Annotated in this window: 85 protein-coding genes, 3 tRNA genes and 1 riboswitch; of the genes, 60 read left to right on the forward strand and 28 right to left on the reverse strand. The window is 43.2% G+C overall.

All coding sequences use genetic code 11. The features are described 5' to 3' along the window. The 8 genes from EAE92_RS06695 to EAE92_RS06730 form a co-directional block, all read left to right on the forward strand. Positions 1-240 (forward strand): transposase (locus EAE92_RS06695; RefSeq protein WP_214067519.1); only part of this gene is annotated, 240 nt, incomplete at its 5' end. Between the two features lie 141 nt (positions 241-381). Beyond that, positions 382-1,593, forward strand: coding sequence for an MFS transporter (locus EAE92_RS06700; protein ID WP_214067520.1), 1,212 nt, complete (start codon positions 382-384; stop codon positions 1,591-1,593). 380 nt (positions 1,594-1,973) lie between these two features. Beyond that, entirely contained in the window at positions 1,974-4,481 is a 2,508-nt protein-coding gene (locus EAE92_RS06705) for a hypothetical protein (protein ID WP_214067521.1), read from the forward strand. A 134-nt stretch (positions 4,482-4,615) separates the two neighbouring features. Beyond that, a complete protein-coding gene (gene tal, locus EAE92_RS06710; RefSeq protein ID WP_046394798.1) occupies positions 4,616-5,569 on the forward strand; it encodes a transaldolase in 954 nt (317 codons plus the stop codon). 91 nt (positions 5,570-5,660) lie between these two features. Continuing rightward, a complete protein-coding gene (gene mog / locus EAE92_RS06715) occupies positions 5,661-6,236 on the forward strand; it encodes a molybdopterin adenylyltransferase (protein ID WP_214067522.1) in 576 nt (191 codons plus the stop codon). 139 nt (positions 6,237-6,375) lie between these two features. Continuing rightward, the gene (locus tag EAE92_RS06720) at positions 6,376-6,936 is read left to right on the forward strand and encodes a chorismate mutase (protein ID WP_214067523.1); all 561 of its coding nucleotides are present in this window, start codon (positions 6,376-6,378) and stop codon (positions 6,934-6,936) included. Positions 6,937-7,415: 479 nt separating this feature from the next. Then, positions 7,416-8,522: an AAA family ATPase gene (locus EAE92_RS06725; protein WP_214067524.1), complete on the forward strand. Its 1,107-nt coding sequence runs from the start codon at positions 7,416-7,418 to the stop codon at positions 8,520-8,522. A gap of 5 nt (positions 8,523-8,527) precedes the next feature. Further along, on the forward strand, positions 8,528-10,762 hold the full coding sequence (locus EAE92_RS06730; RefSeq protein WP_214067525.1) for a S8 family serine peptidase: 2,235 nt from the start codon (positions 8,528-8,530) through the stop codon (positions 10,760-10,762). A 209-nt stretch (positions 10,763-10,971) separates the two neighbouring features. Here the strand turns inward: EAE92_RS06730 and EAE92_RS06735 are convergent, their stop codons facing one another. After that, positions 10,972-12,603, reverse strand: a complete 1,632-nt coding sequence (locus EAE92_RS06735) for a sodium/sugar symporter (RefSeq protein WP_214067526.1) — start codon at positions 12,601-12,603, stop codon at positions 10,972-10,974. Between the two features lie 370 nt (positions 12,604-12,973). On the opposite strand from EAE92_RS06735, the gene EAE92_RS06740 reads away from it, so the two are divergent. The 3 genes from EAE92_RS06740 to galM all read left to right on the forward strand — a co-directional run bounded on the left by EAE92_RS06740 (position 12,974) and on the right by galM (position 16,350). Then, on the forward strand, positions 12,974-14,026 hold the full coding sequence (locus EAE92_RS06740; protein ID WP_214067527.1) for a UDP-glucose--hexose-1-phosphate uridylyltransferase: 1,053 nt from the start codon (positions 12,974-12,976) through the stop codon (positions 14,024-14,026). Positions 14,027-14,095: 69 nt separating this feature from the next. Beyond that, complete coding sequence (gene galK / locus EAE92_RS06745; RefSeq protein WP_214067593.1) at positions 14,096-15,256, forward strand: galactokinase; 1,161 nt, start codon at positions 14,096-14,098, stop codon at positions 15,254-15,256. 8 nt (positions 15,257-15,264) lie between these two features. Then, the gene (gene galM / locus EAE92_RS06750) at positions 15,265-16,350 is read left to right on the forward strand and encodes a galactose-1-epimerase (protein WP_246545049.1); all 1,086 of its coding nucleotides are present in this window, start codon (positions 15,265-15,267) and stop codon (positions 16,348-16,350) included. Positions 16,351-16,485: 135 nt separating this feature from the next. Here the strand turns inward: galM and satP are convergent, their stop codons facing one another. Further along, positions 16,486-17,055, reverse strand: a complete 570-nt coding sequence (gene satP, locus EAE92_RS06755; RefSeq protein ID WP_214067528.1) for an acetate uptake transporter — start codon at positions 17,053-17,055, stop codon at positions 16,486-16,488. Between the two features lie 312 nt (positions 17,056-17,367). On the opposite strand from satP, the gene dnaK reads away from it, so the two are divergent. From dnaK to nhaR, 6 genes are all read left to right on the forward strand, one after another. After that, on the forward strand, positions 17,368-19,278 hold the full coding sequence (gene dnaK, locus EAE92_RS06760; RefSeq protein WP_046394808.1) for a molecular chaperone DnaK: 1,911 nt from the start codon (positions 17,368-17,370) through the stop codon (positions 19,276-19,278). A gap of 108 nt (positions 19,279-19,386) precedes the next feature. Continuing rightward, positions 19,387-20,508 carry a molecular chaperone DnaJ gene (gene dnaJ / locus EAE92_RS06765; RefSeq protein WP_214067529.1) on the forward strand — a complete coding sequence of 374 codons (1,122 nt, stop codon included), beginning with the start codon at positions 19,387-19,389 and terminating at the stop codon, positions 20,506-20,508. Between the two features lie 645 nt (positions 20,509-21,153). Next, positions 21,154-21,315, forward strand: coding sequence for a hypothetical protein (locus EAE92_RS06770; protein ID WP_214067530.1), 162 nt, complete (start codon positions 21,154-21,156; stop codon positions 21,313-21,315). Positions 21,316-21,354: 39 nt separating this feature from the next. Then, on the forward strand, positions 21,355-21,477 hold the full coding sequence (locus EAE92_RS24960; RefSeq protein WP_281422754.1) for a hypothetical protein: 123 nt from the start codon (positions 21,355-21,357) through the stop codon (positions 21,475-21,477). Between the two features lie 304 nt (positions 21,478-21,781). After that, on the forward strand, positions 21,782-22,948 hold the full coding sequence (gene nhaA, locus EAE92_RS06780; protein WP_214067531.1) for a Na+/H+ antiporter NhaA: 1,167 nt from the start codon (positions 21,782-21,784) through the stop codon (positions 22,946-22,948). A 209-nt stretch (positions 22,949-23,157) separates the two neighbouring features. After that, positions 23,158-24,072, forward strand: coding sequence for a transcriptional activator NhaR (gene nhaR / locus EAE92_RS06785; RefSeq protein WP_040151823.1), 915 nt, complete (start codon positions 23,158-23,160; stop codon positions 24,070-24,072). 71 nt (positions 24,073-24,143) lie between these two features. Here the strand turns inward: nhaR and rpsT are convergent, their stop codons facing one another. After that, the gene (rpsT, locus tag EAE92_RS06790; protein ID WP_036777011.1) at positions 24,144-24,407 is read right to left on the reverse strand and encodes a 30S ribosomal protein S20; all 264 of its coding nucleotides are present in this window, start codon (positions 24,405-24,407) and stop codon (positions 24,144-24,146) included. Between the two features lie 350 nt (positions 24,408-24,757). Here rpsT and ribF point away from each other — a divergent pair, with 350 nt between their 5' ends. From ribF to parM, 11 genes are all read left to right on the forward strand, one after another. Beyond that, complete coding sequence (gene ribF, locus EAE92_RS06795; RefSeq protein WP_105395232.1) at positions 24,758-25,702, forward strand: bifunctional riboflavin kinase/FAD synthetase; 945 nt, start codon at positions 24,758-24,760, stop codon at positions 25,700-25,702. A gap of 24 nt (positions 25,703-25,726) precedes the next feature. Further along, positions 25,727-28,540, forward strand: coding sequence for an isoleucine--tRNA ligase (gene ileS, locus EAE92_RS06800; RefSeq protein WP_046394812.1), 2,814 nt, complete (start codon positions 25,727-25,729; stop codon positions 28,538-28,540). Next, the gene (lspA, locus tag EAE92_RS06805; protein ID WP_046394813.1) at positions 28,540-29,043 is read left to right on the forward strand and encodes a signal peptidase II; all 504 of its coding nucleotides are present in this window, start codon (positions 28,540-28,542) and stop codon (positions 29,041-29,043) included. The genes ileS and lspA overlap by 1 nt, the downstream gene beginning before the upstream one ends. Positions 29,044-29,048: 5 nt before the next feature. Continuing rightward, on the forward strand, positions 29,049-29,519 hold the full coding sequence (gene fkpB, locus EAE92_RS06810; RefSeq protein ID WP_036812248.1) for an FKBP-type peptidyl-prolyl cis-trans isomerase: 471 nt from the start codon (positions 29,049-29,051) through the stop codon (positions 29,517-29,519). Then, positions 29,500-30,453 (forward strand): 4-hydroxy-3-methylbut-2-enyl diphosphate reductase, encoded by a 954-nt coding sequence (gene ispH, locus EAE92_RS06815; protein ID WP_105395234.1) that lies wholly within the window; start codon positions 29,500-29,502, stop codon positions 30,451-30,453. Before fkpB ends, ispH begins: the two co-directional genes overlap by 20 nt. Before the next feature lie 119 nt (positions 30,454-30,572). Then, on the forward strand, positions 30,573-31,394 hold the full coding sequence (gene dapB, locus EAE92_RS06820) for a 4-hydroxy-tetrahydrodipicolinate reductase (RefSeq protein WP_214067532.1): 822 nt from the start codon (positions 30,573-30,575) through the stop codon (positions 31,392-31,394). Between the two features lie 434 nt (positions 31,395-31,828). Then, positions 31,829-32,992 carry a glutamine-hydrolyzing carbamoyl-phosphate synthase small subunit gene (gene carA / locus EAE92_RS06825; RefSeq protein ID WP_214067533.1) on the forward strand — a complete coding sequence of 388 codons (1,164 nt, stop codon included), beginning with the start codon at positions 31,829-31,831 and terminating at the stop codon, positions 32,990-32,992. A gap of 15 nt (positions 32,993-33,007) precedes the next feature. Next, on the forward strand, positions 33,008-36,232 hold the full coding sequence (gene carB / locus EAE92_RS06830) for a carbamoyl-phosphate synthase large subunit (RefSeq protein WP_214067534.1): 3,225 nt from the start codon (positions 33,008-33,010) through the stop codon (positions 36,230-36,232). A 380-nt stretch (positions 36,233-36,612) separates the two neighbouring features. Next, on the forward strand, positions 36,613-37,572 hold the full coding sequence (gene accA / locus EAE92_RS06835) for an acetyl-CoA carboxylase carboxyl transferase subunit alpha (protein ID WP_214067535.1): 960 nt from the start codon (positions 36,613-36,615) through the stop codon (positions 37,570-37,572). A 51-nt stretch (positions 37,573-37,623) separates the two neighbouring features. Beyond that, positions 37,624-38,526, forward strand: coding sequence for a LysR family transcriptional regulator (locus tag EAE92_RS06840; RefSeq protein WP_214067536.1), 903 nt, complete (start codon positions 37,624-37,626; stop codon positions 38,524-38,526). Positions 38,527-38,746: 220 nt separating this feature from the next. Next, positions 38,747-38,890 carry a plasmid segregation protein ParM domain-containing protein gene (gene parM / locus EAE92_RS06845; RefSeq protein WP_339959356.1) on the forward strand — a complete coding sequence of 48 codons (144 nt, stop codon included), beginning with the start codon at positions 38,747-38,749 and terminating at the stop codon, positions 38,888-38,890. A gap of 20 nt (positions 38,891-38,910) precedes the next feature. Here parM and EAE92_RS06850 read toward each other — a convergent pair whose 3' ends face one another. Next, complete coding sequence (locus tag EAE92_RS06850; RefSeq protein ID WP_214067538.1) at positions 38,911-39,525, reverse strand: LysE family transporter; 615 nt, start codon at positions 39,523-39,525, stop codon at positions 38,911-38,913. 178 nt (positions 39,526-39,703) lie between these two features. Between EAE92_RS06850 and folA the strand changes: the two genes are divergently transcribed. Then, positions 39,704-40,189, forward strand: coding sequence for a type 3 dihydrofolate reductase (folA, locus tag EAE92_RS06855; protein WP_214067539.1), 486 nt, complete (start codon positions 39,704-39,706; stop codon positions 40,187-40,189). 55 nt (positions 40,190-40,244) lie between these two features. Here folA and apaH read toward each other — a convergent pair whose 3' ends face one another. From apaH to lptD, 6 genes are all read right to left on the reverse strand, one after another. Then, on the reverse strand, positions 40,245-41,060 hold the full coding sequence (gene apaH / locus EAE92_RS06860; RefSeq protein ID WP_214067540.1) for a bis(5'-nucleosyl)-tetraphosphatase (symmetrical) ApaH: 816 nt from the start codon (positions 41,058-41,060) through the stop codon (positions 40,245-40,247). A gap of 2 nt (positions 41,061-41,062) precedes the next feature. Further along, complete coding sequence (gene apaG, locus EAE92_RS06865; RefSeq protein ID WP_036812231.1) at positions 41,063-41,440, reverse strand: Co2+/Mg2+ efflux protein ApaG; 378 nt, start codon at positions 41,438-41,440, stop codon at positions 41,063-41,065. A 12-nt stretch (positions 41,441-41,452) separates the two neighbouring features. Further along, a complete protein-coding gene (gene rsmA / locus EAE92_RS06870; protein ID WP_214067541.1) occupies positions 41,453-42,271 on the reverse strand; it encodes a 16S rRNA (adenine(1518)-N(6)/adenine(1519)-N(6))-dimethyltransferase RsmA in 819 nt (272 codons plus the stop codon). After that, complete coding sequence (gene pdxA, locus EAE92_RS06875) at positions 42,264-43,283, reverse strand: 4-hydroxythreonine-4-phosphate dehydrogenase PdxA (protein WP_110085956.1); 1,020 nt, start codon at positions 43,281-43,283, stop codon at positions 42,264-42,266. The genes rsmA and pdxA overlap by 8 nt, the downstream gene beginning before the upstream one ends. Further along, positions 43,261-44,562 (reverse strand): peptidylprolyl isomerase SurA, encoded by a 1,302-nt coding sequence (gene surA / locus EAE92_RS06880; RefSeq protein ID WP_214067542.1) that lies wholly within the window; start codon positions 44,560-44,562, stop codon positions 43,261-43,263. The genes pdxA and surA overlap by 23 nt, the downstream gene beginning before the upstream one ends. A 69-nt stretch (positions 44,563-44,631) precedes the next feature. Beyond that, a complete protein-coding gene (gene lptD, locus EAE92_RS06885) occupies positions 44,632-46,956 on the reverse strand; it encodes an LPS assembly protein LptD (protein WP_214067543.1) in 2,325 nt (774 codons plus the stop codon). Between the two features lie 184 nt (positions 46,957-47,140). Here lptD and djlA point away from each other — a divergent pair, with 184 nt between their 5' ends. Continuing rightward, positions 47,141-47,962 (forward strand): co-chaperone DjlA, encoded by an 822-nt coding sequence (gene djlA / locus EAE92_RS06890; protein WP_036812221.1) that lies wholly within the window; start codon positions 47,141-47,143, stop codon positions 47,960-47,962. A 236-nt stretch (positions 47,963-48,198) separates the two neighbouring features. On the opposite strand, the gene rluA is transcribed toward djlA, so the two are convergent. The 8 genes from rluA to thiB all read right to left on the reverse strand — a co-directional run bounded on the left by rluA (position 48,199) and on the right by thiB (position 59,849). Next, positions 48,199-48,849, reverse strand: coding sequence for a bifunctional tRNA pseudouridine(32) synthase/23S rRNA pseudouridine(746) synthase RluA (gene rluA / locus EAE92_RS06895; protein WP_214067544.1), 651 nt, complete (start codon positions 48,847-48,849; stop codon positions 48,199-48,201). Positions 48,850-48,944: 95 nt separating this feature from the next. Beyond that, positions 48,945-51,851 (reverse strand): RNA polymerase-associated protein RapA, encoded by a 2,907-nt coding sequence (gene rapA / locus EAE92_RS06900; RefSeq protein WP_214067545.1) that lies wholly within the window; start codon positions 51,849-51,851, stop codon positions 48,945-48,947. Between the two features lie 195 nt (positions 51,852-52,046). Further along, positions 52,047-54,395 carry a DNA polymerase II gene (locus EAE92_RS06905; protein ID WP_214067546.1) on the reverse strand — a complete coding sequence of 783 codons (2,349 nt, stop codon included), beginning with the start codon at positions 54,393-54,395 and terminating at the stop codon, positions 52,047-52,049. Between the two features lie 819 nt (positions 54,396-55,214). Then, the gene (locus EAE92_RS06910) at positions 55,215-55,955 is read right to left on the reverse strand and encodes a hypothetical protein (protein ID WP_046394827.1); all 741 of its coding nucleotides are present in this window, start codon (positions 55,953-55,955) and stop codon (positions 55,215-55,217) included. A gap of 2 nt (positions 55,956-55,957) precedes the next feature. Then, positions 55,958-56,437 (reverse strand): Hcp family type VI secretion system effector, encoded by a 480-nt coding sequence (locus EAE92_RS06915; protein ID WP_110085952.1) that lies wholly within the window; start codon positions 56,435-56,437, stop codon positions 55,958-55,960. A 118-nt stretch (positions 56,438-56,555) separates the two neighbouring features. After that, positions 56,556-57,263 (reverse strand): thiamine ABC transporter ATP-binding protein ThiQ, encoded by a 708-nt coding sequence (thiQ, locus tag EAE92_RS06920; RefSeq protein WP_214067547.1) that lies wholly within the window; start codon positions 57,261-57,263, stop codon positions 56,556-56,558. Next, positions 57,250-58,860, reverse strand: a complete 1,611-nt coding sequence (gene thiP / locus EAE92_RS06925; RefSeq protein WP_214067548.1) for a thiamine/thiamine pyrophosphate ABC transporter permease ThiP — start codon at positions 58,858-58,860, stop codon at positions 57,250-57,252. The genes thiQ and thiP overlap by 14 nt, the downstream gene beginning before the upstream one ends. Continuing rightward, entirely contained in the window at positions 58,836-59,849 is a 1,014-nt protein-coding gene (gene thiB / locus EAE92_RS06930; protein WP_214067549.1) for a thiamine ABC transporter substrate binding subunit, read from the reverse strand. Before thiB ends, thiP begins: the two co-directional genes overlap by 25 nt. A 72-nt stretch (positions 59,850-59,921) precedes the next feature. After that, a riboswitch (TPP riboswitch) is annotated at positions 59,922-60,026 on the reverse strand. A 113-nt stretch (positions 60,027-60,139) separates the two neighbouring features. On the opposite strand from thiB, the gene rppH reads away from it, so the two are divergent. The 18 genes from rppH to EAE92_RS07020 all read left to right on the forward strand — a co-directional run bounded on the left by rppH (position 60,140) and on the right by EAE92_RS07020 (position 92,896). Continuing rightward, a complete protein-coding gene (gene rppH / locus EAE92_RS06935) occupies positions 60,140-60,670 on the forward strand; it encodes an RNA pyrophosphohydrolase (RefSeq protein ID WP_046394832.1) in 531 nt (176 codons plus the stop codon). 9 nt (positions 60,671-60,679) lie between these two features. Then, positions 60,680-62,926, forward strand: coding sequence for a phosphoenolpyruvate--protein phosphotransferase (gene ptsP, locus EAE92_RS06940; RefSeq protein ID WP_214067550.1), 2,247 nt, complete (start codon positions 60,680-60,682; stop codon positions 62,924-62,926). A gap of 75 nt (positions 62,927-63,001) precedes the next feature. Beyond that, complete coding sequence (gene lgt / locus EAE92_RS06945; RefSeq protein ID WP_036812191.1) at positions 63,002-63,877, forward strand: prolipoprotein diacylglyceryl transferase; 876 nt, start codon at positions 63,002-63,004, stop codon at positions 63,875-63,877. Next, the gene (gene thyA / locus EAE92_RS06950) at positions 63,874-64,668 is read left to right on the forward strand and encodes a thymidylate synthase (RefSeq protein ID WP_214067551.1); all 795 of its coding nucleotides are present in this window, start codon (positions 63,874-63,876) and stop codon (positions 64,666-64,668) included. Before lgt ends, thyA begins: the two co-directional genes overlap by 4 nt. A 1,036-nt stretch (positions 64,669-65,704) precedes the next feature. After that, positions 65,705-66,220, forward strand: coding sequence for a prepilin peptidase-dependent protein (locus EAE92_RS06955; protein WP_214067552.1), 516 nt, complete (start codon positions 65,705-65,707; stop codon positions 66,218-66,220). A gap of 167 nt (positions 66,221-66,387) precedes the next feature. Beyond that, entirely contained in the window at positions 66,388-66,975 is a 588-nt protein-coding gene (locus tag EAE92_RS06960; RefSeq protein WP_110091227.1) for a prepilin peptidase-dependent protein, read from the forward strand. A gap of 5 nt (positions 66,976-66,980) precedes the next feature. Next, entirely contained in the window at positions 66,981-67,442 is a 462-nt protein-coding gene (locus EAE92_RS06965) for a YgdB family protein (RefSeq protein WP_214067553.1), read from the forward strand. Then, positions 67,439-67,825 carry a prepilin-type N-terminal cleavage/methylation domain-containing protein gene (locus EAE92_RS06970; protein WP_040153189.1) on the forward strand — a complete coding sequence of 129 codons (387 nt, stop codon included), beginning with the start codon at positions 67,439-67,441 and terminating at the stop codon, positions 67,823-67,825. Before EAE92_RS06965 ends, EAE92_RS06970 begins: the two co-directional genes overlap by 4 nt. Then, on the forward strand, positions 67,803-71,243 hold the full coding sequence (gene recC, locus EAE92_RS06975) for an exodeoxyribonuclease V subunit gamma (protein ID WP_214067554.1): 3,441 nt from the start codon (positions 67,803-67,805) through the stop codon (positions 71,241-71,243). The genes EAE92_RS06970 and recC overlap by 23 nt, the downstream gene beginning before the upstream one ends. Then, on the forward strand, positions 71,243-74,131 hold the full coding sequence (ptrA, locus tag EAE92_RS06980; RefSeq protein ID WP_214067555.1) for a pitrilysin: 2,889 nt from the start codon (positions 71,243-71,245) through the stop codon (positions 74,129-74,131). The genes recC and ptrA overlap by 1 nt, the downstream gene beginning before the upstream one ends. Then, positions 74,131-77,736: an exodeoxyribonuclease V subunit beta gene (gene recB, locus EAE92_RS06985; RefSeq protein WP_422616048.1), complete on the forward strand. Its 3,606-nt coding sequence runs from the start codon at positions 74,131-74,133 to the stop codon at positions 77,734-77,736. The genes ptrA and recB overlap by 1 nt, the downstream gene beginning before the upstream one ends. Beyond that, positions 77,736-79,589, forward strand: a complete 1,854-nt coding sequence (gene recD, locus EAE92_RS06990; RefSeq protein WP_214067557.1) for an exodeoxyribonuclease V subunit alpha — start codon at positions 77,736-77,738, stop codon at positions 79,587-79,589. Before recB ends, recD begins: the two co-directional genes overlap by 1 nt. A gap of 739 nt (positions 79,590-80,328) precedes the next feature. Beyond that, entirely contained in the window at positions 80,329-82,464 is a 2,136-nt protein-coding gene (locus EAE92_RS06995; RefSeq protein WP_214067558.1) for a type I secretion system permease/ATPase, read from the forward strand. A 121-nt stretch (positions 82,465-82,585) separates the two neighbouring features. Then, entirely contained in the window at positions 82,586-84,001 is a 1,416-nt protein-coding gene (locus EAE92_RS07000) for an HlyD family type I secretion periplasmic adaptor subunit (RefSeq protein WP_214067559.1), read from the forward strand. A 120-nt stretch (positions 84,002-84,121) separates the two neighbouring features. Further along, a complete protein-coding gene (locus EAE92_RS07005; RefSeq protein ID WP_214067560.1) occupies positions 84,122-84,658 on the forward strand; it encodes a DUF5625 family protein in 537 nt (178 codons plus the stop codon). A gap of 51 nt (positions 84,659-84,709) precedes the next feature. After that, positions 84,710-85,357, forward strand: a complete 648-nt coding sequence (locus EAE92_RS07010) for a DUF5625 family protein (protein ID WP_339959358.1) — start codon at positions 84,710-84,712, stop codon at positions 85,355-85,357. A 58-nt stretch (positions 85,358-85,415) separates the two neighbouring features. Next, positions 85,416-85,937 (forward strand): DUF5625 family protein, encoded by a 522-nt coding sequence (locus EAE92_RS07015; protein ID WP_214067561.1) that lies wholly within the window; start codon positions 85,416-85,418, stop codon positions 85,935-85,937. Between the two features lie 146 nt (positions 85,938-86,083). Further along, on the forward strand, positions 86,084-92,896 hold the full coding sequence (locus tag EAE92_RS07020) for a S8 family serine peptidase (RefSeq protein ID WP_246545050.1): 6,813 nt from the start codon (positions 86,084-86,086) through the stop codon (positions 92,894-92,896). Positions 92,897-93,428: 532 nt separating this feature from the next. Here the strand turns inward: EAE92_RS07020 and argA are convergent. Then, on the reverse strand, positions 93,429-94,763 hold the full coding sequence (argA, locus tag EAE92_RS07025; RefSeq protein ID WP_065392067.1) for an amino-acid N-acetyltransferase: 1,335 nt from the start codon (positions 94,761-94,763) through the stop codon (positions 93,429-93,431). A gap of 246 nt (positions 94,764-95,009) precedes the next feature. Here argA and amiC point away from each other — a divergent pair, with 246 nt between their 5' ends. Then, positions 95,010-96,254 (forward strand): N-acetylmuramoyl-L-alanine amidase AmiC, encoded by a 1,245-nt coding sequence (amiC, locus tag EAE92_RS07030; protein WP_214067562.1) that lies wholly within the window; start codon positions 95,010-95,012, stop codon positions 96,252-96,254. A 20-nt stretch (positions 96,255-96,274) separates the two neighbouring features. Here amiC and EAE92_RS24460 read toward each other — a convergent pair whose 3' ends face one another. From EAE92_RS24460 to EAE92_RS07045, 4 genes are all read right to left on the reverse strand, one after another. After that, complete coding sequence (locus EAE92_RS24460) at positions 96,275-96,406, reverse strand: hypothetical protein (RefSeq protein WP_425516783.1); 132 nt, start codon at positions 96,404-96,406, stop codon at positions 96,275-96,277. 168 nt (positions 96,407-96,574) lie between these two features. Beyond that, positions 96,575-96,651: transfer RNA gene (locus EAE92_RS07035), tRNA-Met, on the reverse strand. A gap of 29 nt (positions 96,652-96,680) precedes the next feature. After that, positions 96,681-96,757, reverse strand: a tRNA-Met gene (locus tag EAE92_RS07040). Positions 96,758-96,785: 28 nt separating this feature from the next. Beyond that, a tRNA-Met gene (locus tag EAE92_RS07045) sits at positions 96,786-96,862 on the reverse strand. 223 nt (positions 96,863-97,085) lie between these two features. Between EAE92_RS07045 and mltA the strand changes: the two genes are divergently transcribed. Next, the gene (gene mltA, locus EAE92_RS07050) at positions 97,086-98,183 is read left to right on the forward strand and encodes a murein transglycosylase A (RefSeq protein WP_214067563.1); all 1,098 of its coding nucleotides are present in this window, start codon (positions 97,086-97,088) and stop codon (positions 98,181-98,183) included. Positions 98,184-98,231: 48 nt separating this feature from the next. Beyond that, positions 98,232-99,044, forward strand: coding sequence for a tRNA cyclic N6-threonylcarbamoyladenosine(37) synthase TcdA (tcdA, locus tag EAE92_RS07055; protein ID WP_214067564.1), 813 nt, complete (start codon positions 98,232-98,234; stop codon positions 99,042-99,044). Here the strand turns inward: tcdA and csdE are convergent. Continuing rightward, the gene (csdE, locus tag EAE92_RS07060) at positions 99,041-99,502 is read right to left on the reverse strand and encodes a cysteine desulfurase sulfur acceptor subunit CsdE (RefSeq protein ID WP_214067565.1); all 462 of its coding nucleotides are present in this window, start codon (positions 99,500-99,502) and stop codon (positions 99,041-99,043) included. The genes tcdA and csdE overlap by 4 nt on opposite strands. A 20-nt stretch (positions 99,503-99,522) precedes the next feature. Further along, on the reverse strand, positions 99,523-100,761 hold the full coding sequence (csdA, locus tag EAE92_RS07065) for a cysteine desulfurase CsdA (RefSeq protein ID WP_214067596.1): 1,239 nt from the start codon (positions 100,759-100,761) through the stop codon (positions 99,523-99,525). 554 nt (positions 100,762-101,315) lie between these two features. Between csdA and EAE92_RS07070 the strand changes: the two genes are divergently transcribed. The 8 genes from EAE92_RS07070 (at position 101,316) to EAE92_RS07105 (ending at position 111,407) form a co-directional block, all read left to right on the forward strand. Continuing rightward, positions 101,316-102,236 carry a transcriptional regulator GcvA gene (locus EAE92_RS07070; RefSeq protein WP_214067566.1) on the forward strand — a complete coding sequence of 307 codons (921 nt, stop codon included), beginning with the start codon at positions 101,316-101,318 and terminating at the stop codon, positions 102,234-102,236. Positions 102,237-102,298: 62 nt separating this feature from the next. Continuing rightward, positions 102,299-102,694: a DUF423 domain-containing protein gene (locus EAE92_RS07075; RefSeq protein WP_214067567.1), complete on the forward strand. Its 396-nt coding sequence runs from the start codon at positions 102,299-102,301 to the stop codon at positions 102,692-102,694. Further along, positions 102,687-103,787 carry a 23S rRNA (cytidine(2498)-2'-O)-methyltransferase RlmM gene (gene rlmM, locus EAE92_RS07080; RefSeq protein WP_214067568.1) on the forward strand — a complete coding sequence of 367 codons (1,101 nt, stop codon included), beginning with the start codon at positions 102,687-102,689 and terminating at the stop codon, positions 103,785-103,787. Before EAE92_RS07075 ends, rlmM begins: the two co-directional genes overlap by 8 nt. A 1,142-nt stretch (positions 103,788-104,929) precedes the next feature. Next, on the forward strand, positions 104,930-106,390 hold the full coding sequence (gene prtA / locus EAE92_RS07085; protein WP_281422755.1) for a serralysin: 1,461 nt from the start codon (positions 104,930-104,932) through the stop codon (positions 106,388-106,390). Positions 106,391-106,442: 52 nt separating this feature from the next. After that, positions 106,443-106,847, forward strand: a complete 405-nt coding sequence (locus EAE92_RS07090) for a protease inhibitor Inh/omp19 family protein (RefSeq protein ID WP_181147845.1) — start codon at positions 106,443-106,445, stop codon at positions 106,845-106,847. A 58-nt stretch (positions 106,848-106,905) separates the two neighbouring features. Next, positions 106,906-108,636: a type I secretion system permease/ATPase gene (locus tag EAE92_RS07095; RefSeq protein ID WP_214067570.1), complete on the forward strand. Its 1,731-nt coding sequence runs from the start codon at positions 106,906-106,908 to the stop codon at positions 108,634-108,636. A 66-nt stretch (positions 108,637-108,702) separates the two neighbouring features. Further along, on the forward strand, positions 108,703-110,031 hold the full coding sequence (locus EAE92_RS07100; RefSeq protein WP_036781552.1) for an HlyD family type I secretion periplasmic adaptor subunit: 1,329 nt from the start codon (positions 108,703-108,705) through the stop codon (positions 110,029-110,031). Between the two features lie 2 nt (positions 110,032-110,033). After that, complete coding sequence (locus EAE92_RS07105) at positions 110,034-111,407, forward strand: TolC family outer membrane protein (protein ID WP_214067571.1); 1,374 nt, start codon at positions 110,034-110,036, stop codon at positions 111,405-111,407. Between the two features lie 15 nt (positions 111,408-111,422). Here the strand turns inward: EAE92_RS07105 and xni are convergent, their stop codons facing one another. The 3 genes from xni to queF all read right to left on the reverse strand — a co-directional run bounded on the left by xni (position 111,423) and on the right by queF (position 114,583). Next, a complete protein-coding gene (gene xni / locus EAE92_RS07110) occupies positions 111,423-112,181 on the reverse strand; it encodes a flap endonuclease Xni (protein ID WP_214067572.1) in 759 nt (252 codons plus the stop codon). Between the two features lie 63 nt (positions 112,182-112,244). Then, the gene (gene ppnN / locus EAE92_RS07115) at positions 112,245-113,612 is read right to left on the reverse strand and encodes a nucleotide 5'-monophosphate nucleosidase PpnN (protein ID WP_214067573.1); all 1,368 of its coding nucleotides are present in this window, start codon (positions 113,610-113,612) and stop codon (positions 112,245-112,247) included. 122 nt (positions 113,613-113,734) lie between these two features. After that, a complete protein-coding gene (queF, locus tag EAE92_RS07120) occupies positions 113,735-114,583 on the reverse strand; it encodes an NADPH-dependent 7-cyano-7-deazaguanine reductase QueF (RefSeq protein ID WP_214067574.1) in 849 nt (282 codons plus the stop codon). Between the two features lie 147 nt (positions 114,584-114,730). Here queF and syd point away from each other — a divergent pair, with 147 nt between their 5' ends. Next, positions 114,731-115,285: a SecY-interacting protein gene (gene syd / locus EAE92_RS07125; protein WP_214067575.1), complete on the forward strand. Its 555-nt coding sequence runs from the start codon at positions 114,731-114,733 to the stop codon at positions 115,283-115,285. Positions 115,286-115,343: the final 58 nt, after the last annotated feature.

Below are 115,343 nucleotides of genomic sequence, written 5' to 3' on the forward strand. Positions count from 1 at the left end.
AGTGTTAAGCTTCCTTATTTTCAGTGGGTTAACACAATGATAAGTAATGTAAAAAATTCGATACGCGGAACATATCATTCGATTAGCAAAAAGTATTTACCTCGTTATCTTGCCGAATTCTGTTTCAAGTTCAATTGGCGCTTTAACCTTAAAAAAACATTCGAACAGCTTATTTATTCATGTATCCGGGCAGCACCTATACCTGAGTATTTACTCAAGCTAGCTGAGATTCGATGGTAATCAGGTTAATTTTTGTGAATTTGATCTATTTTTCTTGGATTTTAATAGCGTAATTATGCTAAAAGTAAGAAAGTGTACAATATTACCAGTTTCTTATTTGATTGGAATCGAGTGGGTAAAAATGTATAAATGGGGTAAAACATGGAGAATAAAAACAAGCTATTATCCTCTGATATAATATCTATCTTTGGTACAGGAATAAGTGAAATAGCGCTTCTTTCACTTATATATTCAATTACCAAGTCGGAGATAGATACGTCTTTAATGGTATCTGTGAGGTTAATGGCGAGTATATTGGTTTTTGTGGTTATTGGTGGGTTAACGGCTCGGTTTAATATGCGGGCTATTTGTATTTCTTCGGATTTATTTCGGGCAGTAACAATATTCCTTGCTGTATTTGTGAATAATATATATTTATTATTTTTCATATCTTTCCTGCTGTCATTTTTTTCAGGTTTAAATATATCGATAAGGTCAGCGGCATACCAGGTATTTGTCAGCTCAGAAGAAAGAGTTGCTTTTATATCAAAGCAACAATTCTATTATGGGTTACTCTCTATATCTTCTCCATTGATAGCCGGTTTTTTGATAAATATGATGTCAATACGATCCTTGTTTCTTATTGAATCAATGTGTTTTATTTTATCAATTATATTTCTCTTTTTTATCAGCGATTGGGGAACTAAAATAAAGGAAAAAGATATTTCTATGAAATATGGTGGGTTGGAATATATTATTAAGAATAATACCCAGAGAAATATATTATTGTTCAGGATAAGTATTTTAACTGCAATGGTGTCATACCAAGTGATTTCAACCTATATAATAACTTCTAACTATACAACAATTGTCTCTTTATTTAGTGGATTATATTCGTTTTCTTTTTCTGATTTGGTTGCTTATTTTTCCTTTTTAGCTTCTATTTCAATGTTATTTGGATCTTATTTATCTGGTTGTTATTTTAATATAAGTAAATTAAAAAAATCTTTCTTTCTTGGCTCTCTTTTGATTGCTGTTGGATCTATTTTTTGGGCCATGCCTTTGTCAAGAATTGTCCTATTATACTATACATTAGGCACTATGCTTATTTTTGTCGGACTCTCTTTTTTAAGGATATCTCTCTATACATCAGGGCAAGAGCTGACGCCAGAAAAATATTTTGCGAAAATAATATCGTCTTCGGATGCAATTTCAAGAAGTTACCAGTCAGCCTTTGGTATTATAATAATATGGTTAATCCCTTTGCTAGGAAGTAGTGTTTTATTTGTCTTTTTTGCAATGTGTTCTTTGAGTTCAGTTTTTGTTGCAAAGAAAATAAGCGCTGACGTTGAGAGTAAACTAACATTAAAGTAATTCATTTTGAATGAAATTATTGGCAATAGTTTCAATTTATTGAATTCAGTGAATTATCTCCCTCGGTGTTTTTTCTAATATTCACGACACAGAAAAGTCGTTGCTTGAATATAAGTATATTAAGTATATAAAGCATAATTTATGCGACATTTGCCTCATATCTGACAGATTATTATTGACTAACGATATTGGAATAATTTAAATATTCGTCCTTTGAAGGAGAAAAGTGTAGGTAATAAACAGCTAAATTAGTATGTTTACTTAAACAAGTAAGAAAAATAAAGGTTTTAAGAATGAGTTTACAGAATCTAATATAATTTTTATAAGTAATGCAGGTAGCAAAGAAGACCTAATTTAGCTATTAAAAAATAAGGTAGCAAATGAACATTTCTTCAATTAAGAATAATATAACAAAGCAATATAGTACCTTAATTCTATTTCCCGTTGAGGTAATAATTAATTTATTATCTTCTTTTTTTTCATTTTTTATATTGATTTACATAATAACACTTCCTTTGACTGAGGGTTTAGAGGCAGGGAGTGTTGGGCTGATTATCTTCTTAATTGTAATATTGAGACCTATTTTGAGTATGATTAATAATCTAAGTTTATTTCTCATTACTAAAAAGCAGGCTTATATTCTCTCAATATTTGATAACTGTTTCACCAGTAAAAAAGAGGCTCAGCAGAATGAGCACGATATTGTAAATTATTCCACCTATGATACTAGTGTGGTTTTGATTATATCTAAGGTAATTTGTTTCATTTATCTCTCCATTCTAATGGTCATTAATGTTGAAGGGGGAACAGTTGGTTTATTATCTTTGTGTTCTATATTGATACCATTATCCTTTTTTCTATTTAAAAAGCGAGCCTATCTCTCTAAACAACTAGCAAAGATAAGGAAATTAAGATACGGATTTATTGGAGATAACTTTGAGTCCTTGACTGCTATATTGTTAACTGGATACCAGGGAGGGAAACTTTTAAGTTTGAACAGAATTATTAACATTGAAGAAACAGTAAAACGTATTGATTCATTGTGGAGAGCTGTAGATATTTCCTCAAATGCATTTTTAAAAGTTATTCCTGTTATTCTTCTCATTCTGATTGGTAAGGAAATAGATAATAGTGATAAACTACTTATTCTTTTATATTCTCTAATTTTGGTTAGTGAATATCTTGGTTTAGTTAGATTATTAATGCCATTTTATGATGGCTATCTGGCAAAATTATCAATTATTAGTAGATATGAAAATTATCGCTCTAAGCCAGAAGAGTATTATGATTTAGATGGTACACAAAGTTTTGTTGAGAAAACTATTCTGGGAAATATATATTTATCAAAAGAGCTAATCAATAGAAGTATATTAAATAAATTAAGTTATGAAATTTTCCAGATTAATAAATATATTGATATGAGCTCAAACATTCGTTATCTGTCGAGAGGGAAATTAAATCTTATTTTTGCTGTAAGGAGTGTATATATGGCCATAATTGATAATTACAAAGGCCATATTTATTTTGATACAAATAAGACTGGTTGGGATTCTAAATTATTATTTGATTTAAAAGATATCATTTCAAAAATAAAAATAGAGTATCAAATTGATGTTATATTGTTATTTCCTCATGAAATTAATCATATTGAGTTGGAAATAAAAAATAAACCTATAAAGTCGACGTCAGATAATGGAGTTATATTAGCAGGAAATTGTAAGATTAATAAATCAAAAACAGCTCAATTTCTATATATTTTCAGTTATAACTCTGTAATTGGAATTATACTCTTGTTCATTGCTAGTCTTTCGTTATTCGAGTTAGGAAGAGTGACATACAATGAATATGATAGTGAAACCTATAAGATAATATCTGTATCTCTATTAGGTATGATTTCATTGATTGTGGGATCATATTTAATAGAGTTTAAGATAAGAAAAAGAGCAAGGCAAGACATATATAACTCTATTAAAAGTAACTTTAGAGTGGAAGGTTTCAATTTATTTAAGCATGAATACAATGTGATAATAAATAGATTTACCATGTATGCCAAGGATGTTTTCTGGTTTGGTTCGATATTTGTCGGTACTGTATTTTTATTTCTTAATTCTGACAATTTTATGATTGTGTTTGGTGCCATGTTTATATTTCTTACTAGCGTTTATTTATTGTATCCTATATACAAGGATAATAGAAATAAATACTATAAAGAGCTACATGCTTTATCAATTCGATTTTCTTATATTAAAAAACTACCTCAATGTGGTCCGGCTAACCGTTTTTGTCGCGACGCTATTTTATCTGGAATACGTAGTTTATATACCGTAGCATCACAACGATATTTAATTAATTCTTTGGCTTCTATATTAGGTCTTATAATATCTAGTTTGATAATTTTTTATTCTTTATATCCCAGTTTTGAATCAGGTAATATGACGGCTGCTATAAACTTAGATAATAGAATCGTCATTTTTTATTTCGCTATATTTGGATATTTGTCAGAAACTGTATCTATTAAAAGGATAACTGAGCACGACAATGTTTATTATAAAGAAATAAACTTATCTTCTAAATTATTAATTTTAGAGCAAAGTTTGAAAAAAGATAGAATTATACAATTAGTAGGGAATAATGGCAGTGGTAAGACCTCTTTTCTTAAGAAATTATCTGAAATAAAAGGATACATATATGTAGACCATAATTTTGATTCCTATTTAGCAAATGATAGATTTTTATATTATCTCAATAACTCGGATTCAGAGGTAATTATATTTGATGAATTTGATTGCAGGAAATTAATAGATAGAATTGATAAAAATAAGAAAATAATCGTTGTTTCACACATGGAAACTATTGGTTCAATATTGAACATTAGCGAAGTGGTATGAAAAGATTGGCTACAGAGTGAGTGACTGCGAGTGATCGTTTTTACCGCCTTGCAGCAAGGTCTTACCGTGTTATTATCAGTGGATGGCTCAAGAACAATGCCACAATTTCACGCATAACGATGAGATATGACAAAATGACCGATAAACTAACCTCCCTGCGTAAACTGACAACAGTAGTAGCAGATACCGGGGATATTGCGGCGATGAAACTTTATCAGCCACAAGATGCGACAACTAACCCATCTCTGATCCTTAACGCGGCACAGATTCCTGAATACCGTAAACTAATTGATGAAGCAATTGCGTGGGCGCGCGAACAGAGCGATTCCCGCGAGCAGCAGATTGTGGATGCTAGTGATAAACTGGCGGTAAATATTGGCTTGGAAATTCTCAAACTGATCCCTGGCCGTATTTCGACAGAAGTTGATGCCCGTCTGTCTTATGACACTGAACGCAGTGTTGCCAAAGCTAAACGCCTGATTAAGTTGTATAACGAGGCCGGTATCAGCAATGATCGGATTCTGATCAAATTGGCTTCAACTTGGCAAGGTATCCGCGCGGCGGAACAGCTAGAAAAAGAAGGGATTAACTGTAACCTGACACTACTGTTCTCCTTTGCTCAGGCGCGTGCTTGTGCGGAAGCCGGGGTTTATCTGATTTCACCATTTGTTGGCCGTATCCTTGACTGGCATAAAGCGAACAGCGAGCAGAAAGAGTTCGCTCCACACGAAGATCCGGGCGTCATTTCTGTGACTGAAATCTACCAATACTACAAACAACATGGTTATAACACTGTAGTTATGGGAGCAAGTTTCCGTAATTCCGGTGAGATCTTGGAATTGGCGGGTTGCGACCGTTTGACTATTGCGCCTGCGCTGTTGAAAGAGCTGTCCGAAGCTCAGGGTGAAGTTGAACGTAAACTGGGTTATACCGGTGAAATTAAAGCGCGTCCAGAGCCATTGAATGAGGCTCAGTTCTACTGGGAACATCATCAAGATGCAATGGCGACAGAAAAACTGGCGGACGGTATCCGTAAATTTGCTATTGATCAGGGCAAACTTGAGAAGATGATCGCTGATCTGCTGTAATGATAGGCGATAAACTATTCTTTTAGCGTTAAAGGCGGCATAATTGGCCGCCTTTTTGCTATTTAGTTTAATTGTGTTAATTGAGGTTTATATGAATGAATTGCGCATTGGCTTGGTATCCGTCTCTGATCGTGCATCAAGCGGTATTTATCAGGACAAAGGGATTCCGGCATTGGAAGAGTGGCTAAAAAGGGCGATTACCACCCCTTTTCAGATAGAGACTCGCCTGATCCCCGATGAGCAGATCATCATTGAACAAACCTTGTGTGAATTGGTGGATGAAATCGGCTGTCATCTGGTTTTAACCACCGGTGGAACCGGCCCGGCCCGCCGAGATGTGACGCCTGATGCCACATTAGCGGTTGCAGACCGTGAAATGCCGGGTTATGGCGAACAGATGCGTCAGATTAGTTTGCAATTTGTTCCAACGGCAATTTTATCTCGTCAGGTTGGTGTTATCCGCAAACAGGCGCTGATTTTGAACTTGCCGGGGCAGCCAAAAGCAATCGCAGAAACGTTGGAAGGCTTGAAAGACGAAGACGGCAAAGTTCTGGTATCCGGTATTTTTGCCAGTGTGCCATATTGTATCCAATTGCTGGATGGCCCGTATGTGGAGACCGATGATAAGGTAGTCGCGGCTTTTAGACCGAAAAGTGCTCGGCGCTGAGCAATGGGCTAACTGTGGAAAGAATCAAAAAAATCGAACTTTTATCCGTCATTTATAAAAAGGCAACTTCAACATTATAAATCTATAATTCATTTGGTATGTTGATTAGTTTGTTTGGAATAAATTTCGGGGTAAAAAAATGCAACGGTCAAAAAAAGTAAGGATTGGCTTTATTGCTGGTTTGGCATTGATTATGAGCGCAATGGCGCCAACGGTGACGTTAGCAATGGAGGCAAAGACGACGGTAGCTCAGTTGATTAATCAGCGCCTTTCTTACATGAAAGACGTAGCGGGATACAAGGCTGAAAACCATTTACCTGTTGAGGTTTTGGCTCAAGAAGATAAGGTTCTTGCTAAATCAATAAGTGAGGCTGAATCATTCGGGTTAAGCGGAGAATCAGTTAGGCCGTTCATTATAATTCAGATGGATGCTGCAAAGGCGATTCAATATCGTTATCGAGCTGATTGGTTGTCAGTTCCTGAAAATGGTTGGCAATCGAAGTCGCTAGATGATGTTCGGATTAAAATTAGCGGGCTGAATACGGAAATCTTCCAACAAATTGCGATTTTGCTTAAAGCCGGAGAGAAAATAAGCGCTTCTGACAAAGAAATGTTTATGAGGAATATTCAACAACATAACTTAAAAGATTCAGATAAGCAGCAAATTTTTGCGGCGCTTGAGAAAGTGAAATTAAAATAAATCACAGTCCTTCGCTCTTTAGTAAGAAAAACCGGTCTTTTTGAAGTGAGCCTTTGGAACTAGATTTGCTTTACGTTTTTTCAAGCTACCAGTAGTACGTACAGCAACAATCTGTTTCGGCATACAGATAACCCTGCTTGATGCACGAGACACTGATAATGTTGTACAGGGCTTGATACCTCTCAGATTAAAGCGGCCTTATAGTTTCTCTCTGAACGTCATATGTTAAAAGTAATCCCCTACGGGCGAACTTGCGCCTTATATCTTATTGATGGTAACTCCTCGGAAGTTAAATTTGACGTATACAGCGTAAAAGCCAGTGTGCTGATAAAACCGAACCTTTTTTCCTTAACTCCTACCTGTAATTATGGTGATAATTTGTTTTTTAGGTTGACAAAATCGACATTATTCATGACATTCATGCATATTGACATGACAAAAAATCATTTTTGATTGTCATTATATTTAAGGGGTTGGTTATGAATATCGTTGCTGAGGACATTGTTGCCCTCATAGAAGCGTCTTTGGATGCTAATTATACAGAAGTTAGAAGTGTCAGTAATAGAATAGCTAAATCCATCAGTGCCGATGATATGGATGTTGCCAAAAAAATTAAATCCATAGTAAGACGTAAGGGAGTTCCACTTCGTAGTTCGGGATATAGTGATAGTTTACCTGTTGACCCTAAATCAAGAATGCCTCTAATTGAGGAGCATCAGTGGTCAGTGACCCCTATTTTTTTGGGCGAGTCTGAAAGTATTACTTTTAATGCTTTTATTGAAAGTGTTAAGCATCAAAAAAAACTAATTGAAAATGGGTTATCAGGAAGATTGGGGTTACTGTTATCAGGTCCACCGGGTACTGGTAAGACATTGATTGCTGGTCATGTTGCCTCTCAACTAAATAGGCCGTTATTCGTTGTCAGATTAGATTCAGTAATATCATCATTATTGGGTGATACAGCTAAGAATTTAAGGCAAATATTTGATTATGTACCTTCTAGAAACGGTATATTGTTATTAGATGAGGTTGATGCGGTTGCTAAGATACGTGATGATCGGCACGAAATAGGTGAGCTTAAACGTGTTGTGAATACTTTGATACAAGGTTTAGATTCACTGGATGATAGCGCAGTAGTAATTGCGGCAACTAACCACGCAGATCTTTTAGACCCCGCGATTTGGCGACGTTTTCCATATAAAATTCGCTTTGGTATGCCAAACCTTGAAGTTAGGGAGTCTCTTTGGAATCATTTCCTTTTCCAAGACAAGGGTATATCAAAGGAGTTAAAAGCACTATCTATAATATCAGATGGATTAAGCGGAGCAGATATTGAAACTATAGCAATAGCAGCGAGAAGACAGGCAATTTTGACTAATTCGGGTATTGATATTATAGCGGTCATTCAAGCAATAATTGAGGGTGATTCACATAACTCGATTATACCTTACAGAGAAAGGTTGAGTTCGGATAATAAAAAAAGCATCGTTAATTTGCTTTCCGAAACTAAATTGTTTACTCAGGCTGAAATCGGTAGTTTTTTGAAACTAAGTAGACAGACAATTTCAAGCTATCTCAAGGAGTAGGAATTATGGCTGAGGGTGTTAGAAGTCCTTTATTAAATCCTGTACTATCTTTTTTAGATAAGCCAGTTCCCAATACAGTGAGTGGTGGCGGAAAAAACTCTAAAGATATAATTTGGGCGCGATTAGATGCTCAAAAAAAGAAGCTATCGAAAGAGCTTAGACACATTAGCGAAAATGATGGTATTGTTTCCCATTCAGGTAAAATTCATCTATTAGCTAAAATGTTTGATGATTCTCTTGCACCATCTTGGATCCCTGATGATTTATTTGAAACAGATGATTTAACAAGAATAGTTGCTCCGGCTTTTGATGGATACCTAGTCGAAATCTCAGGTTCTAAAATCTCTAATTTGATTGAGAAAATAGAAAGAGCGAAAAATGGTCGAATTAAGGTCGATATTTCTCGTCTTGAAAGTATTATTGGTTTTGATAAAAATCAAGCATTAAGAGGAAGAAAGGCAAAAGCTGTTTTTGAAGCGTTTGATGATGTAGAAAAGCAGTTCAATGTTTGGGTTTTACCATTCCATGCTAAAAAAGCAAGAGTATCTGTTAAGAGAGAACTTGAAGAGTTTGCTAATCAAAAGATTATTGGTTTTGGTCATTCTAAATTTGATAATGTTTTTAAAAATGAAGAAATACAAAAAAAGGGAAATAGATATTTTCTAAGAAAGTTGGATGAGTATTTAGTCGACGGAATATTATCATTTACCACAGTAATAAATAGTTTAGAGAATTTTAATAAGTTAATTAGCTCTGGTATTGTTTATAGAATTGAGCCGGTGCATCATGTTTCAGTAAAATCAGTGTCACCAGGTAGCGGTAAAGAACCAATACCTAATTTATCTAACTTGAAAAATATCCCAACAGTAGTAATTGTTGACGGTGGTTGCTCTGCTGTTTCTTATTTACCTTTTAATGTAATGAGAATTGTTCCATTAGTAGATCAGCATGATGCAGATTTAAAGCATGGTAATAAGGTTACTTCAGTAATTTGCCAAGGATCTGCGTGGAATAATAATCTCGCTTTACCTGAGTTGGAGTGCAAGTTTATTAGCGTTCAAGCAATTAATAAAAAAGGAGTCGCTATCCAACCAACAACCGAACAATTTATTAACTATCTTAGAGATGTTGCCAATGAGACAAATGGGGTATCTCAGATATGGAATCTTTCATTTAATGAGAGTGAGCCATATTATTCGAATGAGGAAATTAGTTATTTAGGGCATGAAGTTAATAGAATTGCCCGTGAGTTTAACATATTACCAATTATTTCAATCGGTAATGTAAGTAGATCAAATAGTATAAGATTGTGTCCCCCTGCCGATTGTGAATCTGCTTTAACTATAGCGGGACGATGTGCGGATGAAAATGGTATGGCAACTACACCTTGCTCGATGAGCTTGCGAGGGCCTGCTCCAGCAGGAATGAAAAAGCCAGAACTATCTTGGTTTTCAACGTTACGAATGATTGGTGGGGTAATAGATACTGGAACTAGTTACAGTACACCTCTTATTTCATCAATAGCAGCCCATGCGTTTAAAAATCTAAAAGAACCTACTCCTGATTTAGTTAGAGCATTGTTAATAAATAAAGCTGAGAGGTGTGTACATGATTTGCGTCTAGGTTGGGGATCACCTTGGAAAGAAGGTAATAACCTTCCTTGGTATTGTGATGAAGGGACAGTTACTCTCGCTTGGAATAGTAAAATTCGTGCAGGATTTGCATATTATTGGAATGATATCTTTCTACCTACTGAAATGTTGAAAGATGGAAAAATTAAAGGAGAAATAATATTAACAGCAATATTAAAACCCTTGGTTTCTGAACTGGGCGGCGAAAATTATTTTGCTACTAGGCTACAGTGCTCTTTGCAGAGCATTAGTAACGACGGTAAAGTAAAAAATCTTCTTGGTACTATGAAGGAATCTAAAGAAAAAGAACTTCAGTCTCGCCAAGAGTTAGCTAAATGGAGTCCGATAAGACATCATGGCAAATCTTTTTCAGGAGTATCCGTTGATAATACGAAGTTAAGACTCTATGCTCGAATTTTTACCCGTGATTTATATCAGTTTGATATGTCATCACACCATGAACTATCAGAACAAGAGGTATCATTTGTCTTAACTTTTAAAAGTCACGATAAAGATTCTGGTATTTATAACTCAATGAAACAACGTTTAGGACCAAAAGTTGAAGTTGGAATAATTGAGCAAGATATTGATATCGATAATACAATATAAATACATAGTATCCCCCTGTATTAGCTGCTTGATACAGGGGCGAATATCTATCATATCTATGTAAATTAACTGTTAGTAACGTGTCAATCCTCGAAGATGAGAGGCTTTTTCATTTCTATGCCGCTTAAAAAATTGAAGTGAACACTAGAAGTTGGATTTAAGGGGTTCACTTCACTTTTTTGCGGTAGTCTCAATTGGTGGGAGATTGACTACCAGAAAACAACGTACAATACAGCCAGAATGATCATAATGGCATAAGATGCAATATTAAAACTGCGGTCCGTCGCAAACATAGATGAAACCAATATAATACCTTTGGGATCATCGTCATTAGCCGATGTACTTAAACTCGTGAATGCAATAACGACCAGTGTAAAGAGTAATGTGTAGAGCATTTGATCCATAAATGGCATTGCAAACGGCATGAATTTCAGAAATAAGGCAAAGGGGATCGATAAAACCACACCAATTATCGCCCCTTTACTGGTCGTCTTTTTCCAGAATAACCCAAGTAAGAACACGGCTAAAATACCGGGGCTGACAAGACCAGTATATTCTTGAATATATTGGAATGCTTGGTTAATACCGCCAAGCATTGGCGCAACAAAACAGGCGATAATCAGGGCAATAGTGGCAGAAATACGGCCAACATTAACCAGTTTGTGGTCGCTTGAGTCAGGCGCAATATATTCCCTGTAAATGTCCATAGTGAAAATGGTGGCGGTCGAATTTAGCATCGACGCTAATGATGAAACGATAGCGGCTGCTAATGCGGCAAATACGATGCCTTTAAAACCGACAGGTAGAAATTGGGTTAACCACGGATAAGCTTTATCTGCGTGCGTTGCATCAGGCACGTTATTTAGCGCAAGGTCGCCTAAACCTGCCATTAATTCAGGGGAGGTTGTGATCACATAAGCGGCAATGCCCGGCACAACAACCAGGAAAGGCAGAATAAGTTTCAGAAAAGCGGCAAAAACAATTCCTTTCTGTGCTTCCTGCACTGACTTGGCAGCAAGGGTACGTTGAATAATATATTGGTTGAAGCCCCAATAATAGAGGTTGGCAACCCATAAACCGCCAATTAGTACCGCAATACCAGGCAAGTTTATGAATTGAGGATTACTTTTATCCAAAATCATTTCAAAGTGTCTTGGCGCTGCATCAACCATTTTTGCAAATCCGGCCATTATGCCTTCACTGCCGCCAATATAGCTGACGGCAATAAGTGTTGTGAGCAATCCCCCTAATATCAGGAAAAAGACTTGAATAACATCGGTCCAAACGATAGCCGAGAGGCCGCCGTAAATAGAATAAACCAAGGCAAATATTGCAAGCCCAATAATGGAATAGATCAATGGAATATTCAGAATGGTTTCCAGTGCTAAGCCACCTAAATAAAGCACAGAGGTCAGATTGACGAAAATATAGAGTGAGATCCAGAACACTGCCAGAATGGCTTTTAAATTTTTATTAAACCGTTGTTCCACAAATTCTGGGATAGTATAAATGCCTTTCTCAATGAAGATAGGTAAGAAATATTTACCTACGATGATTAATGTAATTGCCGCCATCCATTCATAAGAAGCGATTGCTAAACCAATGGAATAACCGGAGCCGGACATACCAATAAATTGCTCGGCAGAAATATTTGCCGCGATCAGTGAGGCGCCTATTGTCCACCAGGGCAAGGATTTACCTGCCAGGAAGTAATCTTCAGTGCTTTTGTCCGAGCCTTTTTTATCCCTGGATACCCAGAGTCCCACACTGATGATAATGGCGACATAGAACATAAATACCAATATATCTACCAAGCTTAAACCGTGTTCTATAGTGGACATGTTTCTTTTCCTGGCTAGTTTATTTGATACTAAATTGTAAACGTTACCATTTGGTGGAGATGTAATCAGAATCACAAAATTGTTATTAAATATCGTATTTGTAATTTATCTTAATTCTTAATAATTTGTTTTAATTAATAGATTAAGTAAATTTACTGTGACTTTAACTCATGTTTGCAGAATATGTCGAAGTTGAACACCTTAATCTGTCTTTTAGGTTTATATCTAAGCTTCTTGTGTAATTGTTTACATTTACGTGATTGGTATCTCAGATTAGTATTAATGCTCGTTGTTAAACTGTGTCCAGCCTGAGTGTGAATAAAGATTTTCACAATCGGTATTGGAAAATATAAATGAGGTAGAGACTGTTATGTCCAAGATTGTATTCAATCCTGCTGAACATCCCCACCGTCGTTATAATCCGCTAACCGGGCAATGGGTTTTGGTCTCTCCCCATCGGGTAAAGCGGCCGTGGCATGGGCAGGATGAGAAATCATTGATAGACGATATTCCAAGCTATGATGAGCAATGTTTTCTTTGCCCATTAAACACGCGTATTTCCGGTGATAAAAATCCTGCTTATCAAGGAACCTTTGTTTTTAATAATGATTTTTCGGCTTTAATACCAGATTCACCTGATGTGCCTCAATCGTCTCACTCATTGTTTAAAATACAAGGAGTACGAGGATTAAGTCGTGTAATCTGTTTTTCTCCTGATCACAGTAAGACATTGCCTGAATTGTCGGTTAGGCGCATTCGTCAGGTAATTGATACCTGGAATGAACACATTGAAACGTTGGGTAAAGAATATCTTTGGGTTCAGGTTTTTGAAAATAAGGGTGAAGCAATGGGCTGTTCTCAGCCTCATCCTCACGGGCAAATCTGGGCGAATAGTTTTCTGCCAAACGAAATTGAGCGTAAAGATAAACAATTGCGTGCTTATTACCAGGAACAGGACTCCAATTTATTGGTGGATTATGTTCAGGCTGAATTAGTTGATGGTGAACGAGTGGTGGTCGATACAATCCATTGGTTGGCGGTTGTGCCTTATTGGGCAGCATGGCCCTATGAAACCATGTTGTTACCTAAAGTTCATGTTCGTCGTATGAATGAATTAACGGATGAACAACGCGATGATTTGGCGGTCGCGCTTAAAAAGCTTACCAGTCGTTATGACAACTTATTTCATAGCTCTTTTCCTTATTCAATGGGTTGGCATTTTGCACCGTTTTTTGACCAAGGTACTGATGTTGAACATTGGCAACTGCATGCGCTTTTCTATCCGCCATTATTGCGATCGGCTACTGTGCGAAAATTTATGGTGGGCTATGAAATGTTTGCTGAAACACAACGTGATTTAACCGCAGAACAGGCGGCTAAATTTTTACGCGCGGTGAGTGATGTACATTATAAAGCGCAATAATGTTAATTATCTGGCAGGATATTTCATGAGAAGTATCGTTCAGTTAATATCTTATTTGAGAATGAAATGATGGAAACTTTAATTAATTGTGTTAAAGATGTTTTTGATTTAGTATTTCGTTATATGCCAACACATATTATTCAAGCGCCAGGTCGGGTTAATTTGATTGGAGAGCACACTGATTATAATGATGGCTTTGTATTGCCATGTGCTATTAATTACCAAATTGTGGTTGCGGCGGCAAAGCGGGAAGATAATATTATTCGTGTTGTTTCGGTTGATTACGGCAATCAATTAGATGAGTTTGATATTAGCCAGCCTATTAAATTTGACGAAAATAAAATGTGGGCCAATTATATTCGCGGTGTTGTAAAATGCTTGCTTAGTCGTGGATATATATTTAACGGGGCAGATATTGTGGTAGCGGGTAATGTGCCACAAGGGGCGGGGTTAAGTTCATCGGCTGCACTGGAAACAGTGATTGGTGAAACGATAAAAACACTTTACCATTTAGCTATTAGCCAAACGGAAATAGCGTTAAATGGGCAGCAAGCTGAAAATGAATTTGTCGGTTGCCATTGTGGCATTATGGATCAATTAATTTCCGCGCAAGGTAAGAAGGAACATGCGTTATTAATTGATTGCCGCGATTTAACCACGCAAACCGTATCTATGCCGAAAGATATTACAGTTATGATTATTAATTCAAATAAGAAACGAGAATTAGTTGGCAGTGAATATAATATCCGCCGGGCTCAATGCGAACAAGCAGCGGCATTATTTGGCGTTAAAGCTTTGCGGGATGTGACATTAGATGAATTTGAAAAACGGAGTGTTGAGCTTGATAGCATAGTGGCTAAACGTGCTCGCCATGTAATTACAGAAAATGAACGTACACTTCTGGCAGCAAAAGCGTTGGCGGAGGGTGATATGCCATTAATCGCGGAACTTATGGCGCAATCACATCAATCAATGCGTGATGATTTTGAAATTACCGTGCCTGAAATCGATACCTTGGTTGATATTGTGACGCAAGCCATTGGTAAACAGGGGGGAGTGAGAATGACCGGTGGTGGATTTGGTGGCTGTGTGGTGGTTTTAGTCCCCCAAACTTTGGTTGATGTGGTTAAACGCGCGGTAGAGCAACACTATTTTGCGTTGACAGGTCTGAAAGAGACTATTTATGTGTGTCAGGCTTCGGGCGGTGCAAGTTTGGTTGAAACACGGTAGGCAATAAAATGGCAGATGCTTATTTTGAATTATTGAATGCTTCAATGACACAACATATTGCTTTGGATGGAAAAAAAGCAAATCTTGTCTGCCTTTCCAATGCTTCGGGTTTTTCCATCGTGCTAATGGATATTGGCGCTTCGTGGCTGAGTTGCCGTGTACCTTTAAATAGGGAGAAAAGAGAAGTTTTACTAGGTGTTGCCACCTTACAAGACTTTTATAAACAGACCAGCTATTTAGGTGCTACCGTGGGGCGATACGCCAATCGTATTGCCAATGGGTGTTTTAATCTTGATGGTAAAACTTATCAATTACAGGTCAATCAGGCGGGAAATTGTTTGCATGGTGGGATTGAGGGTTTTGATAAGCGGCGTTGGACAATCACTGCAAGAGATGCCTATTCAGTGAGTTTTACATTACAGTCACCAGATGGTGATCAGGGTTTTCCTGGTAATGTCGCTGTGACCGTTCGTTACGTATTAACCAATGATAATCAGATAATCGTGGATTATTTAGCCCATACAAATGCTGCGACGCCCATTAATTTGACTAATCACGCTTATTTTAATTTGTTGGGGGCTGATTCTGGAAAAACATGTTTATCGCATCGCCTAGAGGTGAAAAGCGATGACTATTTACCGATCGATGAAAATGGTATTCCGTTGGGCCAACTGGCTTCGGTTAATAATACGGGTTTTGATTTTCGAAAACCTAAAGTAATTAACAGTCACTTTATGCTGGATAAACAGCAACAGATTGTGAATGGGTATGATCATTCATTTTGGTTGCAAGCCGCTCGTTTGAATTCGGATTATGCAATTTCAATTACTTCCCCCGATGAAGCAATTACAATGAAAATCTTCACCACAAAACCGGCTGTGCAGTTTTACACAGGCAATTGGTTAGGTGGAGTGTTTAACCGTGATGGTGGGCGATATGAGAACTATGCGGGCATGGCATTTGAGCCACAATTTTTACCGGATTCTCCCAATCATCCTGAATGGGAGCAAGAGAGCTGCATACTTCGTCCTAACCAACGCTATAAGCACCGTACTTGCTATCAATTCGAGATTCACAATATTGGTTCAATATAATTGTGGCTAAATTGATACACATTCAACGGACATTAGTCTGACGAGCGTCGGGGTAAATATCATCGGCTCTTTCTCTACGTTCATAACGGACTGGAAGAGGGAGAAAAAATTTGCCTTCTTCCAACCCGCGGTTTATTACGGTTTTATCTCGCCAATAGGCAGAATAGTGCGTCCATATTGTTCATTCAGCACTTCCGCCATTGCCAGATAAATTGCGCTGGCGCCACAAATTATCCCTTCATAACCGGCAATCGTCAGAAGAGTGGTATTTCCGGTAAAGTTGCCAATCGCTAACAAAGCGAACAACAGAGTCAGGCCGCCAAAGATAAACTGTAGCATGCGGTTAGCCTTGAAGGTGCCAAAGAACATAAACAGGGTAAACACACCCCACAGGCCAAGATATACTGCTAAATATTGGCTGTTGGTGGCTTCCGCCAGTCCCATTTTAGGTAGAAACAGTAACCCGACCAGACTGAGCCAAAATAACCCATAAGAGGTGAAAGCAGTTGCGGCAAAGGTATTGCCTTTCTTATATTCAAAAAGCCCTGCCAGTACTTGGGCCAGGCCGCCGTAGAAAATGCCCATACTCAGGATAACGGATGCCAGTGGAAAGAAACCTGCGTTATGCAGATTCAGAAGAATGGTTGTCATGCCGAAGCCCATCAAACCTAAGGGGCCGGGATTAGCCAATTGATTCGCGCTCATAAGTCCTCTGAAAGAAAATCATAAAAGTCATAAATAGCAAAGGTGGCGAATCATAATGATCTGTCAGCAAGGAAACAATGACCTTTGAAATAATAAAAAGGTTTTTTTTCACATCCCCCCTTGATGATAGTTTTAACGACCCCATCTTATAATCAACCGCAGTTGCTAATCGCTGTCCTATACAGCCGGTATATATAAGCAAAGGTGAGGAATCGCATAGAGGCATAAAAATGGGTGCCATTGAAAAGCAGAAAGTTATCCTCATATTGATTAGCAACTTGACTGATTACGAATTTCTTTGGAGGCGTTTAGATGGGTAAAATTATTGGTATCGACCTGGGAACTACCAACTCTTGTGTAGCTATTATGGATGGCACGACAGCTCGTGTGCTGGAAAACAGCGAAGGTGATCGCACAACCCCTTCCATCATTGCTTATACCCAGGATGGTGAAACTCTGGTTGGTCAACCGGCTAAACGTCAGGCTGTTACTAACCCGCAAAATACGTTGTTTGCTATTAAGCGTCTGATTGGACGTCGTTTCCAAGATGAAGAAGCGCAACGCGACGTAGCTATCATGCCATACAAAATTATTGCGGCAGATAATGGCGACGCATGGCTGGAAGTGAAAGACCAGAAAATGGCTCCTCCTCAGGTTTCTGCTGAAGTTTTGAAGAAAATGAAGAAAACAGCGGAAGATTATCTGGGTGAGCCAGTTACTGAAGCGGTAATCACTGTACCTGCATATTTTAACGATGCTCAGCGTCAGGCAACCAAAGATGCGGGCCGTATCGCAGGTCTGGAAGTAAAACGTATTATCAACGAACCAACTGCTGCTGCGCTGGCTTATGGCTTGGACAGAGAAGTGGGTAACCGTACTATCGCGGTTTATGACCTCGGTGGTGGTACTTTCGATATCTCTATTATCGAAATCGATGAAGTTGACGGCGAAAAAACCTATGAAGTACTGGCGACCAACGGTGATACTCACTTGGGCGGCGAAGACTTCGACAGCCGTATGATCAACTATCTGGTTGACGAATTTAAGAAAGATCAGGGCATTGATCTGCGTAATGACCCACTGGCAATGCAACGTCTGAAAGAAGCAGCGGAAAAAGCAAAAATTGAGCTCTCTTCTGCACAGCAGACCGATGTTAACTTGCCATATATCACCGCAGATGCAACCGGTCCTAAGCACATGAACATTAAAGTAACCCGTGCGAAACTGGAATCACTGGTAGAAGATCTGGTTAAACGCTCTATGGAGCCTGTACGAGTTGCATTGCAAGATGCTGGCCTGTCAGTTTCTGATGTGAACGATGTCATTCTGGTGGGTGGTCAGACCCGTATGCCAATGGTACAGAAAGTCGTTGCTGACTTCTTCCATAAAGAACCACGTAAAGATGTGAACCCTGACGAAGCGGTAGCAATGGGTGCTGCGGTACAGGGCGGTGTTTTGGCTGGTGATGTGAAAGATGTATTGTTGCTGGATGTTACACCATTGTCTCTAGGTATCGAAACAATGGGTGGCGTAATGACTTCCCTCATTGTGAAAAACACCACGATCCCAACCAAACACAGCCAGGTGTTTTCTACGGCAGAGGACAATCAGTCTGCGGTAACTATCCATGTATTGCAGGGTGAGCGTAAACGTGCCGGTGATAACAAATCTCTGGGCCAGTTCAATTTGGATGGTATTCAGGCAGCGCCTCGTGGTATGCCTCAGATTGAAGTGACTTTTGATATCGATGCTGATGGTATTCTGCATGTGTCTGCTAAAGACAAAAATAGTGGCCGCGAACAGCAGATCACTATCAAGGCTTCTTCCGGTTTGAATGAAGAAGAAATTCAACGGATGGTTCGTGATGCGGAAGCGAACGCAGAGTCTGATCGTAAGTTTGAAGAGTTGGTACAGGTCCGTAACCAGGCAGATCAACTGGTTCACGGTACGCGTAAGCAAGTAGAAGAAGCCGGTGACAAACTGTCGGCAGAAGATAAAACCGCGATTGAAGGCGCTGTGGCTGAGTTGGAAAAAGTTGCTAAAGGCGAAGACAAAGCGGATATCGAAGCGAAAATTCAGGCTTTGGTTCAGGCTTCCGCTAAGTTGTTGGAAATTGCCCAGCAGCAGGCTCAAGCTGGTGCGACCGCAGACGCTGGCGACAGTGCGAAGAAAGATGACGACGTTGTAGACGCTGAATTCGAAGAAGTTAAAGATAAAAAATAATTGCCCTTAGCGGGCGCGGCGATAGTTATGACAATTGTTGCTGATTAACCGGCACGGGCGTTGAGGGAACTCTGCGCCCGTGCGCGTATGTTAAGGGTAAAATAAGAGATGGCAAAGAGAGACTGTTACGAAGTTTTGGGTGTTTCCAAAACAGCGGACGAAAAAGAGATTAAAAAAGCCTATAAGCGGCTGGCAATGAAATATCACCCTGATCGTAATCAGGGCGATAAAGATGCGGAAAGCAAATTCAAAGAAGTTAAAGAAGCTTATGAAATTCTGACGGATGCTCAGAAACGAGCTGCTTATGACCAATATGGCCATGCTGCTTTTGAACAGGGAGGCATGGGTAGCGGCGGCGGCGCTGATTTTAGTGATATCTTTGGTGATGTTTTCGGTGATATCTTCGGCGGTGGTCGTCGCCAGCAGCGTCCAAGTCGCGGGGCTGATTTGCGTTACAGCATGGAGTTGACGCTGGAAGAAGCGGTTCGTGGTGTGACCAAAGAGATCCGCATCCCGACATTGGAAACCTGTGATACCTGTCATGGCAGCGGTGCTAAAGCAGGAACCAGCCCTGTAACCTGCTCAACCTGTAAAGGTGCTGGTCAGGTTCACATGCGTCAGGGATTTTTCACCGTTCAGCAACCTTGTCCACACTGTCATGGCCGTGGTCAGATCATTAAGGATTCTTGCCATAAATGTCATGGTCATGGGCGAGTTGAAAGATACAAAACCCTGTCTGTTAAGATCCCGGCGGGTGTTGATACCGGCGATCGCATTCGTTTGAGTGGTGAGGGTGAAGCAGGAGCAAAAGGCGCACCGGCAGGTGATCTGTATGTTCAGGTACAGGTGAAATCGCACCATATTTTTGAGCGTCAAGAAAGTAATCTCTATTGTGAGGTGCCGGTTAACTTTGCAATGGCGGCCCTGGGCGGAGAAATTGAAGTTCCAACCCTCGATGGCCGTGTGAAACTGAAAATACCTGCGGAAACTCAGACAGGTAAAATGTTCCGCATGAAAGGCAAAGGTGTTAAATCTGTCCGTGGTGGTGTTCAGGGTGATTTACTGTGCCGGGTAGTGGTAGAAACGCCAGTTAAATTGAATGAAAGACAGAAAGAATTACTGCGCGAATTGGGTGAATCTTTCGGCGGTACTGGCGAAGAAACGAATAGCCCACGTTCTAAAAGTTTCTTTGATGGCGTAAAGAAATTCTTTGATGATTTGACCAAGTAACAGTCTATATCTCCACATATATAGAGCTGGATTGCTAAATAGCGCTCGAATTACTAGTAAAAAGTCCTCGTTTAAATGAGGACTTTTTGTTTGAGTTGAGAATTATAAACTGAAGTAATTTGTGTGAGTAAATTATAGGCATCATTTAAATTGCGTTCTATGCTGTGACCAATGACTCTGTGGGGTTGCATATCTAAGGTTGATAACCCTTTCCCATCTATATTGATAGTCTCCTTCAACCTGATTTGTAGCCAGTGTGCCTCCCCAAAGGAAGTTATTTGGAAATTGTTTTTTCATGATTTTCCTCTTATTAATTGCTCGTTAAACTTGGAAGATATTCTCTTAATATGATTTTTCCTCTCAGCGTTTAAATTAATTATTCGTGCTGTTTTCTCGTTATTATTGTCTTATTTTATCTTGTCTATCGAACTTTAAGAAATTATCTGGTTATATAAATTCTGAAAGAAATATATATTGCATAATATGAAATCATATTGAACACTAATGTTTTTAGATGAAAAATTAATCGATTGACATTGATAATTTAGCTTCAAAAGGGCTACTTTTTATCATGTAATAATGTAAGGTAGCGGAATGGCCGCAGCCTGGCATCCCTAAAAAGGAAGAACGATAAGCATTACTGAAATGACTACTTCTGAACTCGAAAAAATCCACGCTGAAATAGCAAAATTAATGGCAGAAACGACAAAGATAAATCGTGAGGCTACATGGTATCCGATTGTTGTTGCTTCTAGTCTTATTGGTGCGGTAGCTACCATTACAACTCTATTGCTCAAATTCATTTAATTAATTGGCCCCGTTAAGGGGCTTTGTTCTGGAATACTTATGCGACTGATCGGCTATTATTCTCCTCCTACTACAGAAGATCTCATTAAGCTCAAACAAGAATTAGGTTTCACAGGAGAACAAATGGCCGATTTAGCGGGAATTTCCGGCAACAACCAATAGAGAAAATACACGGGTGGGAAAATGCCACGCATTATTTCTCCGTATATTCTATATAGCAACACAGTTAACACTATCAGAAGATGATTTAAACCGCATTTTGGCTAAGATGCGGGAAATTGGTGCTAATGTAAGATAAATAGGGCCTCTCCACTTAACGATTTCCTCTGATTGATAATCTATTTTATTGAGATGTAGATCATCAATAGATCGGTTATAGCGAATCATTCTGGTTATAAAATCGATTTTTTTCGAAACCATCGCTAGAGTACCATTTAAGTCCGATCAATTTCAGAGGTTAATCATCGTGACAGCAATTATTCGTCAATTCCTGAAATTAGAAGCGGCTGGAGGGCTCCTTCTTATCATCGCTGCCATTATTGCGTTGATGATGGCAAATTCACCATTACAGGGTACTTATCAGCAATTTCTCAATCTTCCGGTAGTAATGCAATTCGCTGCACTGGAGATCAATAAGCCCTTATTGTTGTGGATTAATGATGGCTTAATGGCGGTCTTCTTTTTGATTGTTGGTCTGGAAGTCAAACGGGAACTTCTGGAAGGTTCTTTGGCAGGGCGTGATAAGGCAGTATTTCCGGTAATAGCGGCGATAGGTGGTATGGTCGCTCCGGCATTGATATATCTGCTATTTAATGGCAATGATGAATTTATCCGTCAGGGGTGGGCTATTCCTGCGGCAACTGATATTGCTTTTGCCTTGGGTGTGATGGCGCTATTGTCTAAACGAGTACCAACAGAACTCAAGGTTTTCTTGTTGGCGCTAGCGATTATTGATGATCTGGGCGTTATCGTGATTATCGCTCTGTTTTATACCAAAACAGTTTCCCTTGTGGCGCTTGGATTATCAGTAGCAATGACGGCTTTGCTGGTTTGGATGAATTGGCGTGGTGTCGAAAAAACATCGGCTTATCTGGTTGTTGGCGCTATTCTTTGGGTTTGCATCCTAAAATCGGGTGTTCATGCAACGCTGGCTGGGGTTATCGTTGGTTTTCTGATCCCTCTGCGTAGCCGGAATGGTCATTCACCATCTGAATCACTTGAGCATGGTTTGCATCCTTGGGTGGCGTATCTTATTTTGCCATTATTTGCCTTTGCCAATGCTGGTGTCGTCCTGAAAGGCGTGACGTTAAATGGTTTGACCGATAGATTACCGCTAGGTATTGCTGCGGCTCTGTCTTTTGGTAAGCCATTGGGAATTTTTCTGTTTAGCTATATTTCTATTAAGATCGGATTTGCTAAATTGCCACAGCAGATTAATCTTAAACAGATATTTGCGGTTTCCGTTCTTTGTGGAATCGGTTTTACTATGTCTATCTTTATTTCAGGGTTGGCCTTTGAAGGGGGAGATGAATCTTTCAGTACCTATTCTCGTCTTGGCATTCTGATGGGTTCAACTATCGCTGCGTTTATGGGTTATGGCTTGTTACGAATGGTCTTACCAAAGAAAAAGTGATGGTAGAGCCGTGGTAAATTCATTAATTTAGCCGGTAGTTTCAGAAAGAATTTCCGAACTGACTCTCATTTTTGTACTCGCGGTACAATAATAAAATGGTATCGCGGATATTTTATGTAGTGGAAAACAGGAAATCGCCGTAAAACGGTAAATTAGAGATGTATGGCTAGGTAGTCTGTTAGACGAAAGCGATACACAAGGAAAAATATATGCGGGTGTCACATCTGAATTTTAATCATCTCTATTATTTCTGGCATGTTTGCAAAGAAGGCTCTGTGGTTGGGGCGGCAGAGGCGCTTTATCTAACACCTCAGACGATCACCGGACAGATAAAGGCGCTGGAGGAGCGTCTGGGAGGCAAGCTGTTCAAACGTCAAGGTCGGGGTCTGGTGCCGTCAGAACTAGGACAGCTTATCTTCCGCTATGCGGATAAGATGTTTATGCTGAGCCAGGAGATGTTGGATATCGTTAACTACAGCCGTGAATCTAACCTTTTATTTGATGTTGGTGTTGCTGATGCACTGTCCAAACGTCTGGTTAGTCAGGTATTGGAAACGGCGGTTGTGGAGCATGAACAGATCCATCTACGTTGTTTTGAATCAACTCATGAATTGTTGCTGGAACAACTCAGCCAGCACAAACTCGATATGATATTGTCTGATTGTCCGGTGGATTCTTCCCAGCAGGAAGGGCTATTTTCAGTAAAACTGGGTGAATGTAATGTGAGTTTTTTCTGCCGACAACCTATCCCGGAAAAACCCTTCCCGGAATGTTTGGAGGAACGTCGTTTATTGGTTCCAGGACGCCGCTCTATGTTGGGGCGTAAATTGTTGACTTGGATACGTAATAAAAATCTTCAGGTTGAAGTATTGGGTGAATTTGATGATGCAGCGTTAATGAAAGCGTTTGGTATGTATCATAATGCGATTTTTGTAGCGCCATCTTTGTATACCAATGATATTTTTGCAGATAATGATATTGCTGAAATTGGTCGGTTGGATGCGGTGCAGGAAGAGTATTATGTGATTTTTGCTGAACGAATGATTCAACACCCGGCTGTTCAAAGGGTATGTAATAAAGATTTTTCTGCGTTGTTTAATGTGCCGCCTAAGAAGCGTGCTTAAAAAATAATTGATAATAACTGCAAACACAAAAAAACCGGCGCAGGCCGGTTTTTCAGTAATCCAAACGCAAATTATTGCATTGCGTTGATTTGAGCCGTCAGATTAGATTTATGACGTGCTGCTTTGTTTTTGTGGATCAGACCTTTACAGGCGTGACGATCGACAATAGGTTGCATGTCATTAAATGCTTTCTGTGCAGCTTCTTTATCGCCAGTAGCGATAGCAGCATATACCTTCTTGATGAAGGTACGCACCATAGAACGACGGCTAGCGTTGTGCTGACGACGTTTTTCAGACTGTATGGCGCGTTTCTTAGCTGATTTGATATTAGCCAAGGTCCAACTCCCAAATATATTCTATCGAGGACAATTCAAAGGCCGAGGAATATGCCTGTTCAACCTTCTTTTGTCAATGGATTTGTGCAAATAAGCGCCGTTGTACCGCGGCAACTTGTTTCGTTGTGATGGCGCAGGATTTTATCAGCTTACTTAGCGGGAATACAGTCTTTCACAATAAAAATCTCATTGAATAGTCCAGATAGAAATAAAATGAATATTTTTCGGGATTCCTGCTCGTTTTTGTTGTATGAATCAGGGCTATTGATTTAAATCATCTTATGATGGTGGGTTAACCTTGAGCTTTGTACAAGGTATAATTTGGCAATTTCCAGGGTATTGAGCCAGCTATGGAGCTAATTCGCGGTATACGTAATATCCGGACATGTCACCGCGGTTGCGTGTTGACGATTGGTAATTTTGATGGCGTCCACAGAGGTCATCAGGCACTACTGAAACACTTAAAACACGAAGGGCAGCGTCTGGGATTACCAGTAATGGTCATGATTTTTGAGCCACAACCCTTGGAGTTTTTTGCTAAGGGCAATGCTCCTGCGCGTCTGACGAGATTGAGGGATAAAGCCAAATATCTCGCTCAATGTGGAGTGGATTATTTATTATGCGTGAAATTTGACAGAAATTTTGCGGCAAATACGCCAGAAGCTTTTGTTTCACGGTTGCTGGTGGAAAAATTGGGTGTTAAGTTTCTCGCTGTAGGAGATGATTTTCGTTTTGGTCAAGCTCGCAGTGGTGATTTTGCCTTTTTGCAGCGAGCCGGTGAAACATACGGCTTTGATGTGACCAACAGTGAAAGTTTTTGTGATAATGGTTTGCGGATCAGCAGCACAGCTATTCGTCAAGCATTGCAAAATGATGATTTGGTATTAGCCGAAACATTATTAGGGCATCCATATAGCATTTGTGGCCGGGTTGTTCACGGTAAACGACTAGGGAGCACTATTGGTTTTCCAACAGCGAATTTGCCGTTAAAACGATTAGTGGCTCCTGTACAAGGTGTTTATGTTGTTGAAGTCTATGGTTTAGGAGACCAGCCCTTGCCGGGTGTTGCCAATATTGGTACACGTCCAACAGTTTCTGGTCAGGGTCAACAACTTGAAGTACATCTAATTGATACCCAAATGGATCTCTATGGGCGTTATATTGATGTGGTGTTACGCAAAAAATTGCGTAATGAGCAGCGGTTTGCTTCCCTTGATGCACTCAAGCAGCAAATTGCTAATGATTTGGTCGCTGCGAAGGAATTTTTTAAACAGCGACTTGTGTCATGTATCTAGCGGAAAATTGGAATTGAGAATCGAATGAGTGACTATAAAAACACCCTGAATCTGCCAGAAACAGGGTTTCCAATGCGTGGAGATTTAGCAAAGCGCGAACCAGATATGTTAAAACGTTGGTACAAAGATGAGTTGTATCAGGTAATTCGTAAAGCAAAAGCCGGTAAAAAAACATTTATTCTGCATGACGGCCCTCCTTACGCGAATGGCAGTATTCATATTGGTCACTCAGTCAATAAGATTCTCAAAGATATTATTATTAAATCCAAAGGGATGGCGGGATATGACTCGCCATATATTCCTGGTTGGGATTGCCACGGTTTACCTATTGAGCTTAAGGTTGAGCAGATTATTGGTAAGCCCGGGGAAAAATTTTCCGCCGCTGAATTTCGTGCCGAGTGCCGTAAATATGCTAAAGAGCAGATTGAAGGTCAGAAGAAAGACTTTATTCGTCTGGGTGTATTAGGTGACTGGGAACGTCCCTATCTGACGATGGACTTTAAGACCGAAGCCAACATTATTCGTGCACTGAGCCGTATTATCGCTAATGGTCATTTGTTGAAAGGCGCCAAACCTGTTCACTGGTGTGCTGATTGTGGTTCATCACTGGCCGAAGCGGAAGTTGAGTATTACGATAGAACTTCGCCATCGATTGACGTGCGTTTTAATGCGGTTGATGCAGCAGCCGTTTGTGAGAAATTTGGTGTGCAGGCACTAGCTCAACCGGTCTCTTTGATTATCTGGACAACCACGCCGTGGACGTTGCCAGCTAACCGTGCGATCGCTTTGCATGCTGAATTTAGCTATCAATTAGTGCAGATTGAGGGCGAATGTCTGATTCTGGCTGCTGATTTGGTAGAAAGTGTGATGCAGCGTGCGGGTATAACTTCGTGGACAGTGCTAGGGCATTGCGTGGGGTCCGCTCTGGAGCTGCTGCGCTTCAAACATCCGTTTATGGATTTTGAGTCACCGGTTGTGCTAGGTGATCATGTGACTCTGGATGCAGGTACCGGTGCTGTGCACACGGCGCCAGGTCATGGCCCGGACGACTTTGTTCTTGGTCAGAAATATGGCTTGGAAGTTGCAAATCCGGTTGGTCCTAATGGTTGCTACCTGCCCGGTACTTATCCTTCACTGGATGGTATGTTTGTCTTTAAGGCGAATGATGTTGTGCTGAATATCCTGAGTGAAAACAATGCCTTGTTGCATTTGGAAAAATTACAGCACAGTTATCCTTGTTGCTGGCGCCATAAGACGCCTATTATTTTCCGTGCCACGCCGCAGTGGTTTGTCAGCATGGATCAAAATGGTCTGCGTAAACAATCGTTGCAAGAGATCAAAGGCGTTCAGTGGATTCCGGGTTGGGGTCAGGCTCGTATTGAGGCAATGGTTGAAAACCGCCCTGATTGGTGTATTTCACGTCAACGTACTTGGGGCACGCCGATGTCTCTTTTTGTCCATAAAGAGACAGAAGAGCTTCATCCACGTACTATTGAATTGATGGAAGAAGTGGCAAAACGTGTTGAAGTTGACGGTATTCAGGCGTGGTGGGATCTGGAACCAGCCGAATTGCTAGGTGATGACGAAGCTAACTATGTCAAAATTTTTGATACGTTGGATGTATGGTTCGATTCGGGATCAACTCACGCATCGGTGGTTGATGCTCGCCCTGAATTCCAAGGTAACGCTGCGGATATCTATCTTGAAGGTTCAGATCAGCACCGTGGCTGGTTTATGTCTTCCCTGATGATCTCAACAGCAATAAAAGGTAAAGCGCCTTACCGTCAGGTGTTAACACACGGTTTCACTGTGGATGGTCAAGGCCGTAAGATGTCTAAATCTATCGGTAATACCATCAGTCCGCAGGATGTCATAAGTAAATTAGGGGCGGATATTCTGCGTCTATGGGTTGCTTCTACCGATTACACCGGTGAAATTGCGGTATCCGATGAGATCTTGAAACGCTCTGCTGATGCATATCGCCGTATCCGTAACACGGCGCGTTTCCTGCTGGCAAACTTGAATGGTTTTGATCCTGAACAACATAGGGTTGAACCAGAAGAGATGGCTGTGCTGGATCGTTGGGCTGTGGGGCGTGCTCAGGCGGCACAGGCGGACATTGCAAAATCCTACGATGAATATGATTTTCACACGGTTGTTCAGCGTATGATGCAATTTTGCTCCGTGGAGATGGGGTCGTTCTATCTCGATATCATTAAAGATCGTCAGTACACCGCTAAGAGCGATAGTCTGGCGCGTCGCAGTTGTCAGACTGCGCTGTATCATATTGCGGAAGCGTTGGTTCGCTGGATGGCGCCTATCCTCTCCTTTACTGCCGATGAAGTTTGGAATGAGTTGCCTGGCAAACGTGCTCAATATGTATTTACCGAAGAGTGGTATGACGGTTTGTTTGGTCTGGCCGCAGGCGAAGCAATGAATGATGCTTTCTGGGCTGATTTGCTGGCAGTGCGTGGTGAAGTTAACAAAGTGCTGGAGCAGGCACGCGCAGACAAACATATCCGTAGTTCATTGGAGGCTGCGGTGACGCTGTACGCTGATAATGAACTGGCGGACAAACTCAATAGCCTCGGAGATGAATTGCGTTTCGTTCTGCTAACATCTCAGGTTGTTGTTGCAGGTTATGAGCAGGCTGGTGAAGATGCGCAACAAAGCGAAATCGGTAGCCTGAAAATTGCTTTCCGTAAAGCGGATGGCGAAAAATGCCCTCGTTGCTGGCATTACGCTAAAGATGTGGGATTGGTGGCGGAACACGCAGAACTTTGTGGCCGCTGTGTAACTAATGTTGCCGGTAACGGCGAAGAGCGTAAGTTTGCCTGATGAATAAACCCATTTGCTCCACCGGCCTTCGCTGGCTTTGGTTAGTTGTTGTGGTATTGATTCTGGATCTGGGTAGTAAGCAGCTAGTGTTGCAACACTTTCATCTGTATGAATCCGTTCCATTGATACCTTATTTTAATCTGACTTATGCCCAGAATTTTGGGGCGGCTTTCAGTTTCCTTGCAGAGAAAGCCGGTTGGCAGCGTTGGTTCTTTGCATTCATTGCCGTTGCCATTTCAGTTGTGTTGACGGTGATGATGTATCGTGCCAGTGCAAAGAAGAAACTGAGTAATATCGCTTATGCCCTGATTATTGGTGGAGCATTGGGTAATCTGTTTGACCGGTTGGTTCATGGTTTTGTCATCGATTTTATTGATTTTTATGTCGGTGATTGGCACTTTCCAACTTTTAATATTGCCGATATGGCGATATGCATCGGGGCTGGATTGGTTATCATTGATAGCTTTTTAAGCCCGGATGAAAAGACAATCAAAGTGGGATAAGTAATATGTCAAACCAGGTGCAGGAGGATAGTGCAGTTTTACTGCACTTCACTTTAAAACTGCAAGATGGCTCCATTGCCGACTCCACTTACACTCAGGGTAAACCTGCATTATTCCGCTTAGGTGATGGAACCCTTTCCTCACCTTTAGAACAGCAGCTTACTGGGCTAACAGAGGGAGATAAACATAGTTTTACTCTGGCTGGTGAAAATGTATTTGGTAAACCAAACCCTGATCTGATCCAATATTTTACTCCGCGTGATTTTGCTGAAACGGGTATGCCTGAAATTGGCACTATAATGTTATTTACGGCGATGAATGGCAGTGAAATGCCGGGTATAGTCAAAGCCGTAACGGAAGAATCTGTGACTGTTGATTTCAATCACCCGTTAGCTGATCAGAACGTCACGTTTGAAATTGAAGTGTTGGAAATTGATCCACAATTGGAGGAAAACCATGCAGATATTGCTGGCTAACCCTCGCGGTTTTTGTGCCGGTGTTGACCGTGCTATCAGTATTGTAGAACGCGCACTGGAATTATATGGTGCGCCAATCTATGTTCGTCATGAAGTTGTGCATAACCGTTATGTTGTAGATAACCTGCGCAAGCGGGGTGCTATCTTTATTGAAGAAATTTCAGAAGTACCGGATGATGCGATTCTGATTTTTTCGGCACATGGTGTTTCACAGGCTATTCGTGCAGAAGCGCGTTCTCGCAATTTGACCATGTTGTTCGATGCGACTTGTCCTTTAGTGACGAAAGTCCATATGGAGGTAGCAAGAGCCAGCCGCAAGGGTAAAGAAGCGATTCTGATTGGTCATGCTGGACATCCCGAAGTTGAAGGTACGATGGGTCAGTACAACAATGCAGAAGGTGGAATGTATCTGGTTGAATCTCCGGAAGATGTATGGAACTTGAAAGTCAAAGATGAAGACAACTTGTGTTTTATGACTCAAACCACGTTATCCGTTGATGATACTTCAGAAGTGATTGATGCACTTAATGCGCGATTCCCAAACATTGTTGGTCCTCGTAAAGATGATATCTGCTATGCGACGACTAACCGCCAGGAAGCAGTGCGGGATTTGGCGTCTGATGCTGATGTTGTCTTGGTTGTGGGTTCGAAGAATTCATCTAACTCTAATCGTCTTGCTGAGTTAGCTCAGCGAGTTGGTAAGCCTGCTTATCTGATAGATTCTGCTGAGGATATTAAAGAAGAGTGGATTACCGGTACCTCCTTGGTTGGTGTAACCGCTGGCGCTTCAGCACCGGATATTTTAGTTCAGCAAGTTATTGAACGCCTGAAAAATCTTGGGGCTGATTCCGTCAGGGAATTACATGGTCGGGAAGAAAATATTGTGTTTGAAGTACCGAAAGAGTTACGTGTTGAAGTCAAAGAAATTAGATAAATAGTCTAAGTTTCTAAGGTAAGTAAGAATAAAATAGTGTATATGATCTTTATCTAAAACATTCATCTGACTGATCATCGTGTTAATCAGGAAAAGGACTAACTTCATAGTGAGGGCTTATGGCTGATACAGATATTCGTGTTGCTATTGTTGGCGCTGGTGGGCGTATGGGACGTCAGTTGATTCAGGCTATTTATCAATTAGATGGGGTATCTCTTGGTGCAGCTTTGGAACGTTCCGGTTCTTCTCTGATTGGCGCAGATGCTGGAGAGTTAGCAGGTATTGGTCATACAGGTGTGACTGTTTGTGATGACCTGAAAAATATCGTTGATGATTTTGATGTTCTTATCGATTTTACCCGTCCGGAAGGAACGTTGACTCATCTTGAAATTTGTCGCCAGAACGGTAAAGCGATAGTGATTGGTACAACTGGCTTTGATGAGGCTGGTAAGCAGACAATTAAAGAGGCTTCTGCTGATATCCCGATTGTTTTTGCTGCGAATTTCAGCGTGGGTGTGAATCTGGTACTTAAGTTATTAGAAAAAGCAGCGAGAGTGATGGGGGAGTATAGCGATATCGAAATTATCGAAGCGCATCACCGCCATAAAGTGGATGCGCCATCAGGAACCGCTTTAGCAATGGGAGAATCTATTGCTCATGCTTTGGGGCGGGATCTTAAAACGTGTGCTGTCTATGCCCGTGAAGGTTATACCGGTGAACGTGATCCGAAAAGTATTGGTTTTGCGACTATCCGTGCCGGGGATATTGTGGGCGAGCATACCGCTATGTTTGCAGATATTGGGGAGAGAGTAGAGATAACTCATAAGGCTTCCAGTCGGATGACGTTTGCAAATGGCGCTGTAAAGGCTGCTTTATGGCTAAGTGGTAGAAATAGCGGTCTTTTTGATATGAAAGATGTGCTGAATCTTGACTTGCTTTGAAATAATTTTTTTGTAACTTATTGATATCGCATAATTAAATATTTAATTGTGCGATTTTTAATTTCTTCTTTTAGTTCTATTATTTTTTGGTTTATTTTTTCTATTTTTATCTTATTTATAACCTTAATTTTTTGCTTCTTTCTCCTTTTTATGACTATTTTCAACTTTTCATCTGAGAATCAAGTTTTCTATGCTGATTACCGTTTTCTAAATTAGTTTTGTTGCTGTTTTTAGTCTTATTTCATTAATTCAGTCGGTGAAATGTGTAAAAAAATAAGAAAAGTAACATTTTTTGTAGACAATTCCCCCTCTCATCATTAGAATGCGCGCAATTTGCCAAAATTTTGCCTAAAAAGCAGCTTTGGCATTGATTTTGAGGAATAAATCTGAATTAATATGCACTAATAGCGAGTAATTATTCTTTGGAGGGTGTTTTGATTAAGTCAGCTATATTGGTTCTGGAAGACGGAACCCAATTCCACGGTCGTGCCATCGGTGCGGAAGGGGCGGCAGTTGGGGAAGTGGTTTTCAATACCTCGATGACCGGATATCAAGAAATTCTCACAGACCCTTCCTATTCCCGCCAAATTGTCACTCTTACTTATCCCCATATTGGTAATGTCGGTGTTAACTCAGTCGATAAAGAATCACTAAAAGTACAGGCTCAAGGGCTAGTGATTCGTGATCTACCTCTGTTGACCAGTAACTTCCGCTGCGAAGAAACGCTTTCCGATTACCTTAAACGCCATAATATTGTTGCGATAGCAGATATCGATACCCGTAAACTCACGCGTTTGTTAAGAGAAAAGGGTTCACAGAATGGTTGTATTATAGCAGGTAAGCAGGTTGACGCTCAGGTTGCTCTGGAAAAAGCGCAAGCATTTCCGGGGTTGGAGGGGATGGATTTAGCAAAAGAGGTGACAACTAAACAGATTTATCCGTGGTTACAGGGGAGCTGGACGTTGGCGGAGGGATTACCGGAAGATAAGCAAGAGCAGGATCTGCCTTATCATGTTGTTGCTTATGACTTTGGTGCAAAACGAAATATTTTGCGAATGCTGGTGGATCGTGGCTGCCGCCTGACAATTGTTCCCGCCCAGACACCGGCTGAAGATGTACTAAAACTGAATCCAGATGGTATTTTCTTATCCAATGGACCGGGGGATCCGGCACCTTGTGGCTATGCAATCGAAGCAATTAAAACCCTGCTTGAGACAGAGATTCCAATTTTTGGTATCTGTCTTGGACACCAATTGCTGGCATTGGCGAGTGGCGCGGAAACCATGAAAATGAAATTCGGCCATCATGGCGCTAACCATCCGGTAAGAGATCTTGAATGTAATGTTGTTATGATTACTGCCCAAAACCACGGTTTTGCTGTAGATGAAAGATCACTGCCGTCAAATCTGAACGTTACTCATAAATCTCTGTTTGACGGTACGTTGCAAGGGATTCATCGCACGGATAAACCCGCATTCAGTTTCCAGGGGCACCCAGAAGCCAGCCCTGGTCCACATGAAACAGCATCGTTATTTGATCACTTTATTGACCTAATTGAACAGTATTGTCAGAAAAATAATCGTCATAACACCAAGTAATCAGGAGAAAATAAAATGGCAAAACGTACTGATATTAAAAGTATCCTGATTCTGGGTGCTGGCCCAATTGTTATTGGTCAGGCTTGTGAATTCGACTATTCAGGAGCACAAGCCTGTAAGGCGTTACGGGAAGAGGGTTATCGTGTCGTTCTGGTGAACTCGAACCCTGCCACCATTATGACTGATCCCGAGATGGCTGATGCTACTTATATTGAGCCGATCCACTGGGAAGTGGTGCGTAAAATCATTGAAAAAGAGCGTCCTGATGCGATTCTGCCAACAATGGGCGGGCAAACCGCACTCAACTGTGCGCTAGAACTGGAGCGTCAGGGAGTTCTGAAAGAGTTTGGCGTTACTATGATTGGCGCTACCGCAGATGCGATTGATAAAGCGGAAGATCGTCGCCGTTTCGATATAGCAATGAAAAAGATCGGCTTGGAAACTCCGCGTTCTGGTATCGCCCATTCAATGGAAGAAGCGCTGGCGGTTGCTGATAAAGTCGGTTTTCCTTGTATTATCCGCCCCTCCTTTACTATGGGAGGAAGCGGTGGCGGTATTGCTTATAACCGTGAAGAATTCGAGGAAATTTGTGAACGTGGACTGGATCTTTCACCAACCAACGAGCTCTTGATTGATGAATCTCTGATTGGTTGGAAAGAGTATGAAATGGAGGTTGTGCGGGATAAAAATGATAACTGCATTATCGTTTGTTCCATTGAAAACTTTGATGCGATGGGGATTCACACCGGCGATTCCATCACAGTCGCCCCGGCACAAACACTGACGGATAAAGAGTATCAAATCATGCGTAACGCTTCGATGGCGGTATTGCGTGAAATCGGTGTAGAAACTGGGGGATCTAACGTACAGTTTGCGGTGAACCCAAAAAATGGCCGTTTAGTTATCATCGAAATGAATCCACGTGTTTCCCGCTCTTCTGCGTTGGCTTCGAAAGCGACAGGTTTCCCAATTGCTAAAATTGCCGCTAAATTGGCTGTGGGTTATACCCTTGACGAATTGATGAATGATATCACTGGTGGTCGCACGCCAGCTTCCTTTGAACCTTCTATTGACTACGTAGTCACTAAAGTTCCTCGCTTTAATTTCGAGAAATTTGCTGGCGCCAATGATCGTCTGACAACCCAGATGAAATCTGTTGGTGAGGTGATGGCGATTGGCCGTACTCAGCAAGAATCTTTGCAAAAAGCATTGCGTGGTTTGGAAATTGGGGCAACCGGTTTTGATCCGAAAGTCAATTTAGATGATCCAGAAGCACTGACTAAAATTCGTCGCGAATTAAAAGATGCAGGTGCTGAACGTATCTGGTATATCGCCGATGCTTTCCGTGCGGGTATGTCGGTTGATGGTGTGTTTAACCTGACTGATATTGATCGCTGGTTCTTAGTACAAATTGAAGAGCTGGTGCGATTGGAAGAGCAGGTGGCAGAGCAGGGCATTAACAGCTTGACGGCCGACTTCCTGCGTCATCTGAAACGCAAAGGTTTTGCTGATGCGCGTTTGGCAAAACTGGTTGGTGTGGCTGAAAAAGAGATCCGTAAGCTGCGCCACAAATATAACCTGTATCCGGTTTATAAGCGGGTCGATACCTGTGCGGCAGAATTTGCGACTGATACTGCATACATGTATTCCACTTATGAAGATGAGTGTGAGGCTAATCCGAATAGTGATAGGCCAAAAATCATGGTATTGGGTGGTGGCCCTAATCGTATCGGGCAAGGGATTGAATTCGACTATTGTTGTGTTCATGCAGCCCTGGCACTGCGTGAAGATGGGTATGAAACCATCATGGTGAACTGTAACCCGGAAACCGTCTCAACAGATTACGATACTTCGGACCGTCTCTATTTCGAACCGGTGACTTTGGAAGATGTTCTTGAGATTGTGCGTGTTGAACAGCCAAAAGGGGTGATTGTGCATTATGGTGGGCAGACTCCGCTGAAATTGGCTCGTGAACTAGAAATCGCCGGTGTTCCAATTATTGGTACCAGCCCGGATGCGATTGATCGTGCGGAAGATCGTGAACGTTTCAAACAGGCAGTAAATCGCCTTGGCCTGAAACAGCCTGAAAATGCCACAGTAACCACGATAGAACGCGCGGTTGAGAAGGCAAACATTCTCGGTTATCCGTTGGTGGTTCGTCCATCTTATGTTTTGGGTGGTCGCGCGATGGAAATCGTATATGACGAAATTGACCTGCGTCGTTACTTCCAGACTGCGGTCAGTGTCTCTAATGATGCCCCAGTATTGCTTGATTGTTTCCTTGATGATGCAGTGGAAGTGGACGTTGACGCTATCTGTGACGGTGAGCGTGTCTTGATTGGCGGCATTATGGAACATATTGAGCAGGCTGGCGTGCATTCCGGCGACTCAGCTTGTTCACTGCCTGCTTACACCTTAAGTCAGGAAATTCAGGATGTTATGCGTCAACAGGTAGAAAAACTGGCATTTGAATTAGGTGTGCGTGGTTTGATGAATGTCCAGTTTGCCGTCAAGAATGACGAGGTTTATCTGATTGAGGTTAACCCACGTGCAGCTCGTACTGTGCCATTTGTTTCTAAAGCGACCGGTTTACCACTAGCGAAAGTTGCAGCTCGAGTGATGGTTGGTCAATCTCTGGCTGAGCAAGGCGCAACTCAGGAGATCATCCCACCATACTATTCGGTGAAAGAGGTTGTATTGCCTTTCAACAAATTTCCAGGTGTAGATCCGATTCTTGGGCCTGAAATGCGGTCAACCGGAGAAGTAATGGGCGTTGGGCGTACATTTGCCGAAGCTTTCTCAAAAGCACTATTGGGGTGTAGCGCTAAAATGCCACAAAGTGGTAGAGCGCTTCTGTCAGTGCGTGAAGGTGATAAAGGCAGGGTTGTGGATTTGGCCGCTAAGTTGCTGAAACAGGGTTTTGAACTGGATGCGACTCATGGTACTGCGGTTGTACTAGGTGAAGCGGGGATTAACCCTCGTCTGGTGAATAAAGTTCATGAAGGGCGTCCGCATATTCAGGATAGAATCAAAAATGGTGAATATAGCTATATTGTCAACACGACTGCGGGTCGTCAGGCAATTGAGGATTCCAAACTTATTCGCCGTAGTGCACTGCAATATAAAGTGCATTATGACACCACGTTAAATGGTGGATTTGCGACAACAATGGCACTGAGTGCAGATCCAACTGAGCAAGTGATTTCTGTACAAGAAATGCATGCGGCGATTAATAGCTAGTCTATATTCTAATTAATTGAAGTAAAAAAAGTGCGCTCTGTTCAGCGCACTTTTCAGATTGCTGAAAACCTCATTTAAAATAATGGGGTCATTATAAAAAATGTATCTATATGATTTTAATGAAATTTAATGTAGGGGCTGAAAGATCATTGAAAAACTGATTCATGAACCAGATAAAAATCATCATTTTAAGATGATAAATTCACCATTCTTTGATTACCACTTTATGAACCAAAGAGTGTTGAATGCTTATTCAACCGTTTTCTATTTCCCATCTTTATCCCTGTTTTGATAATAAATTATCCCAGATTAAGGCATAGATAGGTGTAAACCTTCTTATTACACTGGTTCTTTTGGAATGCCATTGAACCAAGAGTGTTATGTCAAAAACTTATCTTGCATTTGAAAAACCAATCGTTGAGTTGTATGAAAAAATTGAAGCGTTAATAGTGTATAGACAAAAATGTCATCCTGTACAGGTTGAAATAGAAGAAGAAATCAGTTTACTGGAGAAAAAATGCCAATCATTAACGCAATCTATTTTTTCCTCCCTGAGTGCTTGGGAAATTGTGCAGTTAGCAAGGCATCCTATGAGGCCTTATACATTAGATTATGTTGACCTGATTTTTACTGAGTTTCAGGAACTGGCAGGCGATAGGATGTTCGCGGATGATAAAGCAATAGTAGGGGGATTAGCGCGGTTAGATAATCGTCCGGTCATGTTGATCGGGCAACAAAAAGGCCGTACCACAAAAGAAAAAGTCATGCGTAATTTCGGAATGCCTTCACCTGAAGGCTATCGTAAAGCATTACGTTTGATAAAAATGGCGGAACGCTTTCATTTGCCTATCATTATTTTTATTGATTCTGCCGGAGCGTATCCTGGAATTGGCGCGGAAGAACGAGGGCAATCAGAAGCGATAGCGCGTAATATTATGGAAATGTCTCGTATGAAGACACCGATTGTTTGTGTCATCACAGGAGAGGGATGTTCCGGTGGTGCTTTAGCTATTGGAGTCGGTGATCGTATTAATATGTTGGAGTACAGTACCTATGCTGCGATATCGCCGGAAGGCTGTGCATCCATTCTATGGAAAGATGTGCAAAAAGCCCAATTTGCCGCAGAAGTCATGGGAATGACAGCCACTTGTCTTAAGAATTTAGGTATTATTGATAGCGTAATTCCGGAGCCTTTAGGCGGTGCTCATCGCAATTATCGGCAGGCTGCCGAAAACCTTAAACAGCAACTTATTAAAGATTTGTCAGAGTTAAGTTTGTTAGATACTGGAAAATTGGTTAAAGCCAGATATCAAAAAATTATGGCGATCGGTTATTGTTAATATGAATGCCGCACAGCTAATCATGGAAAAAAGTTTTATCGCGGAGAGTATATGAGTATTGACCTTAATTTATTAAGGATTTTTATAATGGTTGCAACTCAGAGAAGTTTTGCTCGTGCGGCAGAACAGCTCTCTATACCGACATCCAATGTTAGCCGCGGAATTAAACAGCTAGAAAAACAAATTAACTGTCGCTTGATTGAGCGTACAACGAGACGCATGCGTTTGACAGAGCAAGGATTAATCCTATTACAACGAAGCACAAAACTGTATGCAGAATTAGACGAAACAATAAATCAAATTACTCATTCTGAATTATTGTCAGGGACTTTGCGTATGACGATACCCAGTGAAGTGGGTATCGAATTATTAGCAGATATCATAGCGCAATTTGCTTTGCAACATCCTAAAATATCCATTCATTGTGATACGCAATTGATGCCACTAGATGTCATTAGTAATGATATCGATCTGTTATTGACCTTTTATCGTGGTGAGCTCGAAAATAGTAGTTATCACTCACGTTTAATTAAATCGTGGAAGAGTGTGGTTGTGGCATCTCCGAAGTTACTTGAACAAACAGGAAGACCGGATACTCTGGATCAACTTGCTCATATGCCTTGTATCTCGAGCTTGAGTGCTATTAAAGGGCAACCGTGGGTGTTTATTGATCAGGGTGGTCGTCAAAAGAGAATAAATATTAATAGTCATTTCCGGGTCAACAGCGGAAGTTTAGCAAAGAAGGCAGCAGAGAAAGGTGTAGGATTTGCGATATTGTCTCTGGATACATGCTTAGAAGAGATTCGGCAAGGTAAATTGCAAACAATCATATTTGCTGAGCAACCAGCTCCCATTGAATTAAGAGCCATTTATGCAAGTCGCAGTTCACTCTCTCCTAAAATAGACGCCTTTTTGAATCATCTTTTTGTCTGCCTTGACTTAAAATTTACTTAATGTTTGGTAGGGGGCCATCAACTAAAAGAGTATGAACATGATTTTATTAGATAAAGGTGAAATTCATGAAGTTAATTGAATTCCTTCATATTTAACAAATTTGGGCGAACCAGTAATGTAGCACCAATATAGTAATGTCACTTCTCTCCAATTTAGAAGTATTTTTATTTCGGCTTTGCCATAAAAAAGAATGAGAGCACTTATATGTTGAAGATTGTTTGTGGACGATGGCTCTACTAACGTAAAGCTGGCCAAGATGCAGGACGGGAAAGTCAAAACGCACGTTTCCCAGAATGCGTTCAGTGGTGATTGGGCAAGGTGCGCTCTGTTCAGCGCACTTTTTTTATGTTTATTGAAAAATTAAAGAGAAAGAATCACTGTCTGTTATCCCAGAGCTACTTTGACACCTAAGCCAATCAAAACAATACCTAGTAGTTTATCAATAACTTTCTGAGTCTTAGCTAATCCGCGGCGTACTGGTGCGCTTTGAATCAATATGACTAACAGAGGCCAATAGATAACCGCCAATCCCCAGATAATAGAGGCATACCACAATTTCTCACCAACACCAGAATTGACATTTAGTAACTGAGTAAATATTGCCAGGAAGAACAACGTTGCTTTGGGATTGAGCAAATTACATAAAAACCCCTGCATAAACGCTTTTTTGAAAGTGACAATCTGTCGTGGTTGATCATCGAGAGTGAGAGTATTCCCTCCGCGAGAAAACAGGCTATTGATCCCAATCCAAATAAGATAAGCCGCTCCAGCATATTTCATCAGATTAAATAGCCACGGCGTTGTAGTGATAACAATCGCCAACCCGGCGACACAGTAAACCATATGGCAAGCGATAGCGGCGATTAAGCCCATAACTGTCATCATGGCGGCAGAACGTTGGTAACGTATGGCATTTTTGACTACCAGAAAGAAATCAGGACCGGGAGAGAGCATACCCAACGTTGAGATAGTGATGACGACTAGTGATGTTTCCAGCATAATGTACCCTATAGTTAATATTAGTTTTGTTATTATTTCAATCAATAAATGTCTTAAGTAATAAACCGAGTATAAATTAATTTTTTGTACTTAAGAAGGTGTTGAGCCTATCGACGGGGTACATCCCTTTCCGTATAGTGTCATCAATTTTTATACTATTTGCCTATAAGGTGACTTAATGAATATCAGCTTGATCGCTGCTTTAGCTATGGATCGGGTTATCGGCATGGAGAATAAAATGCCGTGGAATCTGCCGGGGGATTTAGCCTGGTTTAAACGTAATACATTGAATAAACCCGTTATTATGGGGAGAGTGACTTATGAATCCATAGGTCATCCGTTACCTGGAAGGCTCAATATTGTATTGAGTAATCAGCCGGGTAATGATGAACGTGTAACCTGGGTAAGTTCAGTTGATGAAGCACTGTCTGTGGCAGGTGATGCAGAAGAGGTTATGGTCATGGGTGGTGGTAAAGTTTATGACCAATTTATTTCACGAGCGAATCGCATGTACCTGACACACATTGATGCAGAAGTGATAGGCGATACGCATTTTCCTGACTATGAACCGGATGAATGGGATTCTGAATTCACTGAATACCATGATGCCGATGAATTAAATTCTCACAGCTACTGTTTTGAGATTTTACAACGTCGCCTCTAATTGATAGAACACGCCGATGAGCTTTTTTCACGGCGTGTCTGGCTTTCGTGCTGTTTTACTGCGGTAACGATAATTGTGTGAAATATTGTTTATCTTCCCAACGTAGCATCGTCAGTTGTCCTCCCCAACAGCACCCTGTATCCAATGCATAAAATCCGTCGGGTGTTCCCTGACCTTCTAATGATGCCCAGTGACCGAAAACGATGCCATACCCTGATGGGATCTGGCGTGGCAGTGCAAACCAGGGTTTTAGCGGCGCAGGCGCGTTTTCGGGTTTATCTTTGCACAACATATCCAATTGACCATTTGGAAAACAATAACGCATGCGTGTCAATGCATTGGTACTGAAGCGCAAACGCGCCAGTCCAGAGAGTTCTGGTGACCAGTTGTTTGGCATATCTCCATACATGGAATTGAGAAACAGAGGGTAACTGCTACTGTTGAGCATAGTTTCAACTTCGCTAGCGCACATTTTGGCTGTTTCCAAATCCCATTGAGGCGTAATGCCAGCATGTGTCATGAGTAGTTTTAGATCATCATCGCACTGTAGTAACGGTTGTTTGCGTAGCCAATTAATTAATTCATCGGCGTCTGGCGCAGACAGTAACGAATCAATTTTATCTTTAGGTTTATTACGGCTGATCCCGGCATAAACTCCCAATAAATGGAGATCGTGATTGCCTAGTACCACTTTTGCGGCTGAGCCTAGCTGTTTAACATACCGGAGAACATTAAGAGAGTCCGGGCCGCGGGCAACTAAATCTCCTGTTAACCACAACGTATCCTTTTTAGGATCAAAATCGACTTTAGTTAATAAAGCTCGTAATTCACGATAACAGCCGTGAATATCGCCAATGAGATATGTAGACATAATCAATTAATCAGCGTTGGGATAGCCAGACGGAAAACCGGAATGGCAACGCGGAATGGTTCACCATTGTGGTCGACCATTTCATAATGGCCTTCCATAGTACCCAAGGGTGTTTCCAATATTGCGCCGCTGGTATAACGGTATTCGGTCCCTGGCTGGATTATGGGTTGTTCACCAACAACACCTTCCCCCTGAACTTCTGTTTGATGACCATCACTGTTAGTAATTAGCCAGTAACGATTAATTAATTGAACCAGTTCGCGCCCAAGATTTCGGATAGTGATTGTATAGGCAAAAACGAAACGCCGTTGATCGGGACACGATTGACTTTCTACATAAACACTTTGTACCTGAATAGAAACCCTGGGCGTATTAATCATAATTGACTCCTGTTATGACAGCATTTCAGGTTGTTCTGATAGCCAGTTTGCCATTTTACAGTACTGCTCGACAGAAATATTTTCTGCACGGGTACTTGGATCGACACCAAGTCCCGTTAGCTGTTCTACAGTAAAAAGATCACCGAGGCTGTTACGGATGGTTTTACGCCGTTGGTTGAAAGCTTGAGTCGTGATCCGACTCAGCATACGAATATTTTTGACAGGGTGAGGTATGCTTTTGTGCGGTATCAGACGTACAACGGCTGAATCGACTTTAGGTGCGGGAGTAAACGCAGTTGGCGGTACTTCCAGCACAGGGATAACCTGACAATAATATTGAGCCATGACACTCAAGCGCCCGAAAGCTTTACTTCCGGGGCCGGCTACCAGACGGTTTACCACCTCTTTTTGCAACATAAAATGCATGTCGGCAATAGCACCAGTATAGCTGAAAAGGTGGAACATTAACGGTGTGGAAATATTATAAGGTAAATTACCAAAGACGCGCAGCGGCTCCCCTCTTTGCTGAGACAATTCGCTAAAATTAACCGTCATGGCGTCTTGCTGGATAATAGTAAGTTTATCTTTTAGTTGCGGATGGATTTGTAGACGAGCGGCCAAATCGCGGTCGAGTTCAACCACGGTCATTTTATCCATGCGCTCGCCGACCGGTTCTGTCAATGCACCAAGACCGGGGCCAATTTCCAACACTGCTTGGCCGGGTTGTGGATTGATAGCGGCAACAATACTATCAATGACAAATTGATCGGTTAAGAAGTTCTGCCCGAAACGTTTACGGGCAAAGTGCCCTTGGTGAACTCTGTTATTCATTACTGTTTTGTATCATTTTAATTGCTAAATTCAATGCGGTGATAAAGCTTCCCACATCAGCTTGACCTGTCCCGGCCAGTTCCAGTGCTGTGCCATGATCCACCGAAGTACGGATAAACGGCAGGCCCAATGTAATATTCACTGCTCTGCCAAAACCTTGGTATTTTAACACGGGTAATCCTTGGTCGTGATACATTGAGAGCACGGCGTCTGCATGTTGAAGATATTTAGGTTGAAACAGGGTATCTGCCGGTAAAGGACCCTCCAGCACAATGCCTTCTGCTCTCAGACTGGTTAATGCAGGAATAATGACATCAATCTCTTCCCGTCCCATATGGCCGCCTTCTCCCGCATGGGGATTCAGACCGCAAACATAAATACAGGGTTTCGCCAGACCAAACTTTGTTTTTAAATCATGGTTAAGAATAGTAATCACTTCCCGCAGACTATCGAAAGTGATGGATTTTGGTACATCAACAATCGGCAGATGAGTCGTTGCCAAGGCGACCCGAAGCTCTTCTGTTGCAAGCATCATGACAACTCGCTGGCATCCGCTGCGATCGGCAAAGAATTCGGTATGGCCGATAAAAGGCACGCCGGCATCGTTGATATTCCCTTTATGAACTGGTCCTGTGACTAGTGCTGAAAATTCTCCGTTTAAACAGCCGTCACAGGCTCGGGCCAGTGTTTCGGTGACATATCTGCCGTTTTCTTGGTTCAATTCGCCGGCGATTGCGGGGGCATGAAGAGGAACTGGCAATATTGTCAACGTCCCGGCAGCCTGTGGTTCGGGGGTTTTGTCAGCAGAGTATTCTTGTAATTGCAAAGGTAAATTAAGTTGTTTGGCTCTGTCGAGAAGCAGATTGGGGTCTGCGCAAGCGACCAATTGCATTGGCCAACTTTGTTGAGCGAGAGCAACCGTTAAGTCGGGTCCGACCCCGGCAGGCTCGCCGGGGGTAATAACAATTGGTTTATTGATAATAATCGGTTTATTGTTGTGCATCGCTGCCATCTAAAATTTTCACATAAGCTGAGGCGCGTTGTTCCTGCATCCAGCTTTGTGCTTCTTCGGTGAATTTACGGTTGAACAACATACGGTAAGCGCGATCTTTCTGAGCGGCGTCTGTTTTATCAACTTTGCGGGTATCCAATAGTTGGATCAGATGCCAGCCAAAAGATGAGTGAACAGGTTGACTGATTTCACCTTTATTCAGGCGCATTAACGCGTCGCGGAAAGCAGGATCATAGATGTCAGGGGTAGTCCAGCCGAGATCGCCGCCACGTAGGGCTGAGCCAGGATCGTCTGAAAACTCTTTTGCGGCATCGGCAAAATCAGTTTTTCCGCTGCGAATATCACTGGCGATTTGCTGCAACTTGGTGCGAGCCTGATCATCGGTCATGACAGGGGAAGTTCTCAATAGAATATGGCGGGCGTGAACTTCAGTGACGGCGATGGTTGGGTTACCGCCACGGATATCATTGACTTTGAGAATATGGAAACCAACACCGGAGCGGATTGGGCCAACAATGGCTCCTTTCTGAGCTGATTGCAGTTGTTCAGCAAACAGAGTTGGTAATTCCTCAAGCCGACTCCAACCCATATTACCGCCTTTCAGCGCTTGTGGATCAGCAGAGTAAGCGATAGCCAATTTACCGAAATCAACACCATGTTTAAGTTCAGACATAATTTTCTGCACTACCGTCATGGCTTTTTCCATTTGTGCCTGATCAGGGTTTTCTGGCAATGGGATCAGAATATGGCTGAGATTCAGTTCTGTATCGTTAGTATTCTGGTTGCTAATTTGTTTAACTAAGGCGTCGATCTCTTGAGGCAAAATGGTGACACGACGGCGAACTTCATTATTGCGCACCTCTGCTATCATCATCTCTTTACGGATTTGATCGCGGTAAGTATCGAAACTCATTCCGTCAGCAGTAATGCGATATTTCATTTGTTCCACAGTGATGTGGTTCTGAGCTGCAATATTGGCAATTGTAGAATCCAATGCTTGATCAGGAATGGCGATTCCCATCTGTTTTGCCATTTGTAACAGGATGTTATCCATAATCAGACGTTCAAGGATCTGATGACGTAGCGTTTGTTCATCCGGTATTTGCTGGCCGGCATGTTGCGCATCCAGTTTGACAGATTGTAAGCGGTTGTTGATGTCGCTCTCCAGTACCACTCCGTTATTAACGACTGCGGCAATTTTATCCATTTGCTGAGGCGCTGCGAAAGCAGTACTCACTGAAAACATCAATCCGAAAATGAGAGTTCTCCAGTTCTTCATACTTTTCCCATCATATGTAGGTTCCGCAGTAGCGGATTTATCGTGTTTAATATCAAAACGCTATTGGCATCAGAATGCTCGTTGGTATGGCATGATGCCAGACTTCAACATTTTCTGGCTACCTAAACTATGATTGTTACTTAAGCCACGAAGTTCAAAATTAAATGACCATTTGTTGTCATATTCGCTATCGTTGTCTTTCCAACCAATGATCTTGCGTTCATAACCAACGTTAATTGCCCAGCAACAAGTGTTGTACTGCAAACCCACTAACTGACTGGCTGGTTGCTGTTCTTTAGTATCGTAGTAGTAAGCGCCTACGAAGCCCCAGCGATCACTTAGCGGCCAACTTGTAACCAGACCGACTTGAGAAATCCCTTGCTGGAAAGCCGGCGCGCTCTTAGCTGTAGCTTGGATATAATCACTGTCAACAAAACGATAGTTCAATTGCACAAGTCGGTCTTCATCACGGCGATATTCTAGCACTGCATTCCCCATCGTTACGCTGCTTAGGCGAGTATCGTATTGCATGCCGCCTTTCAAGCCCCAGGAATCATTAATTTTCCAGTAAGTATCACCTGCCCAGGTCATCATACCTGTATTATCTTTACTGTTGATGATGGTTTCTTTACCGGTGCGTGGACGTTCAAAGTAATAGATTTGACCTAATGACAGGTTAAAACGTTCAACTAAACCTTCATCATAAAGACGGGTAGTGAGACCGGTAGTCACTTGATTGGCAGATGAAATACGGTCCAGGCCACCATAAAAGCGGTCACGGAACAGGCCGGTATAGTCGGTTTGTAGTAAAGATGAGTCGAAGTTGTTGATATTATCTTGGTCTTTGTATGGTACATACAGATACTGAACCTGTGGTTCTAGCGTTTGGGTGTAATTGCTGTTCAGGTATGTTGAACGTTCAAACACCATTTTGGCTTCGCTTTTGAACTGCGGCAGAACCCGGTTAACAGATTCTTTATATTCAGCATTCTCAAGAGCCTTAGGAATATCCTGCTGATAGTGAGTCGCCATCAGCTTAACTTCATTATTCATACTGGCCCAGCCATTGGAGAGCGGCAGGTTAATGGAGGGTTCCAGATGCCAGCGGGTTGCTTCCGGGTTGTTTTTACCTACACTGGTGAATTTTGCCGCCTGACCATAGACTTTCAGGTCAAATGGCCCCAGATCGTTTTTGTAATAGTTCAAATCTAACTGTGGTTCAGCTCTGTAGGCTTTTCTACTGGTATCTTTAGAGAAAATCTGGAACTGTTTAGTTGATAGCGTGGCATTCCAGTTCTGTTGAGCATAGCCCAGACTGAATTTTTGCGTGGCATAGCCATCGGTGGTGGAACCATACTGAGAGCTGAAATCAGAAAAATATTCAGGATCACTGACTTTGGTATAGTCGATATTAAAACGCCATACCCTATCCATCACACCGCTGTGTCTCCAGTAGAATAACCAGCGATTATCACTTTCTCTGGCGGTACGTGTGTTTGTCTTTTTGTCTTTGACATATTGCTCATCGTTATTCAGCCAGTCGAGAGCAAGGGTACCTGTGCCAGCTTTGGTTAAGTAGCGGAATTCATTATCCAGTTTTAAACCACGATTACTGAGATAGTGCGGTGTAATCGTCGCATCATAATTCGGTGCGATATTCCAGTAATAAGGCAGCTGAAATTCAAAGCCGGCTTTTTTGGAATAGCTGGCGTTAGGAATAAGAAACCCTGAACGGCGTTTATTACCGATCGGTAATTGAAGATACGGGCTATAAAATACTGGAATGTTAGCCATTCTGAAACGGGCATTCCATATTTCGGCCACTTCTTCTTCGCGATCGAGAATAACTTCGGAGCCGACAACGCTCCAGCTATCATTACCGGGCAGGCAGGAAGTAAAAGTACCATTATCCAGAATGGCATAACGGTTTTCACCACGTAGTTTCATTTTGTCTGCGGTGCCGCGTCCTTGACGCCCGACCATTTGATAATCACCCTGATACATATCGGTATCTTTATTATTTAAATTAGACCAGGCGCGTGGCCCTTTTAGAATAATCAGAGGGTCATCATAATGAACATTACCCGTTGCAGTCACGGTTCTTAACGGAACTTCATCTTCTGTTTGATCAAGTTGTACTTTATCTGCGGTTAGGGTCTTATTACCCTGTTTAATATTAACATTACCGATAAATTTAGCAGAACGTGGATAATCTGCATGTGAATCATCTGCCAGAATATTGATAGGGAGTTGATTGAGATCGCCATTAATTATTGGCTGATCATAAACAGGTATACCCAGCATACACTGTGCTGCGAGATCAGCATGCGCATGCTGACCATAAAGTGCGGCCCATACCGTTGTGGCCAGCAAAGTTGGATAACATTTCTTCATAAATATTTATGCGGTTCCATCATCAGTGGCATTATGCCGGGCAAACCTCAAGAGACTAGCGCACTCGATGAATATGCGCCAGTGTAAAGTCATACCTTTACTTATCTTGCCGTTAGGCACGGAGCTGAATGAATAGTATGATAATGCAAAACGACACTCAGAGCATTGGTGAATTGAGGAGTATATGCATTATTGGGGAAAATTGCTTGGGCTGATTTTTGGTGTTGTGTCTGGAGCAGGCTTTTGGGGTATTGTCATTGGTCTGTTTATTGGTCATATGCTTGATAGGGCGAGCGCACGGAGAAACCAAGGTTTTTTTGCAAATAATCAGTCTCGTCAATTGCTATTTTTCAGTAGTACTTTTCAGGTGATGGGGCATATCACTAAATCAAAAGGGCGGGTGACTGAAACAGATATTCGTCTTGCGAGCCAGTTAATGGATCGCATGCAACTTCACGGACAAGCCAGGATAGCGGCACAGCAGGCTTTTCGTGAAGGTAAAGAGCCCAATTTTCCTTTGCGTGAGACACTAAGACAATTGCGTCGTGCCTGTTTTGGCCGGTCTGACTTAGTTCGCATGTTTTTGGAGATCCAATTACAGGCTGCATTTTCTGATGGGCAATTGCATCCGAATGAGAGGAAGGTGCTGTTTATTATTGCTGATGAACTTGGGATCTCTCGTAATCAATTTGAACAATTCCTTGCCATGATGGAAGGTGGCCGCAATTTCGGTGATGGAGGAGAGTGGCGGCAACGGCAGTATGGCGGTTATCAGAGGGCCGCGCAGGGGCCAACACTCGCGGACGCTTGTAAGGTGTTAGGTGTGCGTGAAAAGGATGACGCGACGACAATTAAACGTGCCTATCGTAGATTGATGAGTGAACACCATCCGGATAAGCTGGTAGCAAAAGGTTTACCACCGGAAATGATGGAGATTGCTAAACAAAAGGCCCAGTCAATTCAGGCTGCCTATGATCTCATTAAAAAAGAGAAGGGTTTTAAATAGGCTATTTTTTTATCTTTAAAAACATGCCACTAAATATATAGGGGAATAACATCCCCTACGGCTGTTGAGTTTATTTTTTATTTCTCTAAAATATTAGAATATTTTATGTTTTATTTTGTTTTAATTTAGGAGGAAGGCAAAAAATGGCAAATATCCGTGTTCTTTTGGCTTGTTGTGGCTTGGCCTTATGTTTGATATTGGCTTCATTGGATTCGGTTACTGTATTTGTCTATTAATCAAAAATCGGCTTTACACTGAAAATGCATTGGCGTTCCATAGGCCGGATGTGTGATATATAACTCTTGTGCATGTAATTGCAGGCGAGGCGCCATTGCTCTTGCCTGCTGGTGAGCATAAAACCGATCTCCCAGAATCGGATGTTCAAGTGCTAGCATATGTACTCTGAGCTGATGTGAACGACCGGTTATCGGTGAGAGTTTTACTCGCGTTGCCTCATCTTCGTAAGCGAGTACTTCGTATTCAGTTTGAGCCGATTTCCCGGTTTCAAAACACACTTTCTGCTTTGGTCGATTCGGCCAGTCACAAATCAGCGGCAAATCGACAAGACCAGTTTTTGGTTCCAGACGTCCCCAAACCCGCGCAATATAGGTTTTTTCCGGTTCTCGTTCACGGAATTGGCGTTTCAATTCACGCTCTGCGTCTTTGGTTAATGCAACTACCATTACGCCGCTGGTTGCCATATCTAGCCGGTGAACAGATTCTGCTATAGGAAACTGTTGTTGTATCCGCGTCATAATACTGTCTTTATGTTCTTCTGCCCGACCAGGAACAGAAAGTAACCCGCTAGGTTTATTGACTACGATGATATGTTGATCCTGATAAAGCACATGTAACCAGGGATCGGTAGGAGGGTTATAAGCTTCCATTGAGGCTCCGGTAGCTGAATATTAGGGGAGGCGCGGAATAGGGTGCTTAGTAAAGTTTACCCCATTCCGGTCCAGCCTCCGGGTATTGCTAATATTTACTGATGCGTAACGACAACAAGGCGAATAGCATCCAGACGCCAGCCTGCCTGATTTAAGTTAAGCAACAACTGTTGGCGATTGGATTCAATTGCTTCCAATTCATCATCACGAATATTTGGATTGACGGCCTTCAATGCTTCCAAACGGGAAAGTTCAGCAGTGAGATTTTCATCTGCTTGCTGTTTCGCTTGTTCAATCAATGATTGAGCCTGAGTCTCTACTAAACCTTCGGCCTGTTGCAAAATAGCGTGAACTTCTTTTTGTACCGCATTGACCAGTTTACTTGCAGTATGACGATTCACTGCATTAAGTTGGCGGTTAAAGCTTTCAAACTCCACCTGACCAGCCAGATTATTGCCTTTCAGGTCCATCAGTATCCGCAATGGCGTTGGTGGAAGGAAACGGGTCAATTGCAGGTGTTTCGGGGCTTGAGCTTCAACTACGTAGATCAGTTCTACCAGCAGGGTTCCAACAGGTAATGCTTTATTTTTCAAAAGGGATACCGCACAGCTACCCGTATCGCCGGAAAGGATCAGATCCAATCCATTACGGATAATTGGGTGCTCCCAACTGATAAACTGAGCATCTTCACGAGACAGGGACTGTTCACGATTAAAGGTGATAGTACAACCATCTTTGGGTAACCCAGGGAAATCTGGGACCAGCATATGATCGGATGGTGTCAGCACTATCATGTTGTCATTGCGATCTTCCTGATTAATACCAACGATATCAAATAAGTTGAGTGAGAAGTTCACCAGATCAGTATCATTATCATACTCTGAAATTTTTTCCGCCAGTTGCAAACCATGTTCGCCACCGTTGGAGTTCATTTCCAGCAGCCGGTCACGGCCTTGCTCCAGTTGCTGTTTGAGTTGCTCATGTTGCTGGCGGCACTGATCAATAAATTCACCAAATTTTTCCTGACTATTGGGTTTGGCAAGATAGTTCAGCAGAGTTTCATAATAGTGATCATAAATAGTACGACCGGTTGGGCAGGTATACTCGAATGCATCCAAACCTTCATGATACCAACGAATCAGGACGGCTTGGGCGGTATTTTCCAGATAAGGCACACTAATCTGGATATCACGGCTTTGGCCGATGCGATCCAGGCGTCCGATACGCTGTTCCAGTAAATCTGGATTGAATGGTAAATCAAACATCACTAATTGGTTAGCGAACTGGAAGTTGCGGCCTTCTGAGCCAATTTCGGAACACAGTAATACCTGAGCTCCTTCTTCTTCGGAAGCAAAATAGGCTGCGGCGCGATCACGTTCAATCAGTGATAGACCTTCATGGAAAACAGCGCCACGAATCCCTTCGCGCTCACGTAGTACCTGTTCCAATTGCAGAGCGGTGGTTGCTTTAGCACAAATTACCAATACTTTTTCATGACGATTTGCCATCAGAAAACCAAGTAGCCACTCTACGCGGGGATCAAAGTTCCACCAGGTAGCATTTTCGCCTTCAAACTCTTGATAAATTTGTTCTGGGTAGAGCATATCCCATGCGCGTGCTTCCAGCGATTTTTTAGCGCCCATAATATCGGAGACTTTAATAGCGGTCTGATATTGGGATGGCAGAGGCAACTTTATCTGGTGTAGTTCTCGATGGGGGAAGCCTTTTACGCCATTACGGGTATTACGGAACAGAATACGGCTGGTGCCGTGACGATCCATCAGCATGGAAATCAGTTCACGGCGTGCGGTTTCACTTTCATCGCTATTACTATTGGCGGCTTTCAGCAGAGGCTCAATATCTTGCTCGCTAATCAACTCACCCATTAGGTTTAATTGATTATTATTAAGTTGTTCACCGGATAACAGCAGTGTGACAGCATCGGCAACTGGACGGTATTTTTGTTGTTCGTCGATAAAAGCCTGATAATCGTGGAAACGGTTTGGATCAAGTAGACGTAGACGGGCAAAATGGCTTTCTTGCCCTAGCTGTTCTGGTGTTGCAGTCAATAGCAGTACACTTGGGATCTGTTCAGCTAATTGTTCGACAACCTGATATTCACGGCTAGGAGCATCCTCGCTCCAGGCCAGATGGTGAGCTTCATCCACCACCATCAGATCCCAGCTAGCTTCAAGCATATGCTCAAAACGCTGTTTATTACGGCGGACAAAATCCAGTGAACAGAGTATCAGTTGTTCTGTTTCAAATGGATTATCACTGTCGTGTCGTGCTTCGGTATAGCGGCTATCGTCAAACAGGGCGAAACGCAGGTTGAAACGGCGTAGCATTTCTACCAGCCATTGATGTTGAAGGCTATCGGGTACAATCACCAGAACGCGTTCAGCACGACCGGCCAGCAATTGCTGGTGGATGATCATCCCGGCTTCGATGGTTTTACCTAAACCGACCTCATCGGCCAATAGAACCCTTGGCGCGTAGCGTTTGCCGACTTCATTAGAGATATGAAGTTGATGAGGGATCAGGCTGGCGCGGATACCCCGCAAGCCGCTTTCAGCCAGTTTAAATTGTTCGCTTTGATATTTACGGGCGCGAAAACGCAAGGCAAAGCGGTCCATACGGTCAATCTGACCAGCAAACAGGCGATCCTGTGGTTTGTTGAAGGTAAGTTTACTATCAAGGAATACTTCGCGTAGACTGGTATTTTCTTCCAGAGTATCAAGCCGTGTGCCTGTATAAATCAGCAGGCCATTTTCTAGTTGGACTTCATCCACTTTGAGTTGCCAGCCTTCATGGCTGGTGACAACATCCCCCGAGTTAAACATAACACGGGTAATAGGAGAATCATTGCGCGCATAGAGGCGGTTTTCGCCGCTGGCAGGAAAGAGCAAAGTGACCATTCGTGCGTCCAGTGCAACAACGGTTCCTAATCCAAGTTCGCTTTCTGTATCGCTGATCCAGCGTTGACCGAGGGTAAATGGCATAAATTTTAACTCAGTTTCTGTTAGATAATGTTATTCATAGGTGGAGGACGACAGCTTTTTATTTGGTCTAACGGAGATAATGGGCAGACAGCAAGACACCCCGTTAATTCCCTTATCACTCGTCAAAGGGGCGATATGTTAATGGAAGCAAAGCCGGCCGTCACCTGCAAAAAATAGTAATCAGCCAAATAGTAATTAGCCAAAAGGCATTACCATCTGTCCGGTGAGTAAAGTTATAAAATCATCCTGTAAAAACGGCAGGATAGCATCAGCGATAGGCTGAAGTTGCTTATTGATATAGTGATCATAGTCTGGTGGTGAATGCAGATTTTCCAGTGGTTCCGGCCCGGACTGTGTCATGACATAGCTTATCCAACCCCCATTTTGGTATTGCAAGGGCCGGTTATGTTGCAGATTGTATTCATCTGCCAGCCTTGCTGCCCTCACATGGGGTGGTATATTGCGCTGATAGTCAGACAACTTACGGCCCAACCTTTTACGGTAGATTAGTTTATCATCAAATTTTCCTTTTAGGGTACTGGTAACATAACCACGGATAAATTCTTGATAAGGCTGTTCATGAAAAATCAGTGAATACAGTTGCTTCTGGAAGTCTTGCGCCAGAGGTGTCCAGTCAGTACGTACTGTTTCCAGACCTTTATAGATCATGCGGTCACCACTCAGACCGGCATAACGTTTCTTACTGCCTTGTTCAGCCCCACGGATGGTTGGCATCAGAAAACGGCGATAGTGAGTTTCAAATTCCAACTCAAGGGTGCTTTTAAGCCCAAAATGTTCTTGCAGGTGTTTTTGCCACCATTGGTTAACGAATCGCGCAAGTTCTTTGCCGATACTGAGAGCCAGTTCTTCTTCATGCGCCTGTTTCAGCCATATAAAGATAGAATCTGTATCACCATAGATAACTTGATAGTTTTGAGATTCAATCAGCTTTCTGGTCTGGAGCATAATTTCGTGGCCGCGCATAGTAATGGAAGACGTCAGGCGCGGGTCGAAGAAACGACAGCCCTCCGCCCCAAGAACGCCGTAGAAAGCGTTCATGATGATCTTCAATGCTTGTGACAATGGGGCGTTATGCTGTTTTTTTGCTGCGTCACGTTCATGCCAGATTTGCGTCACGATATCAGGCAGGCAGTGCTGAGTACGGGAAAAGAAGGCATTGCGAAAACCGGGAACCGCATGCTTGCTGTCCGGCTGTGCCAGACCTTCCACCATACCGACAGGATCGATAAGAAAAGTGCGGATAATCGAGGGATACAGACTTTTATAATCCAGCACCAGCACTGAATCATACAAGCCGGGGCGAGAATCCATCACGAAACCACCGGGGCTGTTATCTTCAGGCTTCCCGCCTGGATTTGGGGCGACATAACCGATGCGGTGCATTTTTGGCATGTAAAGATGGGTGAAAGCGGTGACTGAACCGCCACTGCGATCTACGGCGAGACCGGTAACTGTTGCCCTTTCCAACAGGAACTTCATTAAGTGGGTTTTATCGAAAATCTGGTTTACCAGAATACAGTCTTGCAGATTATATTGCGCCAGTGCGGGCTTATCTTGCTGGAAACGGCGGTCAATCTCATCCATACGCTGATAGGGTGTATCAATGGCTTTGCCTTCGCCCAGTAGTTCTTGCGAGACATATTCCAGACTGAAAGAAGGAAAATTCCAGGTAGCGGTTTTCAGTGCTTCGATACCATCAATAATCAACCGACCGGCAGTGGAAGCGAAAAAGTGCCCCGGTTTAAAGCCGTGTTCCCGCCACTCCAGTAACCCTCCGTCCCGTCCAAATTTCAGTGGAACACCGTAGCGTTCAGCATGTTTTTGTAAAATCCGCAGATCGAACTGAATCAGGTTCCAGCCAATAATGGCGTCAGGGTCATATTTTTCCAGCCACTCGTTGAGTCTTTCCAGCATTTTCGGACGACTTGCTACATATTCCAAATCAAAATTTACCGGGTGCTCATTACTGTCAGCAGGGCCAAGCATAAATACTTTTTGCTGATCACATCCTGCTAATCCAATGGAATAGAGTTCTCCATGCCGGCTGGTTTCAATATCCAGGGATACCCATTTCAATGTTGGGCGATAAGCTGGGTTGGGTTTCATCTGATAGCTACCATTAGGAGCCTGACTGAACCAGATGGGAGCAGTGATAAAACGTTCCATCATAAATCTGTCTGGTGGACGGATATCTGCTTCATAAACCTGAATTTCCTGTTGCTGTAGCACTTTTTCAATCCGTTGTAATTGGCGATATTGCTGGCAATAAAGCGCGGCAACAGGTTGGCGATTGAAATCTTTCAATGAAAGTGGACGGAGATGGTAGTTGCGCTCTTGCGCCAGAATTTTTTCCACCTGCGGCATATTAGTTTGCAAGATAAAAGCGACAGCTTGTTGGTGAAGAATTTTTATATGACGTGGCCCCTGATCTGTCACCAGCCAGTATGCCACCTCAATACCCGAGGGAGTATCCCGCCAATGGCGTGTCAGTATAAAACCTTGTTCAGCATGATTCTGTTGCATATAGAGGCTGGCGCTTATATTTGTTGAAAATAACTACAATTATAGCATTGGGTCATGGTTATTTATACAGTTATCTAATCTCGCTATAGTGATGTGGTGCATAAATGATAATCGAAACATTGCCTAAACTACCTCTTTATTGCAAAGAATGGAAAATAAATAGCTTTAATGATAAGACAGGTATTATTAAATATATCTATAAGAATATAGTCGTATGAAATGTATTTCATTCGTTATTGTTAATGCATTTTTAATATTATATAGCTTTATTCTTAATTATATTTTTCAGAATATTGATTGTGGAATTACTATAAAATATATGAATTATATCTAACTCCACCTTGAAAGATGGAGGTAAATAGAGTAAGTGAAATATTAAAGAAAAATCTACCAAAGAGTTTAAGTTATTTATGGGGATTTTAATAAAATTAAAAGACGGATTAAACTTATAAAACCGTCAGGTTAGGCACCATTACGCTTATCCCGTCTAGCAATAAAGCATAAATCTAGCGTAGTAAGTATAGAACCAATAAAGAATAAAAATGGAGGCAAAAACAAAATAACTTATTGATCTGATTTTATTGCTCTTAAATAAAAAATATGACTTGTAAAAACAGGCTATATAAAAAGGACTAAGTGGGATTAATATAAATATGGAAGTGATTATATCAATACCTCCATCTTCATACTGCCATATATCACAATCAACTGAGTTGAAGTCAAAAAAGTCTGTAACCCTAGGAAAAGCGAATGAGTTAATTAATCCAAAGGATAAAAAACTTAACATAAAAAATGTAAATACATCTGATATTTTCATTTTTATCCTTGAAGTAAATTATCTAAATAATCCAGCCGCTTATATATACTTACTCCGTAAGAAATCCATTTTTTTTCATCAGTAGTGCTTAATTCAGGCGGAGTGTTCATTATTCTTATGAAATCCCTCTTTTCTCTTGTTATACCACGGTTATATCTAGAACCAGCCATGATATATTGTTCTTTTGTTAAGTTCTTGGTATCTGCATTAGGATAATCATAGAGAATTAAATCTCTTAAATGACGAGCAACCATTTTAATATTAAATTCATCAATTTGAAGGCAATTTGCGATTTCTAACTGGTCTGTTGTTGTTAATGTATTTGAGTCAAAGCCCATCATATCTGCTACATGTCTTATTTGTATTGCAACTATACCCGTAGAAGTTTCATTTGAGCCTTTTGAGCGAGTTTTATCAAGATTAAAAGCCTGTTCACGCCATTGCCTCATTGCAATAGTGTTTAATTTCCACATATCCGGTTTACCGCCGGCTTCTATTCTGGCAACACCGGCCAAAAGGTTCGGTGGGATTTGTTCTATATGGGCATATTTTAAAATTAAGTTCCTGTTATATTTCACATATGCATCTTTATAACCATCCAGATAATTTACTGAGCCTGGAATAAATCGATTAAGAAGATAAATTGAAGCATCTATTTCATCCCATCGCCTAAAAGATGGCCTGGAACTTGGGTTATATGTACAAAAATTATTACTTAATACCCTGTCACGCAATTTATTCATTCTTAATAAACCTCATCATCTCTGATGCTATAAGCAGAAGTACCAGCAATGTGATGACTCCAAGTTATATTTTGATAAATGACAGAAATACTCTCTTCTGGCTGATTTTCTGCATGAGTTAAAGAGTGGGGGTAATTAGTATGAAAAGCATTTATTTTTGCTTTTGTTAATTCTATTGAATAAAACTTTTCTTGAGCGCCTTCTGATGAAGTTCTATAAAAATCTAACAGGATATGAAGTTCTTCGTTGTTTGAAATTGCTAGTCCAAGTAAAGGAGAGGATTTATCGATGGGTTTTATGATATTAAAAGGATGATGGCTTACATGTTGTACTCGAGTTAAAGAATGTGTAGCGGAGTAAACTAGTATTTGATCCCGGTGGTTCTCTTGATATTTATTACCAATAGAATCAAAAGTAGAACAGCCAGCTGAAATTAACCCTTGGTTCTTTCCTTTTATGGTCGCATAAATCAAATTAGACATTATTAAATCCTTTATGAAAAATTAACACATAAAAAACACTTATAACAAAAAAGATTTATATTACCCAGTTTTATTTTTAAAATATAGACTTTGGTCACAGAAGGAAATAATCGAAGTACTAAATAGAAGCGACCTTCCTCCCCAAAATAGCTGATTCAGAAACAGTACCGGCAACCAGTGCATTTGTTGAACCGTCATAATGAATATTGCCATCAACAATTAATAAAGCGCGATCAGCTATACGGGCGGCATCATCTAGATTATGGGAAACCATCAGTAATGTAAGCTGGCGTTCATGGCAAACTTGTTCCAGCAATACCAGCATTTCATTACGCAGTGCCGGATCTAGTGCTGAAAAAGGCTCGTCGAGTAATAAAATTGGCTGCTGGCGTACCAGGCAACGAGCTAATGCTGCCCGCTGCCGTTGTCCACCAGAAAGTTGAGCGGGCAAACGAGTAAGACAATCTTCCAACGAAACTTGAGAGACTATTTGCTGTAATGTCTGTTTCTGCGTGCAATTAAGGCGTAATCCGGGATGTAAACCTAGCCCAATATTCTGCTCAATTGTCAAATGAGAGAAGAGATTATTTTCCTGAAACAACATGGAAACCGGGCGTTGAGCTGGTGACGTACTGGTATGGTTTTTGCCATTCAGCCATAGGGAGCCTTTTTCTGCTGTTTGAAAACCGGCGATCAGGTTTAGGAGTGTACTTTTACCTGCCCCACTGGGGCCTAGGATTGCGATACGTTCTCCGGCCTTAATTTGCAAGTCAAAGCGCATCACCAGATGTTCATAGCGGTAAGTCAGATTTTCAAGTTTGAGCATTACGTAGTCTCGGTAAGCGTTCAAGTAAACTAAACAGCATAAAACATAACAATAACAGCAATAAAGCAGTGATTGCGCCATCCTGGCTCCGGTAAGCCCCGATTTGCTGGTAGAGATAGAAGGGCAGTGTACGGAAATCTTCATTACCAAACAGAGCTACAACGCCAAAATCTCCAATGGAAAGGACGCAAGCAAAGGCCAGCGCTTGTGCCAGAGGAACTTTCAGTGCTTTTAGTTCAATCCAGCGTAGTCGGTTAATACCTTGAATATTCAGGGAGCGACACAGTGGATTATAGTGGGCCGCCAGATCTTTCATTGGATTATCCAGAACTTTCAGCGCATAGGGAATTGCCATCAGTGCGTTGGTTAAAATTACCAGACCATAGGGTGAACGGGGCAGGCCGACGGTATCGTTGAGCAACAGAAAGAATCCTGTTGCCAATACAATGCCCGGCATAGAAAGGATCAACAAACCACTCATTTCCATTGCTTGTCCCCAACGAGGGAAATAACGCAGGTACAGCTCACGGCTGCTCCATAGCAGCATCATAGTGAATAAAACACATAATAACCCCGCGCCTAAAGCAATCACCACTGAGGTGATAAATGCCTGCCACAATGCAGGCTGGCGCAATACGTTAAGCAACCCGCTGTTCAGGCCATCCAAGATAACCGCCAATAATGGCGGCACGAGCAGTAATAATGCTGCGATAATTAACAGGCTGTCGCAGATTTTTCTCAACAAAGTGTCCTGTGAATTACGCCATTGCTGTTGGTTGCTGTAGCCGACAGATAGAGCACTGTTAAGTTTCTGGCTGAGGAGTACAAGGCCAAGACAGCAGGTAATCTGAATCAGAGCCAGTAACGCGGCGCGGTTAAGATCGTAGTCATAGCTTAACGCCTGATAGATTGCCAGTTCGACAGTTGTTGCAGCAGGCCCGCCGCCTAACGCCAGCACGGTAGCAAAACTGGCGAAACAGAGCATAAAAATCAGTGCGCCAGTGGGCAGGATCTGGCGGCGTAGATAAGGCCATTCAACAAAACGGAAATGTTGCCATTCATTCATACCTAGCTGAGCCGCTAATTGCCGTTGTTCCACCGCGATGTTTTCCAGTGATTGCAGTAAAAGCCGTGTCGCTAGTGGCATATTAAAGAAGATATGTGCCAGCAAAATTCCTGGTAGACCATAAGGGGTGAAATGGTAATCGATGCTGATCCATTCACAGAACTGAGCCAGCCAGCCGGCTCTGCCATAGACCGTCAGAATGCCGAATAGCGCGACCAATACAGGCAAAACCAGCGTCATAGCACATAGGCGGAGAAATAGATTTCGGCCTGGAAAATGACGGCGATAGAGGGCTCTGGAAAGAAAAATAGCCGGGATAACAGAAAATAGCGCCGATAAAAAAGCCTGCCAGAATGTAAAACTCACCACATGCCATAGATAGCTATCTTCCGCCAGTAAAGACCAATTACGTTCAGGCGCATTAAACCAAAGCGCACCGAACGCTAGTAGGGCGACCAACAGTAAAAGACCGGAGGCAATAGCCCCCGGTAACAGCCATCCGGCTATCAGCGGCTGACAGCGCTTTGCCATGCACGAATCCATTGGTTACGGTATTTTGCGACTTCTTCTGCGGGATATTGCAGTGATTTTTCAGGTACTGAAAGTTGTGAATACACTTTTGGGAGTGGGATATCAATGACCGGATACATCCAGTTAGTAGTTGGAATTTCCTGTTGGAAAGTTGGAGTCAGCATAAACTGCATAAATTTCTGGGCAAGTTCTGGTTGTTTGCTGGAGGCCAGTTGTGCGGCCACTTCGACTTGCAGGTAATGACCTTCATTAAAGGTAGCGGCGGCATAATCGTCTGTCTTTTCGGATAAGAGGTGGTATCCGGGTGAAGAGGTATAGCTTAGTACCAGATCGCCCTCTCCTTTCAGGAACAGACCGTAAGCTTCACTCCAGCCTTTGGTAACAGTGAGTGTTTTCTTTGCCAGTTTTTGCCAGGCCTGTGGGGCGCCATCACCATAAATTTTTTGCATCCATAGCAGCAAACCTTGCCCCGGTGTGCTGGTGCGAGGATCTTGATAGATCACTTTCCAATTATTGTGGCTGTTGATTAGCTCATCCATGCTTTTGGGTGGGTTTGGCAAACTCTTTTTGTTGTAAATGAAGGCAAAATAGCCATAGTCATAAGGAATAAATATCTGGTTATGCCATGACACCGGCAGCGCCAGCTTGCTGATATCCACTTGACTTTCAGTGAACAGCCCCGTTTGTTGAGCTGCTTGAATCAAATTGTTATCCAATCCAAGAATAATATCGGCGGCAGTACGCTTTCCTTCCATTCTTAGGCGATTGAGCAAGGAAACACCATCTTCCAGAGCAATCAGTTTCAGTTCACAGTCACATTCAGCTTCAAAGGCTTTTTTAATTGCGGGTCCGGGACCCCATTCTGCGGCAAAAGAGTCATAGGTATAGACCGTTAATACCGGTTTAGCCTGTACAACCTGACTCAATAGCAACATGGGGGTTGATAGGATCATCAGTACGATTAATTTGGAAAATAACGTCTTAAACACTTTGCTCTCCTTACATTAAGAGGATTGGCAAAGGATTTGAGGAAGCGCTAAACGGCAAAATAATGTTTGTGAAATAGTTAGCAGCTCAAATCCCTACGTCGGTATTAGCCGGATCAGGTTCGGCGGGTTTACTCTCAGCAAGGCTGTTTTAAACAGCCAGCACCCCGTTGAGATGGCGCTATTGTAGAGATTTAGCTAGCGACTGCAAAGTCCAATGATAGAGGTTTACCACTTGAGGGTAGTGTGAAACAATTAGTCATCTTTCAAATTTAGTTTATCGAGGTAGTCTGGTGATCGATGATGATGGCTACCGCCCGAATGTAGGAATTGTAATTTGTAATCGGCAAGGCCAGGTTTTGTGGGCACGGCGTTATGGGCAGCATTCCTGGCAATTTCCTCAAGGGGGCATTAATCCGGGGGAATCACCAGAACAGGCTATGTACCGGGAACTGTATGAAGAAGTGGGGTTAGGTCGGAAAGATGTACGCGTTCTGGCCGCTACTCGTAATTGGTTGCGTTACAAATTACCCAAGCGTTTGGTGCGTTGGGATACACGACCTGTCTGTATCGGGCAAAAACAGCGGTGGTTTTTATTACAACTGCTCTGTAATGAAGAAGATATTAATGTGCAACACAGTAATACCCCGGAATTCGATGGCTGGCGTTGGGTCAGCTATTGGTATCCTGTCCGGCAGGTTGTCTCTTTTAAGCGTGATGTTTATCGGCGCGTGATGAAAGAGTTTGCTTCGGTTGTCATGCCAATGCAGGAAAGCTCATCCCTGCCACGTTCTTCGTATTCTTATCGTCGCAAAAGAAGTTAGGTGAGTTCTATGCTCATGCGCTTACGGGAAGTTGTAGAAAAAGTTGCGATGGCAACCAATCTGGCCGAAGCGCTTGAGCTATTGGTGAACGAAACCTGTTTGGCGATGAACACGGATGTCTGTTCTATCTATCTTGCTGATCATCAACGGCGGTGTTATTACCTGATGGCAACCCGAGGGTTGAGGAAACCCCGGGGAAGGGCTGTCAGTTTGGCTTTTGGTGAGGGAGTCGTCGGACAAGTTGGTCAATTGTCTGAACTGATTAATCTGGCTGATATCCGCAGCCATCCAAGTTTCAAATATTTGCCTCAAGTTAAAGAGGATAGCTTCCGCGCTTTTTTGGGCGTTCCGGTGGTTTATCGTCGCCAGTTGCAAGGTGTTTTAGTCGTTCAGCAGCAGGAACAACGCCTGTTTAATGAAACTGAAGAGTCCTTTATGGTGACGCTTGCGACACAACTGGCGGTGATCCTTGCTCAAGCTCAGACTAAGGGGTTGTTTGGGCAATATCGGCAAACCAGAATTAAAGCGTTGGCAATTTCCAATGGCATCGTGATGGCTCGGGGATGGCAAGATTGTTCCCAGCCCTCACTTGATCAAATTTTTGAAGCTTCAACCCTTGATCATGCGGCAGAACGTTCTCGTTTGATTCAGGCACTTGAAGATGCAACGGCAGAATGTCGGCGGCTCAGTAAACGTTTTACCGCTGTTTCTCAAAAAGAGAGTGCCGCGATTTTTAATCTTTATTCCTACCTTTTGAATGATCCTCAGTTGAAACAAGATCTGTTCTCCTGTGTTGAACAGGGATCTGTTGCGCAATGGGCGGTTAAACAAGTTATTGAGAAATACGCAGAACAATTTGCCAGCTTGCAGGATGCTTATATGCGGGAAAGGGCATCGGATCTACGGGCGCTTGGGCAGCGATTATTATTTCATCTTGATGATTCACTTATTGTCAGCCATCAATGGCCTGAATGGTTTATTCTGGTTGCAGATGAACTGAGTGCCAACCTATTGGCAGAAGTGCCGCAAGAAAGATTAGCAGGGGTTATTGTTCGTGATGGCGCTACCCATTCACACTCTGCCATATTGGTACGTGCAATGGGTATTCCGGCCATCATGGGGGCAGATATCCAGCCGGAACTCCTGCACAATCGTATGCTGATTCTTGATGGTTTCCGTGGAGAAGTTTTTATTGAACCTGAGCCACTGATTTCGCAGGAATATAAACAGATTATTGAAGAAGAAAAAGCACTGAGCAAACTGGCTGAGGGGGATGTTGATCAGGAAGCACGGCTCAAAAGTGGTGAACGCATTCTGGTTCAGCTTAATGCAGGTTTGAGCTTGAAATATGAGTTACAAATCAGTAACAGTATTGATGGTGTTGGACTCTATCGCACCGAAATACCCTTCATGTTGCACAGTGGTTTCCCGTCAGAAGATGAACAAAAAGCGCGTTATCAGGAGATGTTGCAATTGTTTCCCGATAAACCGGTGGTATTACGTACACTTGATATCGGTGCGGATAAACAACTGCCTTATATGCCGATTAGTGAAGATAACCCTTGTTTGGGATGGCGTGGTATACGGGTAACGCTGGATCAACCGGAGATTTTTCTTATTCAGCTTAGGGCAATGCTCAGGGCTAATGTTGATATGGGTAATCTGAAAGTCCTGTTGCCAATGGTGACGAGTGTAGAAGAAATTGATGAAGCTAAGCGATTGTTAGACAGAGCGAAAGAGGAAGTCGAGCAAATGCTGGCGTGTCAAATACCTATGCCTCAACTCGGTGTAATGATTGAGGTTCCTTCGATGATCTTCCTGTTGCCACAACTCAAAAACAGAGTTGATTTTGTGTCTATTGGCACCAATGACCTAACGCAGTATCTATTGGCGGTGGATCGGAATAACACCCACGTCGCTTCTCTTTATGATTGTTTGCATCCGGCGGTGATTCGGGCATTAAAACTGGTATTTGAAAATAGCCAACGAGCAGGTCTTACGATCAGTATTTGTGGTGAAATGGCAGGAACCCCGATGGGTGCGTTATTATTGATTGGTCTTGGCTATCGTAGCCTGAGTATGAGTGGTTGTAGTGTGCCAAGAATTAAGTATTTATTGCGTCATCTGGAGATGGCTCAGGTTGAAAAATTAATGGCCGAAATACTACAAGCTGAAACCAGCCTAAGAGTAAAGGAGCTATCAGCAACATTTATGGAGCAGCATGGGGTTGGCGGTTTGGTCAGAGGCGGCATTTAATCCGTTTAACCGCCTGTGCTATGATTCTCAATCACTTGCCTTAGGGCATTAACGCTAAATATTAAGTGGGGAAAGATGAGTAACAGCTACCTGGCATTTCCTAATATTGACCCGGTTATTTTTTCAATAGGTCCAATAGCCCTCCATTGGTATGGTTTCATGTACTTGGTTGGGTTTGTATTCGCCATGTGGCTAGCGACACGCAGAGCAGCGAAACCCAATAGTGGTTGGACGAAAAACGAAGTAGAGAACTTACTTTATGCAGGTTTTGCTGGCGTATTTGTTGGCGGCCGTTTGGGCTACGTCCTGTTTTATAATTTCCCTGCCTTTCTCGACAACCCGCTTTATTTGTTTAAAGTTTGGGACGGAGGGATGTCTTTCCACGGTGGTTTGATGGGGGTTATCTGCGCAATGTGGTGGTTTGGCCGCAGAACGAAACGCCATTTCTTACAAGTTGCCGACTTCATTGCACCGTTAGTCCCTTTTGGCTTAGGCATGGGGAGAATCGGTAATTTTATTAACGGCGAGTTGTGGGGACGCGTCACCTTGGATACGCCGTGGGCAATGCTGTTCCCAAGCTCTCGTAGTGAAGATATTGCCCTGGCTGCAACGGAGCCTTCATTGCTATCAGTACTGGAACAATATGGTGTTCTGCCACGTCACCCTTCACAACTTTATGAAATGGCGTTGGAAGGGATCGTTCTGTTCATTATTTTAAATTTATATATTCGTAAACCTCGGCCGATGGGCAGTGTTTCTGGTTTATTTTTAATTGGTTACGGTATTTTCCGGGTAATAGTCGAATTTTTCCGCCAACCGGATGCGCAATTGGGTTTATTCGACGGGATCAGCATGGGACAAATTCTTTCTATCCCAATGATTCTTGCGGGAATTTTAATGATGATATGGGCATACAAACACCAAGGTAATAAGGTACAAAAGGTAAAATGAAACAGTATCTGGATTTAATGACAAGAGTGCTTGCAGAGGGCACTCCGAAGGCAGACCGTACCGGGACGGGGACTCTCTCCATTTTCGGGCATCAGATGCGTTTCAATTTGCAGGAGGGTTTTCCGCTAGTTACAACTAAACGCTGCCATATTCGTTCAATTATTCATGAACTTCTTTGGTTTCTGAATGGTGATACCAATATTAAATATCTGCATGAAAATGGGGTGACTATTTGGGATGAATGGTCGGATGAAAATGGTGACTTGGGGCCTGTGTATGGTAAGCAATGGCGTGCGTGGGGCACCGCAGATGGCCGTCAGATTGACCAATTGAAAACCGTACTGGAACAGCTTAAAAGCGATCCAGATTCACGTAGGATCATTGTTTCGGCTTGGAACGTTGGTGAACTGGATAACATGGCATTAGCGCCATGCCACGCTTTCTTCCAGTTTTATGTCGCGGATGGCAAACTTTCCTGTCAGCTTTACCAGCGCTCTTGTGACGTATTCCTTGGCTTACCGTTCAATATTGCCAGCTATGCATTGCTGGTGCATATGATGGCGCAACAGTGTGATCTGGAAGTGGGCGATTTTGTCTGGACCGGTGGCGACACCCATCTTTATAGCAACCATATGGAGCAGGCAAATTTACAGCTCAGTCGTGAACCGCGTTCACTGCCAAAACTGGTGATAAAGCGTAAACCGGAATCACTTTTTGATTATAAATTTGATGACTTTGAAATAGTTGATTATGACCCGCATCTAGGAATAAAGGCTCCGGTTGCTATTTAGTTGTTTGATTATTAGCAATAATCTGGAGGGAGACTATTGAGTGTGAATTGTCTCCCTTTTAATTTTGATGATATAAACACAAACGTGCAGAAGTAGAGAAAAACAGCCATAAATACTATTTCTCAGAAAGTATATTTCTTAGCATATACCCGTCATCTTTCAAATTGCCTCTTTGTTGGCTGCACTCACTCACCCCGGTCACATAGTTATCTATGCTTCTGGGGACTCGCTCCCTTGCTGTCGTGATGCATTTTGAAATCCATAGGGTATATAAATAACCCGCGATTGAAGTCGAAGGCTTTTAACTGTGACTATGGCGACGAGCCTTATTGTAAAGTCAGTTCCTGACTACCAACATCAGGCGCATTTACAAATGCCCTTGTCGGAATGGCTGTTTCTGACAATTCGCGCAAGATTCCGACTGGCATTCAAGTCGCTGCGTGCGCGGAGACCAGTGTGAGGACAGTGTAGGTCAGCCAAGGGATCTCTGAAAACAGAGCGCTAGCCCGTTCTTGGACGACTACAAAATTGATTATTCTCTGTTTCTCCGGTAGTAATTGGTTAGCTTGTCGTATTCTGCGTGGGATACGATGTGTTTAATGTAACAATGCTCCATAAAAACGCTCCATTAAAAATTCGATAAAGGCCAGTAAGCGGACATTATTACCGCTAATATCGATACACCACTATTGATAGCTATATTTAAAGCAAAATTCTCAATTAATTATTCATTGGTCTTGTATTATTTATAGAATAAATTAATGGCAATAAAATTATTATATAAAGCACTTGATGTTTTCTTTGTTATATTTATGAAGCTTCTTCCTCATAGCCATATAATCTTACAATGTATGACAATAATAAGAAACAAAAATAACTATTCTCGTTGATTTTTGCGAAGCTCTACGCAATTTAAATGTAACGATAATAGATTGTTATTTTTTTATTGATGCGCTCTCGCATAAAGTTCAATTATGTATTTATTCTGTTTTTAAAATGAATAAAATGTTTTTCGAAAGGATATAAGGAATTATCAATGGGAAATAACATTAATACAATTGGCCATTATAATGTTGATAATCAATTAGGTTTTTCTTTGTTGGAATTGATGATCGTTATTGTTTTGGTTTCAATATTTTCCTTATGGGGAGTGCAGGAATGGGGCTATCACCAGGAAAGAGCCAGATTACAGGAATCAGCACAGAAGATATTGACATTTATAGCCAGGCAACAATCTTTGGCAAATTATCTGAATAAAAGGGTAATGCTGTGGTTGAAAACGGGAAAAGGCTGGTGCATAGCGCTCTCTAATTCGGGGTTGTCTGATTGTGATTTGGAAAATGTTGAGGGAATAAGTTCTCCCCATCAAGATGTTATTATCAGTTCGGCAACGAAGGATCAGATAGAATTTCATGGAATAAGAAATACGATGATACCCGCGAGTTTTACTTTAGCGAATTCCGCAGGAGAAATATCTATTATTTTTTCTTCTCGGGGTAGGATGAGATCATGTAGTAATAATAAGTTTAATCAAATTCCAGCTTGTGATTAATTATACCCTATGGATTTCAAGATGGATCGCGACGGCAAGGGAGCGAATCCCCGGGAGCATAGGTAACTATGTGACCGGGGTGAGTGAGTGCAGCCAACAAAGAGGCAACTTGAAAGATGACGGGTATATGCTTTTTTCATTAAAATAAGAGATGCTTTATTGGAATAATGAAAAATAAAAACCAATCTGGAATGACATTATTAGAAGTTATTGTAGCAATGGCTATTGGTAGTATTATCTTACTGGCAATTGCTAAAAGTTATCCTATTTTAACTAAACAAATAATGGAGTTATATCAAAGATATCGTTTAGGCTATTTTGTTAAACAAACATTACATATTATAGAGAAAGATATTCGCCGTGCTGGATATTGTCAGCATTATTGTGATGGAAAGCCAATATTCATCGATAATAAAAGTGATGAGAGTGAGGATTCATGCCTGATTATTGCATATGATCTTAACACAAATAACCAATGGGAACCGCCAGAACACAGTGAATCGGAATTCTTTGGCTATCGCCTTAGCAATAAGTCAGTAGAGTGGAAAAGAGGGGCGGGTAACTGCCAGGAAAATGGCTGGGAAAGGCTGTTTGATCCAAATGAAATAGTGGTAGATTCCTTTAAAGCTGAAAAATTACCGGCAAAAGATGGCTTAGTTTTTATCAAATTAACGTTTATTGCACATTGGTTTAAACATCCATCGATAAACTACCAATATCAGTCAGTAATACGTTTGCGCAATATCAGGGGATAAGTACCGTGGCTGAGCATTCTCCGCATGGTTGTTTTCAATATCAGCAAGGTAATGTATTGCTAATTTCAGTGCTAATATTGTTGGCAGTGAGCCTGATGATGTTAAAGGCTTTGCATCATCATCTGGATAACGCTTTAATCATGATGGTCGATGAACGCAGATATCTAAAGGCTTTTCAGCAAGCAGAATCTTCATTGGCATGGGGAATCGCTCAGTCATGGTCACTTGATGAAACAGAAGAGTGGTATTGCCAGCAACAGCAAGAATTTCATTTGACCAGTTGCTTAAAAAGGCAATCGAGTCATTTTTTTCTACTGAAAGGTATGGCTGATATGGCATCTGGGCAATCTGTCGGGTTATATCAATGGATGAAATTACTTTCTGCTAGTGGAAGAGACTCCCTTATTCCGGTAGAAAGTGGTTGGCTGGATTTTTGTCCTGAGGTAGATGTGGGATTTTGTTCATGAAGTCAGAACTTTTTTATGAGCATCAATCAGGTATGAGTTTGCCCGAAGTAATGATTGCTGTTATGGTCTTTTCGGTCTCTCTATTGGGATTAATGCGTTATCATCAGGGGTTATTATTTGGGTTTCAGCAACATTGGCAGCAATCAAAGGCGGATAAATTATCTTATGAGTATCTGGAACAATATGAATTAATCGCAGGTCAAAACCCTTTGCCAGAAATAATATTACCACCGGGGTGGCACGCTGAATTTCAGACAGCATATCCGTTGTCTGGCTGCTATCAGCTTAAAGTTATAGTGACAACACCTTATAATCAGCAAAGTAAAGCAAGCCGATGGATTTGTTCAAGTGGGAGTTCTGATGTTCAAGGTTTATCATTCTAATCAACTAGATCTTCTTAAGGAATTGATAGCAATATTGATCGGGGATAATCCACTGATTGATCCATTTGCGCAAGAAGTCATTTTGGTGCAAAGCCCAGGTATGTCACAGTGGCTGCAAATCCAACTGGCTGAAAGAATAGGCATATCAGCCAATATTTCATTTCCGCTTCCCGCTACGTTTATTTGGGATATGTTTACCAAAGTATTGCCTGATATTCCTAAAGAAAGTGCTTTTAGTAAAGATGCTATGACATGGAAATTGATGGCGTTATTGCCTCAATTGTTGCCAGAAGCGGAGTTTGTCGCGCTCAGGCATTACCTTGATCAAGATTTTGATAAACGGAAGATTCATCAATTGGCTGGGCGGGTTGCTGATCTGTTTGACCAATATCTAGTTTATCGTCCGCAATGGTTGGAAAGTTGGCAACAAGGTCAGCTTATTGATGGTTTGAGCGATAATCAGTTGTGGCAGAAAAGATTATGGCTGGAACTGACGAAATATACTCATCAGTTACAACAACCCCAATGGCATCGTGCTAATTTGTATCAGCGTTTTATTTCGACACTGGAAAATAGCCCTGAACTGGGAAATAGCCTTGAACTGAAAAATAGTCCTGAACTGAAAAATAGCACTAAGCTTTCAGCTTGTTTACCGAAACGAGTATTTATCTGTGGTATTTCTGCCTTACCACCGGTCTATTTACAAGCTTTACAGGCACTGGCACGGCATATTGATATTCACCTGATGTTTACCAATCCATGTAAATATTATTGGGGAGATATTCAGAATTATGCTTTTCTGGCAAAACTGAGTAGCCGTAAACCACGTCATTATAAGAGTAAACAGGAGCTGGAATATTTTAAAGACCCTGGTAATGCTCAATCACTGTTTAACGATGACGGTGAACAAGAAGTCAGTAATCCCTTGTTGGCATCGTGGGGACGATTGGGCCGTGATAATCTCTATTTATTATCGCAGCTTGAGCAGAGTTCGGATGTTCACGCCTTTGTTGAATTAGAACAGGATAATCTATTACATCAATTGCAAAGGGACATTCTCTATCTGGAAGATCATGCCCAAATTGGTTCAACGAAAGAGACATTTGAAAATAGCCTGCGAAAAAGAGTACTTGATCCGTTGGATCGTTCTTTGTCTTTCCATGTTTGCCATAGCCCTCAACGTGAAGTGGAAGTTTTACAGGACCAGTTATTGCGATTATTGGAAGATAATCCATCACTGACGCCAAGGGATATTATTGTGATGGTCGCGGATATTGACAATTATACTCCCTATGTTCAGGCAGTATTTGGTAATGTCTCTGCTGAACGTTATATTCCATTTGCCATTTCTGATCGTAAGGCTCGTCAGGCACATTCAGTTTTACAGGTATTTATTACACTGCTTGATTTACCTCAAAGCCGTTTTACTACGGAACAGGTTTTAGCATTGTTGGAAATACCCGCGCTGGCGAATAAATTCGACATTCATGAAGATGGTTTACGTTTATTAAGGCGTTGGGTCGAAGAGTCAGGGGTTCGTTGGGGGCTGGATGACGATAATGTAGAAGAACTCTCTTTGCCGGTAACAGGTCAGCACACATGGCGTTTTGGACTCACTCGAATGTTATTGGGTTACGCAATGGATAGTCGGTCTGGCCCTTGGAAAGAGGTATTGCCTTATGATGAATCCAGTGGTTTAGCCGCAGAGCTTGCCGGCCAATTAGCTGAACTTTTAATGCAATTGAGCTATTGGCGCAAGATTCTGGGCGAGAGCCGAACATTAACGGGCTGGTTACCTATCTGCCAGCAGTTGCTGGAGACATTTTTTGCATCAGATAGTGAAACTGAATTAGTACTGGCGATGATAGAGCAGCAATGGCAGAAAGTTATAGTCAACGGCTTGAATGCCCGTTATCAAGAAAATGTGCCATTGGTTCTATTACGAGATGAATTGGCGCTTCAGTTTGATAATGAAAAAATCAGTCAGCGTTTTCTCGCCGGATCTGTCAATTTTTGCACTCTAATGCCGATGCGTTCTATTCCCTTTAAGGTTGTCTGTTTATTGGGAATGAATGATGGTATCTACCCCCGTTCAATTCCACCGCTTGGATTTGATCTCATGGCGGAAAAAGGTCAGAGGGGAGACAGAAAACGGCGGGATGATGATCGTTATCTATTCCTTGAAGCCTTGATATCTGCCGAACAGTTTCTCTATATCAGCTATATTGGTAAATCCATTCGTGATGATACGGAATGTAATCCTTCGGTGTTGGTGAATGAATTACTGGATTATGTTTGCCAAAGTTTTTGTTTACCGGGAAATGAAGAACTGAATGTTGATCAAAGTGCTATTCATGTCAGAGAGCATCTGTTGTATCTTCATTCCCGCGTTCCATTTGCACCGGAAAATTTTATACCGGGCAGTTATCAGCAAAGCTATGCTGGGGAGTGGTTACCGGCGGCAACTGAGCAAGGTGCCGCATACGCTGAATTTTGCCAATCTATTGAAACGGCGCAAATTCAAGAAATTACACTTGATAGTTTGAGCAGTTTTTACCGCCATCCCGTTCGGTTTTTTTTCCAACGTTGCTTGAAAGTCAATTTCGTTATCGAAGAAACGGAATTACCAGAGGAAGAGCCTTTCGTTTTAGATAACTTTCAACGTTATCAGTTTAATCAGCTATTGTTGAGTGCACTAATTGAACAGCAATCGCCTGAGCCGCTTTTCAGTCGGCTTCGTGCTGCTGGCGGGTTGCCTTTTGGTGCTTTTGGTGAGGTTTATTGGTTGAAGCAACAAAAAGAGATGCAGCCTCTGGCGGATAAAATTCGTGAACAACAGATGGAAACTTTATCTATTGATTTACATCATGATTTAGGCCAAGTGATGCTGACAGGACAAATTAATAAGGCGCAACCGGATGGTTTGCTGCGTTGGCGGCCAGCCAGCTTAACAGCCAATGACGGCATGCAATTGTGGATTGAGCATCTGGCTTACTGTCTTGCCGGGGGGGAGGGTGAAAGCCGCAGTTATGGGCGTGATGGCAGCGAATGGCGTTTTGCTTCTGTGTCTTCAGAACAAGCGAAAGATTATCTGAATCAATTGATTGAAGGTTATCAACGAGGAATATCAGCGCCTTTGCCACTGTTTTGTAAAAGTGGTTGGGCGTGGCTTTCAACATGTGTGAATAAAGAAACAAGTGAGATTGATGGTAGCGATGGAATTCAATCAAAAGCTGACAGCCAGCTATTGAAGGCATGGCTTGGAGATCAGGGACGTACAGGCGAAGGGGATGATCCTTATATTCAGCGGGCTTTCAGGCAAATCGATGAATCATTTTTAGCAAAACTTAAACAGGAAGCGCTCAATTATTTGTTACCGATGGCGCTAAATCAGAAACATAGGGAGAATATCGGATAATGCATAAACATTTTGTTCGCATAATTACTGTAATGTTCCTGCTCTTTTGGGGAACGGTAAGTTATGCGCAAACATCACAGTGGCAGCGACTGCAAGAGACAATTTATAAAAGCGAAAATGATCATCGTCAGTATCAAGGAATCAGATTGGCAAACAATATGACGGTCTTGCTGGTATCTGATGAGAAGGCAACCAAATCTCTGGCAGCGGTAGCAATTCCGGTTGGTAGTATGGAAAACCCTGACAGCCAGCTTGGGCTTGCACATTATCTGGAACATATGGTTCTGATGGGATCTGAGCGTTACCCACAGTCAGGTGATTTATCTGAATTTTTGCAAAAGCATGGTGGTAGCTATAATGCCAGCACAGCTTCTTACCGCACGGCTTTTTACCTTGAAGTAGAAAATGAGGCGTTGGCTCAGGCTACAGATCGTCTGGCTGATGCTCTGGCAGAGCCGTTACTTAATCCGGTGAATGCAGATCGGGAGCGAAACGCCGTTAATGCAGAGCTGACAATGGCGCGTTCTCGTGATGGGATGCGGGTGGCTCAAATACGGGCAGAAACCCTGAATCCTAAGCATCCCAATGCTCGTTTTTCTGGTGGTAATCTAGAAACATTGAAAGATAAACCAGGAAGTAAATTACAGACAGAACTGGTGGATTTCTATCAGCGTTATTATTCAGCCAATCTGATGAAAGGTGTCATTTACGGTAACCAACCTATCGATAAACTGACTCAAATCGCTGTTGATACTTTTGGTCGGATACCTGACAGAAAAGCGAGCGTGCCGCTGATTACTGTTCCGGCAGTAACGGAAAAAGAGAAAGGGATTATCATCCATTATGTTCCTGCCCAACCGCAAAAGGCATTGCAATTAGAGTTCAGTATTGACAATAACAGTGCTGATTTCCGCAGTAAGACTGATGAATATCTCGGTTATATGATAGGCAATCGTAGCCTGAATACATTATCAGATTGGCTACAAACTCAAGGACTAGCGGAAAGTATCAGTGCTGGTGCGGAGCCTATGGTTGATCGCAACAAGGGTATCTTTTTTATTTATGTGACGTTGACAGATAAAGGGCTTGCGCAACGAGATCAGGTTATTGCGGCCATTTTTGCCTATATTAATTTGTTAAAACAAAAAGGCATCCAGAAAAGTTATTTTGATGAGATCGCAAAGGTTTTGAATCTGTCTTTCCGATATGGCTCCATTGTTCGTGATATGCACTATATCGAATGGTTATCGGATGCTATGTTGCGAGTTCCTGTTTCTAATGTACTCAATGCTGGTTATTTGGCTGATAACTATGACCCGGAAGCAATCGCCAACCGGCTTGCCGAGTTGACGCCTGAAAATGCAAGAATCTGGTATATCAGCCCAAAAGAGCCGCACGATAAACAGGCCTATTTTGTTCAGGCGCCTTATCAGGTTGATCGAATCACATCACAGCAACGAATGGAATGGCAGCAGTTAGAGGCGCGGATGAATTTTTCTTTGCCTGTGCCAAATCCTTATATTCCTGACGATTTGAAGCTGATAAAAGCAGGTAAGAGTCAAAAACATCCAGAGATGATCCTTGAACAGCAGAATGTCCGCCTGCTCTATATGCCGAGCCAATATTTTGCTGATGAGCCTAAGGCCAGTATTACGCTTGATTTACGTAATGCGAACAGTTTGGATAGCGCCCGTGAGCAGGTGATTTCCTCTTTGCTTGATTATTTAGCAAATCTTTCCCTTGACCAGCTTAGTTATCAGGCTTCTGTTGCCGGAATGAATATTTCTACTAGTTCATCACAGGGACTGCAACTGGGAGTAAGTGGTTACACTCAAAATCTATCGGCGCTTTTAACCTCTTTAATCAGTAATTACATGGCGTTCACCCCAACAGAGGATCAACTGTCACAAGCTAAGTCTTGGTATCGTGAGCAGATAGCGGTTTCTAATAACGCTAAAGCTTATGACATGGCTATGCAGCCGTTGAGGCGCCTTTCTGTGGTGCCTTACACTGAGCAGTCCACTCGTTTAAAAGCGCTGGAGACTATCACAGTTCAGGATATTGTTACGTATCGTCATGAAATGATAAAAAATGCTGCTTTGCAAATGATGATAATTGGGAATTTGACCGAACAGCAGAGCAAAGTGATTGCTGAATCTGCCCATAATCAATTGGCCAATCAAGGAAATGACTGGTGGATTGGGAATAAGGTGGTGATTGATAAAAATTACCCGGTTAATTTCCAGCGTGTTGGCAGCAGTACAGATGGTGCTTTAGCCGAGGTTTATATTCCGACGGGTTATAACCGTATAGAAGGCTATGTTTATTCCAGTCTGTTAAGCAATATGCTCCAGCCGTGGTTCTATGAGCAGTTAAGGACAGTAGAACAACTAGGGTATGCGGTGTTTGCTTTCAATACCAGTGTGGGGGAACAGTGGGGATTAGGGTTCCTGCTACAAAGTAATAGTAAACAGCCAAAATATTTGAATCAGCGTTATCAGGATTTTTATCAAAACGCCGGTAATAAATTGAAAGCGATGTCTCAAGCTGATTTTGAACAGTACAAGAGTGCGCTGATTAATGAAAAGCAGCAACCACCCCAAACTTTCTATGACGAAGTTGCCCGCTTCTCTGGTGATTTCAGCCGCAATAACTTTAATTTTGATAGCAGAGATAAAATGCTTGAGATACTAAAGAAAACTACACAGCAGCAATTGATTAATTTCTATCGGAATGCGGTAATCAAACATCGGGGACTGTCATTGATTTCACAAGTGATTGGTAAATCAGGGAACTTGGATGGATATGCGAAATTGAAAGGTTGGAAAACCTATCAGAATGTGACTGAATTTCAGAAACGGTTACCTGTTGAGGTAAGAGAGCAGTGATCACAGAGACATCTGTTCACAGGCTTAATGTATTAACTCTGCCGCTGAATGGTCAGCGGCTGATCGAAGCATCAGCTGGGACGGGTAAAACCTACACTATCGGTATCTTATATCTGCGTCTTCTGCTTGGGCTGGGGAAAGATGCCGCTTTTTCACGACCTTTGAGCGTGGAAGAAATTTTGGTGGTCACTTTTACTGAGGCAGCAACAAATGAGTTACGTGGGCGTATCCGTGAAAATATTCATAAACTTCGCCTTGCTTGTATTCGAGACGAAGTAGAAGATACAGAACCTGCCTATCAACAACTATTGGATGAAATCCCGGATAAAGGACAGGCGGCTATCTGGTTACTGGCCGCAGAGCGGCAAATAGATGAAGCCGCGATTTATACCATTCATGGTTTTTGTCAGAGAATGTTGGCGCATAACGCTTTTGAATCAGGGATCTTGTTTGAACAGACATTAATTCAGGATCAACAGCCATTAGAACGGCAGGGGTGTGCCGATTTCTGGCGGCGCCACTGTTATCCATTGCCGTTATCAATGGCACAGGTAATCAGCCAGGAGTGGAGTGGGCCGGAAGCCTTGTTGGCTGAATTACACCCTTATTTACAAGGGGATATGCCATATATCGTTAATGAACCGGACAGTGATGAAACACTGTTAAGTCGCCATGAAAAAATTACCCAGTTGATCAGCGATGTTAAATACCAATGGAATGAAGTTGCCGGAGAGTTGCACGATTTAATTGCGGGTTCTGGTGTCGATAAAAGAAGTTACAGTAGTAAGCACTTACCAAATTGGCTGAATAGTGTCACGGATTGGGCTCAGGCGCCTACAGAGGATTATCTGTTGCCAAAAGCGTTGGAGAAATTCCGGCAGTCGGTATTAGCAGAGAAGACAAAAAAAGGTGAGGTACCTGAACATTCACTTTTTGTTGCAATAGATGACTTGTATAAGCAACCACTTACTTTACGTGATTTGATTATTTCCAGAGCTATTATTGAGATTCGCCAATCAATCCGTCAGGAAAAATTAACACGTGGTCAGATGGGGTTTGATGATTTACTAACCCGCCTTGATGATGCTCTGAAAGGCCCCGGCAGCGATTTGCTTGCTGAGACTATTCGTCGGCGCTATCCGATTGCGTTGATCGACGAATTTCAGGATACCGACCCACAGCAATACCGGATTTTTCATACCATTTATGGCATTCAGCCTGAAAATGGATTGTTGTTCATTGGTGATCCCAAGCAAGCTATTTATGCATTTCGCGGCGCAGATATTTTCACTTATATTCGCGCCCGCTCTCAGGTAAGTGCTCGCTATACTCTGGAAACAAATTGGCGCTCTGCTTACTCAATGGTACAGGCAGTAAACAAACTGTTTATGCGGTCGGAAAATCCATTTTTGTTTGAGCAGATCCCTTTCATTGAAGTCTCTGCGGCAGAAAAAAACCGAGAGTTCTCTTTTAGCTATGATGGTGAAGGACAGGCCGCGCTGAATTTCTGGTTACAACCGGGAGAAGGCGTTTCTACCGGAGATTATGAGCAAACGATGTCACGGCTCTGTGCTGCGCAAATTCGAGATTGGTTGCAGGCGGGTAGTGAAGGGCGGGCTTTGTTACATAAAAGTGAGGGTTCTCGGCCTGTGACGGCGGCTGATATTACGATTTTGGTGCGTAGCAGAAAGGAAGCTACACTGATTCGTAATGCACTTAACCTGCTATCTATCCCTTCCGTATTTCTTTCTAACCGAGAAAGTGTATTTGCTACCGCAGAAGCCAAGGATATTCTCTGGTTACTGCAAGCGGTGTTATCACCGGAGAAAGAGCGAGTTTTGAGAAGTGCGTTGGCGAGTGGTTTATTTGGTCTGACTGCCTGTCAGATAGACAAGTTGAATCATGATGAAAAGAGATGGGATCAGTTAGTTGATGAATTTGATGGCTACTTTCGTCTGTGGCAACGCCGTGGTGTGTTGCCTATGTTACGAGCGGTAATCGCCAACCATCATATTGCTGAGAATTTGCTTGCCAGTTATGGCGGTGAACGGCGTTTGATGGATGTAATGCATATTGGTGAGTTGTTGCAGGAGATATCTTTACAACTTGATAGTGAACATGCCGTCACCCGCTGGTTGGCTCAACAAATTTCTCACCCTGATCCACAATCTGAAAACCAGCAGATGCGGCTGGAAAGCGATCGTCATTTGGTACAAATTTGCACTATCCATAAATCTAAAGGTCTGGAATATCCGCTGGTATGGTTGCCATTTATCTGTAATTTCAGGGAGCAGAAGCGGGCGATATATCATGACCGTACAAGCTTTAATGCTTGCCTTGATATCTTTCCTGACGACGAGACGATTGAGCTGGCGGAACAAGAGCGATTGGCAGAGGATTTGCGTTTACTTTATGTCGCATTGACGCGTTCTGTTTACCATTGCAGTGTCGGCGTGGCTCCGCTGATAAAAGGCAATAAGAAAAAGATCGGCGATACTGATCTGCATCAGTGCGCTCTAGGCTACCTGTTGCAAAAGGGAGTAAAAGGGGATGCTGATTTTCTGGCAACATCGCTTAAAGAATTAAGTGGGGATGGCATCGTTGTATCATCAATTAATGAGACAGATGGTCATCCCTGGCAATTGCAAAGTAAAAATGATTTAGTCCTATCGGCTAGGCAATTTAAACGCAGAGTTCAGGATGAGTGGCGTATTACCAGTTATTCTGGTTTACGAAACTCTGTGGTTCATCGTGGTAATGCTTCTGCTTATTTTGCTGGAGAAGAATCTATTGACGTGATTGTCCAGTCTATTGCGCCAAAGCTTGATGTTGATGCTAGTGGTGAAAAGCAGTTAGCAGAACAACCTGAAATGACGCCACATACATTCCCCCGGGGAGCCTCCGCGGGGACTTTTTTACATGCTATTTTAGAAGAAATTAGTTTCAGCCAACGACCTGATGAAAAATGGTTGGCAGAACAACTGCAATCAGCCGGATTTGATGAACGCTGGAGTGGGACGTTACAGCAATGGATAACCGACATTTTTACCATTCCATTGAATGATGAAGGAGTGCAACTGGCAAAAATTCCGCTGCATCATCAACAGGATGAAATGCAGTTTTATCTGCCTGTTGAGCAACTTTTGCGATCTCAGGAATTGGATATGGTAATGCGTCGTTATGACCCGATTTCTGCTCGTTGCCCCCAACTGGAATTTCAGCAGGTGAAAGGAATGCTGAAAGGGTTTATTGATTTGGTCTTCTGTTGGCAAGGCAAATTCTACGTGCTGGATTACAAATCAAACTGGTTGGGGGAAGAGAGTCAATCTTATACCCGCCAGGCAATGGAAATAGCCATGATTGAGCATCGCTATGACCTGCAATATCAACTTTATACACTGGCATTACATCGTTACTTACGTCACAGGTTGGCTAATTATGACTACCAACAACATTTCGGCGGTGTGATTTATCTGTTTCTCAGGGGGATAGATAAACAACAGCCGGGGAATGGTATTTTCAATTGTCGGCTATCGGCTGAATTTGTTGATGCTTTGGATCTGCTTTTCAGTGGTAATGAACAGTCTGAAAAAGAGAAAAATTGATGATTTCGTTATTACAACAGGCAGTAAACCTCAGGCTTTTGCGTTCATTGGACTTACAGTTTGCTCATACATTGATTGAGGATAAAGATCCTGTTTTGTTGTTGGTGATGGCGTTGTTGAGCGCTGAAACTGGTACTGGGCATGTTTGTCTGCCGGTTAATCGGATAACGCCAGAATATTTTTTTGATGGGCGACATCGTGAATTTGCAGAGCAATTATGGCGAGCTGCGGGAAAACCTGATGAGCAGAGTTTGCTGATAGCGCTGGAAAATTGTGCTGCGGTTAGTGATGGGCTTCAACCAACGCCTGTGGTGCTTTCCCATGACCGGCTTTATTTGCAGAGAATGTGGCAAAGTGAATGTCAGGTGGCGGCTTTCTTTTCCGGCAATCAACCAACCGATAATATTCAGGAACAGCAACTGAGAACTGTTTTAGATGAATTATTCATGCTGCCTGAGGAAACGGTGGACTGGCAAAAGGTGGCTGCGGCTGTCGCGGTGACTAGCAGAATTTCGGTTATCTCTGGCGGACCGGGAACTGGGAAAACAACGACAGTTGCTAAGTTATTGGCTGCCTTAATCAAACTTAATCCTGATAAAAAGCAGGTTATCCAACTGGCGGCTCCGACTGGAAAAGCGGCCGCCAGATTGACCGAATCTCTTAATAGCGCGGTCAGAAAATTGCCTCTGACGGAGAAACAGTTTGCATATATGCCGGATCAGGCGCAGACGATTCATCGCTTGCTAGGAGCGCAGCCTGATAGCCAGCGATTACGCTATGACCGAGATAATCCACTGAGTTTGGATGTGCTGGTGGTGGATGAAGCTTCAATGGTGGATTTACCCATGATGGCTAGGTTGATTGATGCATTGCCACCGAAAGCAAAAATTGTTCTGCTTGGTGACCGAGATCAATTGGCATCAGTGGAGGCTGGAGCGGTGTTGGGTGATATTTGCCGTTTTGCAGAACTGGGATACAGCATAACGAGGGCGCAACAGTTAAGTAGATTAACGGGATGTCGGTTAGATGCTGGTGATCAGCAAAATATCCCAGAAGTTCGTGATCGTTTGTGTCTTCTACGTAAAAGTTATCGCTTTAATATGGATTCGGGGATTGGTCAATTGTCTGCGGCAGTTAATCAGGGAAAGAGTCGACAGGCTCTCTCTATTTTGCAGCAACCGTTGAAGGATATCTGTTTTTACCCATTGTCTGACGATGAAGATTATCAGCGATTGCTGACAGAAACGGTATCGGGTTATCACGCCTATTTGCGTCTGGTGGCAGAGCAGGCAGCAGTCAAAGAGATTTTAGATGAATTTAACCGCTATCGTTTGTTGTGTGCTCTTAGAGAAGGGCCGTTTGGCGTCAGTGGGCTTAATGAGCGTATAGAACAGCTATTACATCGTCAGGGGCTTATTCGTCGCCCTGTCGGGACTTTCAGTCGAGGTTACGCAGGCAGGCCCATCATGATATCGCGTAATGACAGCACACTGGGTCTGTTTAATGGTGATATCGGTATTATGCTTAGAGACGAAAATCATGAACTGCGAGCTTATTTTCAGTTGCCTGATGGACAGATTAAAGGAATCCAGCCAAGTCGTTTGCCACAACATGAAACTGCATATGTGATGACCGTACATAAATCACAGGGCTCAGAATTTGATCACACAGCTTTGGTATTGCCGACGCAGTTTGTGCCGGTTGTCAGCCGTGAATTGGTCTACACAGCGATAACCCGTGCCAGAGAAAACCTGACCCTTTATGCACATGAAGCGGTATTGCGTCAGGCAATCCAGACGCCAACTCAAAGGCGAAGCGGGCTAGTAGAGCGGCTTAGCTTACCGGTGGATTAACTCTTGCTCTGATAAACGGACTTGTGTAAAAAAATTTATATATTAATGATGTTGCCATATCTTCTCTGACATTTTTTTGATCGTGATTTGTTCGGTTGTTGGATGGGCTTTTAAGCCCGACAATCAGATCATTAATGCCTTTAATGAGATTTCTGATTTGCCGTGCTGACTTCGGTAAATACGCCTTTTTGTTTTTGTAAAAAGTTATCGGTTAGGTGATTAAAAAATTCTCGTGCAGTGAACTAGAGATTACATTGACCTATGCAAGATAAATGTATCTTAAACCTACCTATGCCAAATTTTTGTTATTTTTCAATTGAAATATCTTTTCTTAGTCCTTCATGTTGATTGATTGTGAGTCGTAATCGTTCAGTCAGCAATACCGAATAGTTTCATCGTGATGTCTATATACTGATCGATATCTTAATTTCACCGATTCAAAAGATTCAAAAATAGTTGCAATGACTGAATCAAATTGTTGATGTTTGTATTTTGTTATCAATGTAAACAAAAAAATTATAAATTTAATAAATTTTAATATTATTGTGTGGTTAATGTCACAGTTTGTGAATATATTAAATGAAATTTATTATTATTTGATGATATAAACGCCTAATTATATGAATTGTGATTTGTTTACTAAACGGATTGCGGATATGTCTGGATAGCTTACTAGGGGTGAGATGAATATCCAGATGTTTGATTTAAAGGATAAAGTTGTCTGATGCAGGATAATGAAATGAGTACTGAGTCACCCCACTCTTCTCCGGAGCTGGATACCGGCTTGATTTGCCTGGCTATGTTGGCCAGGTTTCACAATATAGCGATATCGACTGAACAACTTTCACACGAATTTTCCACTTCCGACCAAGGTCTTACCTTGAAGGAGCTGCTGCTGGCCGCTCGTCATTCAGGGCTGAAAGCCAAGGTTGTAAACACAACACTTGTCAGACTTGAACATACTCCCTTGCCCGCTATTGCCATTGACCGGGATGGAAAGTTTTTTATTTTGGCTAAGCTGGACAAAGAACAGGCCCTGATTCAGGACCCACGTTCGGCGCGTCCCGAAGTTATCAGCTTCGAGCAGCTTGAGCAGCGTTGGACAGGGCAACTGGTGCTTGTGCGTTCCAGTAACGGTTTGCCCGGAGAGACTTCACGCTTTGACTTCACCTGGTTTATCCCGGCTATCGTCAAATATCGCAAGTTGTTGGGGGAAGTTTTGCTAGGGTCTTTTGCCTTGCAGTTGTTTGCCTTGGTGACGCCGTTGTTCTTTCAGGTGGTTATGGACAAAGTACTGGTGCACCACGGCCTAACCACACTGGATGTTGTCGCGGCAGGATTGCTGGGCATCATGCTGTTCGAGTCGGCTCTGAGCGGTTTGCGTAGCTATGTGTTTGCTCATACGACCAGCCGTATTGATGTGCAGTTGGGATCGAATCTTTTTCGGCACTTGATTAATCTGCCGCTGGCTTACTTCCAGGCCAGGAGAGTCGGTGATTCTGTGGCTCGTGTACGCGAACTGGAAAACATCCGCAGCTTCCTTACCGGCAACGCCATTACCTTGATGCTCGATGTGCTTTTTTCTCTGGTGTTCATCCTTGTGATGTTCTATTACAGCGGCTGGCTGACTCTCGTTGTGGTGTTATCATTGCCGCTCTATGCACTTGTTTCGGGGTTGGTTACCCCTCTCTTGCGTAAGCGATTACAGGATAGCTTCACACGCAACGCTGAGAATCAGGCATTCCTTGTCGAAACGGTCAATGGCATCGATACCCTAAAGTCAATGGCGGTTGAACCGCAGGCCATTCGCAAGTGGGACAATCAACTGGCGGCTTATGTTGCCGCAGGTTTTAAAACACAGACCTTATCTACTCTCGCTAATGAAAGCGTCTCGCTTATTGGCAAGTTAGTGACGGTCGCCACACTCTGGCTCGGCGCCCGTCTCGTGATAGAGGGGCAGCTGTCGGTGGGGGAACTGATCGCATTCAATATGCTGGCTGGCCGTGTCAGCGGCCCGATCATGCGCCTGGCGCAACTGTGGACCAGCTTCCAGCAGACCGGGGTCTCGGTGCAACGTCTGGGTGACATCCTCAATTCCCGTACTGAATTGTCTCAGGCTACACGTAGCACAGTACCGCCGCTCAAGGGGCGGGTAGAGTTCGAACAGGTGCATTTTCGTTACCGGGCTGATGGTTCTGAGGTGTTGCACGGCGTCAATTTGGTCATTGGCGCGGGAGAAATCATTGGCGTGGTGGGCCGCTCCGGTTCCGGCAAAAGTACTCTGACCCGTTTGTTGCAGCGGCTCTATGTTCCAGAGCGCGGACGGGTCATGGTCGATGGCATGGACCTGGCATTGGCTGATGTGTCCTCGCTGCGCCGGCAGATTGGCGTGGTGTTGCAGGACAATATGCTATTCAACCGCAGCATTCGTGAAAACATTGCCTTGAGCGATCCGGGGGCGCCGCTCGAAGTGGTTATGCACGCCGCCCGCATGGCTGGCGCCCATGAATTCATCCTTGAACTGCCCGAAGGTTACGACACCATTGTGGGTGAGCACGGCGCGTCACTTTCGGGCGGTCAGCGGCAACGGGTAGCCATTGCCCGAGCTTTGATCGGCAATCCTCGCATTTTGATTTTTGACGAGGCGACCAGTGCGCTGGACTACGAGTCTGAACGGGTGGTGCAGCAGAACATGCAAAGCATTTGCAAGGGGCGTACGGTCATCATTATCGCTCATCGGTTGTCCGCTGTACGCGACGCGCATCGTATCCTTGTGATGGATCGCGGGCAGATCGTTGAACAGGGAGCCCACGCCGAGTTACTGGCGCGTCAGGACGGCCACTATTCACGATTGTATCGAATGCAGCAAGGCTGAAAGGCTTCCATTTCCAGAACGTACGATGAAAACGCTAATAACGTAATCAATGGTTAATAACACAATCAGAGGTAGATGTGACCAAGATAAACATACTCCGATTCAAGGAAAATAACGTCGAATGAGCGCCACCCTTTCCTTATTGCAGCGTTATCGTCACGCATGGCGTGAGTCTTGGCGCCAACGTAAAAACATGGACGTGTCGCCGCGACTTGCTCATGAATTACAGTTTTTACCGACGGCTTTGGAGTTGCAGGAAACACCTGTTCACCCAGCGCCGAGGATTTTCACCTGGGGCATTATGGGTTTCGCTGTATTGGCGTTGCTCTGGGCCTACATCGGTAAAATCGAGGTAGTGGCTATCGCTCCGGGAAAGGTTGTTCCCAATGGCAAGACCAAGTTGATTCAACCCAGTGAAACGGCGGTGGTCAGAGCGATCCACGTTAATGACGGTCAGACGGTGAAAGTTGGTGAATTGTTAGTCGAGCTCGACCCGACGGCGGCGAGCGCCGACGTCAGCCGGATTCAGAGCGAGCTGTTGGCTGCTCGTATCGACAGTGCGCGGAGTGCCGCCATGCTCGACGCGATCAATCAACAAAAGTCGCCGGCTTCGCTGGTAGGAACGATTGCCAATGCCAGCCCTGAGCAGGTGCTCAGTGCCCAACGCTGGCTTCAAGGACAATATCAGGAATACCGCAGCAACCTGGAGTTGGTGGATGCAGAAATTCTCCAACGCAGCGCCGAAATCCAGTCAGCCCAATCTCAGGTGGCTAGCCTGCGAAAAACGCTGCCGATTGCTACGCAGTTGGCCAAGGATTACCAACGGTTATTGACGAAACAGTATGTGTCGCGGCATGAATATCTGGAAAAAGAGCAGACGCGACTGGATTTGCAACGCCAGTTAAGCGTACAACAGGCCAGTGTCTTGCAGTACACCGCCGCTCAGGACGAGGCGCGGCGTCGGCGTGAAACTGTTGTCGCGCAAAATCGTCGCGCTATGCTCGACTTGCAACAGGAAGCCAACAAAAAAGCAGCGACCTTGGTTCAGGAGCTGGCGAAGGCCCGTTATCAGGAAACCCTGACCAGTCTTAAAGCCCCGGTGGCCGGCACAGTTCAACAACTCGCTATCCATACCGTTGGTGGCGTGGTGACACCAGCTCAACCGCTGATGGTCATCGTCCCCGCGGACCAACCGGTAGAAGTGGAGGCCATGTTGGAAAACAAGGATGTAGGTTTCGTCCATGTTGGTCAACCGGTCACCGTCAAGGTGGAAACTTTTACTTTCACCAAGTACGGCACCGTTGACGGCGAAGTGCTCAACGTATCGAACGACGCCATCGAGGACGAAAAGCGTGGACTCATCTATAGCAGCCGGATTCGCTTGAAGTCTGATCACGTGCTGGTCAATGGTCAGCGAGTCCCACTGGCTCCGGGCATGTCGATCACGGCAGAAATAAAAACCGATCAACGTCGAGTGATCGATTACTTCTTGAGCCCATTGCAGCAGCATCTGGATGAAAGTTTGAGAGAACGGTGAGAGAACGGAGGTTCGTGAGGGCAGCTCTGTGAACCCAGTTCGCCATACTCACCGTTTTCCGGGTTTGAGATAAATGACCGTTAATGTTTTTAGCAGCCTTACTTTATTTGGAGTGATGAAATGAAAGTATTACGTATACACGAAAGGTTAAAAAACTGGCGCAATATGATTATTTTCATGAGCTGCACCTTGTTAATGGCATGCTCTAAGCCGATGGATATATATAAACCGATTGATGTGTCGCATTCGGGGCAATCTGTCAAGATTGATTTTGAAATCAGCGAGGTTAGAGAGTATCGGGTTTCCCTGTTATTTGCGATTGGGGATAGTCAGGAGGAAAAAGAAAGACGATCTGAGTTATTCCGTGCTCATGTTGATGGAGTTGCCATACCTATTACTTTTCGTCTGGTTAAAGACGGCAAAGTTCTTTTTGACGAGGAAATAAACACAGTGGGTGCAACGCTGATGCATACCGTCCATTATAAAGAGAAAAAGATAGATACGGCGGTACGTACTATTGACATATTTCAGTTCACTCCCGGACATTACTCGATGGTGATTACCACCCTGGAAGATGTGCCAGCTTTTAATGGCATTGAGAGCTTTGTACATATTACGGATAGTGTATTCAATGGTCAGATCTACAATCTGTTATAGCAGCTCTATTCCCAGAGTTGAGAAGTAGATAATATTAATCCGGTGGCGATTTTGATCAAGTCTAAATTCAGTAATTATGTGCCTTTAGTAGGCATGTCATTAGACGCCAATTTAATAATGCTTATTGAAAGTACAAACAAAGAAAATATCAAAGTTTGGAGTGATGTGATGAGAGTATTACAGGTACATCAAAGGTTCAAACACTGGCGAAAAATGATTGTTTTTTTAAGTTTCGCCTTATTATCGGCATGCTCTAAGCACATTGATGCTATACGCAAACCAATTGATGTGTCGCATTTAGGGCAATTTGTCGAGATTAACTTTGAACTTAATAAGCGCAAGGCTGGGGATTATCAGTTTGCCCTGCTGTTTGCTACCACGGATGATTATGATGAAATGAAAAGGAGATTTAAGTTGTTCGGGAATATTGATCATGATGGGGTTGCAATCCCCATTTCGTTCCGTCTAGTTAAAGATGGTAATATTTTTTTTGACAAGGAAATAAACGTAGTGAGGCTTGATGGTGTGCAAGCCTTCTATTATGAAGAGAGAAGGATAAATACGGCTGTGCGAGAAATTAAAACACTTTCGTTACCCCCTGGGCGTTATTCTGCTGTCATTACCACCTTGGAGGATGTGCCAGCTTTTAATGGTATTCAGAGTTTTGTAGAGCTTGCGTATTTTAATCCGAAGATTTAAGAAGATTTAAAATGGTATCGATATAAACAATGAAAATACCAAGGTGTGGAGTGACGTGATGAAAATATTACAGGTACACGAAAGATTTAAAAACTGGCGCAACATTATTATTTTTCTGAGTTGCATTTTATTAGTGGCATGTTCTGAGCCCATTAATATATACAGACCGATTGACGTATCGCATTCTGATCAGTCAGTTAAGATTGATTTTGAAATCAGCAAGAAGGGCGATTATCAGTTTGCCCTGCTGTTTGCTACTGGGCGTAGTTTTGGTGAAATGCAAAGGCGGGATAAGTTGTTCGGGAGTATTGATAAGGACGGGGTTGCAGTCCCCGTTTCGCTTCGTTTGGTTAAAGACGGCAAGGTTTTTTTTGACGAGAAAATAAATGCTGTGGGGTACGGTTGGGGGCGTACCGTCTATTACAAAGAGAGAAGTATAAATACCGCGGTGCGCGATATTGAAATACTGGAGTTACCCCCCGGACGTTACTCTGCGGTAATTACAACACTGGAAGATGTGCCTGCTTTTAATGGCATTCAGAGTTTTGTACAGCTCACGTATTTTAATCCGAAGATTTAGGAAGGTTTAAAATGGTATCAGTATATACCCTATACACTTTAATTTTCCATTCGCAAGATGGAAGCAGTCTATTATCTCCCTGCGTCATAGAGAGATAATAAATGCATATTGAAGTACGACAAGTATAAACAAAGGAAATATCAAAGATGGCAAAGAACTATACCGTAACATATAAAGTTGCTCCGATGGGAGCGAAATATATTTATCAGGCAGATAAAGGAAAACACAAAGCTGGAGACGTACATTCTTCATTTGGCGGTCATATGTGGTATGTTTTAAGTGACGGGAACGGAAATGAAAAAAGTTACGGTTTCGAGTCAAAGTATGATCAAATGTATGGCGAAGGGCAAGTAACCCATCATGATAATGCGGCCTACCAACAAACCTCTTATGAAGTCACCATCGCGTTGACTGAAGATCAGTACAACAAGTTAGACGAATTTTCAAAAGATCCACAGTCAGTTGGATTTGATCGTACACGCTATAGGCTGCTCAATAACAGTTGTGTAGATTTCGTGTTTTTCTCTTTAAAGTCCATTGGATACAATGATAAAGGTTCTGAAGGAGAACCGGTGCCTAATCATAATGTTGTTCCTTTGACCGACATGTTAAAATCTAATGGAGCTCAAATTATTCGTAATAACCTGATTCGTAATGGTGAGCATTATGAAAAAAGGGTTGTCCCTCTATCTCCATGGCTTAGACCAGAATGGATTGCCCCAGTGCCAGAGGATAATTCCCATTCACCATCGACAAATTTGATTAACATTGATATCAAGCCCTCGCCACAACCCCAGCGGCAGATTCAGGGAGAAAGTAAGGCTCAGCAGGATGTCACCAACGGTTATATCCAAAATTCAGCGACCCATAAAATATTCACCCTCGCGGGCATTCTCAATAAAACCGATTTCGCTTCAACACAGATGGCTAGCCTTGCCACAGGCGGCATTCGTCCCGGTGAAATGCAGCTCGACCCTAATGTCCGGCCCAACGCCTATTTATCGCAGTTCTACCTCGACCTGACCTTGAACAGCAATAAACAGGATACCAGCCTGCGCAACGCTGTGACGTTGAACGGCTTGTCGGCGATGACAACGTTTAACACTTATGTTGACCCGCTGTTATTGGATCTGAGCGGCAATGGTGTGCACATGACTGACATTCGTGACGGTGTGCTGTTCGACATGGACAACAGTGGCACGCTTAAGCGCAGCGGCTGGGCAGATCGCAATACCGGAATACTGGTGATCGATGATGGTAGCGGTCAGATAAAAAATGCCAGCCAGATGTTTTCCGAATACTACGGTGGCAAGGCTGGGATAAACGGCGCTGCTGGCGAAAAAAAATTCAAGGATGGCTTCGGTGCTTTAGCCAGTGAAGATGCCAATAAAGACGGAGTGATTGATCAGACTGACCCGATCTGGAGCAAGCTGCGGGTTTGGGTCGACAGTACCCGCGATGCGAAAGTCGGTGTAGGCGAACTCAAGACACTGGCGGAATTGGGTATTACCCAGATAAACGTCCGGGCTTCGAACAAAACGGAAGTCCGTGATGGGAATAAAGTTGTTGCCAGTGGATCGTTTACTATCAAGGGTAAAACTCAGGAAATGCTGGCCGTTGATTTTCTTGGTGATACCGTTAGCAACACCCTGAGCACTCAGGGGGTTGGTACGAAAGTGACTTCCACCACCAACGATATCACTACCACGGCTTACGCCAGCCAGAGTGAAACAGGTGAAACCCTAAATGCTGAGCAACTGGGAGTCAGCAATCTGTACGGTGGCAGCGGCAATGATACGTTGATTGCGGCAAAAACTGGTAGCTGGCTGGTCGGGGGCGCAGGGAGCAATACCTATGTCGGTGGTACCGGCGATGACGTTTTTGTTATCAGCGCTTCTGACGATACGAAAAACATTCACGGCAATGGCGGGCACGATACGGCGATCATTGTCGGCAAAAAAGGCGTGGAGCTGAACATGGCTCAAGCCGGTTTAACTATGGCTCAAGGCGGGAGCGGCAGTGATGTAATCAGAAGCGGCGGAGCCAACGGTGTCTTTATCAAGGGTGGTTCCGGTGATTCGGTTCTGGTCGGTGGCATGGGTAATGACGTCTTGGTCGGCGGCAGCGGGCACAACACCATCATTGGCGGCAGTGGTAAATCGGTTATCTATGCCGGTCCTCAGGGCGATAAAATCTATGCTTCCGAAGGCGGCAGCATCATTCACGCTGGCGGCGGTGATGATAAGATTTTTGGCGGCTTTGGTGACGACGTGATCGAAGTGGGTCATGGCAATGCTACGATTGATGGGGACGGCGGGATCAACATCGTCAGCCTGCACGGTAACCACGGCGATTATCAAATCACCCGTACCGACAGTGGGTATGTAGTGGCCGACAAGGTTGCTGGGCGTGACGGTACGGTAACGCTGAAAAATATCCAAAAACTCAATTTCGCGGATATTTCGGCGGTTGATTTACAAACACCCAATGCGATGCCTGTCGAGGATGTTCTCACTCATGACAAGGACGGCAAGGTTTTTGATCGTACTCAGCCACATCTGATTGCCGCAGAAAGTCTGTTGGCTAACGATCAACACCTTAACAGTCAGGGTGCCCTGCGCATTGCCAATGTTGGGGATGCTATAGGCGGTACGGTCAAACTCACAGCCCAGGGCGATGTCTTATTTACGCCGGATGCAGATTACACCGGTGTCATTAGCTTTAAATATGGTGTAACTGACGCAGCCGGGAATCCGTCAGCATCGGTAGTCGATCTGAGTAGTGGGGAAACCGCGCCGATGCGTGCCGTTGCCACATTACTGACCCCGGAAGTTCCGCTCGATCCATTAGCTGCTCAACAATGGTATTTGAGCGATGCCAACATTCTGCCGGTCTGGAAGGACTATACCGGCAAGGGCGTACGCATTGGTCAGTTCGAGCCGGGCGGTAAGTTTGCTACCGCGCCTGAAATATTTGATATTAATCACCCTGACCTTGCGGCGAATGTCGACAAAGCCTGGTTGCAGACTCAACAAACCAATGGCGCCTTGCCGAATGTGGTCTCCAACCACGCGACAATGGTGGCGGGTGTGATGGTCGCGGCGAAGAATAATACAGGTGGCGTCGGGGTTGCCCATGATGCTACGTTGGGTGGCTATTATCTGGCCAATGACGGTGCCGATCTTGCGGGACTGGGGCATATGGTCAGTTTTGACATTGCCAACAATAGCTGGGGATTTGCCAACGATTTCGTGCTCAGCAGCTTTCAGGGCGGCTCCATAAATACTGCCGCGTCGCTGAGCATGAATGCGCAATACGCGGCGGCTAATGGTCGTGGCGGGTTGGGTACCGTCATCGTGGCGGCGGGCGGCAACCATCGTGCGGAAGGCGGCAATGCCCAAGGGTCGCTGACCAATAACAACCGCTTTTCGGTGGAAGTCGGTGCGATCAACGCACAGGGCGATTTGTCGACTTTGCAGATTGGCTCCTCACCCTTCTCCAATCCAGGAGCCAGCCTGTTGGTTTCGGCGCCGGGCAGTAATGTCGTGTCTACCAGCTATATGCTGAAAACCGAACGTGGCTCAACTTTTGGCAATGACTACACTAGCATGCAAGGCACCAGCTTTGCCGCGCCGATAGTCTCCGGTGTTGTTGCGTTGATGCTTGAGGCCAACCCGAACTTAGGCTATCGGGATGTGCAGCAGATCCTTGCTCTATCCGCTCGCAAGATCAATGACCCATCTACCGCATGGAGTGATAATAGCAGTCATAGCTGGAATGGCGGCGGCATGCATACCAGCAACGATTATGGTTTCGGTCAAATCGATGCGCGAGCCGCTGTTCGCTTGGCTGAATCTTGGATGACTCAAAGCACCGCTGCCAACGAGTTCGTCTATAGCGCATCCAGCGGCCCTCTGGGGAAAACCTTGGCGGCGGGGGAAACGCTAACATCGTCCATCGCCATGAATGCCGGTCTGAATGTCGAGCATGTCGAGATCGATTTTGACGCTCAGGTAGGCCGTCTTGGCGATCTGACGCTCAAACTGATCTCTCCTGATGGCACTCAGAGCATATTGCTCAATCGTCAGGGTAAGGTTCCAGACGGTATGCCGGGCGCGAGCGCGACTGATCTAGGTAGTAGCCAGTCGGGGACGTTCAAATACAGCTTTATGTCGACCCATGATTTTGGTGAACGCTCGGCTGGCAACTGGACCCTACAGGTGAGCGATGCGAATTCCGGCCTGCCGGTCACATTAAATGCCTGGTCGCTACGTTTGTACGGCAGCAAGAGCACTCCGGATGACACTTACTTTTACACCGACGAATATATTCAGTCAGTGGTCGGGCAGGCCAACCGCGCGGTGTTGGATGATGCGGTCAATGGCGTGGCGGGAGGGCGTAATACCCTCAATGCGGCGGCTGTTTCGCGGGATACCTCGGTCAACTTGCTGACTGGTGTTGCCAACATTGGCGGTACAGCGTTGACGATAAAGAATCCATCGGGCATTCAGAACATCGTCACCGGCGATGGCAACGATACGCTGGTCGCTGGTAATGCCGATGCATTGCTTGATGGCGGGCGTGGAAACAATACACTGGCAGGTGGCGCGGGCAAGGACTTCTTTGTGGTCCACCGCCGTGAGGCGGGTAGCGATATCATTAGCAACTTCGAGGCGGCTCGTGGCGAGATCATCGATCTGGTCGGATTTCGTGGAAAAACGTTTGCCGATCTGTTGCTGACGCAGCAGGGGGCGGATGTTAAGGTCGATCTGGGTAAGGGGCAGAGCATTGTCCTGAAAAATCAGACGCTCGCCGGGATCGGTGCGGCGAACTTCAAGTTCCAGGACACCTTTATCGCCCCGGTGGCTTACACGAATAGTGACGCTTCAACGCTCCAGCCGCAAGAAGGCTTGGGAACCGTGATCCTTAAGGGCGGCGGCAAGGGCGTCATGCTCACTAGCGATGCTCAGGGTCAGATGAAATTTAGCTTGAATGGGACGATCTATAGCCATGACAGTGCGGCGTCAGACGTTTTTGTGGTGGCAGCCCAACCGGGTGTTAAGGACTACAAGAATGCATTACGTGGGTTCCGTCACGGCATTGATAAAATTGATTTGCGTCAAACCGGCGTCACTGATTTCAGCCAACTCACCATTGCTAAGAGTAATCGTGGCACGATCAACGGCCTGTCACAAATTCATGGCGTTGAAGTGATCTTTAATGGGGCCAGCGGTACTGATTCAAACGTGAAGTTACTGTATCTCGATACCCTGGATATTTCTCAGGTCGATGCGGCCGACTTCCTTTTTGCGGAGCCTACACCGGATTTGGTCCCAACGGTCAAGCCAGTGGTGACGCAATCTCTTGATAAACCAACGATTACTGTACCGGGTTCATTGACACCAATTGTCGACTCCCTTGGCGTTGATAAGCCTTTACCACTTTCCCCTATCGACCTGAAGCCGATTAGTATTCCCCCAAGGAAGCCGGTTAGCATTCCCCTTATAGACTGGAATCTGACTAAAGTTTCTTCTACTGATATTAACCGGGATATGATTAAAGTTACCCCTGTTAAGCTGGAGCCGATTAGAATTAACACTGGCCTTGTCGACCTGAGGTCGCGTATTGACCAGAATGTTGACCGGATGTCACCTATTAACCGGGATATGATTAAAGTTACCCCTGTTAAGCTGGAGCCGATTAGAATTGGCACTGGCCTTGTCGACCTGAGGTCGCGTTTAAACCAGAATGTTGACCGGATGTCACTGATTGACCGGAAGCCGATTAGTACTCCTCCTGTTGAGCCGCGCACAACGCTTAACGTTCCGAAAATTGAGCCAGCAGTGGAACCTACACCGGTGACCACTGACCCTAATTCCATTACGGTCAAAAATCGCTTTTCCAAGGTTACGTTGGGGAACGAGAGCAAGACTATCAATGTGGAAGCTATAGATAGCAAAATAGTTGCTGGTAACGGTGACAATAAGGTGAATGTGATGGGCCGTTTTGCCGATATCACTCTAGGTGATGGTAATAATAGCATTACTCACAATGTGGAAGCTAGGGATAGCAAAATAGTTGCCGGCAACGGTGACAATAAGGTGAATGTGATGGGCAGCTTTGTCGGTATCACTCTAGGTAATGGTAAAAACGTCATTGTTGGCAATATCGACAAACTAACAGTCGGACATGGCAACAACACCATTACCCACAATGTGGATGCTATAAATGGCAAAGTGGTTGCCGGCAACGGTGACAATAAGGTGAATGTGATGGGCAGCTTTGCCGATATCACTCTAGGTAATGGTAACAATGTCATTGCCGGCAAGGTCGACAGACTAACAGTCGGACATGGTAATAATAGCATTACCATCCCAAGAATTTCAGCGAGGGTGAAAGTAGGGGATGGTAATAACAATATTGTGACCAGCGGTGATATGTCGACGGTAGAAGTAGGGGATGGTAATAACAATATTGTGACCAGCGGTGAGTTGTCGACAGTAGAAGTAGGAAATGGTGATAACCATATCGTGACCAGCGGTTTTATGTCGAACGTGAAAGTAGGGGATGGTAATAACCATATTGTGGACAGTGGTACTATATCGACGGTAGAAGTCGGGCATGGGGACAACGATTTGGAATTTAGCGGTAATAGGGGGCAGTTGGTGTTTGGAAAGGACATCAGCCCTGAGCGTCTATGGTTCCAGCATGAAGGGCAGGATCTGCAAATTTCGGTCATTGGCAGCAAGCAGGAGGTCACACTGCATAATTGGTATGCCAGTCCTTCCGAACGACCAGGTAGCATCATAGCTGGTGACGATCATCGGTTGACGGACCGTAATGTCGAAAATCTTGTCCAGGCTATGGCAGCATTCGCGCCGCCGACACCTGCGACCACAATGCTCGGCGATGTCGAGCAACAGCGGCTGCAACCTGTGCTGGCAGCCAACTGGGACTGATCGGTAACAAGGCTCGCGATGGTTATCGCCTGTCTCATAAATAGGTGAATCGCGCCGTTTAAATGTAAGCGCCCCATATGAGGACGCCTGTCTTTCGACAGGCAAAATGTCTAATTTTTGGGGCGCACTTCAATTGGGTCAGGGTTTACGGGGTAATTGTTAAAAAACAAATGGACTTCGGGTAATTGATTATTTTATCAGTTCGTTGCAAGTTTACTTGGGTGGAAGTTTAAGGGAATACGAACGTGTTTGTTTCCAAATTAACGATGTTGCACTTGTATCATAGTAATTATGGTGGTTAGCTGATTATGTGAATCTACCATTGGCTTGAATTATACCATTCAAAGTACCGATATTTCGCAATAAGCAATGTAGATATAAAATACTATTTACAAAATTAAAGATAAAAACTATTCATGCCGTCGATTAATCACTGAATTAACAGAGTAAGGCAGAGGTAGGATGCCGTAGGTTTAATATCATTACCGCTGAGTTTAAGGGTAATGTAAACCTTTCGGCATGAATACGTTTATTACTGTGGTTCCAAACTTAACATAAGGATTTTGGAACGGCGCTGATAGTTGTATAACACTTGTTTCTGAATCGGTAGCATTGAGAGTTCCGCAGGCTCAAAACCCCGCTCTTGGAACCAATGAATGCTGCGGGTAGTCAGAACAAATAGTTTTTCCAGTCCGAACTGTTTGGCGTGCTCCGCAATGCGATTCAGTAATACTTCACCTCTTAAAGAACTGCGGTATTTAGGGTGAACCGCTAAACAAGCCATTTCGCCAATTCTTTCATCAGGATAAGGGTAAAGCGCGGCACAGGCGATGGTCAGATTGTCGCGTTCGATAATGATGAATTTATCAATTTCTCTCTCAAGTTGTTCTCTTGAACGGCGAACCAGAATGCCTTGTTGTTCCAGTGGGCGAATAAGTTCGAGAATACCACCAATATCATTGATATTAGCCCGGCGTATTTGTTCTGCGCTTTCCATCACTATTTGAGTGCCAATACCATCTCGGGAGAATAGTTCTTGAAGTAGAGAACCATCTGCTTGATAACTTAATAAATGGCTGCGACGAACGCCACGGCGGCAAGCTTTTACCGCACTCCGTAAAAAACGGATTGTACCTGAATAGTAGTCACCTTTAACTTCTAGCTCTTTAATCAGCTCTGGTGCTTGATTAAGAAAAACTTCCGATAGAATGTTTCCGTCTTTGTCTTGTACGCCTTGAGTAGAACAGAAACCAATCAGTTTTTCAGCCTGTAGTTTGATAGCTAATTGGGTGGCGACATCTTCAAATGGCAAATTAAAACTCTCTCCGGTGACAGAAACCGCGACAGGGCCAATTAGCACGATTGCGCCATTGTCTAATTGACGATTTATGGCATGCTCATCGATACGACGAATTTTCCCGCTGTGGCAATAATCCACACCATCATCAACACCAAGAGGTTGAGCAATAATGAAGTTACCGCTGACAACATTAATATTGGCTCCTTGTAACGGAGTATTATTCAGGTTCATAGAAAGACGGGCGGTAATATCCAGTTGCAGCAAACCAGCAGATTGTTTGACTAATTCTAATGTTTTATTATCGGTTACGCGGGTGTGTTTGTGGTAAACCGGTTTGTAATGATGGTCTACAAGATTTTGTTCAATTTGAGGTCTGGCGCCATAAACGACGATCAGGCGGATGCCCAGACTATGCAGTAATCCTATATCGTTGATGATATTAGAGAAATTTTCATGAGCAATAGCTTCTCCACCAAGCATAATCACAAAGGTTTTACCACGGTGTGCATTGATGTACGGAACAGAATGACGAAATCCTTCAACTAATTCGGTGCTGCGTTCTTTCATAACAGACTCTCGATTGAATTTTTATTCGTAATTTATGCTTTTTTATTCCTTTTGAGAGAAAATGGCAAGAGGCAATTCAGATAAAAACATTTTCATATACATGTAGACGTTAATAATTTGCAAAATATAAAATGCTGTTTATTGATGACAGCATAATGCTGATTGGTTAAAGTTTTTCATTTGATCGTTTCATTTGGTGAATATCACCCTGAATATTTGTATTTTATGAATGGAATATATAAGTAGATGAGTCATTCAGATCATAATCTGTCGCGACGTCGTTTGTTGCAGGGAGCCGCAGCGATGTGGTTACTTAGTGTTAGTCAGGTGGGTTACGCAGCGTCAGCAAAAGTTATAGCAGTACGTATTTGGCCGGCATCCAGTTATACCCGTGTGACTGTTGAATCTAATATTCCACTCAAATATCGCCAGTTTGTGTTAAAGAACCCAAATAGAATTGTCGTTGATCTTGAAGGTGTACAACTAAATCATACCTTGAGCGGAATGGACGGGCAGATTCAATCCCGCGATCCTTATCTTAAACTGGTCAGGGTAGGGCAATTTAATCCTAAAACCGTTCGTCTAGTGTTCGAAGTTAAACAAGCTGTCAGCCCACATATGTTTACTTTGAAGCCAGTGGCAGAATTTAAACATCGTCTGGTATTGGATATTTATCCCGCCGCGGGGGCTAATACGGATGATGATCCATTACTTGCTCTACTCGAAGAGTACAATAAAGGTCATTTGGCCGAGGATCCGCCAGTGGAAAGGCCAAAGCCAGGCAAAGCGGGTAAAGACAGGCCGATCATTATCATGCTTGACCCTGGACATGGCGGGGAAGATCCCGGCGCTATCGGTAAATATAAAACTCGTGAAAAAGACGTTGTTCTGAAAATTGCCCGTCGATTGAAAACGCTTATTCAACGTGAACCGGGTATGAAAGTTTATATGACCCGTAATGAAGATGTGTTTATCCCATTAAAAGTGCGGGTGGCGAAAGCGCGTAAAATGCGAGCTGATCTATTTGTTTCTATTCATGCAGACGCTTTTGCTAACCGGGCTGCCCGTGGTTCTTCGGTTTTTGCTCTTTCTACTAAAGGCGCAACCAGTAATACCGCACTTTTTCTAGCCCAGACGCAAAACGAAGCTGATCAAATTGGCGGAGTAAGTAAAAGCGGTGATAAGTATCTGGATCATACGATGTTTGATTTGTTACAGACTGCGACAATCAATGATAGCCTTAAATTTGGTGGTGAAGTGCTCAAGCACATGGGCAAGGTGAATAAACTGCATAAAAACCGGGTGGATCAAGCTGGATTCGCGGTACTGAAAGCGCCGGATATCCCCTCGATTCTGGTAGAGACTGCTTTTATTAGCAATTTGGAAGAGGAGCGGAAACTGAAAACCGCGCGTTTCCAGCAGCAAGTAGCAGAGTCAATTTTTGCGGGTATCAAAGCTTATTTTAAGAATGGCGGTAGTTTGGCAATTTGAGCTTGCCGCTATAGCCTTGGTCATTGGCGAAGGGCAATCAGTAACTCGGCTTGTTCGCCATCTTCAAGGATGCTGTTTAGTAGCTGAATCGCGTAAGCTGGGTCTTTGCGGAACACCTCGGCCATTGCGTCGTCGTGTGATCTGCATTTCATTGCCCGTCCTCCTATCTATTTCTGTTTTTCCCTTCACATCAATATTTATGTGCTCAGGCTATAGCGGAGTTTGCTTGCATTTATTATCGCCGCAGAATAGCAGATATGGCGGTGATAAATCGTCCGGGAATTGTTTTGGGAGTTTGTATGCTGAAACGCATAGAGAATTGGTTGCGGGGGCCGGATTTGAACCGACGACCTTCGGGTTATGAGCCCGACGAGCTACCAAGCTGCTCCACCCCGCGTCCGTTTTGATATTTTGAGTAGCGAAAATTGGTTGCGGGAGCCGGATTTGAACCGACGACCTTCGGGTTATGAGCCCGACGAGCTACCAAGCTGCTCCATCCCGCGTCCGCTTTATCGAACTACTTTATTGCTTTGGTTGCGGGGGCCGGATTTGAACCGACGACCTTCGGGTTATGAGCCCGACGAGCTACCAGGCTGCTCCACCCCGCGTCCGATGCGGGCACTATACTCAGGATAAGAGCCGTTGCAAGTTTTTTTATTAAAAATTGTTTGTTTCGTTACTTTTTTGATGGGTTACTCTGCATGTTGGAGTTTTTTTATTCGTTTGTGTCGTTGTTTTGTTAAGTTATTTTTTTATGGTAGGTTTCATTATTTTTATTGGTTTGGTATGGTTTGCCGTTGGGTCATGTTGGCAAGTATAGAGAAGACAACAATGAAATACTGGGGTAAGTATCTGCTGTGTGGAACCGTGATTTCACTGTTAGTTGGATGTCATTCTCGCCCAACAGCACAGGGTCAACAATATAGAGATGGTCGTATCGCTCAGGATTTACGGCTGGTTAATCAACCCAATGCGCAGGGTAAGCCAGTTAATGCAAAGGATTTTTCAGAACAGGTTGCGCTGATTAATCAGGTCGCTCCTCGTCTGTATAATCGTAATAGCTTAACTTTTGACGCTGTTCAAAACTGGATGTTAGCGGGTGGTGAAACCAGTAAGTTGAATCTGTTTAATTTACGCGCTTACCAGATGGAAGGTGTCGATAATTACGGTAATGTCCAATTTACCGGCTACTATACGCCAGTGTTGCAAGCTCGCCGCGTTAAACAGGGGGAATTTAAATATCCTCTGTACCGGATGCCGCTTAAGAGCAAATATCGCTTACCAAGCCGAACCGAAATATACAATGGCGCTCTTAGCCCCAGTTTGATTATTGGTTATAGTCGTTCACTGATTGATAATTATATTATGGAGGTACAGGGGAGTGGTTATGTCGATTTTGGTGATGGCGGGCCACTGATTTTTTTGGGTTATGCCGGTAAGAATGGGCATATTTACCGGAGTATTGGCAAGTTGCTGATTGAGCGTGGAGAAATCGCGCAAGAAGATATCTCTATACTAGCGATTCGTAAATGGACGGAATCTCACAGTGAGGCAGAAGTCCGTGAATTGTTGGAGCAGAACCCATCATTTGTTTTCTTTAAACCTGAAGACCTTGCGCCGGTACGGGGGGCGAGTGGTGTTCCTTTAATCGCAAAAGCCTCTGTAGCTGCTGATAAAAGGCTTATTCCACCAGGAACAACTCTGTTGGTAGAAATTCCTTTGTTGGATAAAGAGGGTAAATTTACCGGTCAGTACCAAATGCGCCTGATGGTTGCGTTAGATGTTGGCGGCGCAATAAAAGGCCATCATTTCGATATCTATCATGGTATTGGTGATGCGGCAGGCATAAAAGCAGGTTTTTATAACCACTACGGTCGGGTTTGGGTGTTAAAAAAAGCGCAGCCTGCCATGCTGATGGTAAATCAGTGATTGCTATTCAAAAATTTTATAACAGGTTTTCAGGGTTGATATTCAGTAATGCAAACTTCTCTTTCTGATGCATATATGCAGCGCTTTGCCGGGACTGCCCGTTTATATGGACAAAAAGCGCTTTCTTTGTTTTGCCATTCTCATGTTTGTGTTGTGGGTATCGGCGGGGTGGGTTCTTGGGCGGCTGAGGCTTTGGCTCGTACAGGAATCGGCGGGATCACCTTGATTGATATGGATGATGTTTGTATCACCAATACCAATCGTCAATTGCATGCTTTAAAACAGCATATTGGGCAACCAAAAACCGGAGTAATCGCAGAACGGATTCTGGCAATTAATCCAGAGTGCAAAGTGACTTGTGTTGATGATTTTCTCACACCCGATAATGTTGAAGAGATGATGGCTGCTGGATTCAGTTATGTGATTGATGCTATCGATAGTGTCAGGCCAAAAGCGGCGCTGTTGGCTTATTGCCGTCGCCATAAAATTCCGCTGGTGACAACCGGTGGCGCTGGTGGGCAACTTGACCCGACACAGATTCAGGTTGTTGATTTGGCGAAAACGGTTCAGGACCCTTTAGCGGCTAAACTGCGCGAAAGGTTGAAATCTGATTATCGTGTTGTGAAGAATGGTAAAGGTAAATTGGGTATTGATTGCGTGTTTTCAACTGAGCAATTGGTTTATCCGCAGAGTGATGGCTCTGTTTGTGCCGCGAAAAGTACCGCAGAAGGTACTAAGCGTATGGATTGTGCTTCTGGTTTTGGCGCCGCAACGATGGTCACGGCGACATTCGGATTTGTTGCGGTTTCCCATGCCCTAAAAAAGATGGTTGCTAAGGCGCAACGTCAAGGTGATCTTTAATCTTTGATATAAGATTTTGCGGCGTTTTGCACGGTATTAATCAGCGACTTGACGCCGTTCAACCGTGAGCCGCTTATCTGTTGTTCCAGCCCAAGTTGATGGAACAGTGCCAACAGGTTGGTTGCCAAAACTTGTTCCGGTGTTTTTCCTTCTACGGCGGTCAGGATCACTGCTAGCAGACCTTTTACAATGCGGCCTTCGCTGTCGCCATAAAAATGCAAATGGCCATCTGGCAGTAATTGATGCCCTAACCAAACCCGGTTTTCACAGCCGGACATTTCGGTATCTTGCTGTTTTAAGTTCTCAGGCAGTGCGGGCAGTTTCTTTGCCAGTAAGATTAACTGGCGATAACGATCTTCCCACTGGCGACATTGGTTAAAGGTTGCAATAAGCTGTTGTTGGCTGATTTCCCGGCCAAATGGGTGTGGCGCAATCCGGTTTTCAGCGGTTTGAGTCATAATGTCATTCATCCTGTAATTCATTTATCCTGTAATAGAGAAAGGCCAAATTTTACTGCTTGAATTAAAGCATCGGCATCTTGCTGGTTGTTGTAAGGCATAAAGGAGGCGCGTAAACAGCCGCTGATGCCTAAAGCTTCGATCAGTGGTTGGGCACAGTGCTGACCGGAGCGTAAGGCAATGTTTTGTTCTGCCAGAATAGCTGCCAGATCACTGTGATGAATGTCAGTAAAATTAAAAGCCAATAGGCTAGAACCGGCAATACGATAGCTGATAAATCCGGGTAAAGCGGAGAGTTGTTCTTCGGTATAATCGGCAAGTGTGACCGCATGGGTTTCGGCTTTGGCAATATCAATATCTTTCAACCATTCCAGCGTGGCAGAAAAACCAATAATACCAGCAACATTCGGTGTGCCTGCTTCAAACCGGAAAGGCGCCGCTTCTGGTATAAAATCGCTGAATGAAGTGTGGGAGAGCATTTTCCCGCCACCTTGCCAGGGAGACATGGCATTAAGTAATTCACTTTTACCATAAAGTACACCAACGCCGTTCGCGCTATAGAGTTTGTGAGCGGAGAATGCGTAGAAATCGATATCTAATTGTTGGACATCAATGGGATTGTGAACAACGCCTTGTGCGCCATCGACAACGACCAGACAACCGTGTTGGTGTGCTATTTCTGTTATTGCAGCGAGATCAACTGTTCCGCCAGTCACGTTGGACATTTGGCTGATTGCTATCAGTCGACTATGTTTATTTATCAGTTCAGGCAGGATGTTGATATCAGGCACTTTACCATTGCCTAGAGGCCATTTAATAACCTTGGCGCCGGCTTGTTCTGCCAACATTAACCAAGGAATCAGGTTGGAATGATGTTCCTGTTCACTCACTATAATTTCATCACCAGGCTGGAGATGAGTACGGAAATAACTTTGAGCAACTAGATTGAGGGATTCCGTTGTTCCTTTTGTCCAGATAATATTTTCAGCTTGTGGCGCGTTGATGAGTTCAGCAACCTGCTGCCGGGCCTGTTCATAGCGGGATGTGATTTCCAGCGCTGCTTGGTGTTGGCTACGATGTACGGTAGCGCTACTGTTTTGATAATAATTTTGTGTTGCCTGTATCATGGCTTGTGGTTTGAGTGCGGTGGCGGCACTATCCAGAAATACCGTTTGTTGTGGTGGTGGAAATTGTTGTGCTGGAAGTTGTTGTAGCGCTGGAAATTGCTGGCGGAACTGTTCTGGTTCGAACTTTTTCATAGATATATTAATTTTGTTTTGGTGGTTATGGTGCTTAACCATTTGTTTCTGGCTGAAAATGGATATACCTGTCATCTTTCAAGTTGCCTCTTTGTTGGCTGCACTCACTCACCCCGGTCACATAGTTATCTATGCTCCCGGGGATTCGCTCCCTTGCCGCCGCGATGCATCTTGAAATCCATAGGGTATAGGTTATTACATTGAATAATATTGCCATGTTCGAGTCTTTATGCCAAAAAAAAGCACCGCAACTGCGGTGCATTAAAAAATCACTATGGACAGACAGGGTAAATGTACAGGAAGTGAAAAAAAACAGTAGCTTAAGCTACAGGGTCTGGTTTCCCAGACAACTTGCAAACACAACATCACAACCACAAAGCCAAAAGTTTCATAGCGTTAAGCTGATTCACTTTTCGTTCCGGCTCAGGAAGTGGCGCCACTATAGGGATTTACTGGAGTATCCTCAATGGACAATTTATAATGATTCGGATTACAAAAACTAATAACTAAATATAAAGAGTTACCGGTATCGCCAACATTACATAAGGGCTCACATGTCCAAACGTTTACCACCACTTAATGCGTTGCGGGTTTTTGATGCCGCAGCGCGCCATTTAAGTTTTACTAAGGCGGCAGAAGAATTATTTGTGACGCAGGCCGCAGTTAGCCACCAGATGAAAAGTCTGGAGGATTTTCTTGGGTTGAAGTTATTTCGTCGGCGCAATCGTTCATTATTGTTGACCGAAGAAGGTCAAAGCTACTATTTGGACATTAAAGAGATATTCACGGCGATAAATGAAGCAACACGTAAACTTCAAGCCAGAAGTGCCAAAGGGGCTTTGACGGTTAGCCTTTCACCTAGCTTTGCTATCCAGTGGCTGGTGCCAAGGCTGTCTAGTTTTAATTTAGCTTACCCAGGCATTGATGTCAGAATACAGGCGGTAGACAGAGAAGAAGATAAGCTTGCTGATGATGTTGATGTCGCCATATTTTATGGTCGTGGAAATTGGCCGGGGTTACGTACTGATCGTCTTTACGCAGAATATTTGCTTCCCGTTTGTTCTCCTTCGTTACTGACTGGAGATAATCCTTTGAAAACCCCCGCAGATTTGGCGCGTCATACGTTGTTGCATGACTCTTCTCGTCGTGACTGGCAAGCGTATGTGCGCCAGCTTGATATGCAGCAGCAGATAAATGTTCAACAAGGACCAATATTTAGCCACAGTGCAATGGTGATCCAAGCCGCTGTTCACGGACAGGGTATTGCACTGGCGAATAATGTCATGGCTCGGACTGAAATTGATGCGGGGCGCTTAGTTTGCCCATTTAATGATGTGTTAGTGAGTAAGAATGCATTTTACCTTGTCTGTCATGACAATCAGGCTGAATTGGGGAAAATTGCCGCATTCAGACAATGGGTTTTGGCGCAGGCAGCCAGTGAGCAGGAGAAATTGGGCTTTATTACTAATGAGTAAGAACGGAATAAGGCATTCGGGCTGTAATAGCTCTCAAAGAGAATATGAGAAAGGGGATAACAGTGAATAGTCGTTTAATGCTTATCTTTGCTGGTTTTAGTGGTTTTTTCTATGTGGCGTTTGGTGCTGTAGGGTCACATTTATTATCCCCGATAATGGAAAAATATCAGATAAGTTGGATTGATCTCGGTCTGCAATATCAGGGGATTCACACTCTGGCAATGATGGCGATGTCTGCCATGCTAATGCGTAAAGTTGTGCTCTGGTTTTACTGGAGCGGCGTCTTTTTTGCAGTAGGTATTTTGTTGTTTAGCGGCAGTCTCTATTGTATGGCCTTATTGCAGGTTAAATTTTTCACTTACATTACGCCAGTTGGAGGGTTTAGCTTTCTTATCGGCTGGTTTTTAGTATTAATTGGCGCTTTGCGTCTAAGGAAATCGGCGCTTCGCCATGAATAAAATTGCTTTATATTGCCGCCCTGGTTTTGAAAAAGAGTGTGCAGCAGAAATCACCGATAAAGCGGGACAAAAAGAGATTTACGGTTTTGCCCGGGTGAAAGATAACAGTGGCTATGTCCTGTTTGAGTGCTATCAACATGAAGATGCCGATCGGCTGATTCGTGAGATCCCATTTCGCGAGCTGATTTTTGCCCGTCAGATGCTGGTTGTGGGTGAATTATTGCGAGATTTGCCTCCTGAAGATCGGATAAGTCCGATTATTGGTATGTTGCATGGCGTCATTGAGCGTGCAGGCGAGTTACGGGTTGAGGTGCCTGATACTAATGAAAGTAAAGAGTTATTAAAATTCTGTCGAAAATTTACTGTTCCGTTGCGTAATGCTATGCGGCAGGAAAAGATCTTGCAGATCCGGGAAAATGTTAACCGCCCGGTAATACACGTTTTCTTTATTGCTCCGGGTTGCTGTTATGTTGGTTACTCTTACAGTAACAATAACTCGCCATTTTATATGGGTATTCCCCGGTTGAAGTTTCCTTCGGATGCGCCAAGTCGTTCAACATTAAAACTGGAAGAAGCCTTTCATATTTTTATCCCATATGACGAATGGGAAGAGCGATTAGCTAGCGGTTTATATGCGGTTGATTTGGGTGCGTGCCCGGGGGGTTGGACTTACCAACTGGTGAAACGTAGTATGATGGTGCATGCGGTAGATAATGGCCCAATGTCGGAAAGTTTGATGGATACGGGGCAAGTTAAACATCACAAAGTTGATGGTTTTAAGTTTGAGCCTTCGACAAAAAACATTTATTGGCTGGTATGCGACATGGTGGAAAAACCAGCAAAAGTGACGCAGTTAATGGCAGATTGGTTGGTTAATGGCTGGTGCCGGGAAGCTATTTTTAATCTCAAATTACCGATGAAAAAGCGTTATGAAGAAGTTGTTCATAATTTGCAGAAAATGAACTTGCAATTAAAAGAGGGGGGTGTAAACGCACAAATTCAGGCAAAACACCTTTATCATGATAGGGAAGAAATAACGGTGCATGTCCGTCGTATTTGGTCTGCTTATGCAGCTAGCCGGAATGATTACTAATTCACGATTGTTCATCATCATTCTGGCATAAACCGATAAAATAAGATTTCCTAAAGCGCCTCAGTTATATTCTGAGGCGTTTTTTTCAATATTGAATGACATTATTGCATTTTGTCTCTCATTATTGTGTGGGGTAAAATGAGTGTGTTAGAAGGATTTAATTCATTTTTTCAGTTAAGAAAGTATCACATAATGCTCTGTTATGAGGTGATTTTATTTAATGTGACAGTGAATTATTGTATGATTTGCGTCTTAAAATTGTTGATTTTTTCACTTAACTTAAGGTAAATAGCGAAATGAATATATTATTATAATCGTTTAATTAAACGTAAGATTAGTGTGAAACAGTTTAATAAATTAAGATTATAAAATGTAAATAATGAAATAGGTCGTGACTTTAATGGGTTTAATTAAGATTTAAAGTATGAGGTTTAATTGTGGTATTAAATTAAAACAATATTTTAATTATATCAAAATTAAATTTATTGTTTATATTTGTCAATTATTAATCGATGTTGATGTTATTATTTTATGTTCAAAAACTACAAATATAATTTAATTATATTGGGACAGGATGCTTTAGAAAATAGGAAGTGTTAACTCAGCTTTGATATATGTTTTTTACTGATTTAATTAAGCTTTTGTTAATTTTATATTAATTTGTTTGATAATATATAGATGTTTACTGGTTTAGAGTCTTTTTATATACGTCATATCGTTCAATATTTCAGTCGAAGGTGGTAGATTATTCTGATTTTGCCTATTCATATAACGGCTTGGGATAATTTCTGATTAAAATTATCAGTAATAATGCTATAAATTTTTTAAAGTTTACTTCATGGATAGTTAAATAAATAGATAATTAATTCGTAAGAAAATACCGCTAGGAAATTAGCGGTATTCTTTTCGTCTTAAATAGTTATGTTATATAAAACAATCGCTTATTTGTTTTATGTTATTTTTATCACGTTTATATTAAAAAAATATGTTAATTGCTTTTTACATAATTAACTTTAATGTTACGTTTATGTGAAAGGGATTTTAGTTGTTAATTTGGATGACCAGGGTGGTCTGTGGTTTTCAGGTTTTATTGACTTGTATTTAATAAAATAAAAAGATTTTTATATCTAAGTCCTGAATTTATGGAGAAATATATGTCTTTAAAGAAGAAAATTTCATACTCGGAAGACAAAGACGTTAGCGGTTCAGAGAAGGCGAATGAGTTGCTGAAATGGTTACAGGCTTATATACCAGGTAAAGATTCGAATATTGTTGTTGAACATGAGCCAAGTAAAGATGCTGCTAAAGAATTAATCCGGGGTGATTATCGTTGGGGGCATCAGGACGACGATAAATCTAAAGCTTTCCCATTAAAGTATACTTTTCTGGAGAGTAAGCCGGATGATATGCCGTGGCATATTTCTGAATTTTCAGCATTTAATGAAGAACAAAAAGCTGCTGCAAAACTGTCAATACAATCTTGGGCTGATGTTGCTAATATCAATTTCGTTGAAACCACTGATGTCAAAGAGGCAAATATCACTTTTGGGTTCTTTGATGTTAGTTTGACGGGGAGTTATGCATTTGCTTATCTACCAAGGCCAGAGAAGACGCAGTTAGGGACTTGGTATAACGCCAAAAGCCGTACTTTCTCAAACAATGATATTGATGTGAATGGCTATGGTCGCCAAACGTTTACTCATGAAATTGGCCATACGCTGGGGTTACAACATCCGGCTGATTATAATGCGTCTGATAAGGTAAGCCCAACTTATAAGAATAGCGCGACTTATTTTGAAGATAGCCGTGCTTATACCGTTATGAGTTATTTCAGTGAGAAAAATACTGGCCAGGACTTTAAAGGTATTTATTCTTCCGCGCCATTACTTAACGATATTTCCGCCATTCAGGCAGTATACGGCGCGAATAATACAATCCGTGCTGATGACACAGTTTATGGCTTTAATTCCAACACAGATCGTGACTTCTATACCGCAAAAGATGAGAACAGCAAGCTGTTGTTCACCGCTTGGGATACAGGTGGCAATGATACGTTCGATTTCTCTGGCTTTACTCAGGATCAACGCATCAATCTGAATGAAGCCTCTTTCTCTGATGTCGGTGGGCTGAAAGGGAACGTCTCTATTGCCCGTGGCGTCACGATTGAAAATGCGATTGGCGGCAGTGGTAATGATGTTCTGATCGGGAATGACGCCGCCAATACTCTGAAAGGTGGAGCGGGCGATGACATCATTTACGGTGGCTTAGGCGCAGATAATCTTTGGGGCGGGGAAGGCAAAGATACCTTTGTCTACCTGAGCGCCAAGGAATCACCGCCGCTTGAGCGTGATTGGATCCATGACTTTGTTTCCGGTGAAGACAAGATTGATGTGTCATTGTTCGATCTGGGTGAAGCCGGGAAGGGGGGCGTCAGGTTTGTAAGGGAATTCACGGGTGAAGTCGGAGAAGCTGTGCTTCGTTATAACACGGTTGATAAGGTGAATGATTTCGCCATTAATTTGGGCGGTGAATTTTCCTACGATGATTTTTGGGTGAAGATTGTCGGAGAGCCAATATTAGAGTCTGATTTCATTCTTTCATAACACAACAACAAACCGCATCTGATTTGGATGCGGTTATTTGTTTGGAGGCGGCATGGTTTTTGCAGCTTGGTATCTGAAATTTGCATTCTTTGTTGCTCTTGCATTCAGCATTATCGGAGGAAGTATGGCAAGTAGTCTTGTTCTCCCACACGCCAGTGAATTGAAAGGCGTATGGCAACTGTCGGACAAACATCAACAATGTGATGTGTCATTGACTGACCAACCCTTACCGGAGGGATCAATTTGGTCACTTAATGGTGATAACGATTGTTTGGCGTATATGTTTGGCGAAGTACCAGCCGGTTGGCGGCCTACGCCTGATGGCCTCACAATTACTGATGAACAGGGTAGTGGTTTGGCTTTCTTTGCTAATGAGCCGGATGGCTGGTTTGCCCGCTTTGCCAGTGGTCGGGAATTAATGATGAAGCCCAATAAGACTAATAAGAAAAATGAATAAAAAGGAAAACATTAACATCAGATAGTTATATTTTAAAAGATAAAAATAAGGAAATAATGTGAAATTACTGCTCCCGAAGGATGAAATTACTGATGTCATTCGTGCTCGTAGCCGAGTATTCTGGGCTATCGGGTTGTTCACTGCCTTTATTAACCTGCTGATGTTAGTTCCGTCTGTTTATATGTTGCAGGTTTATGACAGAGTATTGCCGTCGGGCAATGAAATCACTTTGCTGATGTTAACTCTGATTACCCTTGGCATGTTTGCCATGATGGGAATGCTGGAATATATCCGTAGCATGATTGTCATCCGCATTGGTAGTCAGCTTGATATGAAGCTGAATAACCGGGTTTATACCGCATCTTATGAATCAAATCTGAAAAATGGCACCACAGATGCCGGTCAAATGCTTAATGATTTGGCAAATATCCGCCAGTTTCTGACGGGTAACGCCTTGTTTGCCTTCTTTGATGCTCCTTGGTTTCCAATCTATCTGCTGGTCATTTTCCTTTTTAACCCTTGGCTTGGTCTGTTGTCACTGGGAGGTGCGCTGGTATTGATTGCCTTGGCTGTGCTGAATCAGTGGTTATCAAGTCAGCCGTTATCCGAAGCCAGTAAACTCTCTCTACGTTCAGCGAGTCTTGCCAGCACCAATTTACGTAATGCCGAAGTCATAGAAGCGTTAGGTATGTTGCCGGTGCTACGCCGGAGATGGTTTGGATTACATGAGCGTTTCCTGGATTTCCAGCGCATTGCCAGTGAGCGGGCTTCGGTGATTAATTCAGTCACTAAAACAGTGCGTTTGGCCTTGCAGTCATTGATCCTCGGATTAGGAGGCTGGTTAGCGATTGGTGGGCATATTACGCCGGGCATGATGATTGCGGCTTCAATTTTGATGGGACGAGCGCTTTCTCCGATAGAACAACTGATCCAAGCTTGGAAAGGCTGGAGTGGCGCTCGTTTGTCATGGCAACGGTTAACCAACTTGTTGGAACAACAACCGGAACGCAAACCGGGCATGTCATTGCCCGCGCCAAAAGGCAATTTGTCCGTGGATAAAGTTTCCGCAGCGCCTCCGGGAAGAAACAGTAAGGTTGTGTTAGAGGATGTTAGCTTTTCGTTGGATGCCGGTGATGTGATGGGATTAATTGGCCCCAGTGCGTCTGGCAAATCGACTCTTGCCCGGTTGCTGGTGGGGATATGGCCCGCACAAGAAGGCGTCGTTCGTCTGGATAATGCAGATATTTATCAGTGGAACAAAGATGAATTGGGCTCCTCAATCGGCTATTTACCGCAAGATATTGAGCTATTTGGCGGCACTATCGCTGAAAATATTGCTCGTTTTAATGAAGTGGAGCCAGAGAAGGTGGTGCAAGCGGCAAAGAAAGCGGGCGTTCATGAACTGATATTGGCCCTTGATAAGGGTTATGACACTGTGATTGGCGCTGGAGGCGTTGGATTGTCTGGCGGGCAGAAACAGCGAATTGGCCTTGCTCGCGCACTATATGACGATCCGTCATTGGTGGTGTTGGATGAACCTAATTCCAGCCTGGATGAGGCGGGAGAAAGAGCATTGAATGAGGCGATTTCTCAGCTTAAAGCGCAAGGAAAAACGGTGATTGTCATTACTCACCGCACCTCATTGTTATCACAGACAAACAAAATACTGTTACTGGTTCAGGGGAAAATGAAGATGTTCGGTCCATCTCAGCAGGTGATGGCCGCTTTATCGCAAAGAAATAATAGTCAGGAACATTCTGCGGCCAAGGCAGTCGCGCAGGCATCATAGGTAAATGTGCATTTAATTATAATAATATCAAATAGCTGAGACGGAGATTTCTGTCCGGGAGTGGATATGTCTGATCAGATTACGCCGGTAAGAGATGAAAAAGGATTATTGCCTTTGGAAGAAAGGCATTTTTTACGACTAGGATGGTTAGTGATTGGTGTGGGGATCTTGGGATTTCTCATTTGGGCAGCATTAGCGCCGTTGGATAAAGGGGTGGCGTCTTCGGGTGTGGTGGTTGTGGATGGTAATCGTAAAACAGTTCAGGCCCCGGCAAGCGGTATTATCAGCCAGATTAAGGTTGTTGAGGGAGAAACAATAAAAGCGGGTCAGACACTCGTCCAGCTCAGTCAGGTACAGGCAAAGGCACAGGTCGATGCGATTCAGGATCAACTGTATACCACGTTGGCAACGGAAGCCCGTTTATTAGCCGAGCAGCATGGTGATGAAGTGTTAATTTTCCCCGACATATTACAGCAATTACAATCTGAACCGCGGGTGAATGAGATAACCGAACTGCAAAAACAACTTTTTAAATCACGCCGTGAAGTATTGAGAAGCGACCTGGAAGGGCTTGAGCAGTCCGTCGAAGGAATAAATTTTCAAATTAAAGGGCTGAAATCTTCCCTTCTCAGTAAGCGTATGCAGCAGGGGGCGCTTAAGGAGCAGATAACAAATCTAAAATCTTTAGCGGATGAGGGCTATTTTCCGCGTAATCGTTATCTGGAACTTCTGCGTGAACAGGCTGAACTCAACAGCAGCACGGCGGAAATGGCAGGACGAGCGGGTCAGCTTGAAAAACAGTTACAGGAAACACAACAGCGTATTATTCAGCGCAAAGCAGACTATCAGCGGGAAGTGCGCACGCAATTAGCGGAGGTGCAGGTTTCCGCCAGTGAATATAGAAATAAGTTGGATACCGCGCAGTTTGAACTGACTCATACTTCAATTGTCGCGCCGGTTGACGGTACTGTTGTGGGGTTGAATGTTTTTACCCAAGGTGGGGTTGTTGCTCCCGGCGAAAAACTGATGGAAATTCTGCCGACCCAAGTGGCGCTTGAAGTGGACGCTCGTGTTGCGGTTAATTTGGCGGATAAGATTAGTAAAGGGTTTGATGTGGACCTGATGTTCACCGCTTTTAACCAGAATCGTACGCCAAAGGTTGAAGGTAAAGTCGCGATGGTTTCCGCGGATAGGTTGGTCGATCCAGTAACCAGTCAACCTTATTATCAGATGAAAGTGGTTGTCTCTCCTGAGGGAATGGAAAAATTAAAAGGGTTGGATATCAGGCCAGGGATGCCGGTTGAGGTGTTTGTCAAAACGGGTTCCCGCTCTCTGTTAAGTTATCTGTTTAAGCCATTGTGGGATCGGGCTTCAACATCATTGATAGAGGAGTGATTATGAAATTGAATAATGCTTCTTTATCCATTGGTTTGCTGGTTCTTTTTAGCGTCAGTTTGTTCTCTTTTCCTACATGGGCATTGAGTTTGACGGAAGCCTATGCGCTGGCGTTAGAAAATGATCCTACTTTTCTCGCTGCCGTGAAAGAGCGGGAAGGTGGTGAAGAGTATGAAAAGCTCGGCAGGGCAGAATTGTTCCCTAAGGTAATGATGTCTTATCAGAATTCACCACGGAATTGGCAACATATGGAGTCTGTTGGCTATGACTTCTGGGGCAGGAAAACAACTAGCAGCCGGGATCGCCAATATAACAGTTATAACGCGGCTATTGTGTTGACACAGCCATTGATCGATTTTGAGATATGGGCTCGTTATAAAGCCAGCCAGGCCCACACTTTGATGAGCAATGAGCGTTTTCGGGCAGATTTTCAGCAACTAGCTGTTCGGGTCGTGAATGCTTACGTAGATGTGGCTTATGCACAGGATCAAATCGATTTAGTGATAAGCCAGAAAATGGCTTATGAAAAGCAACTGGAACTGAATAAGAAATGGTTTACTTCTGGTGAAGGGACACGTACTGATGTGGTGGAAACGCAATCCCGTTACAGTCAGGCGATTGCCGATGAGATAGCCGCCAAAGACGATTTGGATGCGGCAATCCGAAGTTTACAGCTCATTGTGGGCGTTCCTCTCCCTATTGATTTGCCTGTTCAACGGCTATCAGATAAAAAGCGTTTTCAGATATTGAGATTGTTGCCTGAGCGTTATGAGGAGTGGGAAAAATTGGCATTGGCTAACAACCCGGTTTTGGCTGCTTCTCGTCAGGAAGTGCAAGCCGCGTACCATGAGGTACAGCGTAACCGGGCAGGTTATTTACCTAAGCTGGAGTTCTACGCTTCCCATTCTGAAAACGAATCCAGTAGCGATAATACCATAGATCAAAAATATCGAACCGATACCATTGGCTTGCGGATGAGCATGAATATCTATAATGGCGGCGCGACGTCTGCTTCTGTACGTCAGGCGGCGGCCAACTATGGCAGGACTAAATATGATCTTGATGCTCAGGCCGGAGAAATCCTCAATACATTACGTCGCAATTATAATCAGTACTTAAATAGTGAAAAACGGATTAGTGCTTATGAAATGGCGGTTGAATCAGCTAGCTTGCAGGTGGACGCGACCAGTAAAAGTGTTGCGCTTGGGCAGCGGGTCAATGTGGATGTCTTGAATGCTGAACAGCAGTTATATACTGCTCGACGTGATCTCTCACAAGCAAAATATAATTATATTAAATCTTGGATCGGCCTGCTTAATGAGGCCGGAGAATTAAAAGGCGAACATCTGGATAAGATAGCTAAGTATTTTCGTTAGGTTGAAGTATTTTCGTTAGGTTAATGTTGTCAGCCGGAGTTGTTGCAGATTACCATTTAGAGCCAGATCGGTACGTAATGATGCAACTTTCCGGCTGATGAACGCCATTTCTTTATTGGATTCTAGTTTATTGCGCCATTTATCGGGTTGTTGGTCGAGGTTCTGAAATAGATTATCCAGTGTACCGGCCTGTCGCAGTAAAGTGGCGGCGGTCTTCGGCCCGATCCCCTGAATCCCCGGAATTTTACTGCTGTTTATCCCTGCCAATCCCCAATAATCAGGTAGTTGCTCTGGTAACACGCCAAATTCTTGCTGAACAAATGGCATATCCAACCAGCGTTTTTGAAAGTAGTCACGGATACGGATATTGGGTGAAAGTAGCTGGCAATACCCTTTATCGGTAGAAACAATAGTCACGTTGTGACCAGCAGAAGTCACTTTTACCGCCAGTGTCGCCGCCAGATCGTCAGCTTCATGTCCCTCGGCATGCCAGCAGGCGACCCCTTGTTGCTCAAATGATGCTCTGATTTGCGGCATTTCTTGTTGCAGATTGTCAGGCATGGGCGAACGGCCGGCTTTGTAGTCAGGTAATATCTGGTGACGCCAACTATGACTGCGATTCTCTTCATCGAATACTGCGACGGCATGTGTGGGATGAGTATGTTGGATAAGCTGCTTTAGCGCATGTTCACAGGCAAGAATACATGGACTGCCCTGCACAGCATGAATGCGTCGGATAAGGTTAAGAGCGTCAACAATAAGAAGGTGTATCATATGGAATCACTTTAAATGGCACAATGCTCCATCCGTGGAGCGCGAATATTTTTTCAGGTAACTTTATTTAATAATTTCGTAGCAAGGCTCGTAGGCAGTGCCTCCCGGTAGTTTCATTCGATGCTGTTCCACAAAGTCTTTCAATAGCTTATCCATATGGCGCATTATTTTAACATCCCCGTGGATTTTGAATGGACCTTGTTTTTCAATCGCTTGAATACCCACCTCTTTCACATTACCGGCAACAATCCCGGAAAAAGCTCGGCGCAGTGACGCTGCCAGTTTTTCAGATGGTTGATCAGAATGGAGATTAAGATCAGCCATGTTTTCATGGGATGGTTCAAACGGCTGTTGCAAATCATAATTGATCTTCATTGACCAATTAAAACTATATGCATCACCGGTACTGTGGCGGCTATCTCTCACTAATGGCATCGCTTCTTTCATTATTCTGGCAACTTCAGGCGCATTATCAATGATGATGTGATAGTAGCGTCGTATATCTTCCCCCAAGGTATGAACAATAAATTCGTCCAGAACCTGGAAATAGTCCTCACTCTCCTTTGGTCCGGTAAGAATTAATGGCAGGACTTGCTCCTGATTTTCCGGGTTCATCAGAATGCCTAGCAAATAAAGTAATTCTTCCGCTGTACCGACGCCACCTGGGAAAATAACGATACCATGAGCAATACGAACAAAAGCTTCCAGACGCTTTTCTATGTCTGGCATGATAATCAGCTCATTCACCAATGGATTTGGGGGTTCCGCCGCAATGATTGAGGGTTCGGTGATACCAATAAAACGGCTATTTTTATAATTCTGTTGGGCATGGCCGACAGCCGCGCCTTTCATCGGTGCTTCCATTGCGCCGGGGCCACAGCCAGTACAGATATTCAGCCCACGTAACCCAAGCTGATTACCGACTTTACGGCCATATTGATACTCTTGCTTACTAATTGAGTGGCCTCCCCAACAGACGATCATGTTGAGATCGTCATCGGTATGCAGCGCTCTGGCATGGCGCAGAATAGAGAATATTCTGTTGGTGATGTGCGCGCTATTCTCTGAGTCGGAATAATTCTGTTGTCCTGGATCGGTAATCTGTGTATGGACAAACAAAATATCCCGCAGCACTGCGAACAGGTTAGATTGTAGTGAATGAATAATTTTTCCATCAACGAATGCGTCTTCTGGTGGATCTATCAGTTCCAGTTTTACTCCACGCTCACGGCGCAGTACGTTAATTTCAAAATCGGTGTATTTAGAGAGCAGCTCTTTACTATTATCGGTTTGGCTACCTGAATTGAGTACGGCCAGTGAGCAATTACGGAACAGGCGATACAGATCACTTTTTGCGGTACTCTTTAGCATATCTACTTCAAGTTGAGATAATAAATCCATTGAGCCGAGTGGGTTGATATGTGTGATCAAGAATGACTCCTTGTATACCGTGTATGGATTACATATCAATAGCACTAAACTGAATGTATTACATACCCTATTTCAGCTTATTTTTCAGAAATTGCGCTTAGGAAAACAGATTTAAAGCAGATCTATTGACGTGCCAGTCTGCCTATAGCTGGAATAAAGCTTGCACTATTGGTGCGCCACGGGTTGATATCTAATCCCCCACGACGGGTATAACGAGCGTAGACTGAAAGCTTTTCTGGCGCACATAACTGTTGTAAATCGTTGAAGATACGCTCGACACATTGTTCGTGAAACTCATTGTGATGCCGGAATGATATTAGGTAGCGTAACAATGCTTCCCGATTGATTTTTGCCCCTTTGTAGTGAATCTGGACAGATCCCCAGTCAGGTTGATGGGTGATCAGGCAATTAGATTTCAGCAGATGGCTAACCAAAACTTCTTCTACCAGCGGGCCTTGTGCTGCATTTTGCAGATAATGACGATTGAAATCATATTCAGTCACTTCAATATCCTGATCGTCAATACATTCACCTATAAAAGCGGAGATTGGCTGATTATTGAAGTGATCTAAATGATGAAGAGTCACTTCCACCTTGCCTTCAGCACAAGCAGCCAGATCGCGCTGTAGTGTTTCTTCAACGACTTGCCAGTTTTCAAAGCGAGTTTGGTTAAAGCTGTTCAGATAGAGCTTAAAACTTTTAGATTCAATCAGGTTTTTACTTGTTGCATTTAAACTAACATGCCCGACAGCAACTTGTGGCAAACCACGGCTATTCAGCCATGACAGCTCATATAGCGTCCAGATATCAGCGCCGTGAAACGGCAAATTATCAGGGAAAATTTCCAGCGGTTCACGGTTCATATTGCGGGGTACAGCTTGCAATAAGCTGGCATCATATAGGTCACGATATAAAGTGGTTTTACCCAGAGTAAGTTGCTCAAGAGCTTGGTGATCCCGATATAACGACATGTTATTCCTCAAAATCTGATAGTAGTGATGGCTTAAGTTTAGCAAGTTAGGGCGTTTGTCTGAATTTTATTTATTCGCTCAGTTCATTATCTTTGGTTTAGTATAAAATTATTAAGTACACCCTAACAGTTACCGGTTGAAAATAATATGATTTCTAATGTTACAGAAGCGTTGTCTAATTTTACCCGTTGTTATGTTGATTTGTGGCAAAAGGAAACCGAAGCCCCTCCTGCCAGCCGTGAACTTTATGGTGTGCCATCACCTTGTATTACCCAGACTGGTGACAACATGGTTTATTGGCTTCCACAGCCTTTTCCCTTAGAGGATAAGCTGAATAGCGTCGAAGTTGCACTGGATATTCAATTACAACCGGCAATTCATGATTTTTATACATCACAATTAGCCGGTGATATGACGGTAACGTTTGAAGGTCAGCGTTTTAGTTTGATTCAGGTCTGGAGTGAAGATGACTTTATCCGTTTACAGGAAAATCTGATAGGGCATTTGGTGACGCAGAAGCGGCTGAAACTGTCGCCAACGGCGTTTATTGCGACGATGGAATCGGATGATATGGGGATGATTTCTCTGTGTAATTTGACCGGTGAAGTGATCTTGGAACAATTTGGCAGCCATAAACGAACGCGGTTATTTACCGACTTAATTGGGTTTCTTGGTGCAATTGAGCCTGTCTTTATTCGTTAGGTATAACGACTTACAATTGAAAACCGCTCGACCTGCAATCAACAGCGGTTTTCAGTTT

Origin of the sequence: Photorhabdus hainanensis (genome assembly GCF_018448965.1) — a bacterium.
In the GTDB taxonomy this organism is placed as follows: domain Bacteria; phylum Pseudomonadota; class Gammaproteobacteria; order Enterobacterales; family Enterobacteriaceae; genus Photorhabdus; species Photorhabdus akhurstii.

Bases quoted from the DNA above. Each gene is read 5' to 3' on its own strand.
- EAE92_RS06700 (WP_214067520.1), top strand. From the start codon at position 382: ATGGAGAATAAAAACAAGCTATTATCCTCTGATATAATATCTATCTTT.
- EAE92_RS06705 (WP_214067521.1), top strand. From the start codon at position 1,974: ATGAACATTTCTTCAATTAAGAATAATATAACAAAGCAATATAGTACC.
- tal (WP_046394798.1), top strand. From the start codon at position 4,616: ATGACCGATAAACTAACCTCCCTGCGTAAACTGACAACAGTAGTAGCA.
- mog (WP_214067522.1), top strand. From the start codon at position 5,661: ATGAATGAATTGCGCATTGGCTTGGTATCCGTCTCTGATCGTGCATCA.
- EAE92_RS06720 (WP_214067523.1), top strand. From the start codon at position 6,376: ATGCAACGGTCAAAAAAAGTAAGGATTGGCTTTATTGCTGGTTTGGCA.
- EAE92_RS06725 (WP_214067524.1), top strand. From the start codon at position 7,416: ATGAATATCGTTGCTGAGGACATTGTTGCCCTCATAGAAGCGTCTTTG.
- EAE92_RS06730 (WP_214067525.1), top strand. From the start codon at position 8,528: ATGGCTGAGGGTGTTAGAAGTCCTTTATTAAATCCTGTACTATCTTTT.
- EAE92_RS06735 (WP_214067526.1), bottom strand. From the start codon at position 12,603: ATGTCCACTATAGAACACGGTTTAAGCTTGGTAGATATATTGGTATTT.
- EAE92_RS06740 (WP_214067527.1), top strand. From the start codon at position 12,974: ATGTCCAAGATTGTATTCAATCCTGCTGAACATCCCCACCGTCGTTAT.
- galK (WP_214067593.1), top strand. From the start codon at position 14,096: ATGGAAACTTTAATTAATTGTGTTAAAGATGTTTTTGATTTAGTATTT.
- galM (WP_246545049.1), top strand. From the start codon at position 15,265: ATGGCAGATGCTTATTTTGAATTATTGAATGCTTCAATGACACAACAT.
- satP (WP_214067528.1), bottom strand. From the start codon at position 17,055: ATGAGCGCGAATCAATTGGCTAATCCCGGCCCCTTAGGTTTGATGGGC.
- dnaK (WP_046394808.1), top strand. From the start codon at position 17,368: ATGGGTAAAATTATTGGTATCGACCTGGGAACTACCAACTCTTGTGTA.
- dnaJ (WP_214067529.1), top strand. From the start codon at position 19,387: ATGGCAAAGAGAGACTGTTACGAAGTTTTGGGTGTTTCCAAAACAGCG.
- EAE92_RS06770 (WP_214067530.1), top strand. From the start codon at position 21,154: ATGACTACTTCTGAACTCGAAAAAATCCACGCTGAAATAGCAAAATTA.
- EAE92_RS24960 (WP_281422754.1), top strand. From the start codon at position 21,355: ATGCGACTGATCGGCTATTATTCTCCTCCTACTACAGAAGATCTCATT.
- nhaR (WP_040151823.1), top strand. From the start codon at position 23,158: ATGCGGGTGTCACATCTGAATTTTAATCATCTCTATTATTTCTGGCAT.
- ribF (WP_105395232.1), top strand. From the start codon at position 24,758: ATGGAGCTAATTCGCGGTATACGTAATATCCGGACATGTCACCGCGGT.
- ileS (WP_046394812.1), top strand. From the start codon at position 25,727: ATGAGTGACTATAAAAACACCCTGAATCTGCCAGAAACAGGGTTTCCA.
- lspA (WP_046394813.1), top strand. From the start codon at position 28,540: ATGAATAAACCCATTTGCTCCACCGGCCTTCGCTGGCTTTGGTTAGTT.
- fkpB (WP_036812248.1), top strand. From the start codon at position 29,049: ATGTCAAACCAGGTGCAGGAGGATAGTGCAGTTTTACTGCACTTCACT.
- ispH (WP_105395234.1), top strand. From the start codon at position 29,500: ATGCAGATATTGCTGGCTAACCCTCGCGGTTTTTGTGCCGGTGTTGAC.
- dapB (WP_214067532.1), top strand. From the start codon at position 30,573: ATGGCTGATACAGATATTCGTGTTGCTATTGTTGGCGCTGGTGGGCGT.
- carB (WP_214067534.1), top strand. From the start codon at position 33,008: ATGGCAAAACGTACTGATATTAAAAGTATCCTGATTCTGGGTGCTGGC.
- accA (WP_214067535.1), top strand. From the start codon at position 36,613: ATGTCAAAAACTTATCTTGCATTTGAAAAACCAATCGTTGAGTTGTAT.
- EAE92_RS06840 (WP_214067536.1), top strand. From the start codon at position 37,624: ATGAGTATTGACCTTAATTTATTAAGGATTTTTATAATGGTTGCAACT.
- EAE92_RS06850 (WP_214067538.1), bottom strand. From the start codon at position 39,525: ATGCTGGAAACATCACTAGTCGTCATCACTATCTCAACGTTGGGTATG.
- folA (WP_214067539.1), top strand. From the start codon at position 39,704: ATGAATATCAGCTTGATCGCTGCTTTAGCTATGGATCGGGTTATCGGC.
- apaH (WP_214067540.1), bottom strand. From the start codon at position 41,060: ATGTCTACATATCTCATTGGCGATATTCACGGCTGTTATCGTGAATTA.
- apaG (WP_036812231.1), bottom strand. From the start codon at position 41,440: ATGATTAATACGCCCAGGGTTTCTATTCAGGTACAAAGTGTTTATGTA.
- rsmA (WP_214067541.1), bottom strand. From the start codon at position 42,271: ATGAATAACAGAGTTCACCAAGGGCACTTTGCCCGTAAACGTTTCGGG.
- pdxA (WP_110085956.1), bottom strand. From the start codon at position 43,283: ATGGCAGCGATGCACAACAATAAACCGATTATTATCAATAAACCAATT.
- surA (WP_214067542.1), bottom strand. From the start codon at position 44,562: ATGAAGAACTGGAGAACTCTCATTTTCGGATTGATGTTTTCAGTGAGT.
- lptD (WP_214067543.1), bottom strand. From the start codon at position 46,956: ATGAAGAAATGTTATCCAACTTTGCTGGCCACAACGGTATGGGCCGCA.
- djlA (WP_036812221.1), top strand. From the start codon at position 47,141: ATGCATTATTGGGGAAAATTGCTTGGGCTGATTTTTGGTGTTGTGTCT.
- rluA (WP_214067544.1), bottom strand. From the start codon at position 48,849: ATGGAAGCTTATAACCCTCCTACCGATCCCTGGTTACATGTGCTTTAT.
- rapA (WP_214067545.1), bottom strand. From the start codon at position 51,851: ATGCCATTTACCCTCGGTCAACGCTGGATCAGCGATACAGAAAGCGAA.
- EAE92_RS06905 (WP_214067546.1), bottom strand. From the start codon at position 54,395: ATGCAACAGAATCATGCTGAACAAGGTTTTATACTGACACGCCATTGG.
- EAE92_RS06910 (WP_046394827.1), bottom strand. From the start codon at position 55,955: ATGAATAAATTGCGTGACAGGGTATTAAGTAATAATTTTTGTACATAT.
- EAE92_RS06915 (WP_110085952.1), bottom strand. From the start codon at position 56,437: ATGTCTAATTTGATTTATGCGACCATAAAAGGAAAGAACCAAGGGTTA.
- thiQ (WP_214067547.1), bottom strand. From the start codon at position 57,263: ATGCTCAAACTTGAAAATCTGACTTACCGCTATGAACATCTGGTGATG.
- thiP (WP_214067548.1), bottom strand. From the start codon at position 58,860: ATGGCAAAGCGCTGTCAGCCGCTGATAGCCGGATGGCTGTTACCGGGG.
- ptsP (WP_214067550.1), top strand. From the start codon at position 60,680: ATGCTCATGCGCTTACGGGAAGTTGTAGAAAAAGTTGCGATGGCAACC.
- lgt (WP_036812191.1), top strand. From the start codon at position 63,002: ATGAGTAACAGCTACCTGGCATTTCCTAATATTGACCCGGTTATTTTT.
- thyA (WP_214067551.1), top strand. From the start codon at position 63,874: ATGAAACAGTATCTGGATTTAATGACAAGAGTGCTTGCAGAGGGCACT.
- EAE92_RS06955 (WP_214067552.1), top strand. From the start codon at position 65,705: ATGGGAAATAACATTAATACAATTGGCCATTATAATGTTGATAATCAA.
- EAE92_RS06960 (WP_110091227.1), top strand. From the start codon at position 66,388: ATGAAAAATAAAAACCAATCTGGAATGACATTATTAGAAGTTATTGTA.
- EAE92_RS06970 (WP_040153189.1), top strand. From the start codon at position 67,439: ATGAAGTCAGAACTTTTTTATGAGCATCAATCAGGTATGAGTTTGCCC.
- recC (WP_214067554.1), top strand. From the start codon at position 67,803: ATGTTCAAGGTTTATCATTCTAATCAACTAGATCTTCTTAAGGAATTG.
- ptrA (WP_214067555.1), top strand. From the start codon at position 71,243: ATGCATAAACATTTTGTTCGCATAATTACTGTAATGTTCCTGCTCTTT.
- recD (WP_214067557.1), top strand. From the start codon at position 77,736: ATGATTTCGTTATTACAACAGGCAGTAAACCTCAGGCTTTTGCGTTCA.
- EAE92_RS06995 (WP_214067558.1), top strand. From the start codon at position 80,329: ATGAGTACTGAGTCACCCCACTCTTCTCCGGAGCTGGATACCGGCTTG.
- EAE92_RS07000 (WP_214067559.1), top strand. From the start codon at position 82,586: ATGAGCGCCACCCTTTCCTTATTGCAGCGTTATCGTCACGCATGGCGT.
- EAE92_RS07005 (WP_214067560.1), top strand. From the start codon at position 84,122: ATGAAAGTATTACGTATACACGAAAGGTTAAAAAACTGGCGCAATATG.
- EAE92_RS07015 (WP_214067561.1), top strand. From the start codon at position 85,416: ATGAAAATATTACAGGTACACGAAAGATTTAAAAACTGGCGCAACATT.
- EAE92_RS07020 (WP_246545050.1), top strand. From the start codon at position 86,084: ATGGCAAAGAACTATACCGTAACATATAAAGTTGCTCCGATGGGAGCG.
- argA (WP_065392067.1), bottom strand. From the start codon at position 94,763: ATGAAAGAACGCAGCACCGAATTAGTTGAAGGATTTCGTCATTCTGTT.
- amiC (WP_214067562.1), top strand. From the start codon at position 95,010: ATGAGTCATTCAGATCATAATCTGTCGCGACGTCGTTTGTTGCAGGGA.
- EAE92_RS24460 (WP_425516783.1), bottom strand. From the start codon at position 96,406: ATGAAATGCAGATCACACGACGACGCAATGGCCGAGGTGTTCCGCAAA.
- mltA (WP_214067563.1), top strand. From the start codon at position 97,086: ATGAAATACTGGGGTAAGTATCTGCTGTGTGGAACCGTGATTTCACTG.
- tcdA (WP_214067564.1), top strand. From the start codon at position 98,232: ATGCAAACTTCTCTTTCTGATGCATATATGCAGCGCTTTGCCGGGACT.
- csdE (WP_214067565.1), bottom strand. From the start codon at position 99,502: ATGACTCAAACCGCTGAAAACCGGATTGCGCCACACCCATTTGGCCGG.
- csdA (WP_214067596.1), bottom strand. From the start codon at position 100,761: ATGAAAAAGTTCGAACCAGAACAGTTCCGCCAGCAATTTCCAGCGCTA.
- EAE92_RS07070 (WP_214067566.1), top strand. From the start codon at position 101,316: ATGTCCAAACGTTTACCACCACTTAATGCGTTGCGGGTTTTTGATGCC.
- rlmM (WP_214067568.1), top strand. From the start codon at position 102,687: ATGAATAAAATTGCTTTATATTGCCGCCCTGGTTTTGAAAAAGAGTGT.
- prtA (WP_281422755.1), top strand. From the start codon at position 104,930: ATGGAGAAATATATGTCTTTAAAGAAGAAAATTTCATACTCGGAAGAC.
- EAE92_RS07090 (WP_181147845.1), top strand. From the start codon at position 106,443: ATGGTTTTTGCAGCTTGGTATCTGAAATTTGCATTCTTTGTTGCTCTT.
- EAE92_RS07100 (WP_036781552.1), top strand. From the start codon at position 108,703: ATGTCTGATCAGATTACGCCGGTAAGAGATGAAAAAGGATTATTGCCT.
- EAE92_RS07105 (WP_214067571.1), top strand. From the start codon at position 110,034: ATGAAATTGAATAATGCTTCTTTATCCATTGGTTTGCTGGTTCTTTTT.
- xni (WP_214067572.1), bottom strand. From the start codon at position 112,181: ATGATACACCTTCTTATTGTTGACGCTCTTAACCTTATCCGACGCATT.
- queF (WP_214067574.1), bottom strand. From the start codon at position 114,583: ATGTCGTTATATCGGGATCACCAAGCTCTTGAGCAACTTACTCTGGGT.
- syd (WP_214067575.1), top strand. From the start codon at position 114,731: ATGATTTCTAATGTTACAGAAGCGTTGTCTAATTTTACCCGTTGTTAT.